Raw genomic sequence first — 115,343 nt, 5'->3', positions numbered from 1 at the left:
GTGCTGTTGTATGCATGTTCCAACACAGCCGATCGCGGCAAGACCAGCGCTTGAATGCGACGTTCCGCGTCATCTGGCCTCCTGCACCACACCAGTTTGTTGCAAGCGTTGCAGCACCGCCATGGCATCAGCAGCCCGTTCAAGCGGCACGAAGATGTGGTCGTGATTCGTCCCCGCCACCACGTTACAGCTAATCCCGGCATTGCCGAGCGCGGTGGAGAATGCGGCGGTGAGCCCGACCGCCTGCAGATCGGAATTCACCGTCAGGGTGATCCAGCCGCAGCGGAACACCGCATTGAGCCCAAGCCGACTGGCCACCTGCTCCGCCACAACCACCGACACGCCTTCAGGTTCACGCACCAGCGCGACCAGTTCGGCAGGGTCAACCTGCTGACCCGCTTCGAGCGTAGCAAACACGAAGATGCCCTCGTGCAGTTCAGGCTGGAGACTACGCAGCAGCGTGGCAAGGTCGCTAATCGGTGGCATCAGACACTCCTATTCCAGACATTCTCGCAATCAGCAATATGATTTGCAGTGACAATGAGACTAACGCATCTAAGCACGCCATCTAAGCTCAGGCTTCGGCCATGTATAGTCTGTGGCTGGGGCCGTAGACCCCGAATGACGCGGTTTGTTATATGCTTAATCAAGTGGGTAAAGCTCAAAATCAACAAACTGCTCCCACTTTTTAAACCACACATAAAACAGGGCCTCATCATTTGATTCCATCAATTGAAAGCAGATATTTTTTTCTGTGTTTACCCACGAGTTCAAATAGTACAAACCGTCTGGAAATTGACGACCCTTAGCGTTGTATACCTTGTAATTCTCTTCCATTAGACCTGCCTTGAAATTCTCGACAACCATGTACTTTTTCATAGCTTATCCTTAGTGGCGCCTAACGCCCCGCACATGCCCCAAATGTAGTGAGTACCGCAGGCCCTCGATACAACGATGGTGATACTTTTAAGGCTGCAGTAGTTGCTTTACCCAGCCATCGCCTTTGATTTCAAATAACTCTCTGAGATGTAAGCGGCTTTCCCGAAACGTGAGAAACTCAATTGAAATGGGCTTAATACGGTAACCACCCCAATTTTTTGGTCTGGGAACCGGTCGGTCAGCATAATGTGCAGATGACGCTTCAAGCCGCGTGCTCAACTCATGTTCAGAGTTTAGTGGTTCACTTTGTGAAAAAGCCGTCGTGGTTAACTGAGCACTTCTGCTGCGGCTTTGCCAAAAACAATCCGCCTCAACATCAGATATCACGTGAGTGACACCAACAACGCGAATTTGATAACCAACGTGGTCCCACCAGATTGTCATTGCAGTTTTTGGCTGTCGCGATATCTGCCGGCCTTTGGCTGAATCAAAATAGCTGCAAAAAACAAAGCCTGTGCTACTTACCGCTTTTAAATCGACAAACCTGCCCGACGGAAAACCATTTTCATCAATGGTGGAAACGCAGACTGCACTTTTTTGCTGCAAAGGACTATCAGCCAACGCTGCCTGCCACCAACGTTCAAATTGAATAATCGGGTTGTCCATAAGCCTCAACCTCATTCAGGTGTAACTATAACCGTACCAAACGCAGTGAGCGTCGCTGTAGTCGAAGGCTGCAGCTGCCGCGCCGCATTCGCACTATTTGGGCTTAACTACATAATATTTTTTGAAAAAATACAAATAAAAACCAATAGCAACAGCCAGTAAAATAAAATACACATTCCCAAAAACAACACTATTACTCGCGACTATTAAAGATATCAGCACAGCCCAAAACAACCGCTTTGGTTTAGAATATTCAACCTTTACAAAGTAACCATTTTTTTTCGCAATATTTTGTAAAAGTAGAAGGACACAGATCACGACAATAATAATCAACGGAACGATTGGAAACGATGACACATCCATTTTTTGTTTTTCCTTTTAATGATAACTGCCGCCACACAGGCGAGTTAGTTTTGGCGAGCCAGTCGCCGGGCGCGCGCGGTGTTGCCGTTTGTTAGCAACAAACATAACCTAATGTTTTATTGAAAAAATTTGAGTGAATACCAAACAATCAAGGTCACGGCTACACCAAAGACAGTGCCATAGACAAAGTACTTTCGAAAAGCTTGCGACGATTCACTTTGCGCCATTTTTAGATTCTCCTTATCACAAGATTCAAAATTTAAGATTTTTGCTAACGCCGTGCGCATGCGCGCGCACTGGTGAGCGTCGCTGCGGCCGAAGACCGCGAGTACCGCGCCTTGTTATGATTAGCCATATGAAACAGAAACTACCTTCTCTTCAGGGGTGAATTGGATATTGCAACTAACCAGATGAAAATTTAGTTTACTACTATGAGTAATTCGCTTCCCTTGCTCGACGTTTTCTACTTTGTATTCAGACAAGTTAATAGTATCCAACTGTTTAACAACATGCTCCAAAGAATCACCCGCGCCATAGTTTCCACAAAGAAAATACACTTCTTTACGCGCTTCGTTTGAATAGAAACCAAATACAACCAAACTAAAAATGGAAATAACAGTGGCTATGTATTTGGGCCTAAAGAAAGTTTTGCTGCGCATCTTTCGGCGTATCCACAGAAACATAACGCCCACTACAAATGCGGGCAACTTGTTGCGAGCCTGGCCACGCAGTGGCGTTTTGGTAGAGATTGTTAGGGCAATAAACTAGAGCGGAGTGCATGTCGTCCCTTGATGATAAATCATTTGCCACTGACCGCTCGAACTCCGCCGCCAGATGGAACACCTATGCGAATAAGTTGGTGATAGTTGTTCATTTTTTAACACTTCTGCTTGGTATAATAACTGAGCACAATCTAAACCAAGCATTCGCAACTCATAATCTCTCGCAGTTATCTCAGGGGCAATTTCAGTTGGTAAACGCTCCAAAACGTTAACCTTACCAAATCGCAATCCTGAAGCATTAACCTCAATGAAATCGTCGGAAATTAATTTAGAAAGCTCAGTTGAAGAGCTTCGAACATCAGGCTGAAAAAGTCGCTCCTCAAGCTCAATCAATATAGTTTTTAAATCTTCCACAGGAGCTCCAAAACGGACTAACGACCGGCGCATGCGCGCGAACTTGTGAGCGTCGCTGCGGCCGCAGGCCACGAATGACGCAGATTTTTAGCTGATTTCAAGCATGAACGCACGAAGCTGTCGCTCCTCTCGCATGACAAAGAGGACCAAAACCCGCTGCTCATCCTCACGATAAAAAATGCGACACGGCGGCACCACGACCTCTCTGTATACCGAATCTGGTAGCTCAGGCGGAATCCGCCCGGATTTGGGGAAATTCTCCAAACGCGCAGTCTTATCGAAAACGGCCTTCACGAGTTCGCTTGCGGCAGCAGGATTGTCCAAAGCAATATACTCCGCAATGGCATCCAGTTCTTGCAGGGCTGGCTCTGTCCAGATTACTTCAGCCATTTACTCATTTTCTCTCTGGCCTCACTTTGGCTATACGTTCTCCCCTCAAGTACAGCGCGCTCTCCCCGGGCGAGTCCCTCAAGCAGCGCAAGCCGACGCTGCATGAATTCATAATCTTGCACATCAACAAGGTATGCAGATGGCTGGCCATGCTCCGTAATCAATACGGGCTCTTTCGATAAGTGCAGATCTGCCAGAATCTTTGTAGCTTGGCGCTTTAGATTCGTAACTAGCTCAACTTTCATACGGTCACCCTGTGCTAAATTCAAAGTGATACTATAGTGTCACTTCACGAGTGAGGCAATCCCAGCTAACTATAAGCGCACGCGCGCGAAACGCAGTGAACGTCGCTGCGGCCGAAAGCCGCAAAATGCTGCGCATTGTTAGCTAACATGTTGAGTTTTCCTATCTTTATAAAAAGCACGATATATCAGCGCAATACAAATCACCGCAAAGACATTTATTCCAAAACCCCAATCTACTTTTGCAAGAGGATCGTTGAATGCGCCATCCATAAAAATGCGTCTCCAGTAGAAATTGATTCCGGCTGAAAACTCAAACTTTTGTTCTCCAATATAAAAGCTCAGCAATTGCGGGATATAAAAAAGCAAAAATTCGAAGCCTGTAAATTTCATTTTTTTGATGTACTTATAAATTATAAATGCACCAATTATCGAGAAATAAAAATTGCTGTATGGAGCTACTAGACCAGAGCTTAGATCCACAAAAATAAAAATAAAATTCCCTAAAAATAACAGAGCAGTAAGAACAAACAGAGAAAGGCCAAACTTGTTCAAAATATATCCCTTGTGCATATCTAACGCCCCGCGCATGCGCGCGAGCTTGTGAGCGTCGCCGCAGCCGAAGGCTGCAAATGACGCGGCTTGTTATATTTTGTCTCTGCTAACAACGCAGGCATTACTAAACTGCTTTCCAAAAACAGTGGCCCTAACATAATATTTATTAAAATCACCTTTGTGCTCTTCGCCACCTTGATTAAGTTGATTCATTATTGCCTGCACAGATCCATCGTTAATAATGCGATCGTACGCATCTGCTTTCGTTAGATGGCTGTCTCTTGGAATTTCGACTAGACCAAGCCGTTCTAAATTTATCAAGTAAGATGCTGACAAATCTCTGTGCTCCAATCCAGCATCATAACTTAAGGTTGATACAAGTTCGCTTACCTTAATCTCTCCTTCTTGTTTAAGTAAAACTCTTTTAATATCAACTATAGGGGCTACTTGATTCTTGATTATGTATTCAAGCAACCTTGCTTCGTCTGCCGACATATTGCGAATTATTTCAACAAATCCAGGATGAGCAGTTTTGGCGGTTTCCTTATCCATAGCCGAAGCCAATAAGTTCGCGTACAACTCACTCAAAGATTCTTTGTGGCCTGTATAGCGCAATGACTCAAGTGCTGGGCCCGCTACAGCAGGATCTGGGGTACATATGTTTTCGACCGGAACTTTGGATAATTTTTTAGTAACTTTAGTCTGAACAAACTCTTCTATTTTTTCTATTCCCCAGACCAACCCACGCACTGGCAGGAGAGCAGCATTAACTGTTCGACCTAACGTTTGCAGAGCTTTCCCTGCTTCCTTTGCCACTGGCTGAATCGCATCTTCATACACGGGAATCTCTTTTACTAGGCCAGTTACCGCCTTAATAGTTCCTTCTACGTTCCCTTCTGTCGCAGAAGACTCTTCGTCTACCATTGTGTGCTCCTAAAAACATAACTACCAAATTTAGCGCGGGAAAACGCGCATGCGTTTTGCCGTCGCAGCCCATGCGCAGCATGGGCGATTAACATTTGCTTGTTAGGCAAATTCATATAGTTTCCGAATATTACTTACACACGAACTCAAAGAGCTCAATTTCACTTGCCCCCACATTGTGTGCTGAACAAATGATATTCGACAACTTACAAAGCCATTCTCCACTTTCTTGAATTTCAGATGCAATGCAAGCAAGTAGTTGAGCAACATTCGATTGTATGGCCTAACAGTATGCTTATTCGGAACATTTCCTTTAATTACTGAATCTAAAAATTCAACAAATTTAAGAGCATCTGCAGGTTTAAGTGGTAAATGTGCTTCGATACTTCCAGAACCTGCCCACTCAACTGTTATGCCCTTGAACATTTCTCCCCGCAGATTAGTGAGAGTGCCTACATAAATTTGGCAACAATCAAAATTGTGTGCGCTTAGGGTTTCTGCTCGACTGTAATTCTGGAGTTTCATAAGGCCTAACGACTCAATAACCGGCGCGCTCTAGCGCGCCCGGCGCCGAAGGCGCTAAGTTAATTGAATTGTTAGAGTTCTTCGTCATCATCTTCATCACATTCGATAGCTCTATTGAATGCCTCGACAGTATTAAAACAACCCCAAGATGGATATTTCTCTGGGTTTTGATCTGGTTTTCCTTTCCATGTAAGGTGAATAACAGCAATTCTTCCATCATTTAAAATGGCAACAACGTCATCGTTGGATCTGCACCGCCCCAAAATTTTGGGTTGGAACGAAAAGAGCGGATGAACTGAAGTCAATTCACTTGCAAGGATATTTTGAAAGCTTTGAGCTTCAGTGCCATCTTCCCCATCATACATAGGTCTCCAAAAGCGGCTCCATACAATATCGTCCATTCTCAACTCTCTAACGCCGCGCTCTGCGGCAAATTTGGAGCGCAGCGGAAAATTTGTCCGACAGCAGCGCCTTGTTAACTGCAGAACTCAATTCTAGAGCCTCTGGCTGTACTGTATTTAAAATCATTAAGTGTGTCGCATATAACGGAACTTTCAAAGAGACTAAATGCTTCATTTGTTCTCCCTTTAGTTCCAAGACCAAGTACAAGCCGCTGCAGCACTGGTAAACTATTATTTAGCTCAGAAAACAATACAGGTTCGATATTCGAATTAATTACAGCCAATTCGTTAATTGAGCTGCCTCTAATACCTGAAAAAGAGACAAGTCCATTCATGGTATCCATAACCAAGTTCTTAAGATGCTTTAGATTAGAAACGTCTGGAATGGATGTAACTTGCTTTAGAGTACTTAAATGCAAACTCTCAAGAGATGTCAGATTTTCCACGGCACTTAGATCGTGTAATTTCTTTACCCAGAGTATTTCTAGGCTTGTTAAGTTAGATAATCCTTTAATAGTATTTATGTCTTCAAATGTGCCGAAGCCCAAATATAAGCTTTCTAAATTACTCAGGTTGGCAACATGCTCTAATTCCTTTTCTTGATACCCCGTAAGTCTTAGGTTTCTAAGGCTAGTTAGCGTAGCTATAGAATCGATATCTTTCTTATTTTTGACCAAACTCAGATAATTTAGCTTATTCAGATCTGATAGAGTCTTTAAAGATACAGTTTTTTTATTAAGCTCTCCCAGACTCAAAAACTCTATTTCGTTTACATGCTCAGCAATAGCATCAATATTTGTTAGCCCGGGAAGAAAAATCTCTAAAGCTCTAATGCCCGAATAGTGTTTAAGGAAATCTAAACTGTAATCGTTACCCGCAGACCATGTAGGACCAAAAGCACCACCAAAGTATGATAGAGATATACCATCGATTTTTCGTTGGCGTATTTCATCTGCGATAGATGAATGTTCTTCATCGCTCAAATTGTCGGATATCTTTTTTAGTTTTACGCGCATAATCTCAATTCTAGGTAGCAGTTAACTACCAAATTTAGCGCGGGAAAACGCGCATGCGTTTTGCCGTCGCAGCCCATGCGCAGCGTGGGCGATTAATATTTGCTTGTTAGGGCTGTGCAGCAAACTGCCATTTATCTCTATTTGCATAGAACACCCAATTTAAATTCGAAGAAACAATATACACAAACAAAATTGCCGTCGTTTCCTGAAACTCTTTGAAATTAATCCAATTTAAAACAAATGACTGTTCTAAACGATTACTTATTCCTGTCGATTTGTTAACCCGTTCAAACGTTTCGAAAGCAAAAACCATTTGCCCGACAAATGGATTAAAGCAAAGGTTAAATTCATCTTCTGTAAGCCAACCATGAGAAACGGAAATCATTGAACCGACCAATTGCCAATCCGGATTAACAGGTAGCAAATCTAAATCTTGTTCCGTGTTAACGATCTTCGTTAAACAAGAAAAATCCATGTGCCGCCCCCGTAAGCCCTAACTACCGCCACACAGGCGAGCAACTTGTTGCGAGTCCAGCGCCGCAGGCGCGGTGTGCTGGCGTTTGTTATGCTTGCTTTTCCAATGCACTTCTTATTGCCTTTTGAAATCCGCCAAACATTTCATAAATGTCAATTTCTACATCGTCTTCAATTCGTTTTGAAACTGCGGTTCTAGGAAAAACTAATGTGCTTGTGCTAAGGAAACGTAGAGCTGGATCACGTCCAAACTCGTCATCAACTGCCACCCAACTCAATTCTTTCATTTGTTGCACTAGCGCGTCACCGAAACAAATTCCCAGAGCTTGAAGCTTGAACGTTTCTTCTTTTGAAACCCATCTATTGTCAAGAATGGTTTGGATTAGCTCTAGCTTGAACGAGAGCTCTTCATATTGCTTGGGATCATCAAAATGACCAAAGAGCCAACTTCTATATTCTGCAAGTAGTTCAAGGTCATTCTCATTCAGGGGTTCAATGTTGTCGCTCACTAAATTTATTCCTCTGCATAACGACCAAAGCAGCGGCGCGCGATAGCGCGTCCAGCCCGCAGGGCGAGGCTGCCTTTGCTTGTTATGTGCTTACTTTGCATAGCCTTTTAGTACCTTGCGTAACGCCGAAAATGACTGGGAAACCCGACCAGTAAGCTGATTTAATAGCTTATTATCCGCATCTGGATCGTTGGTTGGATGGCCATTACCAGCAGAAATATACAGATCGTATAAACCACCCATACCAGCTTTAAAAATACTTTGTTCTAAATTAACTGCGCCCTGAATATTACCAGCCAACAACTCTTGCTCAATGCTGCGGTAGCGTTCTGACCATTTTGGCATTTCCATTCTTGCCATGAAATCTGCGAGATCTCTCACTGCGATCGTGGCTTCATTTACTTTTTCTTGGTCCATAACTCGAAGCCTGATTACACATAACGACCCGCTAAACGGCGAGCGTTAGCGAGTCCGGTGGAGGCCACGTTTTTCGTGGCCGGAACGAATTTAAGCGGCTTGTTAGGCATTTGTACTTTCATACGCTTCAGTAACCCGCTGCCAGCAAAGTTTTATTTCTTGAATGATTGTGGCGTTGCCGTGTATCGAGTTTGGACGAACTTTCGCTGGTAGATTTTGAAGCAACCAGGAATCCGGCCAGCCTTCCCAAACACCCGCAACATTCCTAAGATTTCCTTCCAGAACTGGGTAAACCTCATACCAAAGAATATCTTCGGCTTCTGATAAAGTGAGCCCGCATTCGGAAACAGTACGAGCAATATATGCGAATACGTGGTCTTCTATTTCAGTATCCAAAAATATGTCGGACAGTGCTCGCCAAATTTTTAGTCTATCTTCGGTGCTCATACTGATGCTGCCTAACGCTGAGCGCACGCGCGGAAAACTGCATCGCAGTTGACGTCGCTGCGGCCGCAGGCCGCAAGTGCCGCGACTTGTTAGCCGAAAGCCCGAACAAGGGCCACGCTAAAACCATAACAACGCCGCTCGTGCGAATTTAAAAACTTACCCCGCGAACAGCTGACTTTTGCTGCTTGGCTGCCATAAAGCGCTGAGCGGGACCTGCAAACAATTGGTGAACAACAAACTGCCAGAAGGGAAACGAAGAACGCAATTTCCGTTTGCACTTTACCCAAGCAACGAACTGCCCGAACAAAGCCACCTCCCTATTGTTGGTTGCACAACCAGCCAAAAACTATAAAACCCGATTAACGGCTAACGACCAAAGCAGCGGCGCGCGATAGCGCGTCCAGCCCGCAGGGCGAGGCTGCCTTTGCTTGTTATGTGCTTACTTTGCATAGCCTTTTAGTACCTTGCGTAACGCCGAAAATGACTGGGAAACCCGACCAGTAAGCTGATTTAATAGCTTATTATCCGCATCTGGATCGTTGGTTGGATGGCCATTACCAGCAGAAATATACAGATCGTATAAACCACCCATACCAGCTTTAAAAATACTTTGTTCTAAATTAACTGCGCCCTGAATATTACCAGCCAACAACTCTTGCTCAATGCTGCGGTAGCGTTCTGACCATTTTGGCATTTCCATTCTTGCCATGAAATCTGCGAGATCTCTCACTGCGATCGTGGCTTCATTTACTTTTTCTTGGTCCATAACTCGAAGCCTGATTACACATAACTACCAAAGCAGCGGCGCGCGTTAGCGCGTCCAGCCCGCAGGGCGATGCTGCCTTTGCTTGTTATGTGTTTACTTGATTGCATAGTTTTTATATTTAACAACAAACTCTTTTGCAGCTTCCAATGTTTCAGGGTATGGCACTGTTTCAATTGAATTTTCTTCTATGCAAATTTTCTGAAACCGAAACCCATGCTCTAATAGAAACGCTATTTTTTGCCACTGTTTTAAATTATTTTTTTTAGGCGCTTTAAAGTGCCGCCCCAAATTATGTGCGACTCCACCACACTCAGGACATTTAAGTTCTTTCGGCTTTTCTTCCGCTAGATTGAACTCTCGTTTGAATGACTTTCTACAACTTAAACATGCAAATGCCATGTTGTATGGTGTAGGCACGTGCTGTCCCCTTTTCACATAACATATTAATCAACGGCAAAACGCACGCTTTAAACCCTGCGCTGTGCATTTGATCTTTTTTAACATCAGTTAACACTACCGAAAAAAGCTACAGATCTCAATCTCTTCGTCGCTGTTGCACGCTTTGCGAAAAGCGAAAGCGTGCAAGGTGCCTTTGATCTAACTTGAAACATTAAATTTACATTCTACAGTTAGATTTTTGCGCTGCAGAGGGAACTGCGATGGCCTCGTCATTTTTACAACAAGTTGCGGACTATATGCGTACCCGGCGTTATGCCAAGCGCACTATTGAGACTTACCAGCACTGGATTCGGTTTTATATTCTGTTCCACAAAAAGCAGCATCCTTCGCAACTCGGCAATACCGAGGTGGAACAGTTTTTAACCTGGTTGGCGGTAGAGCGGCATGTAGCGTTTAAAACTCAAAGCTCGGCACTGAATGCGCTGGTGTTTTTATATCGTGAATTCTTGCAGCAACCTCTCTCGTTACAACTCAACTTTAATACGGCGAAAACACCGCCCAAATTGCCAGTGGTACTCACCCGCGCTGAAGTCGGCGCACTATTACGTTGGATCGATCCCAAATATAAATTGGTGGCTCAGCTGCTGTACGGCAGCGGTTTGCGTTTGATGGAAGCGGTGCGGCTGCGCGTTAAAGATATCGACTTTGACTATTTGTCGGTGATGGTGTGGCAAGGTAAAGGCAATAAAAATCGACGCGTCACGCTGGCCAGTGAATTAGTCCCAGCTTTACAACAACAAATCATCCTTGCCGAACGCTTGCTCGATGCCGACTTGCAAAAACCGGTCTATGGTGGTGTTTGGTTGCCTTATGCGCTGGCCCTTAAAAATCCGGCAGCCCCGATGCAATTGGGTTGGCACTACTTGTTTCCCTCCAATCAACTCAGTCGGGACCCGGAGTCAAAGCTTATCCGTCGTCACCATCTGGATGAAACTTGTGTGCGCAAAGCGATAAAGTTTGCCGCCTTTCAGGCTAAGATCGGCAAAAACGTCACTTGCCACACGCTGCGTCATAGTTTAGAAACTACATCCCTGTAGTTTCCCCTACGGGCCAGCCTGCGGCTGTTCAAATTCATTCCCGATGAATTTGTCGCCACCCACTTGCTGGAATCCGGCGCCGATATCCGCACCGTGCAGGAACAGCTCGGTCATAGCGATGTAAAAACCACGCAGATTTATACCCATGTATTAAGCCGGGGCGGTAACGCAGTCAAAAGCCCGTTGAGTTTGTTGTTGCATGGTGGGGATGGGGTTCGGTTTGATTTGGATGGGTAGGCGAGAGGTTTTACCGGCGTGCGTTGCTCCGTCAATGCACTTGTGACGTACGGCGGCGCTTCGCTTGCGCGTACCTACGGTCAGCTCAAGACCGCAGGTACACACCCCACTACAACTGCAGCAAAAACGGCGAAGCGCTCTCTTGCAGTGCAACAAAGTCGGCTTTGCTGCTCAGGCCATGCCAGTTGATTTCAATCAGGCTTTGCGCCACGGCGCCGCCAAGTGCAGTGCCGGGGCCGAGCAGAATCAGCTGGTCCGGCGCGAATTCGCGCACCGCCACTTGCACTGCGGTTTTAAAGTCGTAATCGCTGCTGACCTGGCTTTGGAAGGTGTAATAGCGCAGCAGCTCCGGGTTTACCGGTAAATCTGGCCAGATGTGACCTTGCCCGTCAATCAGCGGCAATTTCGGCTGGTTAAAATACTCAGCAGAAAACCGCGCTAATGCTTGATCAGAAGCATCCTGCATCAGCGGGCTATGAAAGGCGCTGTGGCCGGCCAGTTGCATCGGGAAGCGCTCATCCACTGGCGGTAATTGCGCTAAGGCCTGCTTCACCGCCGGCGTGGTGCCGGACAGCACCGCATAACCGCCATACTGAATCGAGCGGTACATGCCAGGGATTTTCAGCGCCGCCGCCACTGCAGCTAAGCGCGTTGCATCCGGTTGCCAATGTTCGTTTAGTACCGGGTAAATCAGCTGGCCACCGGTATCGCCGTTGATGCCTTTGCAGTTGGCGGTTAAGCCCGCCATCGCCGACATGATCTCAGTGCCGCTGTCGACATCCCACACACCGGCACAGCTCAGCGCCGTGTACCAGCCCATCGAATTGCCGGTGACGGCCACCACTTCATACTCGTCCGGGTTGATGGCGTTAAACTGGCAGAGGCCGGCGGCATAAATCAGCGCGGCGTTATTGACCGGTAGCTGATGGCGCGCGGGCAGGTATTTGACGGCGCTGTCGAGCGCAGACACGGTTTCCAGCCCAAGCTGCGCCCGCACCCGGTCGATTTGATTTAATAACGTGCTGTCGTAAAACGGCTTTAAACAACCAAATTCATTTTTCTGATAAGTGCCCCGGCCCGGGCAAATCACTACCGCAGTTTTTTTGCTCATTTTTCTGCTCCATGCAACTTTAACGCTGCCTCAACAATGGCGCCTTTTGACGGCAACACGTGATAAGCCGCGGCACCAAGCGGGATAAAACTGTCTTCGGCGCAAAGCCGGCTGATGTGATAGCGGTTTGGCTGCAACTCGTGTAGCGCAGTAAACAACTCCTCGCTGAGGCTGCCGCGTTTGCGGCATTCGTCAACAATCAGCACTTTGCGGCAATCGCCAATCGCAGCAGCGATTTTGTCAGCATGCAGCGGCACTAAATAGCGGATATCCAGCACGCGGGCGCGAATGCCCTGTGCCGCCAGTTCCTGTTGTGCCTGGCGCGACAGATAAAAGCCGTTGGCGTAGCTGACTATTACGAGATCTGTCACACCTGAATCATCCGCTTCCACCACAGCAGGCGTGCCAAATTCTGGCAACGCCGCATCGGGCGCTGGCAATTCAAAGGTCCAGCCGTTATCGCCGGGTGCATGTAAATCGCGCGTCATATAAAGCGCAATCGGCTCTAAAAACACGACTAAGCGGTTGTCGCGATACGCCAGTTCCACGGCCTGACGCAGCAATAACGCAGCGTCTGCACCATTCGACGGGCAGATCAGCAGCAAGCCCGGAATGTCGCGGAATACGGCAAAGCTGTTGTCATTGTGGAAATGCCCGCCAAAACCGCGCTGATAAGCCAGGCCGGCGATACGCACCACCATCGGGTTTTGATACTGGCCGTTGGAGAAAAACGGCAGCGTTGCCGCTTCGCCGCGGATTTGGTCTTCGGCGTTATGCACATAAGCCAGGAACTGAATTTCCGGCAGCGCCAGTAAGCCCTGCTGCGCTGCACCAATACCGAGGCCCAAAATACTTTGCTCGTCGAGCAGCGTATTGATTACGCGGTTCGGGCCATATTGCTGCACCAGCTGCTGCGTCACGCCATAGACGCCGCCTTTTTTACCGACGTCCTCGCCCATCATCACGGCGGTTGGGTAGCGGGCAAAAATTTCATGCAGCGTCCAGTTAATCAGTTTCGCCATATGCTGCGGCTTGCCGAGGTTGTGTTTGTCAAACCCAAGCGCGATGCTTCGGTCCGCCAGCGGCAAAGCCGGTTTACCGCTCGGTGGCGGCACTATGGATTTCATCACCGCAGCCGCGTCTTGCAGTTTTGGCCTTTGCGTCGCTTCCTGCGCGACCCGGGCAATTTGTTGGTCCAGATGTTCAATCTGCGCCGCCAACTGCTCAGCAGTTTCAACACCGCGGCTTAGCAGCAGCGCGGTGGCATACAGCAGCGGGTCTTGCTCCAGCTCGCCTTCGATTTGTTCTTTTTTCCGATACGCCACTTCGGCATCGGCACCGGCATGGCCAAACAGCCGGTAGGTTTTTAAGTGCAGCAGCGCCGGTTTGCGTTTACTCCGGACAAACTCGACCGCCGCCTGCGCCGCGCTATACACGTCGCCCAAATCGCGCGAATCGGCCGTGAAGGTTTGCATATGCGGCGACAAACTATGCGCTATCCAGCCGCACGGCGTCGGTGTGGAAATACCTAAGCCATTGTCTTCACACAAAAATAGCACCGGCACCGGCACGTGCTGATAATCGGCCCAGCAGGCGGCATTGATTGCACCTTGCGCGGTGGAATGGTTGGCCGAGGCGTCACCAAAACTACAAACCGCAATAGCGCCATGTGGCCAGTTACCGTCGATGCCCAAACGTTCGGATAAATCGATGGCAAAACCGGTGGCGACGGCTTTAGGCAGATGCGAGGCAATGGTCGAGGTTTGTGGCGGTACGCAGAGTGGCAAACTGCCTAACACCTTATGGCGGCCGCCGGAGATCGGGTCGTCGCTCGATGCGGCGAAACTCAGCAGCATGTCATACAGCGGCGTGCTGCCGTTTAATTGCTTGCTGCGCTCGACAAAAAAGGCACCGCTGCGATAGTGCAAAAACGCCGGATCGGTGCGGTTTAACACATGCGCCACCACCGCATTGGCTTCGTGGCCGCTACTGCCGATGGTGTAAAAACTCTGGCCTTTGGCCTGCAGCAGGCGGGAGCGTAAATCCAGCAGCCGGCTTTGCAGCATCGACTGAAAAATTTGCGCCAGTATTGGGGTTGGCAGGTTGTCGGCGTTGGTGACAGGGCTGGGTAAGCGGCCGTCACGCACGCGTTGCAGGTAGCTGACTGCCCAGGGATGGAATTCTTGTTGGCTCATCGGAAGTCCTTGGTTTTATTGTTTTATTTGCCAAAGCTATCACTGGGAGCCGAGTCCGGAGCAAAGCGGTGGCGGGTTTGCTTTTACAAATCCCGCACCGCTCTATAGTCGCCTTATCTTCATTGAGATTTGCCAAACCGCGTTTTGACAGCTCACCAGTCTTTCTACAAATCAAAAAAGATCAGAAAAACGCCTGCAACCCGGTAATAGCACGCCCCAAAATCAGTGCGTGGACGTCGTGCGTGCCTTCGTAGGTGTTGACTGCTTCGAGGTTCATCACGTGGCGGATGACATGGTATTCATCGGCGATGCCGTTGCCGCCGTGCATATCGCGAGCGATGCGTGCGATTTCCAGCGCTTTGCCACAGGAATTGCGCTTAATCAGGCTGATGGTTTCGACCGGCAATTGGCCGGCGTCCATCAAGCGGCCGGCTTGTAAACAGCCGAGTAAACCGAGGTTGATATCGGTTTGCATATCGGCCAGTTTTTTCTGAATGAGCTGGGTTTGTGCCAAAGGCCTGCCAAATTGTTGCCGGTCCAGCGTGTATTGGCGCGCGGCGTGGAAACAGAATTCGGCAGCGCCGAGTGCGCCCCAGGCGATGCCGTAGCGCGCTTTGTTCAGACAACCAAAGGGGCCGGATAAGCCACTGGCGTTCGGCAGTAACTGCTCTTCGGGTACAAAAACTTCGTCCATGACGATTTCGCCGGTGATGGACGCCCGTAACGAGAATTTGCCTTCAATTTTCGGTGCGCTTAAGCCTTTCCAGCCTTTTTCTAAGATAAACCCACGGATCACACCGTCTAACTTGGCCCATACCACAAACACATCGGCTATCGGGCTATTGGTGATCCACATCTTCGCGCCGGAGAGCACATAACCGCCGTCGACCTTTTTCGCTGTGGTTCGCATGCTGGCTGGGTCTGAACCGGCGTCCGGTTCGGTTAAACCAAAGCAGCCAATCCACTCGCCGGTGGCAAGCTTGGGTAAATATTTCATCCGCTGTGCTTCACTGCCGTAGGCGTGAATAGGATGCATCACCAAACTTGATTGCACCGACATCGCGCTGCGATAGCCGCTGTCGACCCGCTCTACTTCGCGCGCGACCAAGCCATAACTGACGTAGTTGACACCGGCACAACCGTATTTTTCCGGTAGCGTGGCGCCTAATAAACCAAGCTCCCCCAGTTCGCGCATGATCTCAACATCAAAGTGTTCATGGCGGTTGGCCAGCAGCACCCGGCTCATCAGGCGGTCCTGACAATAATCATGGGCGGCTTGCTGGATCATGCGTTCTTCGTCGGTTAACAAGGCCTGGAAAGAAAACGGGTCTTGCCAGTTAAATGCGGTTTTGCTCATCAGAAAGGCTCCGGTACGGGCGTTGGGCCGATATTTTCAGCCGCGCTATTTGGTCACGCTAAGATGTTGATTGCCATCTTATTGATGGCGGGTATAAAGTTAAATCATATAGAAACTGTCACACCTATAGGAATTCCCTATGGACACACGTCAGCTGGCTTATTTTGTCGCGGTTTATGAGCAGCGTAGCATCAGTGCGGCGGCGCGCCAGCTCGATATCGCCCAGCCGTCGGTGTCCAGTGCGCTGCAGCAGCTCGAACAGCAACTCGGCACCTTGTTGTTTATACGTCTGCCCAAGGGCGTTCAGCCCACTGAAGACGCCGAACGGCTTTATGTGCAGGCTTGTCAGCTGCTCAGTCAAATGCAGGCACTGCAGGCTTCTTTTAACAAACCAGCGAAACGGCTATTGTTTCGCTTGGGGCTGGTCAAAGCGCTGGGGGTGGAGCGGATGAGCCAGCTGTTAAAAGAATTTAACAGCCAGCTGCCGGGGCTGGAGCTGCACTTGGTCGAGCCCGACGAGCCATGCGATGCGCGCATTATCAATATTCGTCAGCTTAAAGCCGGCGAGTTGTATCAACCGCTTTGGACCGACTCTTATTTGCTGGCGTTACCGGCGCAGCATCCTTTGTGCACGCAGCCGGAGATTCAGCTGACTGATTTTAAGAAACTGCCGCTAATTAAACGCACGCCATGTGAAGCATGGGACCAGGTCGCGCTCGCGCTCAGCAAAGCCAATATCAAACCGCAAATTCGCGCCAATATTCATACCATTGAATACGCTATCGCGCTGGTTGGTGCCGGCATCGGCTGCGCGCTGCTGCCGGATTTTGAAATGCAGAAGTTCCGCCCCGACTTACAATACCGCGCCATTCAGGGCCCGGCATTAACCCGCGAACTGGTATTGGCGTTTGATAAAAACCAGCAGCATCAAAGTGCGGTGAAACTGTTATGTGAGATTGCGGCCCGCGCTTGATTGCCGATGGCTTGCTGCTGAGCGCACTATATTAGCGCCCGCGCGGATTGCTGATCGGCGCGACTTGCGTAATGTTGCTGAACATTGGTGATTGCGCCATATAGTTTTTGATCAAATGGCGCGATTCAGGCGTCAGCCAATCCAGCAAGGCAGCCCGATATTGCGGGTCGAACCTGAGTTGTTGTAACGCCGCATTCACGGCTTTGATTTGCGCCTTCGCCTGCTCGCTGATGCTGCAGGCGACATACACTTCAGTCACCGCCGGCAAGCCCTGCAATGGCAGTGCCCTTAATTTCAGCCCATCAGAGGTCTGCGCCAGATAATGCATTCGATCCGCATACTCGAGCACATAGTCAGCGCGGTTGGCTTTGAGCATCTGCACCAGATTGGTTTCAGTGGCCGACACCTGTACAAACTCAGTTAAATGCTCAGCAATTGGCGACGGATAAGTGCGGTGTTCTTCGACCATACCGCGCCAGGATTGACCAAACAGCCAGGTCAGGTCGACGGCGCGACGTTGTTGAATTTGCTGCCACATCGGATGGTCGGCACGGGCGACTAATTGCAGGTTTGGGATCACTGCAACGGGCTCGGAGAATTGCAAAAAGGTCTGACGTTGTGGTGTTTTCAGCAGGCCAAACAGGCAATGCGATTTTTCTTGTTGCATCATTTGCTGGCGCATCGTCAGTGTCGATACATGCAATTGATGTTGATATTGCGGCAACGCCAACATCAGCCGGTGCAGCATCACATCGTATGCGCCCTGCCCTTGTTGCGGTCCCTGCAGGATATTCACCGGCGGCCAATCCCGGATAAACCAGTCCATGGTGTCAGCCAGGGCGCTTTGCAGACAAACAAAACTCCCGAACAACCAAACACCAAACCTGAACATAACAACCTCTGTTATTTCGCATGCCTTTGAGTATTTATCATACAGGGAATCCTGTATCGATAAAGTCCGACTTTGGCCGATGTATTGCGTCAACTCAGCGCCGAGCCAGAAGTAACACAACGCACATTTATGGTCTAGGACTGTTTAATTGCTCCATCAGCGTGTCCAGAAAACTGCTGAAAGGTTTTGTTTCCACCTGCCCTGTTTTTTTATTAATCCAAAACTCTTCTCGGTTGCGGTGAACATATTGGATCACACTTTGTTTGTCCTTCACTTTACGCAAGATCGCCACGTTATAGAAACGCGCTTTTTGTAATATCGGCAGGTAAAGCGTTTCAACATTTCGCCAGACAAAGATCCGGTTTGGCTCTGACAAGCCTGAGTCCTGAATATTCTGTCTGACATGCTCTCGCATGTTCAGTACACCCTGCTCAAACTTGTCAACTCTATTGTAGAGCCGTTCCAACCGTGCAATTTCTTCGCGATAAAGTGTTGTATCCTGCATAGCGGCCAGCATTTGTTCCAGAGTCTCCCAACGCGGATTTAATTCGTCCAGCAATTCCCCTTGTTGTGCATAGACCTCAGTGATCACTTCCGTCATTAATGTTGCAGCCGTATTGAGTTCAACATACTCATGTTGCCTGGCCAGCGTAATGTGTTTATCCGCCAACTGGTGTAACGACAATAGCGCTTTGTGATGTACAAGCCCAACTTCCTCAATATTTGCGGGCTCTTGTTGCCCGACCAATTCGGCCCAAGCATATAAGCCATTAAAATACTCTGATATCGCTTGTTGCTCCTGCGCCTTTTTCGGATCCTCACAGGCACTAACAGTAATCACGAGCAAAAGAAACAAAACTGTTTTCAGGAACGGCATTGAACTGAATCTCAATAATTAAATTAACCATTAATATGCAATTTTTTCATATCAAATGAAAAGTCTTTTCTCCTGCTAAACCCTTGAGCCGAAAGTAACATCTCCAATGCCCGTTCAGCGTACCAGCTTCTGTTGTTTCATTTGTTGCAGATATGCCAATATGGCATCGATATCGGCATCACTGAAGTGACTGAACGCCGGCATTTTTGACTGATAGCGATAAGATTCCGGCTTACGGATAAAAGCTTTTAGATCATGCAGTTGCCAGTACTCTGTCACATTTTTCGGTGCATTGAGTTCCGGGCCTAACACGCCGCCCTGCAAATTGATCGAATGGCATTTCAGGCAGTGCTGTTTAAACAAGGCAAAACCCTGCTGCACCTGAGCGGACGCGGTGCTGGCCGGGATCACCTGAGCATATCGGTCACTAAAGCGGATCAACTCGATTTTCACCAGCTGATAGGGCCAGGCATATTGTTCCGCCGCTTTACCGGCGCCGGGCCAAACCAGATAAAACGGCGCCGGGGATAACATGCCTTTGCCTTGCTGTAACAACGTAAAACCAAAATCCGCCTTATCCGCTTCAGCAAACACCAGCATTGGCTGCTGCTTGGATAATAACTGTGCCGATAAAGTCGGCGCGTAGCCGTCACTGGCAGTCAACACCAGCGTGTCATCGCCATTCAGTGGCGGAAAACCAGCGCTGGCCAATAACTGTTTAAAGTCGAAACCCCGATAGGCTTTAGGTTGATTGTAGGATGGGTCATCCAGACTGACCTGCTGCACGGCTAACTGTTGTTTTAACTGCGCCAGCGTCCACGCTTTGCTGTGCCCGCTATGGACCAGTGTCAGCACTGGCTCGGCTGCCAGCGCCCAAGTGCAGCACAACAGCAACAATATACCCGCAAATTTCATCGTGAAATCCTGATAGTTCCGTTGTTGTTATTAAGCGGGCGCGCCGGCATCAGGTCAAGCCCCGTCGTTTTTTCCGAAAGTGGCAAGCCGTTCGTCTTTTGCGTGATCCTGTGTAGCGGCTTATTGCGCCACAGCTTGACTGCTGCGGGTTGCAGGCGTTTGGAACAGCGGATCCCGGGCAATCTGCGCTTGTAATTCCTGCCGCGACAAATCGCGTAATTGGTGCAGCCAGGCTTGTTGATAAGCGGGGCTACGCCGCAACTGCTGCAACGCGATATTGATAGCGGCGATATGTTCAGCTGCCTGCGCTGATTTCTGGCACGCAACATAGACCGGCACCACCGGTGCTTCGCCTGCGACTCGGGCATAACGTAATGACAAGGTTGGATGATGACTTGCCAGCCAGTGTATCCGGTCCGGATATTCCACCACATAATCCGCCCGACCCGCTTTTAACATCGCGACCAGATCGGTAGAGCTATCGGAGACTTGTAATAACTTGCCGGTGAATTGCTGAATATGTGCCGGGTATAGTCTTTTATATTCAACCATACCGGTCCAGGGTTGCTGTAACAGCGTCGATAATTCAATAGCGGCGCCGGTATTATTGGCCTGCCACAACGGATGATCGGCCAACGCCACTAAACGCAGGGCGGGTGAATAAAAGGCGATGTCTGAAAACAGCATTTTTTCCTGCCGCTCTTTCGATTTCAGCACACCAAATAAACAATGCGGTACGTCTTGCTGCATCAGCTGTTGACGTTTAATCAGCGTGGCAAAAAACTGACGGTGTTGATACTGCGGTAAAGCAGCTACGAGTTGCCCTAACATCAGGTCATAAGACCCCTGCCCGGCATCGGGGCCTTGTTGCATATTAAACGGCGGCCAGTCCCGCACATACCAGTCGATTGCCATCGTTTGACCGGCATATAACCACATTAGCAACACAACCAAACCACTTTTGAACGTCGTCATCCCTGTACCCACGTTACTTTATCAGGAACTAATATATCGAAAGTGTGCAGCGAAACAAGGATAATTTCGTCAATCCTGAACGCTTCTTTCAGGGGCGTCCCCCCGTCTCTTTATGCAGTAATTCCCGCCGGATAATCCACTGCTCATCCGGCGGTAACAACTGCTGCAAATTGTACTGCGACAAATTGTCCGGTGTCAGGATTTGGATCCGGGGACCGATGTGTTTTGGCACCCGTTGTTGTTGCAACAGCCGGATCGCCAGATCAACCGCGATCCGCGCCTGCAACACCGGTGAATCTGTCGCTGCTGCCGCGATCCGGCCTTCCCGTAACAAGTCTACGACATCAGGATTGCTGTAATAAGCCACCAGCTGCGGCACTGAGCCTTTCGCTCTGGCCTGTAGTTGCGCCAGCGCACGGATCGCCACCGCATTGGCCAATACCCAGTCTAACTGCGGCTGCTGCTCGATGAGTGCGCGCGCCAGACTGGTTTGATGAAAAGCATCAGGTGGGCCATAGCCGCCGGGAAACCACTGCAACTTATGCTGCTGTTTCAGTTGCTGCACTGCGGACTCTGCGTCCTGTACCCAGCCGGCGCCACGCGGTCCGGGCAACCAGCCAATCCGGCTGCCACTGCCGTTGTGCTTGAGGATAAACTGCAATGACAGTCGCGCCATCTCGGCAAACGACACGGCCGAATGCGCACTGACATCAGGGCTATCAATGCCGTTAATCAGATCGATGACTGGCTTGCCTTCGTCAGCCAGTTGTTTGATTTCTGCGTTGAGCCCGGTCGCATGAATAGCGGCAATGATGTAGGCATCTGCTTGTTTTTGCCGGCATTGCTGCAGTTGCTGCAGCTGCTTCCAGCCAAATTCATAGCCGCCGGCTTCATAAATTCCCAACTCAACGCCGCTGGCCGCGGCTTGCTCAGACAGACCCCAGGCCACGCCCCACCAATAATGATCTTTGCCATGCGGCAACAATGCACAGACGCGCCATTGTTTGGCGGCTTTAGCCACCGGTTGGTAGTCCTTCGGCTGGCCATCAGCAATGACTTTGGCCGGCCATAACGCTTGCGCTGACACAGGAGATAAGACAAACATCAATAAAATCAAACCAGCAGTCCGCCAATGGCGCACTGCGGTCAACGCAAGAATTGATGGCAGCATCCGGTACTTTCCACAGAGTCCTTTTGCCTCAGCATAGCCAAAACAACCCGGCTTTTCTGCCGGGCCGCTGAATTTAGTTGGATTTTGCCTCTGCAGTCTGGCGGCTGGTGCTGCTAATCTGGCTGCGCTGCACCGACCGGATGCTGCCGTCGGCAGCAAATGTCAGCACTTCAGCCGCGATATGGCGCTGTTTGCGTTCGCAGCCCGGGGTTTCCAGCCAGCGGTGATAAAACAGCAGCCATTGCCCCTGATACTGCACGATGGAGTGATGATTATTCTGCTCACCATCGCGCGGCATAAAAATCCCGCGATACAACCAGGGCCCGGTTGGTGACGTTGCCGTGTAATAGGCCAGGTCGCGGTTCTGCTCCGGCATGGTGAAGTAGTACAGGCCGTTGCGCTTAAATACCCAAGGCCCTTCCATTTTCGGTTCAAAACCGCCCATATCCATTTTGATAAAGTCACCGGCCACTGCGGTCAGGTCGTCATTGAGTTTTACCACATAATAATCAAAGTCTTTGCCGTGGAAATACAGCCAGGGCGTGCCGTCATCGTCAATAAACAGCGCTGGATCATTGGCATATGGCGTGCGCCACAGCGGGCCACCAATCGCGTCTTTAAACGGGCCTTGTGGTTTATCACTGACTGCCACGCCAATGCCCATCCACTTGGTGCTTTTGCTTGGGTCTTGCCGGTTTTTCACGCCGGTACCGGCTGGGAAAATTAAATAATATTTGCCATTGCGATAGGCGGCATCAGGCGCCCAGGCGTAGTCATCGGCCCAGCTCAGCTGGTCAACCGCTAAGGCCACGCCGTGTGAGGTCCAGCTTTCCAGATCTTTAGTGGAAAACACCAGCCAGTCTTTCATATGAAAATCCTGCTGGCATTCCTGATCATGCGAGGTATACAGCCATAACTGACCGTCCGGCCAGACATGCGCCGAAGGATCGGCAGTGCGCACGCCAGCGCCTAGCGGTAGCGGATTAACGGCCGGCGGCTGCGGCATCGCGACTGCCAGCAACGGCAGTGCGAGACAGGCGATGAAGCCTGATAAATACAGCTTCATCTTATTTGCCCCCAATCTGTCCACACTGTGCGGCCAGTTCCGGCTTTTTCCGCCAGGCTTTCAGCACGCCTTTGGCATTGGTTTGATACCAGCCATAGCCTTGCTGGCGTTCCAGTGACAGCTGATTCACGTCGCTGTACACCTGGCCGTCACGGTCAAAAAACACTGGTTGTTGCTGCGGCAGGCTGTAAAACCGCGCCCAGATCTGCGCACCTTTTTTCTCGACCAGCTTTGACCCGGTGTCATGCCGTTGCCAGACTTTGTCGCGGATCTGATGCTGTTGCAGCCAGGCAATACCGCTGCATAGCGCCGGCAAAACCCCCGGACTGCTCGGCTTTTGCTCCCGTGCTTTATCCAGGGCTTTATCCAGCAGCAACTGCAACACGGCAGCGCTTTCGCTGCTGACCAGACTGATTTGTTCGAACTTGCGCGCCGCCACCGGTGCGCCAGTCAGCGGATGATGCTGCGCCGTCCAGACGGTGCGTTTGCCATCGACCACTACCTGCGCGGACACCAACCAGGCTACGCCTTTGGCAAAACCCGCCTGTGCGCTGGCGCGCAAATCAGCTGCCAGCCATTGATAATCAGGCTGATTGGCGAGATCCCACAGCAGGTTCAGCAAGTCCGTCATCACGTTGTCGTTTAGCGTGACCGCATCGTGGTAACCGCCGCGTAGCGGGTAAGACTGTGGAAAGCCGCCGTTTGGATATTGCGCCCGCAGCACAAATTGCACGGCCTGCGTCAGCGCGGTGCGGATTTTGGCCTGCTCCACGGCTGATGCCTGCAGATAATAAGCCGCCAACCAGCGCATTTGTGTGCTGGTGGCGCCATTGTCAAAGGTCGGAATATAGGCCGGCTCAGACCCCGCCAGCTGGCCGGGCTTGCGCACTTGCTGCATATCGGTGCGTTTGCTCCAGCCGCCCAGCACGGTCTGATAGCTCAGTACCGCGTTTAACGCTGCCGGGTTATCGATGCCATTGAGGCCAAAGTTTTTTGCCTTCAGGGCCGGTAATGGCGCCGTCAGTTTTGCTGCCGCCAATTCGGTCTGTAGCTGTTGCTGCAACCTGGTCGCATCGGCCGCAGACTGTTGCTGATAGGCCTGCCAGTCTGCTGACATCGCACCCGGCTGTTGCCACAGATCCGTCTCGCCGGCAGAGGCGGTAAGCGCCTCTGCCGCATCTGCCCCTGGCAACAGTCCGGGTAGCAACAACAACCCAGCGATCAGCATCGCCAGATCCGTGGCTCCCGGAACTGCTTTAACCATCAGAAATTCCCCCGGATCCCAACCAGATACTGCCGGCCGGTTAACAGATATTCCACTGGTCTGGACGTATACACATCGCTCCATTGCTCAGTCGCCGCATTGGTTAAGTTAATGGCTTCAAAGCTCACTGACAGGTTGTCGTTGATTTTGTAGCGCGACGAAAGATTCAGCTGACCTTTGTCTTCATAACCACGGCCCCAGTTACCTTCGTCTTTGTATTTATCCAGATACTCTTTGATGTAACGTTCACGGAAGTTATACGACAGCCGCGCACTGAAATCATTGTGCTCGTAGTACAGCGTCCAGTTGTAGTTCAGTCGCGATGTTTCTTCCGCCAGTAAACTGATCACGGTTTTGCTCATCGGATCGGCAATGTCGCGGTCATAATCAATCCAGGTCAGGTTCGACGTCACACCAAAGCGGTTCCATGGCTCTGGCAGGAAGCTAAACGGCTGTTGATAAATCAGTTCCACACCACGCACGCCTTCGGCTGGCGTATTGAGCAGCTGCGTCACATCCCAGGTGACAGTGGCCGGGTCGCGCGCGCCCAAGTCGATACCGAGGTTTTTCAACTGGTCGGCATCTAACACTTCCTGCCGTGAACCTTTACTAAGGCCGGTGATGTCTTTGTAAAACACCGACAGCGCCAGTAAAGCCTCATCGTCAAAATACCATTCTAATGCCAGGTCGACCTGATCGGATTCATAAGGCCGCAGCGTTGGGCCGGCGCCCATTTCAATAGTCGCGGTCGGGTCTTTGTCGTCCGGCGTGTTTACTTTAATCGCCGAGGCCAAATCAGCAATGGCTGGCCGGGTAATAGCCCGCGATAAACTCAAACGACCGACCAGTGTTTCGCTGAGGTCATAGGCCAGGTTTAAACTTGGCAGGAAATCTTTGCCATTACTTTCGGTGTAACGCCAGTCATGACCTGAAGCAAAAGCTGCACCAGCGCCACGGCCAGCGGTATAACCGTCGGCGTAAATATGGTCCAGATTCACAATGCCGGAGGTATTGCTGTTATCGAGATAACGGCCACCAATATTGCCGCGCAGTTCGCGCCCGCCCAGTTCATAACGGAAATCAAGCTGGACAAAAGCGCCTGTCACTTTCTCTTCGATGTCATAGGTCGCGTTGTAACGCTGCTTGGCTTCGAAAAAGCTTTCACCGGAAAACGCCGCCATCACTTTTTGGTAGTCGGTGGTCAGCCAGCTGCCTGCAGTTAACGTGGAATTGCCTGGCACGTCAGCTGCTTTACCAAAATGCTGTCCAGCCGCATCGAGTGAAATACCATACAAGCTACCTGCGATGCGTGCGGCCGGTAAACCCAGCACCAGTGACTCAGCCGCGTCACCGCTGGTTTTGTTGGTGGTGGTATTCAGCACTTTCCAGGCATTGTCATATTGCGCGTTGTAGGTGGTAAATTCGCGCTGATTCAGACCCCACTTCAGCGTCAGTTCGTCATTCAGCTCATATTTGAAATTGACGCTAAAATTGGTGTTTTCGCTGTTAATTTGCTGGTTTCTGTTGCGAACCAGGCCTACTTTGTATAAATCTGGATTTTGCATCAGCGCCTGTAATTCGGCCTGTGTATAAGTTTTGCCAAATGCTTGCCCCGGCGCAAAAGCAAAAGCCGGCATATCCATATTCATCGTGCCGCTACCAAACCCGGTGCCTTTGGTCCCAATCAGGCTGACAGGGTCGATGCTGCTGTCATAGCTATAAGCAAAGGTAGAGTTATTCGCATCGAGCGCAAATGTGCGCTGATACGGGATGTCCAAATCAGATTTGCCGATCCCGGCAAGGAAAGTCATCTGCAAAGCATCGCTGATCTGCCAGTCACCGGAGAAAGTGGCCTGATTAAAATCTGAAGTCGACACGTCCTGCCGCGCTTCGGAGCGGATCGGCACGCCGGATAAAGTGCCGGCAACAACAGTGTTATTAGCGTCTGTGACCAGGTTTTCGGCAAAAATTTTGGTTTTGCTCGAGACGTTGCCGCGCAGCAACGCAGAGTACTGGAACTCGTCCATGGTGCTGTCGAGCTTGGCGTGTAACAGGTCAAAGTTCAGCAACAGATTGTCGTGTGGTCGATATTGCGCCGCCGCCGTTAAGCCCAGCCGGTCTTGCTGCTTGTTGAAAATCGAATAACGCGGAATGCGTGGGATCCACAAGCCTTCCATATTGGCGTTGGTGTAAACGCCTTTTGGATCTAACTGCGTGACCGGCGCGGCAGTCAGTTTGTTGGCGGCGTTGCCGGTTTTCCATGACGGATTGTTCACGCTCCAGCGCACTGTGGTGGCGCCTTCACTTTGCACCAAACCTTCCGAGTAGGCGGCGGATAACAACACCCCAAAAGTATTGTCCCAGTTTTTGCTGAACATCAGTGAGGCGCGCGGCGTGACTTCGGACGCCACATCGTTGTAGCGCGCGTTCAGGTTGTAGGCGAACTTGTCGTCCTGATACTGAAATGGTCGGGCAGTTTGCAGGTTGACGTTGCCGGAAATGCCGCCGTCTTCAAGCTCGGCAGCGGCGGTTTTGTTCACATCAATCTGGGTGAATAACTCTGAGGCAAACACGTTAAAATCAAAGGCCCGGCTTTTATTGGCGCCGCCCGACGCATCGGTGGCAGCACCGGCCGACGCCGACTCCATGCCATTGATCGTGGTTTTGACAAAAGTGGCACCAAGACCACGCAAGCTGATTTGGCGGCCTTCACCGGCATCTTGCTCAATCGCGATGCCCGGCACGCGCGCTAAGCTGTCGGCGATATTTAAGTCCGGAAACTTGCCTAAGTCTTCGGCCAGAATGGTTTCTTTGCTACCGACTGCTTCGCGTTTGGCCGCTAAAGCGACGTTTAAGCTACCGCGAAAGCCCGAGACTTCAATCACTTCAATCTCTTCGGCCTTGGCTTTGCTGCTGGCTGTTTTGGCAGTTGTGTCGGCGGCAGGCTCTGCTGCCGTTTGTTGTGCCAGAGCAGGCGCAGCGATCAGACCAAGCCCCAGCCAGATCGCATGGCTGAGTGCCTGACATATGAATTGTGGTTTTCCCGTTGTATTTTTATGTTGTGTCATACCCTGTCGTCCTTTCTTGTTGATTTATATTATTTTTTCTTTCTACTTCCTGCGAATGCCCACAGCCGTGCGACAGGCAACTGCACGGGTGTGATGCTTACTTTTCTGCAATTTTTTATGCTTTACCGGCGCTCGCCACCGGTGGCAAATTTAAGAAAATAAACAAACTTAAAACAAAAAGTCCGTGGCCAGAAACGCTGAATCGCGTTGCTGCACCATATCGCGCACTAAGTTGATGCCGGCTTCATTGCCTTTGGTCGCCACCAGCGTTGGGATCGAAAACTGGTGTAAAGCGTCCTGCACTGACAAAGTCCCTTCCGCCGAATCTTTACGACCGGTAAAAGGAAAACTGTCGGGGCTGCGCTGACACTGGCTGTTGATATTGATCCGGCCAACCTGATTGGCAAAGATGTCGACTAATGGGCCAATTGCGCGGCCATCGGTGCCGAAAATACTTAATTGCTGGCCAAAGTTGCTGTGAATGACATAATCAATCACTTCGCTGATATCGTCATAAGGCACTACCGGCACCAAAGGCCCGAATTGCTCTTCTTGATACAGCCGCATCTGTGGCGACACCGGATACAACAAAGCCGGACGCATCAAACTGCCGGCAAAGTCGCCGCCACCACTATTGACCACTTGCGCACCATGATCGCGGGCATCCGCAATCAGCGCCGCCATCGCATCGGTTTTGCCTGGCTCCGGCAACGGCGTGATTTGCGCGCCAGCCTGCCACGGCATCGCCAGCTTCAATGCGTCAATTTGCGCCGCCAGCAGCGGTAACAACGCAGCAGCCTGTGCCCGTGGCACAAAGATAATTTTCAGCGCGGTACAACGCTGGCCATTAAAGGCTAAGGCACCGGCGATGACTTCTTTAGCGGTGGCAGGAAGGTCGGCACAAGGCAGCACAATGGCCGGGTTTTTCGCATCAAGGCCGAGCACCGCTTTGAGCCGGTGCGGCTTCGGATGCAGCCGTTTTAAATCGCTGGCGCCTTTGTTGGTGCCGATAAATGCCAGCACATCGACTTTGCCACTTTGCATCAGCGCACCGACCGTTTCGCGGCCACGACCATAAATCACGTTAATGACACCGGCCGGGAAACTAGCGCGAAAGGCTTCCAGCAAGGGTTCAATCAACAGCACGCCGTATTTCGCCGGTTTAAATACCACAGTGTTGCCCATCATCAGCGCCGGGATCAGCGTGGTGAAAGTTTCATTCAGCGGATAGTTAAACGGCCCCATACAGAGCGCGACACCGAGTGGCACGCGGCGGATTTTGCCGAGCACACCCTGCTCGGTGATAAAATGGCTGTCGGCACGGTCTTGCTGTTTCAGCGCCTGAATAGTGTCGCGAATATAGTCGCAGGTGCGGTCAAATTCTTTTGCCGCATCGGCAGCATTTTTACCAATCTCCCACATCAGCAGACGCACCACGTCAGCGCGTTTTTCTGCCATCGCCGCAAGGAATTGTTCGACGTGACGAATGCGCTGCAACAAAGGCATTGTCGGCCATTCACCACGACCCAAATCATAGGCCCTTACCGCCGCATCGAGCGCCGTCAGCGCTGCTGCGCTATCCAGCAAAGGCGTTGCACCGAGGCGCACCGGCGCGATTTGGCCGGTGGCATCATCACGGATCTGTACCGGACTGAATACTTCCGCCAGTTCGCCGGACCAATGACACAATTCACCATCAATCAGATAGTGACGCTGCGCCAGATAAACCGGCGCCGGGAATTCAGCCGCGACTTGCGCGGCAGTGGGAAACAACAAAGCTAACTCAGACATACACAGTTCCTTTTTAAAGAGTAAATCGTACTGTGTCCGTGGTTGCAGAAAACTGGCGGCGTTTGACGCAGCTCTTGTTTTAACTCAGCGCATTACAAACTGTAATGCGCTTTAAAAGCGCGGAAATTATCCATGCTGACGATAGCGCCGGTATGCTCAACAACAAAGGCTGCCAGCGCCGCTGCCAGTTGTGCTGCCGCTTGTGGAGATTGTCCAGCCAGACGCGCCGCCAGATAACCGCCATTAAAGGAATCGCCGGCTGCCGTGGTATCCACTACTTTTTTCACCGTCACCGCTGGCATGACAAACCGTTCACCGCCGGCAAACACCACTGCGCCTTCTTTGCCGTTTTTCACCACAATTTCTGCAGTGCCGAGCGCTTTTAACTGCGTGATCACATCGTCGCAGCTTTGCGCGTTAAACAGCACTTTGTGGTCATCCAGGCCCGGCAGCGCGATGTCTGACAGCGCATAAGCCCGGCAGAATGCATCGCGGCATTGCTGCACGCTTTGCCACAGCACCGGACGGTAGTTCGGGTCAAAACCAATTTTGACGCCGGCTGCTTTTAATTCGGCGATCAGGGTAAACAAATCTTCCCGATCAGCGTCCGATAAAATCGCCAGGCTAATGCCGGAGAAATAGAACCAGTCCGCGCTGGTCAGCGGCGAGCTGTCCTGCCGCGCGCGGAACAGCTGCAGCGTCTGTTTGGCGGCCGAACTATCTCGCCAGTACACGAAGCTGCGCTCGCCAAAGGCGTCGGTGTTAATCATGTAAAGGCCAGGGCGCGCAGTTTTGCTGCGCAGCAACAGGCTGCTACCGAGTTTTTCTGCTTCGACGGCAGCAAGCAGCTTGTCGCTGATGAGATCGGTGCCAATGGCCGAGAAAAAGTCGACCTGCAGCGCCGGATTGACCCGTTTGAGGTAAACGGCGGTGTTAAACACATCGCCGGCAAAATTCTGGTGATAGACGTTTTCGACCAGCTGATACAGCTCGACCATGCATTCGCCGAAAATCACCACGCGCGGGTTTATCTGGGTTGTGGCCATGAGCAGGCTCCTGTCAGGCTGATTTTTTTAACTGCTGGGTTTGTTGTTTGTCTGCCAGCAGCTGTTTATCTGCCAGCACAGTCGCAGCAATTTGCAGCGACTGTTCAGTCAACAGGCGCACGGCGTCGTAGTCGGCGTTTTGCAATGCTGCGGCCGGAGTCAACCAGCTACCACCAACGACAAACACGTTGGGCAGCGCCAGATAATCCGCCAGATTATTGATGCCGATACCGCCGGTCGGGCAGAACTGCACTTTTGGCAGAATAGTACGCACTGCGTTCAGCAAGGCCGGGCCGCCACTTAAATGTGCCGGGAAAAACTTCAGCTCGGTCAACCCCAGCTCATGGGCGGCCGCCATTTCGGTGACAGTCTGCACACCAGGCGCTAACGGCAGGCCGGTTGATAACATCGCTTCCAGCAACTTCGGCGTAGCGGCCGGGCTGACCAGAAACTGCGCGCCGGCCCAGCTACAAGCTTGCGCCTGCTCTGCGTTTAATACAGTACCGGCGCCGACCAATAGGTCTGGCAACGCTGCGCGGATCGCTGAAATCGCGGCCAGTGCTTTAGGGGTGCGCAGCACCACTTCGACCGCTTTGACACCGCCATCGCGCATAGCACGGGCGATCGCAACGGCCTGTTCCGGCTGTTCGGTCTGAATAATGGGCAGCAGCGGACTGCCGTTTAACAAGGTCGATAAGGCCTTCATGCATCAACTCCGGATAAAAACTGCGATAAATCAGTGGGACCGCCCGCCAGGATTGGGCTCAGCTGCTGGTAGGCCTGCCATAACGCGGAGACAAACGCCGTGTGAGTGACCAGATCCGTCGAAAAAATACTGTCGAGCGCCAGCCACAGCGGCACATCGATCCGGGCATCGCCGGTACACTGCGCGGCCGTGGCCAGTAACAGCGGTGCTAACGGGTCCACCAGCGCCGGCGCCTGTTCACCCAGCTCGGCCGCCTGCGCGGCACGTAAGCGAATAAACTGCAACCAGCTGGCAATCGCCAGTGCCAATAACTGCACAGAGCGGCCGTCTGCCAGGTTGTCACGGAGCACTGGCAACAAGCGCATTTGCAGCTTTTGCGAGCCGTCCCAGGCAATTTGCGCCAGTAAATGCCGCACCGACGGGTTTTCAAAACGGCGGAAAATATCCTCGCTGTACTGCGCCAAATTCAGCCCATCGACCAGCGGCACCGACGGCAGAATTTCGCTCTCGACCAGCTGTCGTACCAGCTGACTCAGCTGCGGATGCGCCATCGCATCAAATACCGTCTCAATTCCCAGTAAAGAACCGAGATAAGCCAGCGTCGAATGCGGCGCGTTTAACAAGCGCAACTTGGCTTTTTCAAAGGCGGTAACGTCTTTGGTGAACACAACGCCAACGTCGCGCCAGGCCGGCTGGTCGGCCGGTAAAATATCCTCGACCACCCACTGACAAAACGCTTCGCGTTTCACCGGCCAGGCGTCCTGCAGACCAAGCCGGGTCGCAACCAGATTGCGTAGCGCATCGTCGGTGGCCGGCGTGATGCTGTCGACCATCGAACAAGGGCAAATCAACTCAGTAAGTTGCAGTAAAAAGTCGACATCTTTAGCAAAAACAGTGGCATTTGCGGCGAAACAGCGTACTGCGGCTTTTAACTTATGGCCATTGTCGGTCAGGTTGTCACAGCTCATCAGCGTCAGCAGCGGCAAACCGGCCTGATGACGTAACCACAATGCCTGCGTCAGCAAACCGATGGCTGATTTTGCCTGTGAGACCGCATCCGGTAACTGCAAATCGGCGGCGATATCGGCGTGGGTTAAATCGAGCTCGCCACTGTTATTCAGGCAATAACCTTTTTCAGTGATGGTCATCGTCACGTATTTACAGCTTGGTGCCGTTAAGCGCGCCTGTACTTTGAGGTAATCCAGCGGCGCCACCAGCACTTCAGCAATACTGCCGATCAGCGATAAGTGGCTGTCCTGTTCCATTTGCGCCAGGGCATAAAGTCCATCTTGTGGATTGAGCGCTTCTGCCACATCTTTGCTGCGCATCGACACGGCACAAATCCGCCAGTCGCCACCGGCTTTAGCCATCGCCGCATCGGTATAAAACGCCTGATGACCACGGAAAAACGCGCCCGGGCCCAAATGCACGATGCCAATCTGCGGGTTGTCGCCTTGCGGTTGTAAATAGACCGGCAATAACGCGCCGGCAGTGCTGAGACTTAAACGATTCATAACTGATAAGCCTGCTTGGCCAGACGGTAAGTCAGGTCATACGCCAGTTCATGCGCTTCGTCTTCGTTCAGACGGTGTTCTGCCACCAGCTGCGCCAGGAAGCGGCAATCGATGCGCCGTGCCACGTCATGCCGCGCCGGAATGGATAAAAAGGCGCGGGTGTCGTCGTTAAAACCACAAGTGTTGTAGAAACCGGCCGTCTCAGTGACCTGATGCCGGAAGCGCAGCATGCCTTCCGGCGAATCATGGAACCACCAGGCCGGACCCAGTTTCAGCGCTGGATAATGCCCGGCCAGCGGAGCCAGTTCACGGGCGTAGGTGGTTTCATCGAGCGTAAACAGAATGATGTTCAGCCGGGCTTCGTTGCCGTATTTCTGCAGTAAAGGCTTCAGTGCCTGCACATATTCAGTCGGGCTTGGAATATCAGCGCCTTTGTCCGGCCCAAAGCGTTCAAAAATCACCGCGTTATGGTTACGGTGTGCGCCCGGGTGAATTTGCATCGTCATGCCATCTTCGAGGCTCATGCCGGCCATTTCGGTCAGCATCTGGCCACAGAACAGCTCTGCGTCGGCAGCGCTGGCACCGGCTAAACAGCGGGAAAATAACGCTTCGGCTTCAGCCAATGGTAAATCGGCGGTATTGGCGGTTGGGTGACCGTGATCTGTGGCGGTAGCACCATGGTCGCGGAAATAGGCCCGACGGATACGCAGCGCCTGCAAATAGCCTTGCCATGTCGTTGTATTTTCACCGGTGATGTCACCGAGTTTCTGCACATTGGCCGCAAAATCAGCTCGGTCAGCATCGACCACATCATCAGGGCGGAATGTGGTGATCACGCGTTTTTCAAAACCAGTGCCTTTGAGTTTGGCGTGATGTTTTAAATCGTTCAGCGCACCTTCGGTAGTGGCAATCACTTCGATATTAAAACGGTCCAACAGTGCACGCGGTTTAAAAGCTTCAGTGGCGAGTGCGGCGTTGATGTGATCGTAATACAGGTCAGCGGTGGCCGGGGTCAGGCTTTCACGCAGGCCAAATACATCATGGAACACCGAATCCAGCCACATCCGTGACGGCGTGCCACGGAACAGATGGTAGTGCGCAGCAAAAATATGGAAAATTTTGCGGTAGTCGGTTTCGACGGCAACGCCATCCCGACGACGAATACCGAGTTGTTCCAGCGTGATGCCCTGGCTGTACAGCATGCGGAACACATAGTGATCGGGCAGCAGCAGCAAACTGGTGGCATTGTCCCAGTTCTGGTTATCAGCAAACCAACGTGGGTCGGTGTGACCGTGTGGACTGACGATTGGCAAATCTTTAATCCGCGCATACAAACGCCGGGCGATATCCCGCTGCAGCGGATCGGCGGCAAACAGACGGTCCGGATGTAACTCTAAAACTTTGCTTAATGCTGACATAAATGATCTCTTTGCTGCTTGCCCGTCAAAGCCCGCGGGCGAATTAATTTCTGCCTTCCCGGCCACAAAAGTGTTGTTAAAGCGTCACGCCGTTTTTCCAGATGGCGATTTCTTTATTCAGATAAATCTCATTGCGTGTGCGCTCGCCCGATGCCACCGCGACCAAATAACGGAAAAAGTCTTTGGCAAAAGTGTCCACCGCCACGCCGTCTTGCAACATGGCACCGGCGTCAAAGTCAATCCAGGTTGGTTTACGCACGGCTAAGGCACTGTTAGAGCTGATTTTGACCGTCGGTACCGGGAAGCCGAGCGGCGTACCGCGGCCGGTGGTGAATAACAAAATGGTGGCGCCGGCTGCGGTCAACGCAGTCGACGATACCGCGTCGTTGCCAGGGCCTTGTAATAAGGTCAGGCCAGGCACTTTGGCGCGTTCACCGTAGCCAATCACCTGCTCCACCACAGCACTGCCGCCTTTTTGAATGGCCCCTAAAGATTTTTCTTCCAGCGTGGTGAGGCCACCGGCTTTATTGCCAGGGCTCGGGTTCTCATACACCGGCTGGTTATTGGCGATGAAATACTGTTTAAATTCATTTACTAAGCTGACGATGTCCGTGAATACTTGCTCGGTGCGCGCCCGCGCCATCAACACTTGCTCAGCGCCAAACATTTCCGGAGTTTCAGTCAGAATGACTTTGGCGCCGGCACTGGCCGCTAAATCGGCGATTTGCCCGACCAGCGGGTTGGCGGTGAGACCAGAGAAACCATCAGAGCCGCCGCATTTCATGCCAAAGCTCAGTTTGCTGATGGAGCAAGGCTGACGCTGATCGCCGGCCATCAGCTGCAACAATTCAATCGCCGCTTTGAGGCCTTCTTCATCTTCGTCGGTGACTTGTTGGGCGTTAAAAGCGCGAATGCGCGCCGGGTCCAGATGCTCCAGCCCCATTAACAAAGTCGCCAGCTGATTGTTTTCACAGCCAAGGCCAATGATCAGCACAGCGCCAGCATTCGGGTTTTGCGCCAAACCGGCCAAGACACTGCGGGTATGGGCCAAATCGTCGCCGAGCTGTGAGCAGCCAAACGGATGGGTGTAAGCAAAGACGCCGTCGATATTGGCCAGCTTTTCGTTATCTACATAAAGCTGTGCCGCCTTGGCGATACGGCTGGCCGCCTGATTGACACAGCCAACTGTGTTTAAGATCCACAGTTCATTACGTGTGCCCACTTCACCGTTGGCGCGCGGATAACCCATAAATTCAGTCGGTAAATCCGCCGGATAGCTGCCGTTATCGCGTGACAGACCATGGTACTGATAAGCCAGTTCGCCATCGAGCGCGGTTTTTAAGTTATGGCTATGGATATGACCACCGGCCGGCACGTCCTGTGTCAGCACACCGATGGCATAACCATATTTGATCACGCTGTCGCCGGCTTTTAAGGCCGTCAGCGCTAATTTATGCCCAGCCGGCACCTCCGCGGGCAAAGCGACCGGCGTGGCAGCAAAGTCATTCGGCAGCACAAAGCCAGCCTCGAGCTGGTGCAGCGCGACGGCCACGTTATCGCGCGGATGTACTTGCCACAACGCGATCTCCGGCGTTTGCAACAGCGGAGCGCTGCAGCTGGAGTTGGTATTTGCTTCAATTGCCATCAATTCAGGGCCTGTTCTCTAAACCGTTGTTTGACTGTGATCACCGGGTTGGACAAGGTCTGTCACCGCGTTAATTCACCTAATTTTACACACTGTCTATCGGTGGCATGCCGATGGACAAAAAGGGCAGCGCAGTGCTGTCACACTGATAACTGCCGCCCACTTAACCTTGCCAGTGCCACGGCTTGCCATTGACCAGCACCTGCTTACAATCCAGCTGTCCAACCGCTTCAAGCACGCCAATGCTCTGACAATTCACCTGCACACTGGAAAGTTGCAGCGGGCCAATCTGGGCTTCAGGGAAACCACGCAGCTCAAACAGCCGCTGCGCTTTATCGACCTGCAGGTTGTGCACAAAGATATTGCGTACCGTCGGCAGAAACGCGCCGGCCCGGCCTTCTTCATAAAAGTAGTTCACGACGATGACGTCTTTGACTTCGCCGATGACGATGTCGCGCAGCGCCACCGTATCAATCAGGCCGCCACGCAGCGCGTTGGTTTTGATGCGCAGGCCACGGTCGAGATCGGGGCTGCTCATCAGCAAACGCCGGGCAAAAATATGCTTGGCGCCACCGGAAATTTCACTACCAATCACCACACCACCGTGACCGGCTTTCATCGTACAATCCTGGATCAGCACTTGCTCGACCGGCCGGTTGAGACGACGGCCATCGGCGTTACGGCCGGATTTCAGCGCGATACAGTCGTCACCGGTATCAAACAAGCAATGTTCAATCAGCACGCGGCGGCAAGATTCCGGATCGCAGCCGTCAGAATTGGGGCCATGCGACACCACAGTGACGCGACGGATAATCACATCTTCCGATAACACCGGGTTCATCACCCAAAACGGCGAATTTTGTAAAGTCAGCCCCTCGACCAGCACGCGTTGGCACTGATAAGCCTGAAATAGTGGCGGGCGCAGGAAGTTTTGCGGCAACACCCGTTCCGCCACAGGCTTGCCCTGCTCAATCCACTGCATCAGCAAATCACGACCGGCATGCTGCACTTTGGTGTTGTCGACCGGCCAGGGCGTATGTTTCCACTGCCCTTTCCACGGCCACCAGCTGCTGTTACTGCCGCCGCCGTCGATTTTACCGTTGCCGGTCAGGCCGATATTCTCGGCGCCAAAGGCATAAATCAGCGGCTGATAGCCCATCAGTTCCATGCCTTCCCAGCGGGTAAATACTAACGGCAAATACAGCTCAAGCGCCGGATGGAACGCCAGCACAGCGTCCTGCTGCAGATGCAATTCAACATTGGATTTCAGCGTCAACGCGCCACAAGGCCAAACCCCGGCACGTACCAGCACCCGGCCACCACCCGCCTGATGACAGGCGTCGATGGCACGCTGAAAGGCCGCTCTGTTGTGCCGCGCCGTATTCAGGTCATCCTGCTTACCGGTATGGGCAGCAAAATCGGTGACGCTAAAAGTCCTGGCGGGAAAGCTGGTGCGGGCTAAGTCGCGTTCAATCGCATCGGCTTGATCCCAGAGCAAATCGAGCGCACTGCGCGGTACATCAGCAGTATCCGCCGCAACACCCGGCACACCTGCACAACGCCATAATGCCAATGGCAGCGCGGCGGCAAGACCGGCTTTGAGAAATTGGCGTTTTGGCATCATCGGCATGGCATCTTCCTGTGCAGTGTGTTTGCGCTGACCGAATGGCCGGCAAAGTGCCGGATCAGTCTGCTGTGAAAACCAGCATAAGACAAGCTGCCACCGGTGGCAATAGGTGCAGAAAAAATTTTGCCACCGAAGGACAGAAATCAGACCAGCAACTGCAGCACTCGATCCGGAAAAGGTGTTCCAGCTGCTGTTTATTCTTCTGAACGCTGAGCCGCATCCGCAGCTATTTGCGCCATCAGCTGCATCACCAGCAATAACAAAGGCTCTTGCTGTCTGCGCGCCAAACAGCCAAATAACAGCTGAACCTGCTGCAGCACAGGTCCGATTAACCGCACCTCGCCTTTTGCAGCAGCATCCCTTGCCGTTGGCGTATGCAACAAGCCGATCCCAACCCCACTGCTAATCAGCGCCCGGACCAGATGCTCCTGATCGGCTTCAATCATTTTGGCCGGTCGAAACCGCTGCTCGCGAAACAGGCTCTCAGCGGCGCGGCCGCAACAGCTGCCTGCCGGCGCGCTGATCCACGGCAACAGGGCGAGCCACTGCCAGTCCGGTGCCGGCTCAGTTCTGAAGCCTGCCGGTAACAGCTGCGGCGCAACCGCCAGCTGAATGCCAAAACGGTCCACACCTTCACTGTGCAGCAGCTCGTGCTGGTCATACTCAGTGTAAAAACCGGCATCGAGCCGACCTTCGCGCAACGCGGTGGCAATATCGGCCGGACTGCCAAACTCTAGGCTGACATCCAGTTCTGGCGCCGTTTCACTGAGCTGTGCCAGCAACTTCCCCAATAAAACTGCGCTGGCGCCGCGGTTTGATCCCAGACGCAACCGGCCCGTCAGGCCGCCACGTAACCGGCGCGCTTCATCCAGCAAATCACGCTGCAGCGCCAGTAGTTGCTCAGCTTTGCTCAGGATCTCCACACCATGCGGAGTCAGGGTCATACCTCGCACTGTGCGCTCAAACAGGGTCAGGCCTAACTCTTCTTCCAGCGCTTTAATTTGGGCACTGACCGCCGGCTGACTGAGATACAACTGTTCGGACGCTTTGGTCACAGCCCCGCTTTTAGCGACAGTGACAAAAATCTTTAACTGATAGAGCTCCATATCGTCTCCTGCTTCGGGCGCACGCCTAAACCGGCAATAAATTCACTGACCAGGCGTTATACACCAAAGCCGACAGATACAAGCCAACACCAAATACCAAATGACTGCTCAGGCTTTTCAGCCGTGCCTGCCAGGGTTTTGGCGTATTAGCCGCCGCAACCCCCAGACCAAACGCCGGCTGCATCAGCAAAAATGGCATCAGCACAGTAACGGCGCCGAGGATTAACGCCGGTGCCAGCGTTGGCGCAGCCAGCCACTGTCCGCCCTGCCAATACAGCAGTGGTAAGGCGAATAACACACCAATCGCATAATGCGCGGTCCAGCCCAGCACACATTCACCAGTCTGCTCCGGCGCTTTGCCAATACCATTGTGGCGAAATTGGCCATCACGCATCAGCGCAAACCAACGGCCGACCAGACAAAAACTCAGCGATTTGACGCCAAAACCTCTATTGAGTAACCAAGACCAGCCATCCAGCAGCAATGTCGCGCCGACACCGAGCACCAGCGCTGCGGCGGCCATATCGATAAACGCTCCCATCATCACCTCAGGCGTCTTTATCGACAACAGCAGTGACCAGTGCACGCACCAGCGGCGTCACCAGCACAATAGTCGGGAACGCCACGATAAACGCCATGCCCCAGGCATGCAGCCAGATCCCGGCAAGACCATCAACCGGTCCCAGATTTAGCAACGTGATAACAAAAGACATGATGCCGGACATCAGCAGCGACATAAAAAACGAGAACACATAAGGGGTATATTTGCGTGCGATCACTCTTCCTCTCCCGGTGCGCTGTGCGACACCCTCAAGCCAGATTTCAGTTGGTTGTAGCCGGTCACTGCTACCACAAAAGCTTCAGGTACCGGCAATGCGCACAGTGTGCAGCGCCGTGCCGATGCCGTCTAATTGTCATTTTGGATGGGGGTATCAGTTTTCCTGAGGGTATATACCCTTATTCCTTGAAGATTTGGCGGTGTTGGCTGCCCTCACTCACCCCAGTCACATAGTTAACTATGCTCCTGAAGCTTCGTTCAGTTGCCGCCTACCCGAATCTTCAATGATTTTGGGTATACGCAGCGAATTGAAATTTCTCAGCTTTGCGGCCATAGCAGGCCGGCATACGGCTGTTGGCGCAACGACGCCAGCCGACTTTGCAGACTGCCGCAGTGGATCTCGAGTTGATGACCATCCGGATCCAGAAAATACAGTGACGCCCCTTCACTGCTGTTTTGCTGCCATTCCACCACTCTTGCAGCACGCAGTTTGGCGGCAAAATCAGCAAAGTTTGCTTCGTCAATGCTAAACGCCAGATGACTGTAATCTTGCGCCGGTTTTGCCTCGCCCACCGACAAACATAACCAAAAGCCTGGCAAGCTCAAATAAGCGCCACGCCCCCACTGCACTTCCAGCTGAAAGCCCAACAACTGCTGATAAAACTGCAGCGAAGTAGCCAGGTCTCTAACACTGAGTGTGATGTGATTCAGTCCGGTCAACATGTAATACTGACTTCCTGTTAATACGGGCTGCCATCTTTGTGGCTGAACTGCCACTGGCCTGCGACAAAATCCGCACGCAGATCATTGTCCGGATACACCACGGCATCGCCGGCACTGCGGTCGCCGACTTCCAGATAGCGCACCACCATGCTGCTGCGGTTGACCAGCTGATGACCATCGCCGCTGCCGGCGGCAAAGCCGGCACACATACCCGGCTCCAACAAAGTTTCGCCGGCATCGGTGATCAGCGTCGCCTGACCTTCGAGGATATAAATAAATTCGTCTTGCCGGCTGTGACAATGGCGCAGCGCTGACATCGCGCCTGGCGCCAGTTCGGTCAGATTGACGCCAAAATTCTGCAGGCCAAACAAATCACCCAGTACTCGTTTTTGCCGGCCCTGCATCATCGCAGCAAACGGTGGTGGATAAATCGACGGCTTTTGCCGCGGTGCCACGTCCTGCGCAGTGACTACCAACAGCACATTGCCTGTGTTCGGTGTTACTGATTCGCTCATTTAAGGCTCCTGTGATTTTGCTTGCGGCTGATCCAGACCTAAATCCAGATAAGCAACGATGTAACCATATTGCTGATCGGTGATCTGACCGGCTTTATGCTGTGCGGCAGCTAATTCATGGCTCCAGCGCTGGCCTTGTGGTGCTGGCGGGATCGTCAGATCCAGCTGCAACAAGCGCTGCTCCTTAATTTGATGCCCCTGTGCCGCTGCGCCTTTGGCGCAATACGCCAACACATAATCAACGGCATGTTTATCGACGGCTGGCGCCCAGCTGTACTCAGTGGCGCAACCGGTTTTATGCTCGCCTTGTGGTGTCACGTAATCTAAATGGCCGCGCGTACAGCCGCTCAGCAGTAGCGTCACAGCCACCACAGCACCAATTTGGCTGCGATAACCCTGACTCAAGAAGGCATGGCATAAGTAGAAGCCTGATCTTTTGGGCGCCATTGGAAGTCCTGACTGTTGGCGAATAACTCAGCATACGGAGTCCGGCAGCTGGAGACAACCACCCGGAACGATGACACCGCACAGACAATCTGCAATACTATTTCTAATATCCATGAGCACAATATCGGGCAACTATCGTACCGCGACGACCTGCCCTGGCAGTGTTCTGACTTCAGCTGCTCCTATCTCCCATGTAAAAGAGGCACTTGCTGCGTGAATCATCTAAAAGCTTTATCAAAACATTACATCCGCCGCGTTTTAAATGAAATCCGCTACCCACAAGGCAAAGATCAGACTTTATTTATCAATAGCTGGTCATTGCAACATCCACTGATATTTATCGAATATGAATTTAAAGGGCTCCACTATCAGAATAAGATCGAATTTACTGATTTGACTGAGGATGATTTCAAATCAGTGGATGCTGACACATTAAATTTACTGGTGGCGCATATTGCTATCATGATGAGCAATGTGTTCTTTAAAATTGACCATATCAACAGGATCGAATGCCGGTTTGCCGCATTCGGGCCCAACTGGACTGAATTCCATCAGTACCTGCTGTCACGCGCACTCGGTGAGTTTAAGTTTCTGCAGGGCTTGTCGTTACACCATCCTCTGACGGTCGCCGGCAACGCGGTCTGCACCGAAGATACGCAGTTGCCGCTGCGAGAATTCAACGAGCAATGTCTGGTGATGAATGGCGGCGGCAAAGACTCCATCACGTCCGGTGAACTGGCAAAACAAGCTGGCTTGCCATTTGCTTGGTACACCGTTGGCTTAAATACCGTGCGTAAAGCCGTGATCGACACTGCTGCCAGTGGCGACAGTCTGTCGATCACTTACAAAACCGACAGCAAGATTGGCACCGATGCGAAATTTTCATATACGCCAATCGCCGGCCCGGCATTTATTTCTAGCACCGCACTGCTACATGCCTATCTGAAAGGCTACAAATATATTGTATTTAGTAATGAACGTTCGGCAGATGATCCAAACCTGATTGTGGCCGGTGTTGAAATCAATCACCAGTACTCCAAATCATTAGATTTTGAATCACATTATCGAAACTTTGCCCAAAGTGTCACTCAAGGCGGCGTACATTATTTCAGCTTATTCCGGCCTATTTATGAACTGGCGATCGTCAAAATATTCTCACAGTATCCAAAGTATTTTGACAAATTTATCAGCTGTAACATTGGGATCAGTAAAAACATCTGGTGTAAAAAATGCGAGAAATGCGCCTTCATTTTGTTATGTATGGGCGCCTACCTGGATGACGACGAAATTGTGCGGATCTTTGGTGAACCGCTGATGCAGAATCAACACATCCGCAAACATGTCATGCGCTTGTGCAGTAATCAGACCAAAGCCTGGGAATGTGTCGGTTTGCAGGACGAATGTCGCTTGGCTTTAAGAATGTATCTCGATCGTCGCCCGACAGAGGAATTCAGCGCTGCGCCTTATCGCCGCGATCTGGAAAAAAGCTGTGCGGGCATCTCAGTACCGGCAGCGCGTGCTGAATTTCTGTCGGTGAAACCCGAAGGGCACCATGTACCGGAACGCTTTATGGCGGTGCTGAAACAGGCCTGCAGTTAATCCATAGCTGACCAGGCACAGCACGCAATCACTGCTGTGCCTTATCCATCCCATAATCGCGTTCTACTTTTGCGATCCGGGTTTTAAATGCACTGTACCACTGGCTGTGGCCGAGTCGCTGCGCAGCCAGATGGTCGACATCAGCTTTCCACGCCGCAATCGCGGCCAGATCTGTCCAGTACGACACAGTAATGCCCAGCGTTTCGCGCGCAGATTCGATGCCGAGAAAGCCGGCTTGCTGCGCGGCCAACGCGACCATCCGATCAGCCATGTCGGCGTATCCGTGATCGCCTTCGGTGCGCACTGAACTGAAAATAACCGCGTAATACGGTGGGACCGGGGTTTGTGCAAGAAGTGGCATAGCTGATTTCCCAGCAGGTCAGACGTAAGGCTTGTGGTTAGCCTAACGTGAACCGGCGTCGGCCGCAATGATCGCTGCAGGCTGTGGCTGTCCGTCATTGACATACCAGCAGTGCGGACTGTGGCTGTCCGCCATTGACACCACCAACTCAGCGGTCTGTGGCTGTCCGCCATTGACATATTTTGTCGATATTTGTCGCGCAAATTGCCTTGTTCAGCCGCAGGTCTCGCCTTACTGTGAGTCGTTGAGTTGTGTTCCGGAGTTTCAATGCTGCCATCTAGCCAAATCGAAATCCGTTGTCAGGACGGCTTTTTGCTGCGCGGCCAATGCTGGCAGCCAGACGTACCGCCCAAAGGCATAGTCTTACTACACCCGGCGACCGGGGTGCCGCAGGGTTTGTATGCAGGATTTGCGGCCTATTTGCAAAGCCGGGGCTTTGCCGCAATCAGTTACGATTATCGTGGCATAGGTCTGTCCCGACCGGCGTCGTTGCGCGGATTTCAGTGCCAAATGCTGGATTGGGCTTTGCTGGATGTTGAGGCCGTGATGGCATAGGCCACAGATCAGTTCCCGCACCTGCCGTTATTAGCGGTTGGTCACAGTTTTGGCGGCCATGCCATAGGCTTGTGCGACAGCAGCGTGCAACTGCATGCCGCCGCTTTTGTCGCGTCGCATGCTGCAACCTTACAAGTGATCTACCACCGAGTTGAGCGCTGGCGCGCCAGGTTTTTATTACGCCAGCTAGGGCCTTTTTGCGCCGCAACTTTGGGTTATTTGCCTGCGCGCGCGTTACGGCTCGGTGAGGACTTGCCCGCCGGCGTAATCCGCCAATGGGGCCATTGGGCCGGTCAACCGCGATACTTCTTTGATGATCCGGATCTGCAGGCCAGCCGTCGTTTTGCCAGACCGGCGATGCCGGTACTGGCGATCGGCTTCGCCGATGATTTATGGGCCACGCCGCCTGGGATTGATTTATTGATGAGTCAGCTGGTGAATTGTCAGGTGGAACGACGGCACATTGAACCGCAGCCACAAGACGGCACCATTGGTCATATGGGCTTCTTTCGCCGTAAACATCAGCATACTTTATGGCCGGAACTGGCCGACTGGCTGGAGCTGCAGCTGGTTTAGCTGGCCGCAGCGTCGCTGCGTCTGCCGATCAGTAAAAACACCGGGTATTGGCCATGCGGCTTTTGCACCACACTGGCATCACAAACCTGCACTTCGCTAAAACCAGCCGCACGGGCTTGTGCGGCGATCGCAGTACGATCAAAACCGCAATGAAATACGCCGGTATCTTCGGTATGAAAACTGCCATCTTCAGTATCGAGGTCGGCCAGCGCGATAAAAGCACCAGGTCGCAGCAACTGGTGAAACTGTAGCAATAGCGCGGGAATATCGGCGATATGATGCAAAGTCATCGACGAAATAACGCCGTCAAACTGGCGTTGTAACGGCGTCTGGGTCAGGTCTTGCTCCAACACTTCCAGCTCACAGGCAATGTCAGCCGCTTTTGCACGCAGCTGTGCGTTCATCGACGGTGATACATCCAGCGCAGTGATTTTGGCCACCCAAGGTGCGATTTGCTGTAATAACAAGCCGGTACCGGCACCGAAATCCAGCAATTGCATGCCAGACTGTAATGCTATCGCAGCTTTGATGGCATTGCCGATCGCGACGACATTATCTACCCGTTGCGGGTTCTGCTCGTATGACGCGGCTTTTTCGGCGAAAAAATCGTGAGACATCAATACTTCCTAGTGTGATTTCCTGTGTAGACTTCTCTCTCGGCTTTATTCCGAGACGGCTGTTTCAGTAAGTCTGCGCTGCCGTAACCACAACGACAGCGCCAGCATCAGACCGAAACCTAACACTGGCGCGGCACCATAACCGATCAACGGCGCCGGCGTCGCGCCGGCAACTGAACCGCCATATAACACCGCATAATACACCGACACGGCTGCCAACCATGGCTGATCCAGCAAACTTTGCCGGTACAATGTCAGCAGCATTATCACGGCACTGGCGATCACGGCCAGACCCGCCCACAGCGCATAATCCAACGCCAGAGCGAACACGCCCTCGACATAAGGCACGGCGCTGAGCCCATCCTGCTGGCGCAAAGTCCAGTAACACAATACCAGCAATGGCAGAAAAACCAGCCCAGACAACAGGCCGGGCGTGCCGCCAGTGACGTCTCCAGAGCGGCAGGCTTGTAAATACAATAATGGGAATGCGATGGTCAGTGCCAGCACTTGCGCCGCGTCCGGCTGCAATGCCAGAAAAACTGCAGTGGCCAGCAAAATGCCGCAAGCGGCGGCCTGATGCGCCGGTTGCTGTAACAATTGCGCGGTCAGCACCAGGATGGCCGGCACCAATAAACTGCCACTATAAAGCTGCAACGGACCAAACTGCAGCCAACGTAGGGGCTGAGCCGGCGCGTCAGCAGGTACCACCGTCAGCAAAGGCACCCCCAGCAATAACACCAATAAACAGGCCAGCGCCTGCAACGTGCCCGGCAATACATCGCCCTTACTACGGGCGCCCAGCCAGACCAACACCGCCGCCAGCAACAAACTGCCAACCTGCACCAGATATAGCGGTAAAGCCACACCGGCTAGCACCAGCACGGCAAACCCGGCCAGCACCGGCACTACACTGAACCATAAACCAATAGATCTGTCTGCCATCATCGCGCGGGTCCTTTCCTGATGCAGCGCTGAAAATCGCGGGTCAGCCTGCACACTTCGCAGACACAGGAAAAGACTGCATAAAAAAACAACAGAAGTAAATGGGCCGAACTGAATTCTGCGTTAAAACTCGGAGTCTTTACTGAGCAGCAAGCAGGCGGTATCCAGCCAAGCGACAATTTGCAGCGGGCCTTTCGACTGCAATTCCATTGCGGGGAACTGCGGCAAAAATATGCGGAAAATGCACCGGAACGCGCACAGAGGAAAACGGACAGAGGAAAACGGACATCCACAAAAACGCGGAAGAGGAAAACGGACATCCACAAACTAAAGCAAGAGGAAAACGGACATCCACAAAAACGCGGAAAACGGAAACGCGGAAAACGGACATCCACAAAAATACGCGGAGAACGGGATCCACAAAACGAAGAACGGAAATCGAACGCGGAAATCGGACATTCACCTTGTGGCGGAAAACGGCCCCGCCTATCGTTCAACCGGAAAATGGGAATCTATCGATTGCTGAAACCGCCTTGACATTAACGTTTTTGCAACCAATTTTATATCAAATGAATTTTTGACTGTCAGGACGACATCATGCCCAAACCACGCAAGCAACAAATCGCTCTTAGCGAAACACCGTATTACCATCTGATTAGCCGTTGCGTCCGCCGTGCGTTTTTATGTGGTATTACAGAAACTTATAACTTTGAACATCGTCGGGGCTGGATTTTGGAAAGGCTGCATCAGCTCACAAAGATGTTCGCTATTGATATTGCAGCTTTTGCGTTGATGTCGAATCACTACCATCTGGTAGTCCGGGTAAATGTAGCCAGCGCGGCAGATTGGAGTTATCAGGACATTGCAGACCGCTGGCAACTATTGTTCCGGTTACCGCTGTTGGTTGAGCGTTATCTCTGCGGTGTATCAAGCGGTGACGCTGAAAATCATGTTGTTGAAAATACTCTGGAAAAATGGCGCTCAAGGCTTTGCGATATTAGCTGGTTTATGCGCTGCCTGAACGAACATATTGCTAGACTTGCGAACTCTGAGGACAACTGCACCGGGCGGTTTTGGGAAGGTCGGTTTAAATCGCAAGCACTGCTCAATGAAAAAGCTGTCCTTACGGCGATGGCCTATGTCGATTTAAACCCAATCAGAGCAAAAATGGCTCCAACGCCGGAAGCCTCTAACTACACTAGTATTCAGCAACGCCTTGGCAAAGCAGTCCACTGTGCCTTTCACGGTGAATTGCTACCATTTGCCGAAGATAGTCATCAGCATAACGTTCAACAGCATATTCCTTATCATTTCGTTGATTATATTGAGCTTGTTGATTGGACTGGCCGACAAATGCGCCAAGATAAACACGGAAGTATCAACACTGCTACCCCCGCTATCCTCACCCATCTGGGTATCCCATCTCACTGTTGGCTACAAAACTGCCAACTACTTGAAACCGACTTTCATCAGGTGATTGGTCCTATCAGCTCATTGAAACAGTTTTGCCAAAAAATTGGCCAAAGTTGGGTGCACGGCCAAACAGCCTGCCGACGAAGTTTTGGCTAAACATTCACAACCAAAGGCTAACAAAAACGCCCCCCCTGATTTGCAGTTTCCAGAGCGCAAAGCTGATCACTCTTGGCTTACAATTTTCTAACGAAAGTTTATTCAAAGGGTTCTAAGCCTCTGAAGCATTAGGCATCCTGTTGTTATAATTATTGCCGTGATTTTCTTAAAATCTGGCTGCAGCCAAAGACTTTGCAAGCGCTACTGAAACTAGCTCAATCTGTGGGTGTCCGGAAAAATGCGGAATAATGCCAATTGGTGGATGTCCAAGATGATTGTCCAAGATGATTGCCAATTGGTGGATGTCCAAGATGATGATGCCAATTGGTGGATGTCCAAGATGATGATGGAGATACCAGAAGATTACCGGCCGCCCGTTAGCCTGAGCCAGGCCTGCCAGGCATCAGCCCGCTCTGCAGCTGGAAAAGGCTCCAGCAACATGGATTGAAACTCCGGTTTACCTCGGAAAGTCAGAATGGCTCTGTTCAATTGCTGCAGGATCTCCGCCGTTTCAGCATCGCGTTTGCAGGCGAAAAAAGCTAACGCGAAGGGATCTGCTTCCAATAGCTTAAAAGTCTGCAGCTGCGAGAGTTCCTGCGGCGTTATCGCTACCGAATACTCCAAAGCCATGTCAACAAAGCCTTTGGTTAGCATCGGCAAGGTTTCGCCAAAACGCGATACTTTGGAGGTTCTGATATAGACGGCTTTGCTTTTGCGATGTGCTGACAAAATCGGATCTATAGTGGCACCGTAAGTCCGTCCATCTTCAGTGACCAGCACCGGCGGATTGGGCAGTGCCAGCAAGCGCGCCAGACTGACGCGACCATCTTTGTCCTGCATCGTCTTCAAACGGTTTACCCAAGGCGAATCGGTTTTGAGTAGCAGACGGACATCGGGGGCGATAACATAGGGTTCGCTGTACAAAAACTCATCCTGCCTTGCCGCAGACTTACGCACGCCCGGTACACAGACACCACCAGTACTTCGCATCCCGGCGAGTGCACGATTCAGGCTGACAGTTTCAATTTTGTAAGGGGCGGGATAATAGCGCATCACCTGCTGCACCATGGCGACCGGAAGGTAAGTGCTATGCTGTGCCTGATACAATTCAGCAGGGCTCATCGACATCAGCAATAATTCTGCAGCCTGAACCGGCCACAAAACCAGCCAGCTGAAACTTAGCAAGATTCGGCGCATTGACACTCCTTGCCGGCAAAATGCCAGCAGAAGCAGTGTAACGCGCCCGGCCCTGAGATTAAAGAGGTTGCCAATCGCGCGCCAGCAACCCCAGTTTTATATCATCAACATATTGGCCGCCGAGGAAATAGTTCTCACGCAGCAAGCCTTCCTGCACAAAACCATGTTTTTGCAGTAACTTCAGACTCGGCTCATTGCCTTGGGTCACAGTGGCAACCAGCTTATGATAGCCACAATTCTGCACCGCAAACTGCAACAGGCTTTGCAGTGCTTCGCCGGCAAACCCCTGACCTTGCTGCGCCGGAAGCAGTAAAAAACCGACTTCAGCCTGCCGGTTCGCCCAGTCGCTGCGCAAACCAATCACGCCGACAGGGGCTGAATTGTCCCGCCGTTCTATCACTAACGCCATCATGTCGGGACGATGTACAGTCCAGGGCAACAGCCGGCTGTCAAATCTGGCACGGATTTGCGCTTCGTTCAGCGCATCACAGACATAACGCCGCACCGCTTCATCCTGGTGTAATTGCAAAAATAGCGTCCAGTCGCCGGCACGCATAGTACGCAGCTGTAACCTGGCACTGGTCAATTCGAGAGAGCGCTCCATAGCATTTCTCCGGTTAAATAAGATGAGCTGACCGTTTTATCAGCCCGCAGACTGACTTTTGACGGCCTCACGCAGCTGCTGTAACTCTTCACGGATAGCTCTGAGTTCGGTATGTAGCAGCTGTTGCTCCCGCAGCTCGGCCTGCTTGTCCAGTTCGCGTTGCGACGCATGTTCTTCCTCACTGAAAGTCTGCATCGTATTGACGATAATCGCGATAAACAGATTCAGCATGGTGAACGTCGCAACGAGGATAAAGAGCACAAAAAACAGCCAGGAATGAGGAAATTGATCCATCACCGGGCGTGCGATCCCCATCGACCAGCTCTCCAGCGTCATTATCTGGAACAAGGTATAAAACGACGCTCCGATACTGCCAAACCACTCAGGAAAAGCGGCACCAAAGATCTTGGTAGCCATCACGGCAAAGACGTAATAGATCAGAATCAAAACCAGCGCGATTGAAGACAGCCCCGGCAAGGACCCTAATAACGCAGACACCACGCGGCGCATCGATGGCACCATCGACAACACGCGCAGGACCCGCAACACCCTGAGCGAACGCAGGACTGCCAACGGTCCTGAAGCAGGGATCAGCGCAATAGCAACGACGGCAAAATCAAACAAACTCCAGGGATCTTTAAAAAAAGCGGCACGGTAAGCAAAGATCCGCAGCAACAGTTCAACCACAAAAATACTCAGCAATACCTTATCCAACAGTAATAACGTACTGCCATATTGCGCCATCAAGGCCGCTGAAGTTTCCATGCCAAGTAATACAGCATTCAACAGAATCAGCGCCAAAATACATTGGCCAAACCGCGGTAATTCGACCAATGCCTGAACCCGCAATCTTAGCGGGCTTGCCACAGACTGTGGTGTAGTTTCCATAACAGACTCCTTGATATGAACTGCGGCGATTGTAACGACTGACGTCGTTGAAGCACAGCGCCAAGGGCGCAAATAAGGGTTGAAATCAGGCTGCAAAGGCTGAAAAAAAACCGGCATTAAGCCGGCTTAGTCGGGATTCAGCACCATCGCGGCTTATTGCACTTTAGCGACTTCTTTGACGCCCATGTTCCACAGCGTAAAACCAAAGGTATCAGCTGTTTGTTCGATCGTTTTTGACACTGGCGTGCCTGCACCGTGACCGGCATTGGTTTCGATGCGGATCAGTTGCGGGTTGGCACCGCCCGCTTTGGCCTGCAGTTCAGCGGCAAACTTAAAGCTGTGCGCCGGAACTACGCGGTCATCGTGATCGCCGGTGGTGACTAAAGTTGCAGGATATGCCACGTCTTTTTTCACGTTATGCACCGGTGAATAGCCTTTGAGGTATTCAAACATCTCTTTGGACTGTTCGGCTGTGCCATAGTCGAAGCCCCAGCCAGCGCCCGCCGTGAAGGTGTGGTAGCGCAGCATATCCAGCACGCCAACCGCCGGCAGAGCGACTTTCATCAGGTCTGGACGTTGCGTCATCACTGCACCGACTAACAGACCGCCGTTAGAACCACCACGGATCGCCAGTTTGTCGTTTGACGTATATTTCTGTGCCACCAGATATTCGCCGGCCGCGATGAAATCATCAAACACGTTTTGTTTTTTCAGCTGAATCCCGGCTTCATGCCAGGCTTTACCGTATTCGCCGCCGCCACGCAGGTTCGGCACGGCGTAGACGCCGCCCATTTCCATCCACACCAGGTTGGCGACGCTGAAACTTGGCGTCAGGCTGACGTTAAAACCACCATAGCCGTACAACATGGCTGGGTTGGTGCCATCGAGTTTCAGGCCTTTTTTGTGGGTGATGATCATCGGCACTTTGGTACCGTCTTTTGAGGTGTAGAACACCTGCTTCGATTCATAATCGTCGCTGTTAAACTTCACGGCCGGTTTGAAGTGTACTTTGGACTCGCCGGTGGCCGGGTCATAGGCATAAATCGAGCCTGGCGTGTTGTAGTTCGCGAAGCTGTAATACAACACCGCATCTTTGGCTTTGCCGTCAAAACCGCCGACAGAACCAACGCCTGGCAGTTGCACGTCACGCACCAACTTGCCGTCGTAATCATATTGCTGCACTTTGGAGATCGCATCGACCATGTAAGTCGCGAAGAAAGAACCGGCACCTTTGCTGACTTCCAGCACGTTCGCCGTTTCCGCGATCACGTCTTTCCACTCTGCTTGCGCAGGCTTGGTCATATCAATCGCGATCAGACGCTGATTCGGCGCTTTAAAGTTAGTCGAGAAGTACAGGATGTCGCCTTTGCTGTCGATCAGGTTGTAATCGGAGCTGCCCTCGCCGTCCAGCGTGATAAAAACGCTGTCTGGTTTGGTTAAGTCTTTCACCAGCAGTTTGTTGCCTGAAGTCGCATTCGCGGCAGACACCACCAGATACTTACCGTCCTGCGTTACAGTGCCACCGACATAACGGTGTTTCTCAGCATCAGTCCCGCCATAAACCAGCTGGTCGTCTTTTTGTGGCGTGCCGATTTTATGATAATACAGCTTGTGCTGGTCGGTTTTGGCCGACAATTCACTGCCTTTTGGCTTGTCGTAGCTGGAGTAGAAGAAGCCTTCGTTACCTTTAAACGAAATGCCGGAGAACTTGACGTCAACCAGTTCAGGTTCCAGTTTTTCTTTGGTTTCAGCGTTGATGACAAAGACTTTGCGCCAGTCACTGCCGCCTTCAGAAATGGCATAAGCGGCAATAGAACCGTCGTCGGTGAACTGTAAATCAGCCAGTGAAGTGGTCGCGTCCGCAGAAAAACCGTTTGGATCGAGGAACACTTCCGCCGGGCCGCCATCTTTCTGGCGATACACCACATATTGGTTCTGCAGACCGTCGTTTTTGTAGAAATAGGTGTAAGCGCCTTCTTTGGTTGGTGCACCAACTTTTTCGTAATTCCACAGTGCTTCTAAGCGCTGTTTAATCTGATCGCGGTATGGGATTTGCGCCAGATAATCAAAGGTCACTTTATTTTGCGCTTTGACCCATTCCGCGGTTTCGGCGCTGCGGTCATCTTCCAACCAGCGGTAAGGGTCCGCCACTTTGGTCTCAAAATACGTGTCGACCACATCACCTTGTTTGGTTGGTGCGTATTGCAGTTTTGCCACAGGTGCGGCCTCCGCCACTGTTGTGCCTGCAGCTGCAGTCGCAGCTTGTTCTGGTTTTGGTCCACAGGCGGTTAATACAGCCAGCGCAACTGCGCCTAACATCATACGTTTCATCAAAGCTCCCCTTTGCTTAAACAGACAAAGCCACGAGGATAACAAAATTTTCACAGCATACAAATGCAGGCTACCGCGACTGAGCGCGCATCAACCGGCTTTCGCCGCCAAAGCCGCAGCGGTTACGCCCCAATTGCGCTGATGGGCAATCAATGCAAGCACTATCAGCGCCATACCGCCATATTGGCTCGCGCTCAAAGTGAGGTCGTAGTACCAGAAATCAATCAGCACCGTCAGCAGCGGGTACACGAAAGACAAAAAGGCGATACTGGTGACCGGCAGGCGCTGAAAGGCGCTATACATCAGGTTGTACATCAATCCGGTATGCACCAGCCCCAGCGTCAGCAAAGCGCCAATACTGAGCGCTGGCATCACCAGTAGTGAGGTTTTCTCCAGCGGTAACATCAGCAACACGCCGAGCACCATCTGTAAACCGGCAATTTGCGCTGGCGCGACACCGGTCAGTTTGCGCGTCGTCAGCGTCGCCACCGCATACAAACAGGCGGCGACTGCAGCGAGGCCCACACCTTGCCATAACAGCGGATTGTGGCTGTCCTGATCCAGACCCGTAGTGCCGGCCACCCCAACGAACGCCAGTGCCAGCCAGCCCCACTTCGCCGCGGGCGGCCATTGTTTGCTACTGAAGGCAGTCAGTAACAACAGGAAAAACGGCTGGGTGTGATAGACCAGCGTCGCAATCGAAATCGAACTGAGTTGGTAAGCCCCAAACAGGCAAAACCAGTTCGCCACCAGCGCCAGCCCACCGGCCAGTAAATAGCCGCTTTGCTCTGCACTGAGTTTTTGCCAGCCGCGCTGCCAGCTCAGATAGGCCAACAACGCCGCGCCGCCGAGCAAACAGCGATAAAACACCACAGTGGCCGTATCCTGGCCGCTTTCCACGACAAAAAGACCAATGGTGCCCGACATCAACATCGCCACCAGCATGCGCCAGCTACCGGCGAACTGCGGGTGTTGCAGTAAATTCTGCATGGATATTCCTATTCTGCGGTATCGAAATAATGCCCGATAGTGCGGCAGCGAACTCTGTTTTAGCAAGTCTGGTTTGTTGCAACAGTCTGTTGCGCTTCGCTGGTTCTTTGCCCTGCGGGCGGCTATTGGCTTATTTTTCAGTCTTACCTTGACGGTTGGACCGCCTAGCAAAGATTTCACCTGACGGTGAGTTCCTTTCTTTTGCCTTGCCAAAAGAAAGGAACCGAAAGAAAAGGCGCACCCGATTCCACTCGACAGCGCTTGCGCTGAACAGCTTTAGCTGGTCCGAAGGATAGGGCGTAGCCCGTATAAAGCCCGTCAGAAAAGTCGCCTCAAATTGCCATTTTTCAGCGGGCTTTCGAGCAGAACCGAGGTCGGTTTTTCTTTGGTTACTTTCTTTTGCTGAAACAAAAGAAAGTGACTCACCGTCAGGTGAAATCTTTGCTAAGCGATCTTTCCGCGCAGGAAAAAAAGAAAAGTAAGCCCACCGCCGCCCGCAGGGCAAAAAAACATCAAGCCACGCGCTGCACGGCGCCTTGCCGCCAGGACTGCAGTACGGCATCGACGATCAGCGCATGGTCCGCGTCCAACACCAGATGCTGATGCGCATGCAACTTTGGCCACTCCTGCCACCAGCCGCCGCAGCGAGCGACCAGATTGGCAAAATTCGGCTTGTCATCACCGGCCAGATAATTGCGCCAGTGCCGGCAGTTTTTGTGTACTAGCGCGCCGTTGGGTCTGCGCCAGCTCACTGGATCTATCGTCACCAATTCATCCACGCGATAACCATTGGCAATCACCCTTGTCGCCATACTGGCACCATAACTGTGGGCAATCACCAATACCGGCTGACCCGCCTGTTCTTGCAGAAAGCGGCTTAATGCGCGCTGTTCAAACCACTGAAAATAATGCTGACCCGGTAACACATGCTGGCGCACCAGACCGGTGTATTTATCCAGCGCGCCGCCGACCCAAACGATCCGGCGTAATTCGCGAATTGACGTGTTGGTGCTCATCTGCGCACAAACCTCCGTGACACTACTCCAGCACCCAACCAAATTCTTTTAATATAGCGCGATGTTCAGGCCCGCCGTAAACCTCAAACCAGGCTTTTTTCAGCCGCTCCCGGACTGCAAACGGCACGCCTTTACGGCTAGCAACGATATACACCGGGTTACTGTTCAGACGAAAAGCAATCTTGTAGCGGGCTGCTAATTCAGGATAAGCACGGCTCCACTCGAGATATTGGGTTTTGTCTTCCAACATGCCGACCACCCGCTCTTTTTGCAGTAAATTCAATTTTTGTGTCAGGCTGTTGGCATATTGCAGATAAGGCTGGAATTCAGTTTCCAGACTGACCCGCGCGAATTCTTCACCATACCAGGCATCGCGTAACACGCCCACCGCACCGGGTAAAAGCAGGATATCGCTCAGTTTGTTCACTTTGGGCAGATACTGTTTATCCAGTACCAGCACCGTTTCTTCCAGGTAATGCGGGCCAATAAAATCGGCATACAACTCACGCTCATAGGTGTATGACATCGTCAGCATCAGATCGATTTTGCCATCGCGCAATAACGCCAGACTGCGTGGCCAGGGACTCCCGACCACTTCTAATGTGCACCCGGCTTTGTCATTTAATAGTTTCAGCAGGCGATGATGTAGGTCATACCAGCGCGGCAATTGCAGTCCGGCCGCTTGAGTCAGTTCTTTGGATTCATTCAGGTGCGCGACCAGATGACAAGGCGCCTGAGCAGCTCCGGGTGGGTTAGCCGGCAGCAGTTCTTCGGCAACGAGGGGCCGACTGAGCAATAGCCCGAATATACACAGCGCTGCGCAGCGCCCGCTTTTGAGCATTATTGGGCTTCTGCTGACAGTTCGAGCCGGGCTTTTTCGACCAGCTGCTGATCCAGTTCCTGCTTCACCGCCACACCAAGCTCCTTAAATTCTGCCGCTTGCTTAATCAGATTACCCTTGCCGCTGTAAAGTTGCCCCAGGGCTTTGTCGTAACTTTCCCGCGCTTTGTCGAGTTGCCGGCCAACCCCCTGCATTGATTCGAGGAAAGCTGCCAACTTGGCATAAAACCGTTCAGCCCGCTGCGCTAACTCTGCGCTGTGCTGGTTTTGCTGCTCAAACCGCCACAATTGCCGGACTATATTCAGGCTGGTCAGCAACGTCGTTGGTGTCGCCACCAGCACATTCCGTTCCAGCGCTTTTTGATATAACAAGGGGTCATGTTTTAGTGCTTCGACATAAGCCGACTCAATCGGAATAAACATAAACACCACTTCCGGCGAATTCAGCCCGTCGAGCTGATAGTAGTTTTTATCGGCCAACTCGGAAATTCGATCACTGACGGCCTGACAATGTGCTTTCAAAGCTTCAGCGCGTTCCAGATCATGCTCAGCGTTGACATAACGGGTATAGGCCAGCAATGAAGTTTTTGCATCAATCACCAGATGCTTTTGTTGTGGCAAGTCAACGATAACATCAGGCCGGCGCCGGCCTTGTTCCGTCTGGAAGCTGACTTCACGCCGGTAATCGACACCGGGCCGCAGGCCGGAATTCTCCAGCACATTCTCCAGCATCAGTTCGCCCCAATTGCCCTGCAGTTTTTTCTGGCCCTGCAATGCATTGGTCAACCGGGCCGCCTGATCGGTAATGGCACTGTTCAGCTTTTGCAGATTCAACAGTTCGGTTTTTAATTCACTACGCTGTTTTAAATCTTCGGTGTGAATGGATTCGACTTTGTCACGAAAGCCTTTCATATCGGCCTGCAGCGGGCTTAACAGCTGCAACAGACTTTGTTGGCTCTGACGGGCAAACTGCTCGCCTTTTTGCTGCAAAATCTGATTGGCAAGGTTTTCAAACTCTTGTTTTAACTGCAGTTTGCTGTCCTGCAACAACGCCAGTTGCTGCTGATACTGGCTTTGTTTTTCCGTTAACAGTACCTGCAGTCGGTCGTGTTTTTCTTTTAGCCGCAAATAATCCTGCTGCTGCTGGCGCACTTCGTCCTGGCTTTGCTGTAACTGCATGCGGTGATCATTGAGCAAGGTTTGTTGATGCTCCAGCTGCGCCTGTAAGCGGATTTGCTGATCACTCAGCGCCCGCTGCGTTTGGAGCTGCCGCCACCAGGCCAGCACCGCAGCGGCGGCCCCCGCCAGCAACAACAACTCCAGCCACAGCCGGATCTCAGTTAATTCGTTCATTTCGCCTCCGTTTCAACGGCTTAGCTCTACCACTGTATTACTATACAGCTTTTTGCACTATTGTGGATGCGAAGCACTCAGGACTCAGCAGTAAAATACCCGGCAGCAACCAGCCTCAACCGGAATGATGCAGCTTGCTATCTGCCGGCGCTTCTTCCCGTGGTGTCATCCCATAGTCTCTGACCACAGTCGCTACCCGTAACCGGTAATCGGCAAACAAATGCTGCCGGCCTTGTTGCTGGGCCAGGCGATGCGCTTCCAACTGCCGCCACTGGGCAATTGCGGCTTCATCGCGCCAGAAACTTAACGACAGGATCTTGCCCGGCTCGCTTAAACTGGCAAAACGTTCGATTCCCAAAAAACCATCAATGTCTGCCAGCATTGGTTTTAACGCTGCGGCTGCGGCCAGATAACCGGCTTCGCCAGTCGTGGTTGGGGTTACTTCAAAGATCACGGCCAGCATCAGTGTGCTCCTTTGTCAAAATGAAACCATGCCAGCCGGCCATTCACCGATGGCTGATAGTGCCAGCGCAATTCAGCGCCTTGGCGCAAATCTCGAAAATGCGGCCACACCACGAGCAGAACCTGCGCGGCAATTTGCTCGGCCAGCTGACGGCCCGGACATTGATGCGCGCCCAGACTGAAACTGAGATCTGTTGCTACTGCGCTATGGCCAGGCCGGTCATATGGCCGGAACTGGTCTGGCGCCGTCCAATGCTGTGGGTCCCGGCCGGCCGCCGCTAACAGCAGCAATATGGTGGCACCGGCGGGCAAATGCTGGCCGGCGATCACAGCATCCTCGGCTAAAAAGCGTCGGGTATTCTGCACCGGAGGGTCAAACCGGCTGACTTCCCGCACAAATAACAACGCCTGCCGCTGGTCCTTTGGCGCCAAATCTGGCTGCTGGTAGCAGCAGATTAAACTATTCGCGATGAGGCCAGCAGTCGCTTCATAACTTTGCGACAGCAGTCCCAGCAGATTCGCCGCAGCGACCTGCGCCACCGTCGTGCCAAATTCATCTGACAGCGCAGCACTCCAGCTGGTCGCGTCTTGCAGGCAGTTTTGGATCAACTCTTGGAGCTGTAACACAGCAGCATCGGCGGCACTGACATCAGCCGCATCGGCCTGTGCCGGCAGACAACGGACAAAGTCAGCAATCGCCGTTGCAGCCAAGCGCGCTGCGGCCGGTTGCATGCCGAGTAATTGCGCCATGACCCGCACTGGAGTCTGATAAATCAGCTGATTGAGCTGTATCGTGTCAGGCCGGACCGAACCAATTGCTTCGTGTAAAACGGCCTGGCATAACTCGGTCAGTTGTGCCGGCGTTATTGCCGCCAGCTGGCGCTGCAAAATCGCTTTCAGTTGCTGTTGGCGTGGCCCGTCGGTCATTCGCAATAAGGCGGCAAACACCTCACCGCAGCGATGCCCCTGTAACGCCGCAGGCACTGGTTGTCCGACTGGCCGGACCCGGGCTGCCGGATGTTGCAACACACCGCTTATCACAGCAACACGACTGGCCAGATAACAGCCGCTCGCAGTGTCATAGGGTAACAACGGACCTTGCAGCAACTCGGTGTAAAATGGATATGGATCTGGCTGCGTCGCTGCCTGTAGCGCCGTAAATAAAGGTTTGGTCATGCTCGTTTCGGCTCCTGTGGTCTCAGCGCTGCTTGTCCGCACGCTGAATTATCGGCATCATGCCAGTTCCTTCACATCAACACTTCGCTGTGGAACGAACTATGACTGCAGATCTGCAATTGGCCAAAGTCGCCGGAGCTATCGCGGATGCGGCGCGCGCCCGTATGCTGTGTGCATTGCTGGACGGTAGGGCCCGCACCGCAACTGAACTCGGTATCAGTGCAGAAGTCAGCAGCTCCACCACCAGCGCGCATTTGGCCAAATTGACTGAGCTGGGCTTTCTGAGTGTGGTGCGACAAGGCAAACACCGTTATTTTCAGCTGGCCAATGCGCAGGTCGCCACCGCACTGGAAGCACTGTTGCAGCTGTCGGCACCGCCTGAAGCCAGCTTTAGCCCAACTACACCAGCGCATTTGCGTTATGCCCGCAGTTGTTACGACCATCTCGCCGGCACTGTGGCCGTTGCGCTGCACGAGCAATTACTGCGACAAGGCTGGTTAATCACCATAGAGAATCAGCTGCAACCAGGAAACCAGCACTATCAGCTCAGCAGCAGCGGCACCCAACTATTCACAGCTATGGGGGTCGACCTGCAACCAAAACCACGCAGCCGGCGACAATATGCTTGCGCTTGTCTGGATTGGAGCGAACGGAAAGCGCATTTAGGGGGTTATCTCGGTGCGGCTTTGCTTGAGATGATGCTGGCGCAACAGTGGCTGCAGCGGGAGCCGGATGATCGGGTGCTGCACCTGACCCGAAAAGGCCAAATCGCCTTAAAACAGCATTTTGCGCTGAGTCTGCCCGAACGCGACTGAGCCATTTATACTCAAGATCACTGAAAATCCGGCAACACCAGCCGACAGGAGCTTGCCATGCCAGAAAACAAAACCATTGCCACCACTGAGCCGGTCTCGGCTTATCTGGCGGCCATCACCGATCCGCAGCGTCGCGCTGATTGTGAACAATTACAGGCAATGATGCAGAACATTACCGGCTGCGAAGCCAAGATGTGGGGCCCAGGTATTGTGGGTTTTGATCAGTATCATTATCGGTATGACAGCGGTCGTGAAGGCGATATGTGCATCGTAGGTTTTTCCAGCCGCAAAACGGATATCAGCATTTATTTGGTCGCATCCGGTGAAAACCAGCAACAGCTGCTGGCAGAGCTCGGCCGGCATAAAATGGGCAAAGCCTGCTTGTCGATACGCCGGCTGACCGATATTCAGCTGCCAGTATTGCAGCAGCTGATTGTTGGTTCAGTAGACGCCACCCGGCAGCGCTACCCGCGCTAAGCAGTTGGAACCTCGCTATTCGCCAGTGACAGGTTTCTGGCTGCGCATCAAGCGGTATAGGATCGCCAGCACGGCCAGGATAAACAGTCCCAGTGACATCAACATCAGCCCTTTTCCCAGCAAATCGTGATATTTCATCAAAAAAGGTAACTTCATCAGCGTCGCGCTGGCCAGACTTAACGCCACAGCCCAGCACCAGGCGCTGACCAGACTGATCACAGTGACATGAAAAAACGTCAGTTTGGTCATGCCCATCATCATCGGTGTCAGCACACGGACAAACGGAATAAAACGCGACGAGAACATTGCCAAGAGACCGTGCCGCTCCAGCAATGAGGTGGCCCGTGGCAGGCTGTTGTCGGGCACGATACGCCCGATATAATGCATAAATCGGGTGTGTGCCAGCGCGTACCCCTGCCAGTAAGCCAACAGGCTGCCAAGCCCGGCCGCCAGCGGCATATAGACATACACCACTTCCGGCGGCATAACGCCCGCCGCCAACAAGCCACCGGCCATCAGCACCAGGCTATCACCGGGTAAAGGTAAAAACACAAACGCTGATTCCAGAAACAAAATCAGCACTAAACACCAAATCAGCAAATCCACTTTTCCGAGCTGGATCAACTGATCAAAATTCTGCTGCCAGATTGCCATGAGCATGTCTTGCATTTACTGCGGTTCCTCTGGATGGCTGACAGTCATATCAGCCTGGAAAGATGTCAGCAGCCGGCGATACAGGCCTGCATTTTTCATCGTTCCGGTCAAAAACAGACAGCCGTATTTCAGCTGTGCGGAGGCGGACTTTTTAACGGCTGACCGGCATTTCGTCAAACAAAGTTTTTGGCACAAAGCGCTACCATCTCAGCTGTTTTTCTGGCAGTTGGCCGAAAATGCCGTGAAGACCGTTGATCTATAAAGAACCTGCCAAGCCAGTGAAAGTTCCGCGTCTGGGAAAAAAGCATCGCGCCGCTGTCAGCACTATCGCCAATCCCCTTGTTTTTCTGCACGGCAGTCCTTATAACCGACATCAATCTATTCCCTTCTTTGGCAACTTTATGACCCGGCATTTTGATTACATCGCGATTGGTGGCGGCAGCGGCGGTATCGCCAGCGCCAACAGAGCAGCAAGCTATGGCAAAACCTGTGCAATTGTCGAAGCCAAAGCGCTCGGCGGCACTTGTGTCAATGTCGGCTGCGTGCCGAAAAAAGCCATGTGGTTTGCCGGTCAAATTGCCGACGCGATGAAACTGGCACCGGATTATGGTTATGACGTGGTCGCGCCAGCACTGGATTGGGGCAAGCTGGTACAAAGCCGCGAAGCTTATATTTCGCGGATCCATGGCTCGTATGAACGGGTGCTCGGTAAAAATCAGGTCACAGTGATCAACGGCTTTGCCCGTTTTGTCGATGCGCATACCATCGAAGTCGAAGGTATTCGCTACAGCGCCGACCATATCAGCATTGCTACCGGCGGTGTGCCCGCCTGGCCGGCGATCCCAGGCGCAGAACTGGGCATCGACAGCGATGGCTTTTTTGCCTTAGATCATTGCCCGAAACGGGTCGCGGTAGTCGGTGCCGGTTACATCGCCGTCGAAATTGCCGGCGTGTTGCAGGCTCTTGGCAGCGAAACCCATTTACTGGTGCGCCACGACAAAGCGTTGCGCCAGTTTGATGCCATGTTGTCGGATACGCTGCATCAACTGATGCAACACAACGGTATTCAGGTGCATTCGCACAGCGAAGTCACTGCGGTCAGCCGCGACGCCGACGGCTCGTTACTGCTCAAACTGAACAGCGGCCATGTGCTGCAGGTCGATTGCCTGATTTGGGCGATTGGCCGCACGCCAAACACGCAAAATCTCAATCTATCAGCTGCTGGAGTCGAGACTGACGCACAGGGTTTTATTCCGACCGACAAATACCAGAACACCAATGTGCCGGGTATTTATGCCATTGGCGATAATACCGGCCGGCTGGCACTGACGCCGGTCGCGGTTGCGGCAGGCCGGCGCTTGTCAGAACGCTTGTTTAACGGCAAAACTGATGAACATCTCAATTACGACTTAGTGCCGACCGTGGTGTTTTCGCATCCACCGATTGGCACTATCGGCCAGACCGAAGCGCAGGCGCGCGCTGAATTTGGCGACGCGGCGGTCAAAGTCTATAACAGCGAATTCACCGCAATGTACCGCGCGCTAACCTCGCACCGCGAGCCAACACGGATGAAACTGGTGTGTGTCGGTCCCAGCCAAAAGATCGTCGGTTTACATGTGATTGGTTATGGTGCTGATGAAATGCTGCAAGGCTTTGCCGTCGCAATCAAAATGGGCGCCACCAAAGCTGACTTTGACAACTGTGTGGCCATTCACCCAACTTCTGCCGAAGAGTTCGTTACCATGACAGGTTGATGTAGGAAAAGCATCCTACACACATAAATAAATCTGGAAAATAACCATTCACTGATTAAGCTGTATGTATAGTCAGTGAATCTTTCTAGGCGGATTTATGTATTTATTACAATCAAGCAATGTCTATAAAGAGACAGAGCTATCAATCAATGATGGTGAATATCAATGCACCCCCCTAAAGGGCAATATTGGCTCTCTTCCTACACTCTTTCAACAAGATGGCTCTTTCAATCTTGAAGCCAATAGCTACCTTTTCTATCTGAAGGCAGTAAAAGGTGCAAAAGACCTATCGCCTTGTGCCCAAGCTTTACACGCCTATTATCAGTTTCTTGAAGACAAAGGGTTGGCATGGGATCAATTTCCTCCCATCAAAAGATTTAAGCCCACTTATCTCTTTCGCTCTCAACTGTTAAACCAAATTAATCGTGGCGAATTAGCACACAGTACAGCAAGCGTCCGAATGAACCAGATTGTTAACTATTATAAATGGTTGATGCACGATGGATATTTACGCATAAAGAATGAGAAAGAAGCTCCTTTTCAAATCGAGTTCGTTTCAGTTCAGAACACTGGAATGCTTGCTCACATAACGCCAACCTTCACTGTTACAACGAGCGATTTACGGATCAAAGTACCTAAGGATGCAAGCAGTAAAAACATTCGACCTTTATCTCCGCTCACTCACGAATCACTAAGCATTCTGACTCAGTACCTGCCTCGTGCATCTGAAGAGTTACGCTTACAGGTTTTAATCTCCCTTGATACTGGAATGCGAATTCAAGAAGTCGCAACACTATCACTTGATGCTCTAGATACCGCGACGCCATTAACTGAAAGTGTGCATCGCTACGAGATAGTCTTATCACCCCAATCTACAGGTGTTCAAACAAAATATCTAAAGCAAAGGCGCGTTGAAATTTCTGCCGTTCTATTGGCAACACTTAATGATTACCGCACCTCAGAACGAAGAATCAAGCGAGTAAATAAACTGGATGCGAAGCTGAAATCCTTAGTTGAAAACAAATCAAATCTAAAGCAGGAGACAGTTGAAATTCTTGAGAGGTGTAAGCGCCATGAACCCCTGTTTGTTAGTGAACAAGGCAATCCTGTGTCTGCTAAGTCTATCGAAGCCAGATGGACAGAGTTCAGAACTTCAATCAAGAAAACCGCCCTTTCGTTCATACATCGCTTTCACGACTTACGTTCAACGTATGGCACATATCGTTTAAATGACTTGCTTGAAGCAGGCTTAACTCCAATGGAGTCCATGGAATTATTGATGGCCTGGATGGGCCATAGAAACGAAACAACCACTTGGAAATATTTACACTACTTGAAGCGCAAAGAGGCATTCAAAGTAAAGTTCGGAATTTTAGACAGCATCATGCACGAAGCATTAGGAAACGATAATGAGTAATATCTCCTATCTCTCTGGCTGGGAACCAAACCTTTGCATTCAAGTTACTACCGCTGGCAGCAACAGGTTAGATTTTAATCGTTTCTTGGTTAAGCATTTCCCTGAGACTGCAAAGCTACAGCAAGGTGGTCAATTTCAAGATGCAGGCCGCAAAGAGGTTATACTTCAACTCAAATCTCGCTTTGATGACAAAATCGAAGAGGGCGCAAGCCATTCTACTCTGCTTCATACTTTTTTAAGTTGTTCACTGTACCTTCGCTGGTGTGATACACACAACACGCCCGCCTTTGTTCAAGACTCATTGGAAGGCTATTTGCTTCATTTGCAAACAAGGGTATTGCTAGGTACATTAAAAAAAAGCACATATGTGAAAACGCACTCTAATGTATGGGTAATATTTCGTAATTTTCTCGACTTACCTTTAAGTTATTTTGACAACATGGCCATTCTGAGCCGGAGCGATACAGAGCCATTTGAGGCTTATACTCGTAGTGATTTAAACAAATTGTTACCATTCCTACGAGGTCTGTTCAAACAGACCTATATGCAGTTTATTGAAAATCCTACACACCATATTGCTGCTCATCGATCAATCGCAACCATGACCTTTCACTGGAAAGGTCAAACGTATAAGTTATGCTGCGGTATCAACAAAATGATGAGCGCCGCCACATACCTTTTGTCCTATTACACTTATGCCAATACCAGTGATTTATTCAAACTAAAACAACCCCGTAATGCCTCAACGACGGCGGGAGAGACATGGTATACGATGCCTGCCTTCAAGCGCCGTGCTTTTAAAACCATTCAAGTTGAAATGTGTGGTCATGAGTTGGAAATACCTAAATATGCGATGCACTTTTTCGATAATTTACTTAATGCTTCACGATTAATTTCAAGCGGTGAAAACTCAAACCTGCTTAAATCTGTTGTTTACAATGCCATCACCCCAATGAAAAGTGCAAATCTTCAAACATTCCTAGCCTTTTGGGTTGAAAAACATTTTGCCTTTACTGACCAAATAGGCCGTCGACTCAGGCCTATAATTAGTCGTTTTCGTGAGACAGGAGCTCAAATCACCGCCTACCACCAGGGTGAAATGGTGAACGACATCATGCTGGGCAATATGCCTGCTACTCGAAAAAAACACTATAGTGAAGGAAACCGCACCTCCAATAACGCAATGATGCAAGATGCGATGTCAATTCGAGAGGAAGAGATAAAAAGCGGTGTTAATACAAAACAGGCTCAAAAAAATTTAGGCATTAAGGTCTTAGTAATAGACCAAGAATACAAAATCAACCTGCCTGAATTAAGTCGAACACCCAATGGTGCCAGCTGCGCCGCACCTTTTGGCGCAAAGTCAGAAAAATACACCAATAGAGCTATTAGGCAAGGACTACTCCCTGAAGGCACAAGACTTGCCTGCGCGGATTTACTAGCTTGCTTTGGCTGCCCAAGCCAAGTGATTGTTCAATCCCTGGCGGATATTTGGTGTTTATTAAGCTTTAAAGCTTGTATCGAAGAATCAATCTACCTTCACCTCGATGGAAACCACTATAGTAAAAACTTTGAAAATATCGTGGTGTTTATTGAGGATAAAATCTTACCAAATATCCATAGTCAGCTACTCAAACAAGCAGAAATGAAACTGTTTGATGAAGGCCATCACCCGCAATGGCAAGAAGCCAACGATGTCCTTGGTCTAATCCCTCAATCCTATAAGCAGGTATCGTCATGAACACAACGAACCTATACGATGACAACTTTCCTCAAGCGCATAAAGTACAAGATGTGGACATTATCACCCTTTACCACGCACGACGTTTTGAGGAGCTGGATGCGGTTGTTATCTGCAAAGATCGCGAGGGAATAGTCGCTGCAACCTTTGGTCAAAGCATTTGGCATTGCCTACCTTTCTCACGTGAAAAAGAAAGGAATAACCTCAACTTTTCCGAATTTAACGCCGATCCGCAACTACAGCGTCAACTTAAAGTATTTACATTTGGTTGGATTTTCAACAAAAGTCCAAAGCAGCGAAAGGCTTTAAAATTCTCAACAATTTTTTCGCAATTTACGGCTATGAAAAAGATATTCCGATTCTTAATGAAAGAAAATGAATCATCATTAGCCGCGCTGTCATCTTCCAAGTTATGGTTAAGCTTTCAAAGCCATATCCAAACACAAACGCTCTCGCAAAGCTCAATTGTGAAAATCTATATTAGTATCAACGCAGTGGTTCACGATAGCGCTTGGCATAAAATCCCACTCGGTTTACAACTAATAAAATCGTCTCAAGAATCCGAAAAATTAAGCAATAGAGAGAGTCAGCAAACCTTAGTTATTCCAGAGCGTTTATGCCACAAAATTTATGGAAGAGCGATAGACTTGATTGAAACGGCAATGCCCTACGCGCAGATGATTGCGGATACAGAACAAGCACTCCAAGCAAATTACCTTGAAGGCAAGCGCATTCTTTATGAAAAATTACAGCAAGGCCGCACTTTCACTTTTATCAAAGAGGATGGCAGTATTGCCCCTTATAAATACTCATCCTGCATTATTGATAATCAACCGCAAAACCCTAGTGCACTCATTGCACCATTGGCCACTAAGCTCCCTGATATTTCACTGAATAAAAGTTCAGAGTTTCACCGATATCTAGGACAACTCATTAACGCTTGCTACATTGTGTGCGGAGGGTTCAGCGGAATGCGTAGATCTGAGTTGAATAAACTAACTCCAAACAGTTACTACAAAGACACTCTGAATGGTCGTGTTTTCCACATGCTGCAATCCCACACATTCAAATTAGGGGAAAAGCGAGAAACATGGATAACGGCGGAGTCCTCGAAAACGGCCATTGATTTAATGACCATATTAACGAAGCAATGGCGAGATGAAGCCACTTATCCCAATAAAAAATACACCAACACATTATGGCTAATGCAAAAAAATCGTTCGAAGCCGCCTCAGCTTATCACTCAATGGTATTGGCGACTTCACAGTTTTTGCGAGCAACATGGATTTGTGGTCACGGAAGAAGATTTTCAAGAATGCATGGAATCCAATCCCCGCTCAGCAGAGAGCATAAGAAAATACGTTATTGTGGGTAAGCCTTGGAACCTTAGTTCACACCAGTTTAGGCGCAGCTTAGCCTTTTATTGTGTAAAAAATCGGTTGAGTACATTGGTTGCGCTCAAGCAGCAATTTAAGCACCTATATCTCGCGATGACTGATTGGTACACCAATGGTGGCAAACTGGCGAGTTTACGAGGCTTAAAAGTTGATCCATCGATAACGAAAGCGCTCGATGAAATTAATGCAGAGACCACGACTAATAAAATTTTTAAGCAGTGGCACTCTGATGGAAAGCTTTCGGGCGCACACGGCAAGGCTATAATAAAGATGCGAGGTGATGTGCCAACCATATACAGTTCCTGGGATGTTATCTTCAAGGCCGTCAAAGATGGAAAACTGACCCTGCACGGTACCGGTCATAGTTACTGTAAAAATGGATACGATTGCGATATGGATGGCGTAGTCATGCCTCAGTTTTGTGTTGATTGTAGTGGTAGCATCATTGATGAGCAGCAAGCGAAGTGGTGGCAGAAAAAGCACGGTACCTTGGTTGCTTATATGGCCTCAGGCAATGACATATCAGTTACAGAAAGAAGTCACTACATCACTCAAGTAAGAGCCGCCGAGAAGGTGATGTGTGATTTTGATATGGCATTCACCCCCTTTGAACCTGAACTCATTTTTATGGAGGTTTAAGAGCATGGGAAAGGGCGAAAATACAATTATTGCACTTGAAGCAGCTTTAGACCGAATTGCACAAGGAAAGCCGAGGCGTATCCCCAACAGCCGTAAGCTTAGTGTCAGAGCTGTAGAGGAAGAAGCAAATCTAGGTAATGGTAGTGGATATTACTACCCTGACTTTGTTGACAAAGTTAAGAAAACTATAGCCGGCAAGGACAACGGTGACTTAGTACAACCGGAGATACAAATAGTACGTGCAAAGCTTAATGAACAAAAACGCATAAAGACTAATTTTAAAGTGAAATTTAACGATGCAAGAGAGCAGTTGGCATTGTTCGCGGCAGCACAGCATCATCTTAACGATAAACTGGTTCAAGCGATGGCTCGTATTTCTGACTTGGAGCACGAGAATACAGAGCTTCGGCAGAAGCTTGTTAACCTTAATAGAAATCAAATAGCACCTATCAGGTAATACTATCTGTACTGGCTCATATCTGCTCTGACAACTTACATCGGAGGTTTCAACCTGGTCTGACAGTTCGGCTATGAGCGGATAGTAGTGTCTCAAAAGTTGTGAGCTCGAAAAAAACGAATGTCGACTCTGCCTGAAATGCAGACATTCTTTTTTAAAGAACCTCAAATGTCAGTACTCAAATACAATAAAAAAATTCAGAGGAATTAAAGAGGCCGATGACAATATGAGTAATCATTTCGTAACCGCTACTGAGTTGACGGATAGAAAAAATGAGGATACACGAGCATTTTACTTTCACAGCCGAAACACTATGAAAAAAAATACTATAATTAATAAATGCAGCAATTAACAACTATCTATGATTAAGTGTTTCTAAAATAAACTTTGGAAGAAAATCATCAATATCGCCTGAAAATTCAATAGAGCCGGTCTTCGATATCTTAATTTGACATTTATTCCCATAGTGAAAAAATGTGAACTTCATCACTTTACATGTATAACCTGTTTCTCTAAATCTTTGCTCAAGTACTGCAAGAGCATTCATTCTGGACTTAACTGTCAACTCGCCGGAGTTATTTTCATCGAACATCAGATTAGATACTGTAATTTCACTAACACAAAAATCAGAGAATAACTTACTAGATTTTACAAAATTATAAAAACGAATTATGTCCATTGTAGCATTTGAAATAAAAATTTGTTTTCTAAGTGAATCTGTTAAATTTTTTATAAAGCTTTTCAAAGACTTTGAAGGCTCATACACACATAGCAATATGGATTCATTGCATGCAAAAAAAACCTTAAATTCAAAACTTACAATTTTAACAACTTCATATTTTATTAGTTCTCCACTCGGGAGAGTGTAGCTCAAGGTTTCTGTTACTTTTTCAAAATATGAGCAATGCGACATTTCCTCATTGAATGAATGAACATCAAAACCAAAAAGTTCATTTTGTGTTATTGGAAACTTCAATAAACTCTCAGAAAAAATTTGTGCGTTACTGTTACATATGAATTTTACCCATTTAGTATTCATCACCTTTCCCTGCTAGTTGCAGCAACGCTTGCTTAGCTGAATTTTCAATTGCCTTGTTAAATAATTGCTCTTGATATGTAGTTAAAGCCTTCCTTGATTTAGAATGATGGCCCTCTGAAGTATATGAATAAAACCCTTTAGCTAAATAAGAAAAATCATCTTTATTTTCAGGATCAGAAAACTGGATTTCGAATTCGTAAATATCATCATCTATAGTCGATTTTTCAGCTATAGAACGCCAAACTATCTTAGACAAGTAAAATTCTTTGTCATAAAACTGTTTAAGAACTTCTGACTGAAGAACATTTTGACCTTTCAACGAAGCCTTGGAAATGTGTGTACCTAGCGCTATCGCATCAGTTGACTCATCAGACTCGGATTGTTCAGCTTCATCTTCCTTTGGATGGTAAACGTAGACGTCAGTCACATCTTTTAATTTATAACCATCAATCCCATTAATTATAGCTATGAAGAAATCGGTTATTTTTTTGTGATCAGTTACATGGGTTAAGCTAACTCGACTAGTTTGAAGTTCCTGGCCGGCTTGTTGTTCAACTTCTGCTATAAGTAATGCCTGCCACTCTTCAACAGTCTTATTTTGCGGATGACGAACAGTTATACCATCTTCACTTAAATCAACAGTAATCGTAGCTGACCTTTTCGCCACTTGCTTAAATTCTGAGTTTCCATAGTTGAACTCTTCATAATCAATTTGCAAAGTATACGACTTGCCATCACTGGAAATTTGAGCTTCACAACGAGCGCCTTGACTAGTAATAGTTTCGGCTATCTTGTTTATTGACGATTCTAATATTTCTGCATCAACTACATCAGCGATAGTTGTACATGTTGTTTTCTCACGCCTAGTATTAGTTCCAATTAGATCTGATAATCGCTTGTAGTCAAAATAACTATGAGTAAACATTGAGAAATATGTTGCAAGATCCTTTCTGCTTGTACTTGGTGATGTTAAAATTCCACGAGATAGAAAAATTTCTTTAAGCTCTGAATTTGTAACCTTAGATTGGTTAACTGCATCGAACATGGCTTTATCGCTAACACTGAAGATACTACCTCTCATTCAGCAACCCTCCAACCAACATTTACATCACTTAATATAGTTTTAATTTGACTTATTGTATGGAAGTTTTGTAGTATCTCAGATAATCTACTTCTCTTATAATCATCAAATCCCCATGCTGCACTGTAATCGTTAATTGCATTTTTAAATGATGTTGTAATATCAGGATGTTTGTCATGATGGGTGCATCTTATTTTTATTGATGCTGAACTATCCAGTAACTGATTTCTTGAAAGAGTGTCAAGTAAATAGATAAATTCCTCTCTTTTCTCACCCCGGCCATTGTAGTAAACGACATAGCCGGCATTTTCGACAATTTGATTCAAATTATTAGCTACGGAATCATGTCCAACAATAATAAAATCAGAACAGATCATCTCCAGAGAAGCTGCACGTTCATACTTGTTAAAATGCGTCTTGTGTAAATAAAGTTCTGGATAGTAAAACCAGTGCTTAGATTCATCAAAATGAGGAAACTTACGATTACTAATTAGTGATTGCAAGTCATTTATTAATGTATACAGATAAGAAATTTGCAAAGGTTCAATTATATGCAAAAGATGACCTTTCTTCAAAGGAATAGATGCAGGATCTATAATTTGTTTCTTATCATCAGGTTTTTTATGAAAAAAAGTGGAGTAAAATTCTTTATCAAAGTTGCCTTTATGGTTATAAACGAATAAAAGTGCACGAATATCTAGCGGCTCAGAAAACTGAGCATATCGTTCTTTCCATTCAGTGCTCAGTTTTGCACACTCTATCGTCTTGGCAAGAGACTTTAATGCGTTTCGAACATTATTTGTAGTAATTGTGCCAGCAGCATAGCTCTTTAGATCGGTATTAAGAATAACTCTTTTACCTGTGTATGGGTCAAGATAATGATAAACAACGTCAACTGGATGGGTATACGTGTCTTTTGAACTATGCTCTGTTGGTTTCTTACACTCGAAATTCACATTGTATAGGTCAACTCTGCCCCACTTGAAGAAATTAAAAATTTCTTGTGAGACTATTTCTGCCATTTTGCTTATATTTTCCGTTTCAGACACGTAGTAGCTCCATCTAACAAGAATCAACTCGATAATAAGATGTAATTCGAGGTTTGTAAATATATTGGGAACTGTTTTTGAATCGCCACTAATTTCCTAGACACCTTTCAGTTAGATAAACTAACTCAAAGAGAGGTGCCTATGAGCAGTAAACGTTACCCCGAAGAATTCAGAATCGAAGCTGTTAAACAGGTCGTTGATCGCGGCCATTCAGTTGCTGATGTTGCCAAACGGCTCGATATTACCTCACACAGCTTGTACGCCTGGATAAAGAAGTACGGGCCTGACAAGCAACAGCATAATGATTTGGCAGATGCTCAAGCCGAGATTAAACGGCTGCAAAAAGAGCTGAAGCGAGCCACCGAAGAGCGCGATATTCTAAAAAAAGCCGCGTCCGGAAGGCCGGCCCCGTGTTCGCAAAGCTGTCCGACTAAGATACGCCTTTATTAAAGAACACAGCGACAGTTGGCCGGTACGCTGGCTTTGTAACATGTTGGATGTCCATCCCAGTGGATACTATGCATGGAGTAAGGCTTCGCTTTCAAAACGCGACAAGGCAAATCGACGGCTGACCGGGTTAATTAAGCAGTTCTGGCTGGAGTCTGGTTGTGTGTATGGCTACCGTAAGATTCATTCTGACTTACGTGATTTCGGCGAGTCTTGTGGCATTAACCGGGTATACCGGCTGATGCAGTCCGAAGGGCTTAAAGCACAGGTTGGATATCGCAAACCCAGATCCCGCAAGGGTGACAGCCATATTACTACGCCAAACCGCTTGCAGCGGCAGTTTAATCCGTTAGTACCTGATGAAGTGTGGGTGACTGATATCACGTACATCCGCACGCATGAGGGGTGGCTGTATTTGGCTGTGGTTGTGGATTTGTTCTCGCGCAAAGTCGTTGGTTGGTCGATGCATTCTCAAATCAGCAAAGATATTGTGCTGAACGCATTGCTGATGGCCGTGTGGCGACGTCAGCCTAAAAAACAGGTGATGGTTCACTCCGACCAAGGGAGCCAATACACCAGCCATGACTGGCAGGCATTCCTGAAAACACATGGTCTACAGGGCAGCATGAGCAGGCGCGGAAACTGCCATGACAACGCAGTGGCAGAGAGTTTTTTCCAGCTACTGAAGCGAGAGCGGATCAAACGGAAAGTCTACTCAACACGAGATGAAGCACGAAGTGATGTGTTTGATTACATTGAAATGTTTTACAACAGTAAGCGGAAGCATGGTTCCAATAATCTGCTGTCACCGGTAGAGTATGAAAACCGTTACCAAGAACGGCTGGGAAGTGTCTAGTTTATTGGTGGCGATTCAAACCGATTTATGATTTATACCCTCTTTCCAGGGCTATTAGAATTGAGGCCGACTGCATTTTTCAAAATGGCGAGTTTTGGAAGATCAAAGGTGAAGATAATTGTAGCTGCAACTTGGGTTTAGTCTTATTTTTGGCAAGTAGGAGCAATTTCGTGAGAGAGAACGCAACTTACACATCTTTTTTATACTCTTGGCGGTCTGATTAATGGCTCTTGCTCAATTGTGTTGGAGCACCATCAATTTCTATGGAGAGTCACTTTTATTCTGCGTTGCTACAAACGCCAATACCGCAGCCCGCTGGTCTTGAGATAACTTACTGAATTTTAATATAAGATCTGCCATATCGTCTGAATCACAGTAAAGATAAGCAACTGGTACGTCTAGTTGTTCAGCTATCTTTTTGGCCATATTGAAATCTGGCTGATGCCTGCCACTTTCATACTGATTCATTCTTGCGCTTGCCGACGTGCTTTCAAGGCCCATGCGTCGACCCAACTCAGTTTGGCTGATCGCCTTCTTTTTTCTGGCTGCTTTGAGTCTTTGAGGAAAACAGGATTCGTACGCCAAGTGATTAATTTCATATCCAATTCCGAATCTTAAGATTGTCTTAGGTTTTCCTTATCCGTTATACTAAGTAATTCTTTGGATTTTTCAACCCTAGAGTATCCAAAAAATTTAAGGGCAGCAGTATGTCGGTTCGGAAGATTATTATTCAGGCAATTAAAACGAATGGATTAACTTCATTCACTCTTGAGGAGCTAAAAGTCTTATGTCATGACTCCGTCGCGGCGGCTTCGCCAGATCAGTACAGTCAAAAACTCTACAAAAATGTTTGGAATCTGAAGCAGAAAGGTTTTTTGGATATGGAAAAGCAGCAAGATTCGAAGGACAACCGCTATCTCATTACACCTCAATTGCTTGTAGAAATGTCGATAGAGAGTCCGGTAACGACTTCAAACCATAAAAGCTCTTTCCCAGAATTTTTGGATACACTACGGAAACGCCTTAACGAGTACAGTACTGACCTTGCGACTACAAGCGCAGAAGCTCAGGAATATCAAGATCTTGCAAAATACTTTCCTGAACAGCGCACGAATTTAGATGTGAAATATAATAAAGCCTACGAGAGAGCAGTAGAATTGCGGGGCAAATTGAGAGCCATTGAGAATGAGTTGCAGGATCATACTGTATGATTTTGCGTAACTGGCAATCAAAATGTGTAGCAATTGCGCTTGATAGGTTCCGGAAAAAACAAAAGCACTTTATGGTGCTTGCGACACCTGGCGCCGGTAAAACCATCATGGCAGCATCACTTGCAAAAAAACTGTTCGAAGACGATCTCATTGACTTCGTGGTCTGCTTTGCACCATCTGTTTCTGTGCAAACAAGTATGCAAGAAACATTTTCTAGAGTCTTAGCACAGCCTATGCATGGCAAACTTGGAGCTGCCGGCGGTGTGTTTACTTATCAATATTTGACCAGTAGTAAAAATGCAGATTGGTCATTTCTAAAGAATACCCGCGTTTTGGCGGTTTTTGATGAAATTCATCACTGTGGCGGTCAGGATGTCGAACTTGCCAATGCCTGGGGCCGTGAAGTGCTTATGACGATAAGCAACAACGCATCCTATATTATGGCGATGACTGGCACACCTTGGCGAACGGACCAGACGCCAATCTCGTTGGCAAGGTACATTGAACCTGATTACAATATCCAGCTGGACTATGCGTACACCCTTGCTGAAGCAATTCGCGATAACGTCTGCCGATTGCCTGAGATTGTATTAATAGACAACGACAATTTGATTGTAAAGCAAAAGAGCTTCACGTCACTTTCCGCAGCCATAGACCAATCTGACTTGCAATATGGAAAAATATTGAATGACAGCGGAGCATTAAAATATGCGTTATCGCTCGGCGTTTCGAAACTGGCCAAAGTCCGAGAAGAACAACCTGACGCAGCTGGATTAATTGTCGCCAGCTCTGTAGAAGCGGCGATTCGTATCCGCGACATGTTAACCAACAAGTTGCAACAGACGGCAGTTTTAGTCACTTACAAAGAGAATAATCCGCAAGAAATCATCGAAGCTTTTAGGACATCGAATGTGCAATGGATTGTCAGTGTCGCGATGGTTAGTGAGGGGACCGACATTCCTAGGCTGCGGGTCTGTGTGCATCTAAGTAACGTGCGTACCGAGTTGTTCTATCGCCAAGTTCTTGGCCGCATTTTGCGGCAAATGGCAAACATCCAAAATCGCATAGCTTATTTTATTACTTTTGCCGAACAGTCCATGATCGATTTCACAAAGCGACTGAAACAAGATGTTCCTAAAGTTGTTGTAAGACATGACCTATGTGAGACGAAAAAGAACTCAGCTCAATCAAGTTCGAACACCTCAAGTGATGGAGAAAGTGATTCACAACCGGACAACGTTGATGATGGAAAAAGTGACTCCCAACCGGATAACGTTAATGATGGAAATAACTGGCAAGCCGAAAAAAAGCAGCAAGACGAACAAAATCAGCCGGCGCCATTAGTGATATTTCGACTTCAAGGGCAATACCGGCAACAGGTATTTTCTATATTCTAAATACCAAATCCAGAGATCAGGTTTCCGTATGCATGTAAACTTCATTGAAGTTTACATCTTGCCTGAAGGGCCAATTACGTTTAACGCATGAACAGGTGCATGCATTAGCAAACCGATTCAGCATCCCGGCGGCTATGCTTATGATTAACATCGATAATAAACATGGTTCCCAACGTCATTCTACAAATTAGTTTGCTGATTTTAAAAACTGGCATATCAGTTTTTAGCGCTAAAGCTTGAAACAGCTAGAATTCTGAGCCCATATCTTGGAGTTTACTATGATTAGATTTACAGACCCAGAAAAGTTAAAAGGTAAGGTGCTGGAGGCTTCGAAGTGGCTAACGGTACAAGAATTTTGCCAGCGAGCGCCTGAAGTAAATGATTTACTGCTTCTAGAAAAGTGGAAAAAGGAAGCCAAAATATTTTCAGTAGTTAATGATAATGTTGAGCTAATTCCAGAGTATGTCTTCGATCTGCAGGGAAACCTGCGGCCCATCATCCAGAAAATATTACATTTGTTCGAAGGTAAAAAATCTTCTTTGAAAATCGCTATATGGTTCATATGCGTTAATGGCTGGCTTGAAGGGAACACACCAATCAACTTCTTAGAAACATACCCAGAGGCTGTGCTTGAAGCCGCAAGAATGGAAGCATTCCCAAGTGACCATGGCTGATGTGCTCTGGCAATCATTCCCAAGTGAGCATTGCTGATTTTCGTTCTCGCTTATTTATTGCTATGTTCTAAGTCCATGAGGAGCAATAAGTCAGGCAAAACAATTTTTGGCATTCGCAATCGATGTCTGAAAAACTGCATCATGAGCTTAATCTTGTTTTTGACCACAATTTAAATCGGATAAATGAGTGGCTTGATACACCGATACCACGGTTAAATGGTGAATGTCCTCGTAGCTGGCTTGAGGCAGACTTTAAACAAGAAGAGTTGTTTCAAGTGCTGCAAGAAATGAAGTCCGGTGATTTTACTTGATGATGCCCTGAGCTTGAAGCTGTCGTTCGTTTAGGGATGGTAAGAATTCTCGTCCAATATCTAGATTCCGCCTATGAGGAGTAAATCAAATAATGGCCATGATTCAAATCTCAATACTCATTTCGGTGGTCGGGTTTATTTTAATAGGCCTTGTCCTTTTCGCCGCTTACAAAGTGGCTGAGCACAAGGATATGAAGCGAGATTCTCAATGCTAAACGTCACACAGCTTTATCAACGAGATCAATTGCGTCTTACCAACAATTGCACTTTCAATTAACCACCAGTTGCAGCAATCATCCAGTGACTTAATCGTCTGCTATAAGCGAAAAGCGGCTGTTCAGATTAGGCGTTCTCGAAACAACAAATCTCTGCTTTGCCTTATTTGCGGTCGTTCGTTTTTTCGTGAGCCTTAACTTTTGAGACTTTCATAAAAGTTAAGGAACTGTGCCAACGCCAGCCACTCTGGAGAAATCTGAGCACGACAACATCTATTTAAGCAATTGATAACCCCACTGCTGAAAATAAGATGATCGCATTACTACTTCAGAACCGTTGCTCTACCTTCAGTTGCAGCTCGTAAGAGTTGATATCATTTCCAGCTCCAACAGGCTTGGCCAGATCAAGGTGAATGACGTTGTCATTGGCTGAGCGGGCAGAATAAAAACGCGCTCCTATGCCGACAGAACCCAACCAGGATTGCTGACTGTTTGGGCTTATTAAGTCAAAGCGATGATGTGCCATATCTGTATCAATCAGGCTAAGTGGGTTGCTCACTTTGCCTCCTGAAATCTTGCCGGCATCGGCAAACGCCACAAAGCCAACGTCGAGCAGTTGATACAGAGTTATCTGCGGATACCAGCGTAACTCCGCGGTTGCAATTGTTCTGCGCAGGCCATGCTGATATTGCACCGGATAGCCACGGATACCGCCATCGGTGCGGACCCCATCTTCACTGCCAAGCGCCAATGGGTCGTCAAGATAGTTCTGCTTGCGCTGGTCATATCTCAGGTGACTGTATATTGCCCAGCGTTGCGCCAACCGATAAACATCTTCCATTTCCAAACGGAGTTCGGTTTGATCACCACTATCTGCACCAGTTTGCAAAGATAGTCGACTACTCAGTAACGTTAGGTGATTCTGATCACCAAAACCTTTACTAGCTAGCCATTCAAAGTGATACCCAAGTTGTTTCTCTGGAGTCAGGTGGGAAGTTTGTACACCCAAACGCACCTGATGACGCCAGCCCAGATGAATATCTTCAGTGTGATTAATCAGGAATACATCCGATAGCGTTTTGTAATGATGCTCCATGTAATCGAAGCCAACCCATGGATATTGATAGATCCGGTCTTGGGGTAATGCCGCACTCTGATGCAAAGGATCTTCGATAAAACGATTACTGTCTTCGGTATAGCCAAACAATAAACGCCAGCTGGTCTGATCGCTGAATGACAGCAGCCGGCCATACACCAACTCGGTTTGTTTTTGCTCAGTACGGAACTGATTTTCCAGTACATTATTATGAAAAATCTGCTCGAGCCGATCGTCACGCATCCAGCCTAAACGCCACATCAGCTCGGTATCGTCCTTATAAAACGGATGTTCAACCTTAAGTACTTGCTTTGAGCCATCGTCGTTATCGACCCATTCAAGCCAGGCATAGCTGTGCTCCAGGCCGTTGATTTCAAACAACGACAACGGAATTTCATTCCTGAACTCATAGCCGGTTCGCAGGTAATTGGACTGATACTTTAAGCTGGTTCTGACGCCAAGGCCCAACAGGTTTTCTTCTTTAAAGCCGAAAGAGTATTTATTACTACCGCCACTTCGACCAAACCCCAGTGTTGGTAGCAAGCTCCAGGTGTCCCAGGTCTCGACCTGCACATTGCGGCTGCCATTCGCATTACATTCAGGTAGAACCTTGATGCGGCTGTCGCGCAGGTAACTTTTGTGCCGTAACAATCGCTCAGCTTCGAGCAGATCCGTTGCACTAATTTGCTCGCCGGTCGAAAACGGCAACTCCCGCTCTAGTGCCCAAGGTTTTGAATTGATGTGGATCCAGTTAGCAAAGCGGTGCAGCCAAAAAGTGTCGGGGTCGCTTTCATCAAAAATCGGGTTAACCTTGAAGTTAATTTGTCCTACCTGAAGGGTCGAAGGCCAGTCGGGGCGCGAAACGGTGGCTTCGTCTGATAGCTCTGATGGAACTGACATCCCACACAAATCCTCCAGTGTCACTTCCTGAGGAGCTGTGTCTGGTTGGGCAGTGCTCTTAACAACATTTGTCGCTACTGCAACCCTTGGGGCCTCAGCACTTAACGCAGTACCTGGCAGGCCCATCAGCAGGCACATCAGCATGACGTGCTGTGCTTGGCACTTGGAATCGCTATTGACCGTTGTGAACTGTCCGATTGTCATATCCCACCGCCATTGATTGTTTGCTGCCATGCTATCTGTGTACGCTAATCGCTGATTCTGCAACCGCTGAACATATCGAGTGATTGTTGGTAAAGGATGGTTTTTACAGAAAAAATACCGAGCAGGCTGTGGAACAGATAATCATGGCTGAGCGGTTTGTTACGGGATTGCGCTAAACAATCGGCGTTTAATTTGGTGATCGCCTGATAGCCACTACTCATCCACCAGATTAACGGAATGTGGGTTTGTTCCTCAGGTGCCATAAAATAAGGCAACCCGTGCAGATACACGCCATTTTCCCCCAGGGACTCGCCGTGATCGGACATATACAGCATGGCGGCATTGTAATCTTCCTGCTGCTGGAGCTGTGCGATGATGCTCGCCAGCAACCGGTCCGTTGCAACGATACTATTGTCGTAAGCGTTGATTATTTCAGCGCGGCCACAAAGCTGTAGCTGTTTGTCCTGGCACTCAGGGGCAAAAACTTTGTCTGACCCAGCACTTCGTTTGAAGTATTCAGGGCCATGGCTCCCCAATTGATGAATAACAATAATGCGGTCACCATCGGTCTTACTTTTAAGTGCACGGGCAAGCCCATCTAGTAAAACATCATCAAGGCACTGACCATCTTTACAGCGGGCGTCAGGCTGTTGAAACAAGAACTCTGATGGGATCCGGTCGCAGACACCTTTACAGCCTGAATTGTTATCGAACCAGCTCGCAGTAACGCCAGTCGATTGAAGGATATCCAAGACATTACTACTGGTTTTTGCTGTGGCCTCATCGTAGTTATCGTGGGTCATCACGGAAAACATACAGGGGACAGAGTGTGCGGTAGCGGTCCCGCATGAACTCACCTGACTAAAACTCATCACCGGGAGTTTACTGAGCAAAGGGTTGGTTGCACGTGGATAACCATTGAGCTGGAAATGATCGGCTCGGGCAGTTTCCCCAACCACCAATACTAATAGCTTTGGCCGGCCTGTTGACTGCTGATGCGTCGCATCACTGGCAAGCACATGAAATTCATGCGGAACTTGCGCTTTGACTGATTTCGCCGCCAGAGAGATACCGGCAATGATCGGGCTGACAGGCAAAGCTAAATGTTTTACCGCTCTGAAATTTCGAAAAAAGGAAGCAAGCTCGGCATATTGTGTTGCGCCTACGGCAGTCAGCGTGACAATGAATAGCGTGCAAGCAACCAACAGGTGCTGCCAATACATCCTGCGCGATAAACGTTGCACACGCACCACACTGACCAACAGTAAAGGAAAAAGCATCCACTGCAACAAGTGAAGCACAAGTCCGCCGCTAAGCAGTCCGCGGGCTTCCGCTGGGTCGGTTTCAATGGCGTTTTGCAGCATATCTTTGTCAATAAGCACACCAAAAGCCTGATTAAAATACAGGCTCAGGCTGCCAGCTAAAAATAGCAACAACACAACCGGCTTCAGCATACGTCCGTGGGCAATCAACAGCAGTAGCATCAGATTGAGCAGAAACACCAGAAAAATCAGCGTCAACTGCAAACCAGCCTGACCAGGAATATGTGCCTGCAGTGCAGTATAAAAGGGACCATTGAGCATCAAAGTCATGCTTGCAGCCGCGACCAGCATCAACAGGAACGGATGCCAGCTCTGTGCCGGGCGTTGGATATCCGGCACGACCAGGCTGGCATAATAGCGACTGAAATATTTAAACATAATGCTGTTCCCGAGAGGTTTCAGACACTTCAGCCATGCGATTTGGATAAGTCAGATATACAAGACTACTAACAACCCAGCAGAGCCAAAGCGTGGTCAGATCGTGTGAGAAAAAATGTGCGCCACGCAGTTGCTGCGTAACGCCAAGTAATAAACCGAGCAGTAAACCGGTAGTGAGGCCTATGCGGGCCTTTCTTGCGCACACCGGTAAAAAGTAAAAGTACAAAGCAACCCAGGCATAACCAACACTGGCGTGACCGGCCGGAAAACATTGAGTTGGATGCATGGCGACGGGTCTGTCAGCAAACACGCCAATAAATGGCATATCGCCGCCAAATTGTTGCAAGTCCCACGGGCATTCAGCCGGTAGGACACGTTTAAGCAGGGCGACGACAGAAAAGCTCAGTAGCAAACTGACAACCAGTTTGGTCAAGGCAATGGTGCGTTCAGAGCTGGTCTTACTGGACAACTGCTGATAAAGCCAAAAACCCAGCAAATTAGCGAGGATGATATTATTGAGCAGTCGGCTGCCGCTGTGTAACACTTCACTGAAAAGCCAGTGGTTTGTTAATCGCCATTGACCGCCTTCGAGTTCGAAAATGGCAGAAGCCAACACAAAATCGAGCTTAGCCCCATAAAAAATGCCAAACCCAACGGCAAATAGTGCGGTCGGCATCCCAATATGGTTTAACAAGTCCCGGAATTGAATGTGCTGCATGCCCTGACAAGGTGTGGTGTTCAGATACATGCAGCCTAAAGAGTGATACTTAAGATTGACTTAAGTTGAACATTTTTTTGACAGCCGTCTGTCGCAAACCAATTAGTATCCAGAGCTCAATCATGTGCTCACAGGCATTTGGCACTGCTGCTGTATTTACGCTCCCGATAGAGGTAGGACGGCAGCTGTACATGGGCTAGAGCCTTTTGCTGTTTCAACTCGTCAGCCGCGCCGGATCTTAAGTTTAGCTGCCGCGTTGTCTTATCGTAATGACCAATCAGCGCCGTGTCATTTGGCCGCAAAATGGTCAAATCTTCATCTGTCATCAGGGCAAACAAATTATCGAACTGGATCAGTGCACGTCCTGGGCTTGCTGGATCCGCAATAAAGTCCCTGCCATCCATCGGATGACAGGCTGAAACACCTGCAAGGCTCAGCAAAGTGGGCGCCAAATCGATTTGACTTGCCAGAGGCTCTATCACGCCAGCATTGATTTGCCCTCCGAGGATAAGCCCAGGAATATGGAATTTCTCCACAGGGATCAAATTACTGCCATAGACTCGGTTGTCATGGTCTGCAACGACCAAAAATATCGTGTCCTGCCAATAAGCGCTCGCTTTTGCTTTATCAAAAAATTGCCCCATCGCCCAGTCTGCGTATTTGACTGCATTGTTTGCCGTTGACTTAGGTTCCTCGTGCAATTCAATCCGTCCGTCAGGAAACTCAAAAGGTTCATGGTTGGTTGAGGTAAAGATCAGACTGAAAAATGGCTGGCCTTTGGCATGCATCTGTATTAACTGCTGGTGTGCGGTATTAAATAAATCCTCATCACTGGCTCCCCAGCTTCCAACAAACTGCGGTGCTTTGATGCGTGGCAAATCGACGACATCGCTAAAACCATTACCGGTGAAGAAACTGCGCATATTGTCAAAATGGGCTTCCCCGCCATACACAAACTGCGTCTGATAACCTTGTTGCTGTAAGATCGATGCCAGCGTGGTAAAGCCATTCTGACTATTGGATAGTTTCACCACACTCTGTGCCGGCGTTGGCATAAAACCCGCGACCACCGCCTCAATGCCTCTGACTGAACGAGTCCCGGTGGCGTATAAATTTTTAAACCACACCCCTTCGCTTTTCAGTCTCTCAAGATGCGGAGTGACTGGCACACCGCCAAGTGACTCCACAAAAGTCGCCCCTAAGCTTTCTTGCAGCACAATAACTATATTCAGAGGTTTTTGCCGGCTGACTTGCGCTTGCTGCCTGTGTAATGTCGGATGATCCGGATTGCTGTACTGGTAGGCTTTCAGCCATGGCCAGTCGCGTGTATGTGCAACCATCGCATCTTCTGACAGTTTACCGTAGACCTCAGTGCTTCTGGCTTCATGCTTGAGGCTGTAGATGGCGTACAAGACCGAATAGCCAGAGTTGATCACCAGTGAATTAACCATGGCATCCGCGGTGATGGCAAACATGGCCGGATTGGCAGGACGATGTTGGGTGGTCGAGCGGATCCCGGCAAAAACGATAAAGACTGCCAGAGGCCAGATTAATGTATGCAGCTTGACCGGCCATAGCTGTAGATCCGCATCAGCAACCCGCAGCAAGCGCCTAAACAGTAGTGCAAGACCTACTGTAAATGCTATTCCAAGTACTAAGGGTAATCTAAAGCCGTGCCATAAGGTCGAAAACACTTCTTTGGGGTATTTCAGGTACTCAACATAAAGCCGATTTGGCCGGATATCGTATTGAAGCAAAAAAGACGGTGTTGAAAGTTCAAGAAAGACAATGGCGATCAACGCCACAAGACTCCAGCCATAGGTAAAACGGAACCAACCACGTTTAAAAGGTGTCCATGCGAAGAATAAGGACAACAACACAGGAATTGCGGCTAATAAGCACATTAAAATGAAGTCGGCTCGAATCCCTTGCACCATGATCAGCCCGAATGACTGCGTCGGTTCTACACGTTCATATTGCCAGAGCACCAGAGCCAGCCGACTCAGACTTAGCGTGAGTAGACCAATCCAGATCATTCTGACCAGATGTACATAAGGCCCCCAAACCGAAGCCTCCGCAAGCTTCCTGAAAACACTGTGCTGCATGCAATGAGTCCTGTTTTAAAACTAATTACAGCCTAAACAGATAAACTTAAGATTGGCTTAAGATTAGCCACTTATGATGGTTCACAGTAAGGAGGACATATGAAGAATCATCATCAGGGCTGGCGCAGACTCATCAGTGCAGCAAATTATTCAAAACAGGGATATATCAGCAGTTGGCATTCGGAGGCTGCGATCAGACAAGAACTGATGGCATTACTGGTGTTGCTGCCATTTGCTTTTTGGGTTGATGTCAGCGCGGTTGAAAGAGCACTGTTAGTGTTAAGCCTATTGCTAGTATTGGTCGTTGAGCTCCTGAACACAGGGCTAGAAGCTATTGTTGACCGAATTGGCTCTGAGTATCACGAGCTTAGTGGCAAGGCAAAAGATATAGGCTCCGCAGCAGTTTTAACCATGCTTGTCACAGCGATCTTGGTCTGGAGCATTATCCTGTTCTAAATTGGAGTCAGCTTTATGCGTATTTTATTGGTCGAAGATGATCATTTGCTAGCGCAAGGACTGATCGTTGCACTTGAGCGATTGCACTATCGCGTAGAGCATTGCATTTCAGGTAAACAGGCTTTGCAGGCCGCTCAAAGCAGCACATTTGATGTCATGATCCTCGATCTTGGCTTGCCTGATGGGGTCGCACTGCCAGTGATTCGAACACTCAGAGCCTCACAACAATCGCTACCGGTGCTGGTATTAACAGCGTGGGACCATCTGGATACCAAAATCGAAGCGCTGGATGCCGGGGCTGATGACTATGTACTAAAGCCGTGTGATGTCAGAGAGATTGAAGCGCGCCTGCGAGTTATTCTGAGACGACATCAGCAACGAAATCAGGACATTCTGGTGAGTCATGAACTTTTGTTAGACATCCAACGACATACCTGCACCTTTAACGATAAGCTGGTCCACCTGACCAGTCGCGAGTTTTTGTTACTCAAAGAATTGATGTTACATCAGGGGAAAATCGTCTCCAAGCAGCATTTGGAGGAAATCAACACAGGTTGGAATGGTGATAATGAGGGTAACTCGTTGGAAGTCCATATTCATAATATTCGAAAGAAAACCGCTGCTTATGTGATTAAAACTATTCGCGGTTTTGGTTACACACTGAAGAATCACGATGAAAATTAAAAGTCTGCGGCGCATGCTGCTTCTAAGCATTAACGGCGTGATTTTGCTGTTGATGAGCGTGACCGGCGTCAGTACCTTTTATAGTACTCATCACGAATTGGATGAGTTATTTGACGCCCAACTTGCTCAGTACGGCCGGCTGGTGCGACACCTTTTAGTTGAGAGTTCATCGGTAAAACCTGCTTTAGATAATGTGATTGAAGTACCGCGGATCATTGAAGATGGAATAGAACGCACATCCGCCCAAGAGCGCCATCCGGAAGGGCACAAATATGAGAGTAAAATTGCTGTCCAGGTCTGGAGTCAGGACGGGCAGCTACTGCTGCGCTCGGCCAATGCTGGCACACATCCACTTCAACCGATGGACGCTGGTTACCATGTGGTGAATTTTGATGGTTATGAGTGGGTTGGATTTAGCTTATTTGCTGAAGACTTAAAGGTCTGGATATTTACAGCACAACGTGAGGATGTTCGTGGTGAACTCAGTTTTCATCTGACAATTGATCAGTTGTTACCACTTAGTTTTGCTGTAATACCTATTTTTATACTGGTATGGCTGACAGTCTATTTGGGAACAAGACCAATCAACGAATTATCCGAAAGACTTGCCGGCAGCGATCCTGCTGACTTAAAGCCTTTAAAAATGGAATTACCCAGAGAGCTGCAGCCTATTCAGCATGCGGTGAATACTTTGCTGGATGAACTCAAATCTTACATAGCCCAAGAAAAACGGTTTATCGCCGATGCATCCCATGAACTTCGAACGCCCCTGACCATTCTTCAACTACACACGGATAACTTAGCCAAAGCGCGGTCTGATGATGAAATCAAGCTGGCCAATGAAGCGATTCAAAAAAGCACAAAACGGCTGTCTCATCTGGTGTTGCAATTGATGGAAATGCAGAAGCTGGAGCATCTCAGTCATCTTGAGAAAAAACAGATATCTTTGCTCGGGCTGATTTCCGATGCGATGGGTCAGATTGAAAGCAAACATTTGGATAATGTCAGCTGGGATATCCGGGTCAGTGCTGAGCCGACAATATATGTAGAACCTGCGTTGTTCCAATGCGTGCTGCGCAATTTGCTTGATAATGCAGCTAAATATGCCAGCCCAAACAGTGTTGTGGTGGTGGAGTATTTTTCAACGCTCACTCACTGCAAACTGACTATCACCAATCAATTATCTGAGGGTTCAAAGCCTGAACTTGACCGGCTGGGTGAACGATTTTTCCGCGCCACAGTTCATCAGGACATCGCCGGCTCTGGTCTTGGGCTATCCATTGTTCGAAAAATCACAGAGCTTCACCAGAAGAATTTAACATGGAAAATCAGTGATGATGGCTCCTTCGTTGTCGAAGTGGTTAGTCAAGGAAATACTGTGTAGCGGACAAGACGCGTACTTACAATATGTGCCAACTAGACTTACAGTTGGCTATTTCACGCGTCACTAATTTACAGAAAAAACTCCTATTACCTCCTGTTAAAAAGTCGAGATTATCGCCGCACACTCCAAAACATGAAATTAAATTGGCTCATCAAATTGTGGCGCAAACGACGTGACAACTAATGACGCCAATCCAATCTAGACGCTCCTAGCTAGCTACTCCTCAGCATACGACCAATCCGTCACACGCTCGTCATGTGAATTGGTTTAACTGCTGTTTGAGCAATGAGTCCCTAGATCTGATGGAGCTCTGATGGACATATCCGTGGTAATTCCAGCCAAAAACGAGCAGGACAATATCCGACATCTGATCGAGGAGATTGTTACCGTTTTAACCGGTAAGGTTGAATTTGAAATTCTTTGTGTTGACGATGGTAGCACTGACCTCACCTACTCATGCTTAGCTGAAGGACTATTTCCGCAAGTCCGTCTGATCCGTCATCAAAAATCAGCAGGTCAAAGTACCGCGATTTGGAACGGGGTACAGCATGCCCTAGGTCGTTGGATCGTTACGATGGACGCCGATGGCCAGAATGACCCGGCAGATATTCCTGCGATGATGCAACAAGCTAAAGGCCTAAGCTCGAATACGCATTTTTGTATTGCCGGCTATCGCAAAAACCGCAAAGACACCGCTTGGAAACGTTGGCAGTCAAAAATTGCCAATGCGGTACGCAGCCGGCTATTAAAAGATGAAACACCAGATACTGGTTGTGGTTTGAAACTGTTACCCCGCGCTACTTTTGTTTTATTACCTTATTTCGATCATATGCATCGCTACATACCTGCTCTGGTAAGACGGTTGGGCGGCCAAATTGTTATTGTTGAAGTTAACCATCGAGAGCGGAAGTTTGGCACTTCAAATTACAACATGTGGGATCGGTTGGGAGTTGGACTAGTCGATATGCTGGGCGTGATGTGGTTGCAACGCCGAAGCAAGCAGGTGCAATTGCATCGTGCTGATGAATAACAAAAGCCGCGAGGAACTGCTAAAAATATTTGGCCGACTGGTAATGTTGGCTGTTATCTGTTTTCTTGTCAGTCTCGCAGCCCACCAAGCCCCAGACTCATCTCACTTCAATCAGCAATGGATTGATGACCAGGCTCAACATAACGGCTGGCAAGGCATGCTGAATTACTTGCTGGTCGCTACTTTGCTCATCAGTATGGGCCTGCCAAGACAATTAGCAGCCTTTCTCGCTGGTTATGCTTTTGGTTTTTTGCAGGGGTTACTCTTATCGATGCTGGCTGTTAGCTTCAGCTGTCTGTTAACTGTCTTGTTGGTCAGGATTTTTGCACGTCCCTTTGCTCGGCATTTCTTTGCCAAACGGGTCAGTCAACTTGATGCTTTTATGCACGAGTACCCACTCAAAAAAGCCATGGTGCTCCGGTTACTGCCTGTAGGCAACAACATGCTGACCAATGTATTGGCAGGAATGAGTTCGGTGGCAGTTTTACCTTTTTTGTTGGGCTCTGTGATTGGATACATTCCACAAATGCTGGTGTTTTCCCTGATGGGTAAAGGTGTGCTGCTGCAATCAGGTTGGAAAATTGGACTCAGTTTTGCATTGTTCGCTTTTTCCAGCTTGTTAAGTTGGTATCTATATCAGCAGTACCGTCTCAGCAAACAATCACCTCCCACGATTGTCTCCCTATCAGCCGGGGAGCAGAGATGATGAAGACAGCAATGATTGAGCGTCTCATCATTTGGTACCAGCAAAAAACTATTCAGCAGCAGATATGGCTGTTTGGGGCCTTTGCCGTTTTATTGATTGTAACCGGTATTGGCCTTCGCGACCCTTGGCCGGCAGATGAACCTCGATTTGCACTGATTGCTAAAGAAATGGTCGACAGCGGCCAATGGTTTTTCCCCAGTCGTGCAGGCGAATACTATCCGGATAAACCGCCTGTTTTTATGTGGGCTATTGCCCTGTTTTATCAGTTGACCGACTCACTGAACCTGGCATTTTTGCTCCCTTCAGCATTGGGAGCATTGCTCACTTTATTTTTGATCGTTGATTTAGGTTCCAGATTATGGAGCCCTCAAATTGGCCTCACTGCTGGCTGGTTGCTACTGTTTAGTTTGCAGTTCACCTTACAAGCTAAAACCGCTCAAATTGACGCCATGGTGTGCGCTTTCATTACCATTGGTTGTTACGGCTTGCTGCGTTTTATGCTCTATGACGGCTTGTGGCGCTGGTATTACATGGCCTGGGTCGCTATGGGGCTCGGAGTAATCACCAAAGGAGTTGGTTTTTTGCCCGCGCTGATGCTGTTACCTTACATCTGGTATCGCCTCGCCGGGCAGGGAGCTCCTATTGTTCGATCTGCATCGGGGAATAGTTTACGTTGGCTACTGGGCCCCATCATGATGCTGCTCACTATCGGCTGCTGGTTTTTCCCGTTGCTCATTCAGGTCACGCAAAGCCAAGACCCAATGTTACTGCAATACCGAGACAATATCTTATGGAAACAAACAGTCACCCGATATGCCGACTCATGGCATCACATCAAACCGTTTGGGTACTACTTGGTCGAGGTGATTCCGGTATTTTGGCTGCCGCTTAGTCTGGCGATACCCTGGTTGGCGCCGCACTGGTGGCAAGCATTGAAACAGTATGATGGTCGAGTTTTGTTGCCACTATTCTGGATTATTCTGGTATTAATTTTTTTTGCCGTCAGTCCAGGGAAACGTGGCGTATATATTCTACCTGCCTTGCCAATGTTGGCGTTGATTGCTGCACCATATGCAGAGCGGCTATTGCAGCACAAGGGGCTCAATCGTGGGCTGTGGGGTCTGGTAGCTGTCTTGTCTGCTCTATTCGGCTTGCTTGGCTTAGCCGGTGTTCTTGGCCTGAAAGCTGCGACCAAATTGGCTGATAGATTTGATGTAACTCCTTGGTTTTTTCTTTTAACGCTGGGAGTTGCGGGAGTCTTGATACTTGCAATTGCTAAGCGCGCCACACGCTGGCTGAGCTGGCCCTTATTTATCAGCCTCTTCTGGTTGCTATACAGCACTTGGGGCTACCAGATGCTTGAGAGCGTAAAAACACCTAAACATGTCTACAAGGCGATACAAAACCAGCTGCCTGCAGATACAGAGCTTGTACTGGTGGATTTTGCCGAACAATTTGTATTGTTTTCGCCTTATCCAGTGACTCATTTTGGTTTTCATAGCCCTATTAAAACGCAAATTGCTGCTGCATATCGTTGGCAGACTAATCATCCGAAGGCGGTTGTTCTTATTGATATGCAATTGCTGGATGGGCACTGTTACGACCCGGCGAAAGCAGTGCATGTAGGTTTTGCGCATCGGGTAGATTGGGTGTTATTGATGGATCACGCACGCTTACCTGAATGCCAAGCAGATGGCCCGGCAATACGTGACTTTCATTATTCACCCGTGAACATCGGTGCCCAAAAATGACAAATACGATTGAGCAAACCGTACAACCAACTCTCAAAATTTTCGAAGCTTGAATTTCACTTTTTACTCTGGATTGTCCGCTTTCAGTGAAAAGCGCCGATTTAATCAAATTTCAATGAATTTCCGCTTTTGGCACAAAGCTGCTCTTGGGATAGAGCTGAGGTGGCTGTAACTAGTGGCAAGAAACGACTTCAATTGAGTGGTTATCTAAATACCATATAGCAAGTGTCGATAATTTTAGGGAAAGTCCAAGTGGAGATTGCGCGACAGCCACTATGCGATTTTAAATGTACCTTCTGACTTGTGAAAATTTTCTGGAAACTGCTACTATCATTATTCAAAAACTAGGAAAAATAGCTCAAAACTTCGATTTTTCTGGAAAAGGCCGTGAAGGGTTATCCAGCATACTTTTCCAGATTTATTTCAGATTCAACCTGTGTTGGTAAGACTACACGATGCGCTGAGGGCTCGGCGGGTCTGTAACGACCCGCTTTCACCTTTGCGTCACACCTAACAGTGCACCACAGATCCGGCACTCACTAACGCTCAAAAGTGCCCCTGACCAGCGCCTCACCAGCCTGCACCAGCATCCGGCCTTTGGCGATCACTGAGTCGATTTGCAGATCGTCGCGGCGTAACAGCACCAAATCCGCGTCCAGTCCCGGTGCTAACCGGCCTTTTTGCTGCAATCCAAGCACTGCAGCCGGCGCTGCCGTCACGCTGGTCAGCGCCTGCGCCAGTGGCACATGATGGCGCTGCACCGCATCGCGCATACTCTGGAACAAACTGCGGACTTGCCCGACTTGTAAGCCCTGCAGTTCACCATCGTCGTTATAAAGCGGCAAGCTGGCATTACCGTCTGAACTTAAAGTCAGTTGCAACGGCGCGATGCCCAGATACAGCGCTTCGGCCAGTGCCGCCGCGGCCGCGACTTCACCATGCTGCAAATCGAAGTCGGTAGTACTGGTGGTAAAATCAATCACGCCGCCTTTTTTGGCAAACTCAACCCCGGCTTCAAACACCCGGCGATTGCGGTTCATATGGGTTGGGTAGAACTGTTTGAGCCGCAGTTCAGTGCCGCTGACCGCCTGATACAGCGGCTGTAAAATACGTTCACCAGCACCGACGTGCACACTGACCACCCCACTTTTACCGGATAAAATCCCACCAACCCGCGCCGCAGCTGCGACTTTACGGATCTCTTCAGTGGTGGGTTGCGATGAGCGATGGTCGCTGATGGCAATTTCACCAACACCGATAAACTTGTCGATCAAAATCAAGTCGTCGGTGATGCTGCCGGTCAGCGTGCGGCACGGGATCTCATAAGAACCGGTGTGGCAATAAGTGCTGATACCTTCAGTCTCAAGCGCATGGGCTTTGGCGAGCAGGTTAGTCAGGGTGCGCGTCGTTGCATCCGTTCCGAGCACACCAATAGCGGTGGTGACGCCGCCAAGCGTCGCGTCGGTCAGCTGCATTTCCGGCGTCCGCGTGGCAAAACCACCCTCACCGCCACCACCGATAAAATGCACCAACGAATCAACAAAACCCGGCGTCAGGTAATAATCAGCGCAGTCGATGACCGTCACCGGTAAGTTGCTGCCCGCCAGATTAAAATCGCTGCCAATGGCTACAATCCGGTTGCCGGCCACCACCAGATCCTGCCGGCCTAAAGGACCTGGAGCCATTAATTCAGCATTTTTAAACAGAAGAATTGAGTTCACAGAAAATTCCTTTTACTGGTATTGAATGGCCACGGCGAGCAGCATAAACAGACTGGCAAGACCAAACAGATACAGCTGCAGGCGCCAGACAAACCGCAGCCAGATAGTCCAGTCGAGCCTTACGGCACCGAGGCAACCAATCAACGCAGCAGAAGTGGGAATGATGCAGTTAGTCAGGCCATCGCCAAGCTGAAACGCCAGCACGGCAGTCTGACGCGACAGGCCAATCAAATCAGATAACGGCGCAATCAACGGCATCGTCAACGCCGCCTGGCCGGAACCGGACGAGACAAAGAAGTTAATCACTGACTGTACGATCAGCATCAGCCAGGCCGACAGATACGTCGGTAAATCCTGCAGCGATTGCGCTGAGTAATACAACAAAGTATTCAGCACCGACGGCGTTTCTGGGTCGCCACCGCCGAGCAGCAACAACATGCCTTTGGCCATACCAACAATCATGGCGGCAGGTAACAACTCAGCGGCGCCTTGCTTAAAACCGTCGGCGACATCGTTCACCCGCATCCGCCGGCCAATCACGGCGATCGCGCCAATCACAATACCAATGGTAAAAAACTGGCTGGCAATTTCAGGGATGTAATATTCACGAGTGGTCACCCCCCAGATTATCCAGCCAAGACCGGCAAAAAAGGCCAGTAAGATCACCGAATCCAGTGTTTGGTATTCGGTGACAACCTGACTGTTTTGTTGATCGCGTTGACGTAAATCAGATTCATAGCTCAGCGACAGCGTTGGATTGGCTTTGATACGGGCGGCGTAGCGCATAGTAAAAACCAGCCCAAACAGCGTGAACACTGCCCACATCCCCATCCGCAATTCCTGACCGGAAAACAGCGGGATCTCGGCAATGCCCTGCGCGATCGCCACGTTAAACGGGTTCATCCACGAGGTGGCAAAGCCGATTTGCGTCGCGACATAAGTCACCAGCACCGTCGTGATCGCGTCATACCCCAGCGCCAACATCAGCGGCAGCAAGATGATGCAAAAGGCGATGGCTTCTTCGCCCATGCCAAACACGGCGCCACCGAGCGAAAACAGCAAAAACAAAATCGGGATAAATAAAAACTGCAAATCGCGGGTGCGCGCAATCAACGCCAGAATGCCGTTATGGATAGCGCCGGTTTTCATCAGAATGCCAAAAGCACCACCGGTCAGCAGGATAAACATCACCACGCCAACCGCCGAGCCCCACTTGTTGCCGGACACCAGGCCTTCGAAGGCGTAGTTAAAAAAACCGATACCGCCACCTTCGGCAAACAGCGGCACACCGCTCTGACTGGTCTCGGCAAAACTGAAACTGTTCGGGTCCAGCTTGCCTTTCAGTTTGGCCGCTCCTTCCGCGACGGGCGCCGGCTCCAGTAACTGGAAAGAGCCGGCCGGCACCAGATGCGACGCAATCGCCGCCAGCACCATGATAAAAAACAGGATCACCATGGCGTCCGGCATGGACGATGATGGAGTCGTTTTATGGTCAACAGACATGACATAACCTGTGAAAAACGGCCGGTAACAACGAGGCGGCCGGTGAACTTTGAGATCAACACACAGCGTGTTTTAACCCGGATGTTTCAGGTCGCAAACTGCATGTGATGGATTTGGGGCGGCATAACAAGCGCCAGCCAGACACTGGATGTCTGGCTGTGTTCTACTCGTTAAACCACTCCGACAGGTAGTAGGACGAGTAGTAATATGAGCTCAGGGAAAAGGCATTTTTCAGCATATCGCTACCATTGGAAATGTTCAGATGCCGGGCCTGACGGCCGGCAGTCCTTTTCACAATTACTGATTTGACGCCCGGAAGTCAAGCAGCACCAACCAAAAAAAACTGCTGGATTTTGCAGCATGGCCCGGCGTATTAGTAATTAAACACGTCAACACGGACCCTAAAATGAAACATCATCTGACCCGACAGCTCATGGCTCTGAGCCTGCTCAGCAGTGCATCCACTGTGGCTGCCACGCCGCAATTTCCCGAATATTCAATGGTTTTAGTCGGTGGTGGCCTGCATACCTGCAGCTCACAAGGCCGGGCTTCCTGCCAGGACAATCCGCAATTTCCGGCGGAGGCCAAAACCACAGAACACTATGCCATCAGCGTGCCCCGCATCATCGAAATCGTGCAGTCTCCGGTCTGGCCGGCCAGCCGGGTGGAACAGCGGCAACAGACCCAGGCCATCCTGAGCCAATTACTGCTCGACTTTGGCCCGGCAGGCATGAGCGAAGACGAATTGCTGCAGCGCTGGCGCGTCACCAAAGTGACTCAGCAGGACCAAACCATCAGCGGTGAAACCCTGTACCAGCAGCTGTCCGAACTGGAACTCAATCTGATTTTAGACCTGCTGCAACAACTGAAAACAGACGCCAAACAACAACGGCAGCGTGAAGTCGCCAGTCTGGCACAGACAAAAGACAAATTTAGCGTAGAAGTTTACGAAAAAATCAGCGAATTAGCGGCAAAAGTCAGGCAAAAGCCAGGAAAACCATTAATTTTGGTGGTAACAGCGTCCAGCCGCGACCCGTTGTCGGCGGTAGATTTTTATCTCAGCGCTTTTGGCCAAACCGGCGCTGACGTGCAGTGGTTGCCACTGAACGCCGCGTATCAGGCCGCCCAGCAACAAAAAACCGCCGGTAAAGCCAGTTGCCAACAGTTGTCGCAGTATCTGGCCGACATCCATGGCAGTTATGGCCGGGCGAAGGTTTACCCGGATTTGATGCAGCAGTTGACTGAGTTTTGCCAACAAGGCCCGGCTCACGCAGTGGCGCAAATCCAGCAAGCCGATGCGATTTTTTTTAACGGTGGCGATCAAAGCCTGACCTTGCAGGCACTGCGTCTGGCTGATGGCAGCCCGAGCCCGGAATTACAGGCCATCACGGCCCGGATGCAGGCCGGCAAATTGATTGTTGCCGGCACCAGTGCCGGCACCGCGGTGCAATCCGGTGGCAATTTAGGGATACCGTTCGCCCGGCAACAAGTACCGATGATCAGCAACGGCAGCAGCCGGCAAGCGTTACAGACCGGTGCTGTTGCCGCCGCCGCGCCACTGGCCGGTTGCGAGAAAAATCACAGTTGCCCGGCGGCATTGGCCGAAGACCAGCTGACCTACCGCGCGCAAGGTGGCCTCGGGCTGTTCCCGTTTGGCGTGATGGATACGCATTTTTCCGAGCGTGGCCGCGAGGCCAGATTGGTGCGGCTACTCAGCGATACGCAAACGCGTTATGGTTTTGGCGTCGATGAAGCCACGGCTTTGCTGGTTGGGTTTGATCCGGCACAGCCCACTAACGCCCGTTTCGGCGTGATTGGAGCTGCCGGCGTCTATATCGCCGATCTGGCAAGCGCCAAAGCCACTGGCAGTGGGGCAAACTGGCAAATCAATCAGGTCCGCACGCACTACCTGAGCCGTGAAGACAAGGCCAGTTTGCAAAACGCTGAGCTCAGTGTTCAGTTTGCGGATTGGAAAAAACCGGTTGGCACTGATGCAATCGTTGGCACTCAAGCAAACGTTGGCACTCAGGCAAACGTTGACACTCAGGCAAGCAAAACTGAGCAACGGGTCAAGCCGGATAGCGTGTCCGGAGACTTTCTGGCAGACGACAATTACCGCCAACTGGCGCTTGAATTATGTCGTAGTGGCCAAGCTCAGGCGCATGGCCAAAGCGCTGTCGCGCAGGTACAACTGCATCGGGGTAAGGACAGCAAAGCAGCCGCCGGAACTTTTACCGCAGCAGATCAGGCGGTGAATTATTGTTCCTATCAGAATTTTTATCTGCAGATCAAGCGTTAAGGAACGAGTTAAAAAAAACCGCTTGACAGAAAATTCTAAATCAGTGAGTTTGAAAGCACAGCCGGTTTTCGGTTTGAGTCACACACCATCATCACCCGCAGCGACGCCAAGGCGCCTGCAACCAGTAAGGAGGGGAAGTTATGCTGAAATGCGCAGTGAACATTAGCAACTATCGCTACTCTCCTTACTATCTCTCCGAGTGGTTTAATAATTAGCCACCCCTCTGCCTGACGCAGAGGGACGCTTCACAGATCCCGGCTTTACGGCAATAACCGATGTGCATGCTAACGCGTACTCCCTGCGGGCATGTGCTGATGTTATTGGTGATCTGTGCAGAGCCTGTCACTCCGGATCCGCCTGTGCGGCCCCCTCTTCGTCATTTTTCTGAACATAAAAACTAGCTTGCCTGCAGGCAACATTTGATCCAGAGGAATGAGTATGTACACAACAAAAATGAAGCAACAACAACGCCATATGCTGGCCGCCACCCTGAAAAAATCGGCCCTGAAAAAATCAGCACTGTGCAGCGCGCTGCTGTTGGCTTTTTCCGCGCAGGCTCAGCAAGCTGCAGTCGCCGAAGGTGCTGAAGCCGAAAAGAAAATTGAAAAAATTGAAGTCACCGGCTCACGCCTCAAAGGCGTCGACATGGAAGGCGCGAACCCACTGCAGGTGTTCACCGCCGAAGAGCTGATGAACAAGGGTTACGACAGCGTTGCCAGTTTCCTGCGTGATCTGCCACAAGCCGCCAGCGCCGGTACCTTCACCGAAAACGGTAACGTCGGTGGTTCTGACGGTACGCCACCGGGCGCGGCCGGCGTCAGCTTACGCGGCCTGGGTTCCAGCTCAACGCTGGTGCTGGTGAACGGTCGCCGCGTGGCGGTGGATTCGTTCTCCAACGGCTTTGATTCCTTTGTGAACGTCAACGCCATTCCGATGACCGCCATTGAGCGGATTGACGTGCTGACCGACGGCGCAGCGTCCGTCTACGGTTCTGACGCTATCGCCGGCGTCATCAACTTCATCCTGAAAAAAGACTATGAAGGCCATGAAGTCAGCGCCTTATACGGTGACGACTCTGCTGCCGGTGATTTTGGCCGCTACAACTTCACCTACACCGGCGGTTTCGCCACTGAAAACTCCAGCACCACAGTAGTGCTGGATTATTTCAAACGCGACGAGCTGATGAATGCCGACCGGCCAATCGATGTCACATTCAAATCATCAACCCGCGTCACCATTGACGGCAAAGATTACGCCGAACCTTGGTGTGGCAGCGCTACCAGCAATGGCGGCACCCGCTGTCAGTACGATTATGTTGGCGAGCGGGCTATCCAGCCGGATACCAAAAACGTCGGTGCCACGCTGAACCATATTTACCGCCTCGGTGGTGAAAAAGAACTGTTTGTTGAAGCTATGTATCAGCAAAACAGTGGCCATTCTTATGATTCTGCCGGCTCTTTTGATCTGCGCGTGCCGGGCAGCCTCAGCACCGTGCCGCAATGGGTCCGTGATATCGATGCGAAAAACGGCTCTGTCGGCACTATCCGCATCCGCTCGCGTTACCCGGAAGTGCGGATGCAAGAATACGACAGCAACAGCTACCGCCTGCTCGCCGGTATGCGTGGTGAAACCACATTGTTTGGCAGCAGCGACAGCTGGCGCTGGGAAACCGCTGCCACCATCGGTAAATCAGACAACGAAGTGCTGCACACCAGTGGTTATTTCCATCTGGACCGCGTGGCTGCAGCCAATGCCAATGGGCAGTTCAACCCATTCAATTTAGGTCGTGACACCAAGCCAGACGTACTGGCTAGCCTGCGTGAACTGGCGCCGCGTACCGGTGAATCTGATGTGAAATCAGTCGATTTTAACGTCAGCGGTCAACTCGGTGAATTACCAGCCGGTCCAATCAGCGCGGTATTTGGTGGTGAATGGCGCAGCGAAGAGATTTTTGACCGTCCGGCGCTGGTCGCGCAACAAGGTCTGGTCAGTACTTTAGGCGCCAGTGATGCTGCAGCAGACCGCACGCAATACGCCGGTTATGCTGAATTTAACCTGCCACTGACCGAACAACTGGATGCGATCACCGCCGTCCGTTATGACCACTACAGCGATTTCGGCGGCGACGCCAACCCGAAAGTATCGCTGCGTTACAAAGCAACCGACGATTTGATCCTGCGCACCAGCTGGAGTACCGGTTTCCGTGCACCGTCTTTATCTGAACTGGGCGCTGGTACTTCATTAGGCTCGAACTACATCGACTGTGGTAGCGGCAAACCATACAACGGTCTGTGCGGCAGTTTCGGTGCGCAGGCCGGTGAACTGGAATTTGATCAGGAAACGCTGGGTAACCTCGGCCTCGATGCAGAAAACTCGGAAGCCTGGAACGCCGGTTTATCCTGGAACCTGACCGACGACCTGAACGTGACGGTCGACTACTGGCGCTATGAACACACCGACATCGTGGATGTTGATGCCAACACAACGTTAAAAGCCTGTCTGGCCGGCACTGCACCAACAGTGACCAATGCCGATGCGTTAAACGGCGCCTTTGGTTGTGTCAAAGATTCCGGTGGCGATCTGACTTTCTTACGCACCGGCTTCTTTAACGTCGGCGCACAGGAAACCGACGGGATCGACGTCAAACTGAAATATGGTTTTGACAGCAGCATCGGTCGTTTCACCACGACCATTGCCGGCACCCGCACCTTAAGCTACGAGCGTCAGCTGACAGCAGATGATCCGGCAGAAGATCTGCTGGGTAAACTCAGCGGAGCCAGTGAAATCGCCCGGCCGGAATTTGTCGGTGACGCAGCGATTGACTGGGAACTGCAAGACTGGAACGCCAGCCTCAGCACGCACTATGTCAGCTCACTCGGCGACGGCGACTTTAAGTTTGATAACGAAACAGTGAAATCCTGGCTGACGTTAAACGCCAGCGTTGGTTACAACATCACCGACAAACAGGACGTGCAGTTTGCCGTGCGCAATCTGACCGACAAAGAACCACCATACGCCTCATCGCCAACCAACGGCTACGCCAGCTCGATCCACGACTGGCTCGGTCGCGTCTGGACTGTGCGTTACACTGTGAAGTTCTGATAACTGTTTAACCAGCAGAAAGGGTCGGTAGCGCCTTGCTTACCGACCCTTTTCTTTATCCAGCGATCACAAAATACACCACCGTCACTGCATCTTGATAAAACCCGAGTGAAGCGATGTGTAGTACCAACCGGTAATCACGTCCATCAACCATGCACCGGTCTGCTTTCGCGCTGCATCAGCAGACTGAGCGCACAAGGCAACACCGTCAGCGTCAGAATAGTCGCAGCAAATAAACCACCGATAATGGCGTAGGCCATCGGCCCCCAAAATACCTGAGTCGCGATCGGGATCATGCCCAAAATAGCCGCGGCTGCGGTCAGCAAAATCGGTCGGGCCCGGTGCCGGGCCGCGGCCATAATGGCGTCGTCCCGCGCCATGCCTTGCTCGACATTGCTATCCACTTCGCTAATCAGGATCACCGCATTACGGATAATCATGCCGGCTAATGCAATACAACCCAACAACGCGACAAACCCCATCGGTGTGCCGGTCGGCAACATCGCCAGCACAATGCCAATCAGACCAAAAGGTGCAGTAATAAATGCCAGTAATGTGCGCGAAATCCGCTTGAGCTGGATCATCAATAACACCAGCATCACCAGCATCGTCAGCGGCAACACCGCAAAAATCGACGCATTGCCTTTCTCCGACTCGGCCGCAGCACCGCCGACTTCCAGCTGATAACCAGCCGGCAGCTGTGCACTAAAGGCTGCGACATCGGCCGCCAGGCTATTGACCACGCCCTGCGCAGTCATGCCAGGTGCTACATCGGCCTGCACTGTGATAAAGGCCTGACGTTGCCGGCGCCAGACCATCGGATCGGCCAGGCCATAACTGACTTTGGCAATTTGCCGCAGCGGCACGGCGCGGCCATCCGCGGTGCGGATCTGCAGGTTCGCCACAGTGGCTAAATCTTCGCGTTCACTGCTCTGACCGCGCACCACCACATTGACCAGCCGTTTGCCGTCGCGCACTGAAGTTAACGTCTGACCGGAGAAAATGGTGGCCAGTGCCGACGCCACGTCTTCGGAACTAAAACCGGCCGCGCGGGCTTCGGTCTGATTCACTTCCACCAGTACAGTGCGCTCAGGCTCGCCGGCGGTCATATTCACATCACGGGTATTGGCGTTCTGACCAATGACGCCGCTCAGCGCTAAGGCTTGAGTGCGCACCACGTCAATATCCGGCCCCATCACGCGGTATTTCAGCGGCCAGCCGACTGGTGGCCCCAGTTCCAGCGGCGACACCCGCACCACCAGATCGCTGAATTGCTGCTGCACCAGCGTATCGAGGCGCTGACGTACTGCATCACGCTCATTCAGGCCTTTGGTTACCACGACAATTTGCGCCACATGTTCATGACTTAGCAGCACATCCATCGGCAGATAAAACCGGATAGCACCGGAACCGATGTAGCTGGAGAAATAGACCACATCCGGATCGGCTTTGAGCATCTGCTCAATTTGCGCGGTACGGCGTGCGGTTTCTGCCTGCGCGCTGTTTTGCGGCAGATTGATACTGACCAGCAGCTCAGGCCGGTCGGACGCCGGGAAAAACTCTTCTTGCAGCTGACCAGCGCCAACCAGTGACAGCGCAAATAAACCCAGCGCAAGTAGGATGCTTTTGCCGCGATGGCGCAGTGCCTGCCCAAGTAAACGGTCGTAGGCCAGCGCAAAACGCCCCGGTGCCGGATGGGCCGCGCCCGGCGTGGCTTTTAATAACCAAACGCCTAACAACGGCGAAAACAACACCGCGACAATCCAGGAACTGACCAGCGCAATCAGCACCACCATAAACAACGAGAAACAATATTCACCGGCACTGGAGGAGGCAAAACCAACCGGGATAAAACCGGCGATCATCACCAGAGTGCCGGTCAACATCGGAAATGCGGTGGTTTCATAGGCATAAGTAGCGGCACGGCGTAAATTCCAGCCGGCTTCAAGCCGCGACACCATCGCTTCGACTGTGATCATCGCATCGTCTACCAACAGGCCCAGCGCGATAATCAAAGCGCCGAGCGAAATGCGCTGCAGGCCAATGTCCGCCAGTTCCATGCCGACAAAGGTCATCGCCAGCACCACCGGCACCGACACGGCCACCACCAGACCGGCTCGGGTGCCGAGTGAGACAAAAGATACCGCGAGCACGATGACAATGGCTTCAATCAGTACTTTAAGGAAACCCCCAACGGCTTCTTTGACCACCGCCGACTGATCTGCCACTACATGCAGCTCAATGCCATGCGGTAATTCAGCGGCGAGCTGGGTCATGCTGGCGCGGATCGCCTGACCGAATTCCAGCATATTGCCGGTAGGCGCCATTGAAATGGCGAGGCCCAGCGCTTTATCACCATTAACCTTAAACAGCGGCACCGGCGGTTCAGCCAGCTGACGCGACACGGTCGCAATGTCGGACAAGGCCACAAAGCGGTCGCCGAGGCGCAACGTGATATCACGAATACTTTGTTCAGAGGTAAAGGCACCGCTGACCCGCAAGCTGATGCGTTCTTTGTCGGTGCGCACCACGCCGGTTGGCGTCACGGCATTTTGCGCCTGAATGCTTTGCATCACCATCATCGGGTCCAGACCAAGCCCCGCCATCCGCCGGGGTGAGAATTCGACGACGATCTGCTCTTCTTCCACGCCTAAGATGTCAATTTTGCCGACGTTCGGCACCTGTAGCAGCGAGGTGCGCATCGTTTCGACATATTCACGCAGTTCGCGCGGGCTAAAACCGTCAGCAACAAAACCAAAGATGGTGCCAAAGGTATCGTCGAACTCGTCATTGACGCCTGGAGGCGACACGCCGACGGGCAAACTGGGCGCCAGATCCTGCATTTTTTTCCGTACTTTGTACCAAATGTCCGGCACCATTTCCGGCGGCGTATTGTCTTTCAGCGCCAGAAACACCACAGCCTCGCCGCTTTTGGTGTAGCTTTCGACAAAATCCAGATACGGAATTTCCTGCAGCTTTTTCTCCATCGGCTCAGTGACCAGATTCATCGTATCGAGCACAGTCGCGCCGGGCCAACCCGCTGATACTACGGCAGTTTTGATGGTAAACGCCGGGTCTTCATTGCGTGGCAGCCGGTCATAGCTCAGCACCCCACAGACCATCACTACCAGCAGCAAAAAGGCGACTAACTGCTGATTGGCCAGTGCCCAGGCCGATAGGTTAAAGCCTTGCTGCTTCTCGTCCGGTGTTGTCAGCGGCATACTCATGCTTTTGGCTCCGTCAGCAGACGCACCGTCAGGCCTGGCCGCAGCTTGCCAACCCCTGCCACCACCACACGCTCACCGTCGGTTAAACCGCTACTGATAAAGACTTCAGTGTCGGAATAGCGGCTGACGCTGACCTTCTTTAGCTGTAGCTGAGAGCTTTTCGGGTCTACCACATACACCGCCGGCTCGGTACCGTCGCGCGTCATCGCGCTCGCCGGCACCACCAGCTGGTCGGAGGCCGGTTTGTCGATACTGCCCTGTACTGTGGCACCAAAACCAAAGGCTGCGGCCGGTTGTTCCAGCGTGACGCGGACGCGAATGGTGCGGGTCACCGGATCCGCCACCGGGCTGACGTCCCGGATACGGCCAATAGCCTGGATAGACGGATCGGATAATAGACTGACTAAGACGGTGGGATGGCCGGCTTTACTGTTGACCAGACTTTCTGACACATCAAACACTGCATCGCGACCGGCCAGCGCCGCCAGCCGCACCACTTCCTGACCGGCACTGACCACCTGCCCCGGATTGGCCGTCACTGCCGACACTACGCCCTCACTGGCGGCGGTCAACGCGGTAAAATTCAAACGGTCCTGCGCACTGGTGACATTGGCTTCAGCACTTTTGCGCGCGGACAAACTAGCTTCATGGTCAGACTCCGCCTGCTCTAACTGCGCTTCAGAGACTGCACCGCCCGGCGCCAGTTGTTTGAGCCGTTTGAAATTCGATAACGCTAGTTTCTCTGCGGTCACCGCACTGTCGAGCTGTGCTTTTGCCGCTTTTAACTGGTTTTCACTGTCGCTTGGGTCCAGCGTCGCAATTACATCGCCGGCTTTGACCACGGCGCCGACGTCGACTAAACGCTTGACTATACGGCCATCAATCCGAAAGCCCAGACTGGTTTCTTCGGAAGGCCTGATCTCACCGGTTTGCACCAGTTTTTCAGCACCGGTACCGGCACTGACGACGACAGTTTTGACCGGACGAGTTGTCTCGGCCGGTGCTGGTGGCGCTTCGGAACAAGCACTGAGCAAAGATAGCGTGAACAAGCCACAACTTGCCGCTAACAGACGGGATAAACCGGGAAAAACAGACATAAGAGCTCCTATGAGTACATGACCACCGGCAGGTGGCGTTCCATCCTTGTGAATGATTCGGACTGAACCATCAATCCCTGTGTGCTATGACAAATGAAAGGCCCGCGACCGGGGCCTAATCAGTGTAGTTGCGACAAAATTGTATCCAGACTTCGCCGAGCATTTTTTTCGCTGCATTCAGCGTCTGGCGGCCTTCGACCTCATCCTGGTCCAGCGCCAGCCGTGAACCGGCAATGCCAAAATGCAGCAGCAGATTCAGGGTTCTGTGCAGCTCTGGCGCTGCGGACGGCGGGAAAAACGGTGCAGCCGCGCTGCAGAAAAACTGCAGATGCCGGACGTTATCCTGCTGTTCCAGATTCTGCATGTCTTTATCGGTGGCAGCACCAGCCCAGATATCGCGCACCACCGGATCGTCGCGAAACAGCTGGTAGTGTTGCTCCAACACTTGCAAAAACAGCATCGACAATTGCTCGCGGTTGCTGACGGGTTCGGTAAAAATTTGCGCCAGCCGCAGCTGAAACTGTTCTACATAGTACTGACCCAGTGCTAACACTATCGCGGCTTTATTACGGTAGTACTGATACATCGAACCTGGTGTGATACCGGCCACTTCAGCGATCTCGCTGATAGTCAGGTTGGCACAGCCTTTCTCCAGAATGATGGCTCGGGCTGCAGCCAGAATTTGGTCCGCCCGCTGTTTACTGCGCTGCTGCTGTGGCGAGCGCACCACAGGTTCATTGGTTTGGTCCATGACAAAGCCCTAAATCTGAATATGTTTCAGATTTTAGCTCAGATTAAAAAACCAGCACAAGCAAAATCTGAAAATGTTTCAGGTTTAACAAAGCAGGGAGTTCACTTTGGGGCAGAATATGCAGTAATAGAATGAAGTAGGCGCAGTAGTTCTGCAGCCTCTCTGTCATAGCGACTGGGTATTACAGCGACTGAGTGCCAGAAGCGGACATTTTTAATCGTCATGTACGGCGTGTGACGCCCAGCGGGCGTTGCTTGCCGGTACCTACCGCCCCGACGTAAGGTTAGGTACGGTCAGCAACACTCTGTGTGCGACAACCGGTGGGTTTCGCTGCGCTCTACCCACCCTACGAGCCAGCGGCCCGATCGTAGGGTGCAATGAGCAAAGCGAATTGCACCTTTGACACCTGTCGCAGCGTCAAACAGCCTGAACGGAATGTCTGCAATTCGCTTAAAGCTGCTGTCCCATACTCCAACAAAGCCAGCATCGGCAGCCACGGAGTGAGCGGTTAAGAGTGAGCGCAGGAGGCGCGAACGTAGTGCTGGCGGTGGTGGCTTTGCCACGACAGGCGGGCTTTTCTCTTACAACGGTCACACTCAACTGCCAGCAATTACAAAGCGTGGTGCCGTTCAGCAGTCAATTGTGTCAGTTTGGTGAATTGTCGTCACGGGACTAGATCACAGCAAAACCCGCCGCCACTTGCTCGAATAAGTCAGCTTGATCCAATACTTTACTCATCAACAAAGCGCCTTCCAACGCCGCCAGGACTGATGCGGCTCGTGCTTTTGCGTCATCGCCGGTAAAGACTTCACTGGCCAGCCAGTCTAAATTCAGTGTAAAAAACCGCCGGGTTTCCAACCGGATTGGCTCAGGCAAAACATCGGATTCACTGGCGAGCTGGCCGCACAAACACATTTTTTGGTCGTGTAACAACGCCTGGCGAAACAGCGCCACATAGGCCTGAAGCCGGTCGTTGGCGCCTGGATATGTCGTCACTATGAGCGCCAGCTGTTCGGCAAACCGCGTGGTATACCGGCTGGCGATGGCCACACCCAGATCAGTTTTAGTTGGGAAATGGTAATGAATACTTGCGCTTTTTATACCAATTTCCTGCGATATCTCGCGGAAACTAAAGGAGTTATAGCCTCCGGCCCGCACCTGCGATTCGGCGATATCCATAATTTTTTCAGCGGTTGAACCAGCCATAACAGCCCCCTTTTGTCTTCTGTGATGCGGCGCAGCATAACAAATTTTTCTACCTATCAAAAGGTAGGTATTGACAGCAAACCGCCAGATCTATATTTTGCTCACCAAGCCACCTACCTATCGATAGGTAGCCAAGCATCAATCAACCTGAAGGAGAACAGCATGCAACAGATCGCGTTAATCGTCGGTGGTTCCAGTGGTATTGGCCTGGCGACAGCCCGGTTACTGGCCGCAGCAGGCACGCCGCTGTTATTAGTGGGCCGTGATTACGACAAACTATTGGCTGCGCAAACCGAACTGAAACAACTCAGCGGCGCTGGCGTCGAGATTGCGCCAGTGGATTTATATGACACACAGGCAGTCCAAGCCTTTATCTCGCAACTGGCTGCAGAATCACGTCATATTCAATATTTGGTGAACGCAGCCGGCTACTTTAAACCGGTCAGTTTTCTTGACCACAGCCCGGCGGATTACGCGGCACAGATGGACATCAATCAGGCATTTTTCTTTATCACCCAAGCGGTTGCGAAGAACATGCAATTGCACGGCAGCGGCGCTATCGTCAATATTGGTTCGATGTGGGCCCATCAGGCGGTCAAAGCGACACCGTCGTCGGCCTACTCGATGCAAAAGGCCGGCTTGCACGCGCTGACTAAAAATCTGGCGATAGAACTGGCTGAATATGGTATCCGTGTCAATGCGGTTGCTCCGGCGGTCGTGTTGTCGACGATCTACAAATCATTTATCGCAGAAGCCGAGATCCGCGACGCCCTGACCGGTTTTGCCGGTTTCCATCCATTGGGCCGGATCGGCACACCACTGGATATCGCGCAAACGGTGTTTTTTCTGTTATCTGATCGAGCCAGCTGGATCAGCGGTACTATTGTCGATGTGGATGGTGGTGTGATGGCGGGCCGCAATTAAAACGGCATTATCCGCAAAGTTATTGGAGACGCTAATGCTGAATATGAATTTTGCCGAACGCGTGGTGATTGATACCAGTTCGCTACCGTGGCAACCGAGCCCGATGGCGGGCGTGCAGCGAAAGCCATTGTCGCGCGGCGGCGCAGAATCTGGCCATGCCACCAGTCTGGTGTGTTATGCACCGGGCTCAAGTTTTAAGTCCCATCCACATCCGGGCGGGGAAGAAATTCTGGTGCTGGATGGCGTGTTCAGTGATGAACATGGTGACTACGGCCCTGGCTCTTACCTGCGCAATCCGCCGGGTAGCCAGCATGCGCCTTTTAGCCGCGACGGCTGCACTTTGTTTGTCAAACTTCATCAGTTTGATCCGGCCGATCAGGCCACAGTGCGGATTGATAGCAAAAATACCGCTTGGTTACCCGGACATGGTGGTTTACAGGTGATGCCGCTGCATAGCTTCGAAGGCGAACATACCGCGCTGGTGCGCTGGCCGGCCGGTGAGGTGTTTCTACCACACCGCCATTTTGGTGGCGAAGAAATACTGGTGCTGAGCGGGACTTTTTGTGATGAATTCGGTGAATATCCGGCGCTGAGTTGGCTGCGCAGCCCGCACCTGAGTCAACACACACCTTTTGTTCGGGAAGAGACCATCATCCTGGTGAAAACCGGTCATTTACCGATTGCTTAACAAAGCTTGCTCCAGCGGATGCGCCGGAGCAAGCCGATTGGCCTGCCCTTAGAACCTGAACTGACTCACTTTCGCATCCAGAACCGCAGCCACTTGTTTCAGATCGCCGGAAGTTCTGGCGGTCAGATGGGTCGCCTGCGTGTTTTCTTCCGACATTTGCGCAATAGTTTCCACCTTCAGCGCCACCTCGGCAGCCGCTGCAGCCTGATCGCTCAAGGTCTGCGTCATCATCAGCACCATCTGCTCGACATTGGCGGAGCGCTCACTGATGCTGGCAATCGCGACACCGGCTTCAGTGGCAAGCAACACACCTTGTTCGACTTGTTGTGTGCCGCGTTCCATGTTGTTCACCACCAAAGTGGTACCCGTCTGGATGCGTTCAATCATCTGGGCAATTTCACGGGTGGAAGTTGCGGTACGCCCGGCCAGACTGCGCACTTCATCTGCGACCACGGCAAATCCTCTGCCGGATTCTCCAGCGCGCGCCGCTTCAATCGCCGCATTGAGTGCCAGTAAATTTGTTTGCTCAGCAATGCCGCGGATCACATCGACAATACTGGAAATCGCTTTGGCGTTATCACCCAACGACACCACACTGGTTGACGCTTCGCGCACCGTCGCGGCGATATTCTGCATACTTTGCACGGTGTCATGGATCACTTTACTGCCCGCGACCGACGCTTTGCCGGATGCTTCAGTTTGGATTCTGGCCTCTTGCGCATTGTCAGACATCTGACTGACGCTGACCGTCAGTTGCTCCATCGCTGCCGCCATCGATGCTGCGGCATGGCTTTGATCGGCGCTGGAGCCTGCCAGCTGGGTACTGGATGCGGCAATATCATTGGCGGCGCCCATCAGTTGACCTGCGCTTTGCTGCACTTCGCGCATCATCGCGCCCAATTGCCGTGACAGCTCGATTGCACTCTGCGCGATGCGACTCAGTTCATCATCGCCGCGTTCACGCACATGTGCGCTGAAATCGCCCGACGCCAACACGCTCATATCCTGCTCCAGATTGCGCGCCCGACTGGTTAAATCGCGGGCAAAACCGGCAATCAGCCAGCCGACAAACAACAGAATACCAACACCAAAAGTCAGCAACTGGTAGAAGCTCAGCCATTGACTATCAATCCGCGCCAGCAATCCCTGCTCCAGTTTTGCCGTCATATAATTTTCCAGCTCGAGTAATTCCGCCAGAATTTTATCGACCTGAATCAGCTGGTTTTCGACCTGGGCTTTATCGAACTGACTATTAAAATTGACCTGCTGCAACTGGCCGGTAAATGCATTCAGATTTTTAACGATGGGTTCCCAGTTCTGCAGTAGATCCCGCGCCGCCTGCGGGTCAACATCATTGGCTAATTCCAAATCGTTATTGATGCGTTGCAGCATTTTCGGGATTTCGCGCTGCACGGTACTTTCCATCCGCCCCAGGCGTTTGTCGCCAACAGCACCGGCAGCCAGCGTCGATGACAAAGAGCCACGCAGTTGCTGCAGCGATTCAGCCAAAGCCGGCACGCTATCCACCACGGTGATCATCATGTAATAAGTACTGGCATCCGGATCCAGTAACAAACCACTGTCACCGGCAATATGATGTCTGAATTCATACACCAGACCAATCATCTCGATATGCGCCAGAGAATTCTGACTCGCCGACATTTGTGGCCACTGCTGACGCACGTTGCGCCACTTGGTTGAAAACTCGTCGATTTTGTCCTGCCATTGTTCAACATGCATTAGCAAAGTGGTTTTGTTCAGCTGCTCTAACGCTTGTTCAACTTTCTCGGCGTCGGCCTGAGCTTGGGTTTTGGCCCCTTCGTCACCGTTTAGGGCTAACGCCGTCGAAGTCCGGTGATCTGACATAGCCCGGCTGACCGGTGTTAGCGCTGAAATAAATCGTTTACCGGCGAGCTCCATTTCATCTCGTTCAATGAAGGCCAAACCAGCTGAAAGCGAATTCAGCAACAACAACAAGCCAGGTAAAATTGACGCGGTAAAAATCAGTAAAAATTTGCTTTGAAAACTTAAGTTGCGGGACAAACGGATCGCAGGACCAATAATAAAATTCAGCATCACCAGGACTCTCCTCAAGGTGCAGACAGGTGCTTAAGATGAAGTCCTTTTGACGGATAGTAAACAGCAATCCTTTGATTATATTAAATTAATATTCAAGCCAGTCAAAACTGGAACGATTAAGGTACAAATAAACAATAAATGTAAATCAGTAAGCCAAAACCAAATGTGGGAAGATTCAAGCTGTTTACAATATTCCCTGTTTTGTCAGGTCGTAAACAAAGCAGCGTTAGCCATCAGCTCTGCAAATGGAGCTTTGTGCTAACTTCGGCATCTGGATCCGCAGGGAAAAACCTGTGTCCGCATTTAACTCCAGTTGACCTTTTAACTTTTGCGTCACCAGATTAAACACGGTAAACAAACCAAGCCCAGTCGCCCCACCAGAGCGGTTCGTGGTGACAAAAGGCTCAAAAATCTGTGGTTTAATCATGTCTGCAACGCCACAACCATTGTCAACATACAAGAAATCCAGACCATTTGCATCCATCCGCACTCGGATCTTGATCAATGGTTCAGGCGTTTGGCCAAATGCATGCTGAATACTATTCATAATCAGGTTGGTCAGGATTTGGGCGTGCACACCCGGAAAGGTAGCAAAGGTCAGCGCATCATCCGCATCAATCTCTACCTTTACATTGTTACTTTTCAAAAATGACTTCAGCGTTGAAACGACTAACAGGTAATAGGCTTTTAATCTGACGACGCCAAACTCATCTGAGTATTGGTCAGCCGACGACTTTTTAAAGTTCTCCACCAACTCGCCCGCCCGCAACAGATTGCGCTCCATTAATTCGGTTAATTCAGTGGTAGATTGCTGAAACAACCTGAGTTGCTCAATGGTCAGCTGCCGCTGCGAAATGGCTTTGCCCAGTGTACGGAGATCTTCAGAAATTGAGCTGACCGCTGTGATAGCGATGCCGAGCGGAGTATTGATTTCATGGGCAATACCACTGACCAACACTCCCAACGAGGCCATTTTTTTCGACTCGATCAATTTATGTTGGGTTTGTTGCAAGTCACTGAGGGTACGCTCCAGCTCTGCGGTTCTTGCCGACACTTTTTCTTCCAGCGCATTGTTCAGCAGCAACAAACGTTGCTCATAATCATGTCGCTGCAGTTCCGCCGCGATCCGACCAGACAATAACTGAAACAGCATTTTGGTTTGCGCCCCATCCGGCACTTCTTTTTCATACAAACCAACAATCAGACCAATCACTGCTCCGGCAGCATTCAGCAGCGGTGTACCGATGTAAGCTTCAATCTTCATATCAATTAACAGCTGGTCATCGGGAAACACATTACAGACCTGCCGGGGATAAAAGCACACGCTGTTGTCTGCCACATTGGCGCAAGGCGTATTTAGCAAGGAATAACTGAAATTCTCCGCTCGTTGTCCTTTGGCGATCAGTGCGATAGTCGAGGCCTGGTAGCTATCCAAATCAAGCCGGGCGACAAAGGTATAGTCAGCACTAATGATGTCATGCAGGTGGCCGGTAATGGCGACAAAAAACTCATCACCATAAGTATTGGTGATGCCTTCAATGACTTTACGCAGTTGTTCATCAATCATCCGGGAGTCCTTTATCAACGCATCGGTGATATCTCGTCCGGATATCAGAGTAATGCATTCCAAGAGCATCTGAGGTGAATTAAGCTATTGCGCAGATAAAAAAAACCGCAGACTGAGCTGCGGCTTTTCAAGAGATTCGTCGGTTAGACTGCGCGGCGACGCCAAAACATGGCTGCAGCGGCGATAGCCAATAACACACCCGTTGGGCCTGTTGGTACCGGATTGCTAGCGATTTGCGGCGGCAGTTCCGTCACTTTGACATCATCGATAAAGTTACCGATAGTGCCGCCATTGCCGGAAGTAAAACGCAGCAAACTGCTGGTATTGCCGGCGGTGAAATAACCGGTAAACAGACGCCATTCACCAGTGCTGTGGTCCGTCATGATCTGGTTCAGATCTGCCACTGACACGCTGAACACTTCGTTGTCGCTGGCGCGGGCGCGGTAGGCGAAACTCAGTTGATAACGTGCTCCGCTGACGGTATTAAAGGTCTGGAAAATCGACCAGGCGCCGTTATTGCTGCCGTGAGCATTTAATTCAACAAACTGTTGACCGCTATAGGCCTGCACGCCGGCATAACCACGCCAGATCTCCAGATTGCTGCCATCCCAGCCATTTACCTGATCAGCACCAAACCAGCGCCAGCTGTTGTTGCCAATCACGTTGTCTTCAAAATTACCATTAGTGATCACAGATGCCTGTGCTGAAGTACCAGCCAGTGCAAGGAATAACGCGGAGATTACAGCCCATTTCATACAACACAGTCCTCTGTACAACCTGAATGTGGCGCGCATGCTACCAGCTTGCTTTAGGTCTGACCAGTATATTTTTTAACCTAAACATAACCTATTGTCGCGCTTTGTTTTTTAACCTGCAGAACGATGCTGGTCAAGCATTTCGGTCAAAATTCAAACTGACTGGCGTTGCCATTTCCTGCCAATTCCGCGTCCATTAGTTGCCACAGCACTGGCAGATTCAGGGGCTCCGGCATCACGGCTCAGACACAAAGCCGGTAACCGACGCCCGCTTCAGTTTTCAGGTAATGCGGTTCGGTCGGATCGTCACCGAGTTTTTGCCGTAAATGGCTGACCACGATACGCAGATAATGAGTGTCACTGCCGTGACTGGGGCCCCAGATCTGCTCAAGCAGCTGCTTTTGCAGCACTACTTTGTGCACTTGCTGCGCCAGCGCCGCCAGCACCGCATATTCTTTTGGCGTTAACTCTACCGGCTGACCTGCCACCTGCACCTGACGCAGCGCCAGGTCAATCCGCAAATGGCCGTCGCTCAGCACCGGAGATACCGGTTGCACCTGACGGTCACGCAGCTGCGCCCGTACCCGCGCCAGCAATTCTTCGACACTGAACGGCTTGGTGACAAAATCCTGTGCGCCTAAATCCAGTGCCTGAATTTTATCGCGATCACCGGCCCGCACTGATAACACGATCACCGGCATTTTGCTGAAACTCCGCAATTCCGCCAGCAGCTCGCAGCCATCGCCGTCCGGCAAGCCTAAATCCAGCACCAGCAAATCCGGTTGTTGGCGCACGGCGGCAGCCAGACCTGTCTCTACGCTGTCGGCTTCAACCACTTCGTAGCCGACACTTTTCAGTGCAATCCGCAGCATTTTGCGGATCTGGACCTCATCGTCGACCACCAGTACTTTTACGCTCACACCATCTCCTCTTGCGCCTGCAACGGCAGTTCCACAACAAAACAGGAACCCTGACCCGTTTTGGCGGCCTGGGCTTCGACCGTGCCGCCATGCGCGCCAATCATGCCCCGGCAAATCGCCAGCCCCATACCGGTATTGTGGCGTTTGCTGTCGCCATCAGCCACCACATAAAACATATCAAACACTTTTTCGCGTAAGTCCGGCGCAATGCCCGGGCCTTCATCTTCAATTTCGATATGGCATCTGCCGGCGCGCAGTTCGGCGGTGACCCGGATCGCAACATCCGTCGGGCTGTAGCGGGCGGCATTTTCCAGAATATTAAACAGCGCCTGCTCCAGCAGTGCCGCATGGACAAACAGCGGCGGCAATTCAGCACTGACCTGACACAACAATTCCTGCTGTGGGAAAAACCGTTTTAAACGTTGCCGCGCACTGGCCAGAATATCATTGACCGACACCCAGTCGCGTTCCAGTTTCAGCTGGCCATGTCCCAACCGGGTCATATCCAATAAATTTTGAATGTAACGGTCCAGACGCTGGCTTTCGCTCAGAATCGTTTGCAGCAGTTCATGCCGGTCCGTCGCGCTGAGCTGTTGTTCCAGCACCAGCAGGCTTTCGGCCGAGCCCATCATCGCCGACAACGGCGAGCGCAAATCATGCGACACTGAACTTAACAACGCGGAGCGCAGCTGCTCCATCTCGGCTTTGACCCGCGAACTTTCCAGCTCAGCGCTGAGGCTGATGCGTTGCCAGACCGAGCCGGCCTGTTGCAATAAGCTGGTGATCAGGCGCTCGTCATCCGGCCGTAACACGGCCTGTTGGGACGGAAACCGCACCATCAGGACCGCCACCGTCTGCTGCTGTACCACCAAGGGTTGCGCCGTCCAGACGCTGGCATTGAGCGTATCACTGAAGCGGCCGGCCATCGCCTGATGCTGGCGGCACCAGTCGAGAACCGCGCCATCAATCGGTAATAATGGTTCAGTGGTCGCCGGCAATAACTGCCACTGGTTTTCTGCTTTTAACGCCAGATGCACCGGTGCCTGCAGCGCACTGCTCAGTTGCGCCGCCAGTACCTGCGCCAGTTCTTCGGTTTGATGCACCACGGTCAGCCGGGCGGCAAAATCGCGCTGAAATTCGGAAAAACGATTGGCGGCTTTGAGCAGTAAAAGCTGCTGGCGAATTTTTGATGCCGCCGGGCCACAGACCATGCCAATCACCAGCAAAAAAATCAGCGTGGCAAGGTCGTCACTTTTATTCACGTTAAAGCTGAAATAGGGGTCTGTCAGGAAAAAATTAAAACTGAAAAACGACAAGACGGCGGTAAAAATCGCCGGTCGAGCGCCGTATTTCAGGCCACAGGCCACCACCGCCAACACATAAATCAACACCAGATTGTCGTTGTCCAGCACGCGGTGCAACACCAGCGCCACGGCGCTGGCGAGCGCCATCAACAGCACGCCGACACCATAACCGGCGGTCTGGCCAAAAGGGGTGGCCGGTAATGGCAATTCGGCATGGCTGCAGGCATCGGCGCGATACACTGACACCTCCAGCGGCAGGCCGCTATTGACCAGCTGCTGATACAAAGGTTTACGCCAGGGTTGCCACCAACGCGGTGTGCCGGCACCGACCAGTACGGCGTTAATCCGTTGCTCGGTGATATAAGGCCCGATGGTCTGCAATGTCGAAGGTCCACGCAACACATCGGTGCTGGCGCCGAGTTCACGCGCTAAAGCAAAAGCCGCCTGCAGCCGTTGTTGCTGCGCCTGATATTGCATCGCCCCGGTATCGACCCAGACCACAACCCAGGGCACCTGACGTTTTTCCGCCACGCGCCGGCCGATACGGATCAGATATTCATGGTCACGCCGGCTGGAGATCAGCACCAGCAGTTTGTCGGCGATGGTGTAATCCTGACTGGTCGCTTTGGCTTGTTGTTCGGTTTTTAGCTGGCAGTCGACATGATGCATCACCAGCTTAATCGCCATTTCGCGCAGCGCCGTTAAGGTTTCCAGCTGGAAAAACTGCTGCTGCGCCTGTGTGGCAAAGTCTCCCAAATAGACTTTGCCCTGCTCTAGCCGCTGCAGCAAATGCGCCGGCTCCAAATCAACAAATACCAGTTGATGCGCATCGTCGATAAACTGATCCGGCACCGTTTCGCGCACCCGCACCCCGCTGACCTGCAGCACCAGGTCGTTTAGACTGGCCACATGCTGGATATTCATTGTGGTGTAGACATCAATTCCGGCGGCCAACAACTCGGCGATATCCTGATAACGCCGTTTGTGCCGGCTACCGGGAATATTGCTGTGCGCCAGCTCGTCGACCAGGATCAGTTTTGGTTGTTGTGTCAGCGCAGCATCCAGATCAAACTCTGTCAGCAGCTGCCCCTGATACTGTACTTCGCGCCGCGGCAATACCGCAAAATCGCTGAGCAAGGCCGCAGTATGGCTGCGGCCATGAGTTTCAATCAGTCCGACCAGCACCGACACTCCTTGCTGTTGCCGCTCACGGGCGGCTTCCAGCATGGCGCAGGTTTTGCCAACCCCCGGCGATGCACCAAGGAAAATTTTCAGCTGGCCGCCGCTGGGCGTCAGTGATTTTAACAGCGCATCGGCCTGTTGCCGGCGGGGATCTGGCTGCGGAAAGCGGGTCGAACTCATTGTTTAGATCCTCAGAAATTACGGCTCAAGCGCAACAGCAGCCGGTCATCACACAGCGCCGGACAAGCCTGTGCCGAGATATCAGTACCGGCGAAACCTACCGCCCAGTCCAGCGTCAGCCACTGCGCCTGCAGCATCAGACTCCAGTCGAGATACGATGACGCCTGTGCACTGCCACCGAGGAAAGTACTGAACTCACCGGCGGCTGCGAACCGGTTCAGCCCGGCATGCGCCTGCAGCTGCACAATCTCGGTCAGCGCCTGTTGCCAGTCGGCACTGAGGTAGCCGAATTTACCCACACCGCTGGCGAAATAGTTGTCGGTCAGCGCCAGACCAAAGGTCCACTGCCCCACGCCAAGCTTGCTGTAGGCTTCCCAGTAGTTAAAGCCATTGCTGCTGTTGTGGCCTTGTGGATAGCGGTACTGCATCAGGCCGAGATCCAACGTTATGTCGTCATCAAGCGCCCATTTGCGGCCGGCCAGCAGATCCAGTTCCATGCTGCCCTCACCAAAGCGGATATTCGAGGCCCAACTGCTGACATACCAGCCGTCGGTATGGGCCAGTGTCAGACTGCCCTGCAACGCCATGCCTTCATTGGTTTGCGAGATGCCGCGAAACAGATAGTCCGAGATATAAGTCAGATTGCCGCTGCTTTGCCAGCCGGATTGCACGGCGTCTGCCTGCGCGGGCGCACAGCACAACAGCGTCGCCAGCGGAATAATTTTACCGAAACTCAACACAGCACGAGATAAAGCTTTCATAAAGATCCTTTCACAAAGAGTACGGGGAAAAAACTGCGTGGCCCACCAACAGTGGTGGCCTGTACAACAACCACTGTTGCCGGCCACGCAGTCGCTGCTATCCCGTTAAATCACAGCAAAAATCGGCCGGTCACAAATCGCGCTGTTATGGCGCTGGCACCGGACAGGCCTGGTCCAGCGCCAGATTCAGTGGCAACACGGCAACCTGTGGCTCACCGAGCAGACCCCACTGCGGCGCTTGCGTCTGTTGCGCCACCAAGGCTGTCACAGTTGCAGTGGCACATCCCCGGGCAGTGGCGACCCGCGTGACCTGTAACTGCGCGGCCGCCGGGCTGATATGCGGGTCAACACCGGAGCCGGAACTGGCCAGTAAATCCAGTGGCAATGCATCGGCTTTCACCTGGTACAAAGCACTCAGACGCGCACTGTCAGCCGCCACCCGCTCGCGCAGCGCCGGGTTTGATGGCGCCAGATTCGAACCCGCCGTATTCATCGGGTCAGTATTCACCGCGCTTGGCCGGCCATGAAAATAGTGCTCAGCGCTAAACGGCTGTGCCACCAGCACCGAGCCCAGCACTTTGCCATCCGCACTGTGGATTAAACTGCCGGCCGACTGCGCCGGAAACAGCAATTGATTCAGCAGCGTCACGCCGCCGGAATACAAAGCGCCACAGAGCACCAGCCCAACCAGACTGAAGCGTAAAGCCGGTTGCCATAAGGCGTGCTGCGCAGCAGGCGCATCGGCTGGAGGCTGTTTATTGGTTGCAAAATTTGTCGCTACAGAAGTATTGATGTTCATGTCACAGCATCCAGTTCAGGCTAAGGTCAATCAGTTTGATCGCAGCAAAAGGCAGCAGCAGACCGCCCAGGCCGTAGATCAGCAGGTTATTGCGCAGCAGCTTTTCTGCGCTGATGGCACGAATCGCCACGCCTTTCAGTGCCAGCGGGATCAGCAGCGGAATGATCACCGCATTAAAAATCAGCGCCGAAATCACAGCAATTTGCGGATCAGGCAACTGCATCAGATTCAGCAAGCCAATGCCTGGCATTGACGCGGCAAACACGGCCGGAATAATGACAAAGTACTTGGCGACGTCGTTGGCCAGCGAAAAGGTGGTCAGCGCGCCACGAGTGATCAGCAGCTGTTTGCCCACTTCAACCACGGCCAGTAATTTGGTCGGGTCTGAATCCAGATCGACCATATTGCCGGCATCTTTGGCCGCCTGAGTACCGGAATTCATCGCGAGGCCAACATCAGCCTGTGCTAAGGCCGGCGCGTCATTGGTGCCATCACCGACCATCGCCACCAGATGGCCTTTGGCCTGCTCGGCCCGGATCAGCGCCAGCTTATCTTCCGGCCGCGCTTCGGCGACAAAGTCATCAACACCGGCCACCGCGGCAATAGCACCGGCAGTGATGGGGTTGTCACCGGTCACCATCACGGTGCGCACACCCAATGCGCGCAGTTTGGCAAAACGTTCCGCCACGCCGGGTTTAATCACGTCAGACAGCTGGATCACACCCAGTATCCGTTGCTGCGACACCACCACCAGCGGCGTGGCGCCTTGCTGCGCGACTTTGCTGACGATGGCATCCAGTGCCTGTGGCACCGCCAGTCCCTGCGCCACCGCAAAACGGCGGATCGCATCGCTGGCGCCCTTGTAGGCAAAGCTCTGATCAGCAACCGCGTGGTCAGCAACCGCGTGGTCTGCAATCGCGAGGCCTGCAGCAGCCAGGCGTAAACCAGACAAGCGGGTTTCTGCACTAAATGGCACAAACTCGGCACCGTCCGGCAAAGTCGTCACATCGCCGAGATCCCGGGCCAGTTTCACTACAGATTTGCCTTCCGGTGTCGGGTCCTGCAACGAACTCAGCACAGCAACGCGCACCAGCTCGGTCTGCGTCACGCCCGGTAGCGGCAGGAATGCTGTGGCCTGACGGTCACCGAAGGTGATAGTGCCGGTTTTATCCAGCAGCAAGGTGTCAATGTCACCGGCTACTTCCACCGCTTTA

Annotated in this window: 104 protein-coding genes and 2 pseudogenes (2 of these 106 running past the window's edge); 28 read left to right on the top strand and 78 right to left on the bottom strand. The window is 50.9% G+C overall.

Translation table 11 applies throughout. The annotated features are described in order from the left end of the window. The 18 genes from ACQ66Q_RS17555 to ACQ66Q_RS17470 form a co-directional block, all read right to left on the bottom strand. On the bottom strand, positions 1-73 hold the 5' portion of the coding sequence (locus ACQ66Q_RS17555) for a VOC family protein (protein ID WP_430457981.1). 497 nt of this gene lie to the left of the window's left edge; the window shows 73 of its 570 coding nt (coding positions 1-73); its start codon is at positions 71-73; the stop codon falls past the left edge of the window. Further along, the gene (locus tag ACQ66Q_RS17550) at positions 70-486 is read right to left on the bottom strand and encodes an ACT domain-containing protein (protein ID WP_430457980.1); all 417 of its coding nucleotides are present in this window, start codon (positions 484-486) and stop codon (positions 70-72) included. Before ACQ66Q_RS17550 ends, ACQ66Q_RS17555 begins: the two co-directional genes overlap by 4 nt. Positions 487-642: 156 nt before the next feature. Continuing rightward, entirely contained in the window at positions 643-879 is a 237-nt protein-coding gene (locus tag ACQ66Q_RS17545; RefSeq protein WP_430457979.1) for a DUF3303 domain-containing protein, read from the bottom strand. Positions 880-966: 87 nt separating this feature from the next. After that, positions 967-1,545 carry a pyridoxine/pyridoxamine 5'-phosphate oxidase gene (locus tag ACQ66Q_RS17540; protein WP_430457978.1) on the bottom strand — a complete coding sequence of 193 codons (579 nt, stop codon included), beginning with the start codon at positions 1,543-1,545 and terminating at the stop codon, positions 967-969. A 710-nt stretch (positions 1,546-2,255) separates the two neighbouring features. Further along, positions 2,256-2,567 (bottom strand): hypothetical protein, encoded by a 312-nt coding sequence (locus ACQ66Q_RS17535; RefSeq protein WP_430457977.1) that lies wholly within the window; start codon positions 2,565-2,567, stop codon positions 2,256-2,258. Between the two features lie 105 nt (positions 2,568-2,672). Continuing rightward, entirely contained in the window at positions 2,673-3,044 is a 372-nt protein-coding gene (locus ACQ66Q_RS17530) for a DUF4440 domain-containing protein (protein WP_430457976.1), read from the bottom strand. 87 nt (positions 3,045-3,131) lie between these two features. After that, entirely contained in the window at positions 3,132-3,434 is a 303-nt protein-coding gene (locus tag ACQ66Q_RS17525) for a type II toxin-antitoxin system RelE/ParE family toxin (protein ID WP_430457975.1), read from the bottom strand. Next, positions 3,422-3,679, bottom strand: coding sequence for a type II toxin-antitoxin system Phd/YefM family antitoxin (locus ACQ66Q_RS17520; RefSeq protein ID WP_430457974.1), 258 nt, complete (start codon positions 3,677-3,679; stop codon positions 3,422-3,424). The genes ACQ66Q_RS17525 and ACQ66Q_RS17520 overlap by 13 nt, the downstream gene beginning before the upstream one ends. A gap of 138 nt (positions 3,680-3,817) precedes the next feature. Further along, entirely contained in the window at positions 3,818-4,231 is a 414-nt protein-coding gene (locus ACQ66Q_RS17515; protein ID WP_377247188.1) for a hypothetical protein, read from the bottom strand. A gap of 90 nt (positions 4,232-4,321) precedes the next feature. Beyond that, complete coding sequence (locus tag ACQ66Q_RS17510; RefSeq protein WP_430457973.1) at positions 4,322-5,155, bottom strand: DUF4393 domain-containing protein; 834 nt, start codon at positions 5,153-5,155, stop codon at positions 4,322-4,324. Positions 5,156-5,751: 596 nt separating this feature from the next. Beyond that, a complete protein-coding gene (locus ACQ66Q_RS17505; protein WP_430457972.1) occupies positions 5,752-6,081 on the bottom strand; it encodes a hypothetical protein in 330 nt (109 codons plus the stop codon). A gap of 74 nt (positions 6,082-6,155) precedes the next feature. Continuing rightward, on the bottom strand, positions 6,156-7,097 hold the full coding sequence (locus ACQ66Q_RS17500; protein ID WP_430457971.1) for a hypothetical protein: 942 nt from the start codon (positions 7,095-7,097) through the stop codon (positions 6,156-6,158). A gap of 106 nt (positions 7,098-7,203) precedes the next feature. After that, positions 7,204-7,572 carry a hypothetical protein gene (locus ACQ66Q_RS17495; RefSeq protein WP_430457970.1) on the bottom strand — a complete coding sequence of 123 codons (369 nt, stop codon included), beginning with the start codon at positions 7,570-7,572 and terminating at the stop codon, positions 7,204-7,206. Positions 7,573-7,660: 88 nt separating this feature from the next. Continuing rightward, entirely contained in the window at positions 7,661-8,080 is a 420-nt protein-coding gene (locus ACQ66Q_RS17490; RefSeq protein ID WP_430457969.1) for a DUF3806 domain-containing protein, read from the bottom strand. 90 nt (positions 8,081-8,170) lie between these two features. After that, positions 8,171-8,497, bottom strand: a complete 327-nt coding sequence (locus ACQ66Q_RS17485; protein ID WP_430457967.1) for a hypothetical protein — start codon at positions 8,495-8,497, stop codon at positions 8,171-8,173. Between the two features lie 102 nt (positions 8,498-8,599). Further along, entirely contained in the window at positions 8,600-8,944 is a 345-nt protein-coding gene (locus ACQ66Q_RS17480) for a DUF7079 family protein (RefSeq protein WP_430457968.1), read from the bottom strand. Positions 8,945-9,383: 439 nt separating this feature from the next. After that, positions 9,384-9,710 carry a hypothetical protein gene (locus tag ACQ66Q_RS17475; RefSeq protein WP_430457967.1) on the bottom strand — a complete coding sequence of 109 codons (327 nt, stop codon included), beginning with the start codon at positions 9,708-9,710 and terminating at the stop codon, positions 9,384-9,386. Between the two features lie 93 nt (positions 9,711-9,803). After that, complete coding sequence (locus ACQ66Q_RS17470; RefSeq protein ID WP_430457966.1) at positions 9,804-10,127, bottom strand: hypothetical protein; 324 nt, start codon at positions 10,125-10,127, stop codon at positions 9,804-9,806. A 242-nt stretch (positions 10,128-10,369) separates the two neighbouring features. Here ACQ66Q_RS17470 and ACQ66Q_RS17465 point away from each other — a divergent pair. Then, positions 10,370-11,443: pseudogene (locus ACQ66Q_RS17465) on the top strand (integron integrase). Between the two features lie 109 nt (positions 11,444-11,552). Here the strand turns inward: ACQ66Q_RS17465 and ACQ66Q_RS17460 are convergent. The 3 genes from ACQ66Q_RS17460 to ACQ66Q_RS17450 all read right to left on the bottom strand — a co-directional run bounded on the left by ACQ66Q_RS17460 (position 11,553) and on the right by ACQ66Q_RS17450 (position 16,106). Next, positions 11,553-12,554 (bottom strand): malonyl CoA-ACP transacylase, encoded by a 1,002-nt coding sequence (locus ACQ66Q_RS17460; protein WP_430457965.1) that lies wholly within the window; start codon positions 12,552-12,554, stop codon positions 11,553-11,555. Next, complete coding sequence (locus ACQ66Q_RS17455; protein WP_430457964.1) at positions 12,551-14,749, bottom strand: thiamine pyrophosphate-dependent enzyme; 2,199 nt, start codon at positions 14,747-14,749, stop codon at positions 12,551-12,553. The genes ACQ66Q_RS17460 and ACQ66Q_RS17455 overlap by 4 nt, the downstream gene beginning before the upstream one ends. A 181-nt stretch (positions 14,750-14,930) precedes the next feature. After that, a complete protein-coding gene (locus ACQ66Q_RS17450) occupies positions 14,931-16,106 on the bottom strand; it encodes an acyl-CoA dehydrogenase (protein WP_430457963.1) in 1,176 nt (391 codons plus the stop codon). 139 nt (positions 16,107-16,245) lie between these two features. Between ACQ66Q_RS17450 and ACQ66Q_RS17445 the strand changes: the two genes are divergently transcribed. Continuing rightward, positions 16,246-17,079 carry a LysR family transcriptional regulator gene (locus tag ACQ66Q_RS17445; RefSeq protein ID WP_430457962.1) on the top strand — a complete coding sequence of 278 codons (834 nt, stop codon included), beginning with the start codon at positions 16,246-16,248 and terminating at the stop codon, positions 17,077-17,079. 31 nt (positions 17,080-17,110) lie between these two features. Here ACQ66Q_RS17445 and ACQ66Q_RS17440 read toward each other — a convergent pair whose 3' ends face one another. From ACQ66Q_RS17440 to ACQ66Q_RS17340, 21 genes are all read right to left on the bottom strand, one after another. Then, positions 17,111-17,971, bottom strand: a complete 861-nt coding sequence (locus ACQ66Q_RS17440) for a TIGR02285 family protein (protein ID WP_430457961.1) — start codon at positions 17,969-17,971, stop codon at positions 17,111-17,113. Between the two features lie 127 nt (positions 17,972-18,098). Beyond that, entirely contained in the window at positions 18,099-18,848 is a 750-nt protein-coding gene (locus ACQ66Q_RS17435) for a hypothetical protein (protein ID WP_430457960.1), read from the bottom strand. Between the two features lie 114 nt (positions 18,849-18,962). Further along, positions 18,963-19,763: a c-type cytochrome gene (locus tag ACQ66Q_RS17430; protein ID WP_430457959.1), complete on the bottom strand. Its 801-nt coding sequence runs from the start codon at positions 19,761-19,763 to the stop codon at positions 18,963-18,965. 120 nt (positions 19,764-19,883) lie between these two features. After that, entirely contained in the window at positions 19,884-20,738 is an 855-nt protein-coding gene (locus ACQ66Q_RS17425; protein WP_430457958.1) for a hypothetical protein, read from the bottom strand. A gap of 88 nt (positions 20,739-20,826) precedes the next feature. Then, positions 20,827-21,909 (bottom strand): TMAO reductase system periplasmic protein TorT, encoded by a 1,083-nt coding sequence (torT, locus tag ACQ66Q_RS17420; protein ID WP_430457957.1) that lies wholly within the window; start codon positions 21,907-21,909, stop codon positions 20,827-20,829. 73 nt (positions 21,910-21,982) lie between these two features. Then, positions 21,983-22,975 carry a family 43 glycosylhydrolase gene (locus ACQ66Q_RS17415; RefSeq protein ID WP_430457956.1) on the bottom strand — a complete coding sequence of 331 codons (993 nt, stop codon included), beginning with the start codon at positions 22,973-22,975 and terminating at the stop codon, positions 21,983-21,985. 1 nt (position 22,976) lies between these two features. Next, complete coding sequence (gene pelA, locus ACQ66Q_RS17410; protein ID WP_430457955.1) at positions 22,977-24,239, bottom strand: pectate lyase; 1,263 nt, start codon at positions 24,237-24,239, stop codon at positions 22,977-22,979. After that, entirely contained in the window at positions 24,239-27,307 is a 3,069-nt protein-coding gene (locus tag ACQ66Q_RS17405) for a TonB-dependent receptor (RefSeq protein ID WP_430457954.1), read from the bottom strand. Before ACQ66Q_RS17405 ends, pelA begins: the two co-directional genes overlap by 1 nt. A 168-nt stretch (positions 27,308-27,475) precedes the next feature. Next, entirely contained in the window at positions 27,476-29,098 is a 1,623-nt protein-coding gene (locus tag ACQ66Q_RS17400; protein ID WP_430457953.1) for an aldehyde dehydrogenase family protein, read from the bottom strand. A 92-nt stretch (positions 29,099-29,190) separates the two neighbouring features. Further along, the gene (locus tag ACQ66Q_RS17395) at positions 29,191-30,144 is read right to left on the bottom strand and encodes a sugar kinase (RefSeq protein WP_430457952.1); all 954 of its coding nucleotides are present in this window, start codon (positions 30,142-30,144) and stop codon (positions 29,191-29,193) included. 13 nt (positions 30,145-30,157) lie between these two features. Next, positions 30,158-30,850: a bifunctional 4-hydroxy-2-oxoglutarate aldolase/2-dehydro-3-deoxy-phosphogluconate aldolase gene (locus ACQ66Q_RS17390; protein ID WP_430457951.1), complete on the bottom strand. Its 693-nt coding sequence runs from the start codon at positions 30,848-30,850 to the stop codon at positions 30,158-30,160. After that, entirely contained in the window at positions 30,847-32,364 is a 1,518-nt protein-coding gene (locus tag ACQ66Q_RS17385; protein ID WP_430457950.1) for a mannitol dehydrogenase family protein, read from the bottom strand. Before ACQ66Q_RS17385 ends, ACQ66Q_RS17390 begins: the two co-directional genes overlap by 4 nt. Next, positions 32,361-33,782 (bottom strand): glucuronate isomerase, encoded by a 1,422-nt coding sequence (gene uxaC, locus ACQ66Q_RS17380; RefSeq protein ID WP_430457949.1) that lies wholly within the window; start codon positions 33,780-33,782, stop codon positions 32,361-32,363. The genes ACQ66Q_RS17385 and uxaC overlap by 4 nt, the downstream gene beginning before the upstream one ends. 76 nt (positions 33,783-33,858) lie before the next feature. After that, positions 33,859-35,427, bottom strand: coding sequence for a UxaA family hydrolase (locus ACQ66Q_RS17375; RefSeq protein ID WP_430457948.1), 1,569 nt, complete (start codon positions 35,425-35,427; stop codon positions 33,859-33,861). A gap of 163 nt (positions 35,428-35,590) precedes the next feature. Continuing rightward, positions 35,591-37,057, bottom strand: coding sequence for a glycoside hydrolase family 28 protein (locus ACQ66Q_RS17370; protein ID WP_430457947.1), 1,467 nt, complete (start codon positions 37,055-37,057; stop codon positions 35,591-35,593). 191 nt (positions 37,058-37,248) lie between these two features. Continuing rightward, a complete protein-coding gene (locus tag ACQ66Q_RS17365; RefSeq protein ID WP_430457946.1) occupies positions 37,249-38,160 on the bottom strand; it encodes a LysR family transcriptional regulator in 912 nt (303 codons plus the stop codon). A gap of 25 nt (positions 38,161-38,185) precedes the next feature. Next, positions 38,186-38,704 (bottom strand): DUF2938 domain-containing protein, encoded by a 519-nt coding sequence (locus ACQ66Q_RS17360; protein WP_430457945.1) that lies wholly within the window; start codon positions 38,702-38,704, stop codon positions 38,186-38,188. A 4-nt stretch (positions 38,705-38,708) separates the two neighbouring features. Next, the gene (locus ACQ66Q_RS17355) at positions 38,709-38,939 is read right to left on the bottom strand and encodes a DUF2798 domain-containing protein (RefSeq protein WP_377239875.1); all 231 of its coding nucleotides are present in this window, start codon (positions 38,937-38,939) and stop codon (positions 38,709-38,711) included. Positions 38,940-39,256: 317 nt separating this feature from the next. Next, positions 39,257-39,661, bottom strand: a complete 405-nt coding sequence (fos, locus tag ACQ66Q_RS17350; protein WP_430457944.1) for a fosfomycin resistance glutathione transferase — start codon at positions 39,659-39,661, stop codon at positions 39,257-39,259. Between the two features lie 17 nt (positions 39,662-39,678). Then, positions 39,679-40,176 (bottom strand): cupin domain-containing protein, encoded by a 498-nt coding sequence (locus tag ACQ66Q_RS17345; RefSeq protein ID WP_430457943.1) that lies wholly within the window; start codon positions 40,174-40,176, stop codon positions 39,679-39,681. Next, a complete protein-coding gene (locus ACQ66Q_RS17340; protein WP_430457942.1) occupies positions 40,177-40,623 on the bottom strand; it encodes a hypothetical protein in 447 nt (148 codons plus the stop codon). Positions 40,624-40,836: 213 nt separating this feature from the next. Between ACQ66Q_RS17340 and ACQ66Q_RS17335 the strand changes: the two genes are divergently transcribed. Next, the gene (locus ACQ66Q_RS17335) at positions 40,837-42,222 is read left to right on the top strand and encodes a hypothetical protein (protein ID WP_430457941.1); all 1,386 of its coding nucleotides are present in this window, start codon (positions 40,837-40,839) and stop codon (positions 42,220-42,222) included. A 28-nt stretch (positions 42,223-42,250) separates the two neighbouring features. Here ACQ66Q_RS17335 and ACQ66Q_RS17330 read toward each other — a convergent pair whose 3' ends face one another. Continuing rightward, positions 42,251-42,583 carry an antibiotic biosynthesis monooxygenase family protein gene (locus ACQ66Q_RS17330; RefSeq protein WP_430457940.1) on the bottom strand — a complete coding sequence of 111 codons (333 nt, stop codon included), beginning with the start codon at positions 42,581-42,583 and terminating at the stop codon, positions 42,251-42,253. Between the two features lie 267 nt (positions 42,584-42,850). Between ACQ66Q_RS17330 and ACQ66Q_RS17325 the strand changes: the two genes are divergently transcribed. Continuing rightward, positions 42,851-43,138 (top strand): hypothetical protein, encoded by a 288-nt coding sequence (locus ACQ66Q_RS17325; RefSeq protein ID WP_430457939.1) that lies wholly within the window; start codon positions 42,851-42,853, stop codon positions 43,136-43,138. An 84-nt stretch (positions 43,139-43,222) separates the two neighbouring features. After that, positions 43,223-43,714, top strand: coding sequence for a hypothetical protein (locus tag ACQ66Q_RS17320; protein ID WP_430457938.1), 492 nt, complete (start codon positions 43,223-43,225; stop codon positions 43,712-43,714). On the opposite strand, the gene ACQ66Q_RS17315 is transcribed toward ACQ66Q_RS17320, so the two are convergent. Together ACQ66Q_RS17315 and ACQ66Q_RS17310 are read right to left on the bottom strand one after the other, a co-directional pair. After that, positions 43,711-44,331, bottom strand: a complete 621-nt coding sequence (locus tag ACQ66Q_RS17315; protein WP_430457937.1) for a class I SAM-dependent methyltransferase — start codon at positions 44,329-44,331, stop codon at positions 43,711-43,713. The genes ACQ66Q_RS17320 and ACQ66Q_RS17315 overlap by 4 nt on opposite strands. 45 nt (positions 44,332-44,376) lie before the next feature. Continuing rightward, positions 44,377-45,276 (bottom strand): hypothetical protein, encoded by a 900-nt coding sequence (locus tag ACQ66Q_RS17310; RefSeq protein ID WP_430457936.1) that lies wholly within the window; start codon positions 45,274-45,276, stop codon positions 44,377-44,379. 594 nt (positions 45,277-45,870) lie between these two features. On the opposite strand from ACQ66Q_RS17310, the gene ACQ66Q_RS17305 reads away from it, so the two are divergent. Continuing rightward, a complete protein-coding gene (locus ACQ66Q_RS17305; RefSeq protein ID WP_430457935.1) occupies positions 45,871-46,842 on the top strand; it encodes a transposase in 972 nt (323 codons plus the stop codon). A gap of 363 nt (positions 46,843-47,205) precedes the next feature. On the opposite strand, the gene ACQ66Q_RS17300 is transcribed toward ACQ66Q_RS17305, so the two are convergent. From ACQ66Q_RS17300 to ACQ66Q_RS17255, 10 genes are all read right to left on the bottom strand, one after another. Continuing rightward, the gene (locus tag ACQ66Q_RS17300) at positions 47,206-48,039 is read right to left on the bottom strand and encodes a hypothetical protein (RefSeq protein ID WP_430457934.1); all 834 of its coding nucleotides are present in this window, start codon (positions 48,037-48,039) and stop codon (positions 47,206-47,208) included. A 58-nt stretch (positions 48,040-48,097) separates the two neighbouring features. Continuing rightward, positions 48,098-48,643 carry a GNAT family N-acetyltransferase gene (locus tag ACQ66Q_RS17295; RefSeq protein WP_430457933.1) on the bottom strand — a complete coding sequence of 182 codons (546 nt, stop codon included), beginning with the start codon at positions 48,641-48,643 and terminating at the stop codon, positions 48,098-48,100. A 39-nt stretch (positions 48,644-48,682) separates the two neighbouring features. Then, a complete protein-coding gene (locus tag ACQ66Q_RS17290; protein ID WP_430457932.1) occupies positions 48,683-49,531 on the bottom strand; it encodes an ion transporter in 849 nt (282 codons plus the stop codon). Positions 49,532-49,684: 153 nt separating this feature from the next. Further along, positions 49,685-51,862 (bottom strand): prolyl oligopeptidase family serine peptidase, encoded by a 2,178-nt coding sequence (locus ACQ66Q_RS17285; RefSeq protein ID WP_430457931.1) that lies wholly within the window; start codon positions 51,860-51,862, stop codon positions 49,685-49,687. A gap of 90 nt (positions 51,863-51,952) precedes the next feature. Beyond that, positions 51,953-52,852 (bottom strand): DMT family transporter, encoded by a 900-nt coding sequence (locus ACQ66Q_RS17280; RefSeq protein ID WP_430457930.1) that lies wholly within the window; start codon positions 52,850-52,852, stop codon positions 51,953-51,955. Positions 52,853-53,364: 512 nt separating this feature from the next. After that, entirely contained in the window at positions 53,365-53,868 is a 504-nt protein-coding gene (locus ACQ66Q_RS17275) for an alpha/beta fold hydrolase (RefSeq protein WP_430457929.1), read from the bottom strand. A 22-nt stretch (positions 53,869-53,890) separates the two neighbouring features. Further along, positions 53,891-54,709 carry a substrate-binding periplasmic protein gene (locus tag ACQ66Q_RS17270; protein WP_430457928.1) on the bottom strand — a complete coding sequence of 273 codons (819 nt, stop codon included), beginning with the start codon at positions 54,707-54,709 and terminating at the stop codon, positions 53,891-53,893. Then, complete coding sequence (locus tag ACQ66Q_RS17265; RefSeq protein WP_430457927.1) at positions 54,709-56,061, bottom strand: DNA recombination protein RmuC; 1,353 nt, start codon at positions 56,059-56,061, stop codon at positions 54,709-54,711. The genes ACQ66Q_RS17270 and ACQ66Q_RS17265 overlap by 1 nt, the downstream gene beginning before the upstream one ends. 115 nt (positions 56,062-56,176) lie before the next feature. After that, positions 56,177-56,524: an antibiotic biosynthesis monooxygenase family protein gene (locus tag ACQ66Q_RS17260; protein ID WP_430457926.1), complete on the bottom strand. Its 348-nt coding sequence runs from the start codon at positions 56,522-56,524 to the stop codon at positions 56,177-56,179. Beyond that, positions 56,524-57,699 (bottom strand): cytochrome P450, encoded by a 1,176-nt coding sequence (locus ACQ66Q_RS17255; RefSeq protein WP_430457925.1) that lies wholly within the window; start codon positions 57,697-57,699, stop codon positions 56,524-56,526. The genes ACQ66Q_RS17260 and ACQ66Q_RS17255 overlap by 1 nt, the downstream gene beginning before the upstream one ends. Positions 57,700-57,800: 101 nt before the next feature. On the opposite strand from ACQ66Q_RS17255, the gene ACQ66Q_RS17250 reads away from it, so the two are divergent. Both ACQ66Q_RS17250 and ACQ66Q_RS17245 read left to right on the top strand, forming a co-directional pair. Further along, positions 57,801-58,514 carry an ArsR/SmtB family transcription factor gene (locus ACQ66Q_RS17250; protein WP_430457924.1) on the top strand — a complete coding sequence of 238 codons (714 nt, stop codon included), beginning with the start codon at positions 57,801-57,803 and terminating at the stop codon, positions 58,512-58,514. Positions 58,515-58,571: 57 nt separating this feature from the next. Then, positions 58,572-58,991, top strand: coding sequence for a DUF1801 domain-containing protein (locus ACQ66Q_RS17245; protein WP_430457923.1), 420 nt, complete (start codon positions 58,572-58,574; stop codon positions 58,989-58,991). Positions 58,992-59,006: 15 nt separating this feature from the next. On the opposite strand, the gene ACQ66Q_RS17240 is transcribed toward ACQ66Q_RS17245, so the two are convergent. Continuing rightward, positions 59,007-59,660, bottom strand: coding sequence for a DedA family protein (locus ACQ66Q_RS17240; protein WP_430457922.1), 654 nt, complete (start codon positions 59,658-59,660; stop codon positions 59,007-59,009). Positions 59,661-60,046: 386 nt separating this feature from the next. Between ACQ66Q_RS17240 and gorA the strand changes: the two genes are divergently transcribed. The 5 genes from gorA (at position 60,047) to ACQ66Q_RS17215 (ending at position 67,050) form a co-directional block, all read left to right on the top strand. Continuing rightward, the gene (gene gorA / locus ACQ66Q_RS17235; protein WP_430457921.1) at positions 60,047-61,399 is read left to right on the top strand and encodes a glutathione-disulfide reductase; all 1,353 of its coding nucleotides are present in this window, start codon (positions 60,047-60,049) and stop codon (positions 61,397-61,399) included. Positions 61,400-61,496: 97 nt separating this feature from the next. Further along, on the top strand, positions 61,497-62,816 hold the full coding sequence (locus ACQ66Q_RS17230; RefSeq protein WP_430457920.1) for a tyrosine-type recombinase/integrase: 1,320 nt from the start codon (positions 61,497-61,499) through the stop codon (positions 62,814-62,816). After that, positions 62,809-64,557, top strand: a complete 1,749-nt coding sequence (locus tag ACQ66Q_RS17225) for a hypothetical protein (protein ID WP_430457919.1) — start codon at positions 62,809-62,811, stop codon at positions 64,555-64,557. The genes ACQ66Q_RS17230 and ACQ66Q_RS17225 overlap by 8 nt, the downstream gene beginning before the upstream one ends. After that, positions 64,554-66,593 (top strand): hypothetical protein, encoded by a 2,040-nt coding sequence (locus ACQ66Q_RS17220; protein ID WP_430457918.1) that lies wholly within the window; start codon positions 64,554-64,556, stop codon positions 66,591-66,593. Before ACQ66Q_RS17225 ends, ACQ66Q_RS17220 begins: the two co-directional genes overlap by 4 nt. Positions 66,594-66,597: 4 nt before the next feature. Beyond that, positions 66,598-67,050, top strand: a complete 453-nt coding sequence (locus ACQ66Q_RS17215) for a hypothetical protein (RefSeq protein WP_430457917.1) — start codon at positions 66,598-66,600, stop codon at positions 67,048-67,050. A 355-nt stretch (positions 67,051-67,405) separates the two neighbouring features. On the opposite strand, the gene ACQ66Q_RS17210 is transcribed toward ACQ66Q_RS17215, so the two are convergent. Genes ACQ66Q_RS17210 through ACQ66Q_RS17200 form a run of 3 tightly spaced genes read right to left on the bottom strand, consistent with a single transcriptional unit; the run spans position 67,406 to position 70,219 of the window. Further along, complete coding sequence (locus ACQ66Q_RS17210) at positions 67,406-68,089, bottom strand: hypothetical protein (RefSeq protein ID WP_430457916.1); 684 nt, start codon at positions 68,087-68,089, stop codon at positions 67,406-67,408. After that, entirely contained in the window at positions 68,079-69,170 is a 1,092-nt protein-coding gene (locus tag ACQ66Q_RS17205) for a hypothetical protein (RefSeq protein WP_430457915.1), read from the bottom strand. Before ACQ66Q_RS17205 ends, ACQ66Q_RS17210 begins: the two co-directional genes overlap by 11 nt. Beyond that, positions 69,167-70,219 carry a hypothetical protein gene (locus ACQ66Q_RS17200; protein WP_430457914.1) on the bottom strand — a complete coding sequence of 351 codons (1,053 nt, stop codon included), beginning with the start codon at positions 70,217-70,219 and terminating at the stop codon, positions 69,167-69,169. The genes ACQ66Q_RS17205 and ACQ66Q_RS17200 overlap by 4 nt, the downstream gene beginning before the upstream one ends. Positions 70,220-70,360: 141 nt before the next feature. On the opposite strand from ACQ66Q_RS17200, the pseudogene ACQ66Q_RS17195 reads away from it, so the two are divergent. Next, positions 70,361-71,522, top strand: a pseudogene (locus tag ACQ66Q_RS17195) (IS3 family transposase). 261 nt (positions 71,523-71,783) lie between these two features. Here the strand turns inward: ACQ66Q_RS17195 and ACQ66Q_RS17190 are convergent. Continuing rightward, positions 71,784-72,107, bottom strand: a complete 324-nt coding sequence (locus ACQ66Q_RS17190) for a helix-turn-helix domain-containing protein (RefSeq protein WP_430457913.1) — start codon at positions 72,105-72,107, stop codon at positions 71,784-71,786. 122 nt (positions 72,108-72,229) lie between these two features. On the opposite strand from ACQ66Q_RS17190, the gene ACQ66Q_RS17185 reads away from it, so the two are divergent. The 4 genes from ACQ66Q_RS17185 to ACQ66Q_RS17170 all read left to right on the top strand — a co-directional run bounded on the left by ACQ66Q_RS17185 (position 72,230) and on the right by ACQ66Q_RS17170 (position 75,115). Further along, positions 72,230-72,733, top strand: coding sequence for a hypothetical protein (locus tag ACQ66Q_RS17185; RefSeq protein ID WP_430457912.1), 504 nt, complete (start codon positions 72,230-72,232; stop codon positions 72,731-72,733). Next, positions 72,730-74,130, top strand: coding sequence for a DEAD/DEAH box helicase (locus ACQ66Q_RS17180; RefSeq protein ID WP_430457911.1), 1,401 nt, complete (start codon positions 72,730-72,732; stop codon positions 74,128-74,130). Before ACQ66Q_RS17185 ends, ACQ66Q_RS17180 begins: the two co-directional genes overlap by 4 nt. A 278-nt stretch (positions 74,131-74,408) precedes the next feature. Then, positions 74,409-74,804: a hypothetical protein gene (locus ACQ66Q_RS17175; protein ID WP_430457910.1), complete on the top strand. Its 396-nt coding sequence runs from the start codon at positions 74,409-74,411 to the stop codon at positions 74,802-74,804. A gap of 122 nt (positions 74,805-74,926) precedes the next feature. Next, entirely contained in the window at positions 74,927-75,115 is a 189-nt protein-coding gene (locus ACQ66Q_RS17170) for a hypothetical protein (protein WP_430457909.1), read from the top strand. A 543-nt stretch (positions 75,116-75,658) separates the two neighbouring features. Here the strand turns inward: ACQ66Q_RS17170 and ACQ66Q_RS17165 are convergent. The 4 genes from ACQ66Q_RS17165 to ACQ66Q_RS17150 form a co-directional block, all read right to left on the bottom strand. After that, the gene (locus ACQ66Q_RS17165; RefSeq protein ID WP_430457908.1) at positions 75,659-77,326 is read right to left on the bottom strand and encodes a hypothetical protein; all 1,668 of its coding nucleotides are present in this window, start codon (positions 77,324-77,326) and stop codon (positions 75,659-75,661) included. Between the two features lie 248 nt (positions 77,327-77,574). Next, positions 77,575-79,143, bottom strand: a complete 1,569-nt coding sequence (locus tag ACQ66Q_RS17160) for a phosphoethanolamine transferase (RefSeq protein WP_430458569.1) — start codon at positions 79,141-79,143, stop codon at positions 77,575-77,577. A gap of 79 nt (positions 79,144-79,222) precedes the next feature. Further along, positions 79,223-79,978: a phosphatase PAP2 family protein gene (locus ACQ66Q_RS17155; protein WP_430457907.1), complete on the bottom strand. Its 756-nt coding sequence runs from the start codon at positions 79,976-79,978 to the stop codon at positions 79,223-79,225. A 98-nt stretch (positions 79,979-80,076) separates the two neighbouring features. Then, positions 80,077-82,053, bottom strand: a complete 1,977-nt coding sequence (locus ACQ66Q_RS17150) for an LTA synthase family protein (RefSeq protein ID WP_430457906.1) — start codon at positions 82,051-82,053, stop codon at positions 80,077-80,079. A 99-nt stretch (positions 82,054-82,152) separates the two neighbouring features. On the opposite strand from ACQ66Q_RS17150, the gene ACQ66Q_RS17145 reads away from it, so the two are divergent. The 6 genes from ACQ66Q_RS17145 to ACQ66Q_RS17120 all read left to right on the top strand — a co-directional run bounded on the left by ACQ66Q_RS17145 (position 82,153) and on the right by ACQ66Q_RS17120 (position 88,064). Beyond that, on the top strand, positions 82,153-82,509 hold the full coding sequence (locus tag ACQ66Q_RS17145) for a diacylglycerol kinase (protein ID WP_430457905.1): 357 nt from the start codon (positions 82,153-82,155) through the stop codon (positions 82,507-82,509). A gap of 15 nt (positions 82,510-82,524) precedes the next feature. After that, positions 82,525-83,193 carry a response regulator gene (locus ACQ66Q_RS17140; RefSeq protein ID WP_430457904.1) on the top strand — a complete coding sequence of 223 codons (669 nt, stop codon included), beginning with the start codon at positions 82,525-82,527 and terminating at the stop codon, positions 83,191-83,193. Next, positions 83,183-84,577 (top strand): ATP-binding protein, encoded by a 1,395-nt coding sequence (locus ACQ66Q_RS17135; RefSeq protein WP_430457903.1) that lies wholly within the window; start codon positions 83,183-83,185, stop codon positions 84,575-84,577. The genes ACQ66Q_RS17140 and ACQ66Q_RS17135 overlap by 11 nt, the downstream gene beginning before the upstream one ends. Before the next feature lie 313 nt (positions 84,578-84,890). Next, the gene (locus tag ACQ66Q_RS17130) at positions 84,891-85,607 is read left to right on the top strand and encodes a glycosyltransferase (protein ID WP_430457902.1); all 717 of its coding nucleotides are present in this window, start codon (positions 84,891-84,893) and stop codon (positions 85,605-85,607) included. Continuing rightward, positions 85,600-86,313 carry a TVP38/TMEM64 family protein gene (locus ACQ66Q_RS17125; RefSeq protein WP_430458568.1) on the top strand — a complete coding sequence of 238 codons (714 nt, stop codon included), beginning with the start codon at positions 85,600-85,602 and terminating at the stop codon, positions 86,311-86,313. The genes ACQ66Q_RS17130 and ACQ66Q_RS17125 overlap by 8 nt, the downstream gene beginning before the upstream one ends. Continuing rightward, a complete protein-coding gene (locus ACQ66Q_RS17120) occupies positions 86,310-88,064 on the top strand; it encodes an ArnT family glycosyltransferase (RefSeq protein WP_430457901.1) in 1,755 nt (584 codons plus the stop codon). Before ACQ66Q_RS17125 ends, ACQ66Q_RS17120 begins: the two co-directional genes overlap by 4 nt. Positions 88,065-88,603: 539 nt before the next feature. Here ACQ66Q_RS17120 and iadA read toward each other — a convergent pair. Both iadA and yfcC read right to left on the bottom strand, forming a co-directional pair. Next, a complete protein-coding gene (gene iadA, locus ACQ66Q_RS17115; RefSeq protein ID WP_430457900.1) occupies positions 88,604-89,785 on the bottom strand; it encodes a beta-aspartyl-peptidase in 1,182 nt (393 codons plus the stop codon). Positions 89,786-89,797: 12 nt separating this feature from the next. After that, positions 89,798-91,288: a putative basic amino acid antiporter YfcC gene (gene yfcC, locus ACQ66Q_RS17110; protein WP_430457899.1), complete on the bottom strand. Its 1,491-nt coding sequence runs from the start codon at positions 91,286-91,288 to the stop codon at positions 89,798-89,800. A gap of 406 nt (positions 91,289-91,694) precedes the next feature. On the opposite strand from yfcC, the gene ACQ66Q_RS17105 reads away from it, so the two are divergent. Together ACQ66Q_RS17105 and ACQ66Q_RS17100 are read left to right on the top strand one after the other, a co-directional pair. Continuing rightward, positions 91,695-93,587, top strand: coding sequence for a cyanophycinase (locus ACQ66Q_RS17105; RefSeq protein WP_430457898.1), 1,893 nt, complete (start codon positions 91,695-91,697; stop codon positions 93,585-93,587). A 438-nt stretch (positions 93,588-94,025) separates the two neighbouring features. Beyond that, complete coding sequence (locus ACQ66Q_RS17100) at positions 94,026-96,689, top strand: TonB-dependent receptor (protein ID WP_430457897.1); 2,664 nt, start codon at positions 94,026-94,028, stop codon at positions 96,687-96,689. A 146-nt stretch (positions 96,690-96,835) separates the two neighbouring features. On the opposite strand, the gene ACQ66Q_RS17095 is transcribed toward ACQ66Q_RS17100, so the two are convergent. The 4 genes from ACQ66Q_RS17095 to ACQ66Q_RS17080 form a co-directional block, all read right to left on the bottom strand. Then, on the bottom strand, positions 96,836-99,916 hold the full coding sequence (locus ACQ66Q_RS17095; protein ID WP_430457896.1) for an efflux RND transporter permease subunit: 3,081 nt from the start codon (positions 99,914-99,916) through the stop codon (positions 96,836-96,838). Further along, on the bottom strand, positions 99,913-101,013 hold the full coding sequence (locus ACQ66Q_RS17090; protein ID WP_430457895.1) for an efflux RND transporter periplasmic adaptor subunit: 1,101 nt from the start codon (positions 101,011-101,013) through the stop codon (positions 99,913-99,915). Before ACQ66Q_RS17090 ends, ACQ66Q_RS17095 begins: the two co-directional genes overlap by 4 nt. A gap of 115 nt (positions 101,014-101,128) precedes the next feature. Continuing rightward, complete coding sequence (locus ACQ66Q_RS17085; RefSeq protein ID WP_377239808.1) at positions 101,129-101,764, bottom strand: TetR family transcriptional regulator; 636 nt, start codon at positions 101,762-101,764, stop codon at positions 101,129-101,131. A gap of 672 nt (positions 101,765-102,436) precedes the next feature. Further along, entirely contained in the window at positions 102,437-102,970 is a 534-nt protein-coding gene (locus ACQ66Q_RS17080; protein WP_377239806.1) for a TetR/AcrR family transcriptional regulator, read from the bottom strand. A 162-nt stretch (positions 102,971-103,132) separates the two neighbouring features. Here ACQ66Q_RS17080 and ACQ66Q_RS17075 point away from each other — a divergent pair, with 162 nt between their 5' ends. Both ACQ66Q_RS17075 and ACQ66Q_RS17070 read left to right on the top strand, forming a co-directional pair. After that, complete coding sequence (locus ACQ66Q_RS17075; RefSeq protein WP_430457894.1) at positions 103,133-103,894, top strand: SDR family NAD(P)-dependent oxidoreductase; 762 nt, start codon at positions 103,133-103,135, stop codon at positions 103,892-103,894. A 34-nt stretch (positions 103,895-103,928) separates the two neighbouring features. Further along, positions 103,929-104,582: a cupin domain-containing protein gene (locus ACQ66Q_RS17070; RefSeq protein ID WP_430457893.1), complete on the top strand. Its 654-nt coding sequence runs from the start codon at positions 103,929-103,931 to the stop codon at positions 104,580-104,582. A gap of 48 nt (positions 104,583-104,630) precedes the next feature. On the opposite strand, the gene ACQ66Q_RS17065 is transcribed toward ACQ66Q_RS17070, so the two are convergent. From ACQ66Q_RS17065 to kdpB, 8 genes are all read right to left on the bottom strand, one after another. After that, positions 104,631-106,658 carry a methyl-accepting chemotaxis protein gene (locus ACQ66Q_RS17065; protein WP_430458567.1) on the bottom strand — a complete coding sequence of 676 codons (2,028 nt, stop codon included), beginning with the start codon at positions 106,656-106,658 and terminating at the stop codon, positions 104,631-104,633. Between the two features lie 229 nt (positions 106,659-106,887). Beyond that, on the bottom strand, positions 106,888-108,228 hold the full coding sequence (locus ACQ66Q_RS17060) for a sensor histidine kinase (protein WP_430457892.1): 1,341 nt from the start codon (positions 108,226-108,228) through the stop codon (positions 106,888-106,890). 143 nt (positions 108,229-108,371) lie between these two features. Further along, on the bottom strand, positions 108,372-108,983 hold the full coding sequence (locus tag ACQ66Q_RS17055; RefSeq protein ID WP_430457891.1) for a DUF642 domain-containing protein: 612 nt from the start codon (positions 108,981-108,983) through the stop codon (positions 108,372-108,374). A 242-nt stretch (positions 108,984-109,225) separates the two neighbouring features. Further along, positions 109,226-109,903: a response regulator gene (locus tag ACQ66Q_RS17050; protein ID WP_430457890.1), complete on the bottom strand. Its 678-nt coding sequence runs from the start codon at positions 109,901-109,903 to the stop codon at positions 109,226-109,228. Continuing rightward, positions 109,900-112,569 carry a DUF4118 domain-containing protein gene (locus ACQ66Q_RS17045; protein WP_430457889.1) on the bottom strand — a complete coding sequence of 890 codons (2,670 nt, stop codon included), beginning with the start codon at positions 112,567-112,569 and terminating at the stop codon, positions 109,900-109,902. The genes ACQ66Q_RS17050 and ACQ66Q_RS17045 overlap by 4 nt, the downstream gene beginning before the upstream one ends. Positions 112,570-112,580: 11 nt before the next feature. Continuing rightward, positions 112,581-113,330: a TorF family putative porin gene (locus ACQ66Q_RS17040; RefSeq protein WP_430457888.1), complete on the bottom strand. Its 750-nt coding sequence runs from the start codon at positions 113,328-113,330 to the stop codon at positions 112,581-112,583. 145 nt (positions 113,331-113,475) lie between these two features. Further along, positions 113,476-114,129 (bottom strand): potassium-transporting ATPase subunit KdpC, encoded by a 654-nt coding sequence (kdpC, locus tag ACQ66Q_RS17035; RefSeq protein WP_430457887.1) that lies wholly within the window; start codon positions 114,127-114,129, stop codon positions 113,476-113,478. Position 114,130: 1 nt separating this feature from the next. Next, a protein-coding gene (gene kdpB / locus ACQ66Q_RS17030) for a potassium-transporting ATPase subunit KdpB (protein ID WP_430457886.1) crosses the window boundary here: on the bottom strand, positions 114,131-115,343 show its 3' portion. It continues 854 nt past the right edge of the window; only the last 1,213 of its 2,067 coding nucleotides appear in the window; its start codon lies beyond the right edge, outside the window — the gene reads right to left on this strand; the stop codon is at positions 114,131-114,133.

The sequence above is a fragment of the Rheinheimera sp. genome, from assembly GCF_965283995.1.
Taxonomy (GTDB): domain Bacteria; phylum Pseudomonadota; class Gammaproteobacteria; order Enterobacterales; family Alteromonadaceae; genus Pararheinheimera.
Note: the sequence above shows the minus strand (reverse complement) of the source record. Positions and strands in the feature narration are given on the sequence as shown.

Bases quoted from the DNA above. Each gene is read 5' to 3' on its own strand.
- ACQ66Q_RS17550 (WP_430457980.1), bottom strand. From the start codon at position 486: ATGCCACCGATTAGCGACCTTGCCACGCTGCTGCGTAGTCTCCAGCCT.
- ACQ66Q_RS17545 (WP_430457979.1), bottom strand. From the start codon at position 879: ATGAAAAAGTACATGGTTGTCGAGAATTTCAAGGCAGGTCTAATGGAA.
- ACQ66Q_RS17540 (WP_430457978.1), bottom strand. From the start codon at position 1,545: ATGGACAACCCGATTATTCAATTTGAACGTTGGTGGCAGGCAGCGTTG.
- ACQ66Q_RS17535 (WP_430457977.1), bottom strand. From the start codon at position 2,567: ATGCGCAGCAAAACTTTCTTTAGGCCCAAATACATAGCCACTGTTATT.
- ACQ66Q_RS17525 (WP_430457975.1), bottom strand. From the start codon at position 3,434: ATGGCTGAAGTAATCTGGACAGAGCCAGCCCTGCAAGAACTGGATGCC.
- ACQ66Q_RS17520 (WP_430457974.1), bottom strand. From the start codon at position 3,679: ATGAAAGTTGAGCTAGTTACGAATCTAAAGCGCCAAGCTACAAAGATT.
- ACQ66Q_RS17510 (WP_430457973.1), bottom strand. From the start codon at position 5,155: ATGGTAGACGAAGAGTCTTCTGCGACAGAAGGGAACGTAGAAGGAACT.
- ACQ66Q_RS17505 (WP_430457972.1), bottom strand. From the start codon at position 6,081: ATGGACGATATTGTATGGAGCCGCTTTTGGAGACCTATGTATGATGGG.
- ACQ66Q_RS17500 (WP_430457971.1), bottom strand. From the start codon at position 7,097: ATGCGCGTAAAACTAAAAAAGATATCCGACAATTTGAGCGATGAAGAA.
- ACQ66Q_RS17495 (WP_430457970.1), bottom strand. From the start codon at position 7,572: ATGGATTTTTCTTGTTTAACGAAGATCGTTAACACGGAACAAGATTTA.
- ACQ66Q_RS17485 (WP_430457967.1), bottom strand. From the start codon at position 8,497: ATGGACCAAGAAAAAGTAAATGAAGCCACGATCGCAGTGAGAGATCTC.
- ACQ66Q_RS17480 (WP_430457968.1), bottom strand. From the start codon at position 8,944: ATGAGCACCGAAGATAGACTAAAAATTTGGCGAGCACTGTCCGACATA.
- ACQ66Q_RS17475 (WP_430457967.1), bottom strand. From the start codon at position 9,710: ATGGACCAAGAAAAAGTAAATGAAGCCACGATCGCAGTGAGAGATCTC.
- ACQ66Q_RS17460 (WP_430457965.1), bottom strand. From the start codon at position 12,554: ATGAGCAAAAAAACTGCGGTAGTGATTTGCCCGGGCCGGGGCACTTAT.
- ACQ66Q_RS17455 (WP_430457964.1), bottom strand. From the start codon at position 14,749: ATGAGCCAACAAGAATTCCATCCCTGGGCAGTCAGCTACCTGCAACGC.
- ACQ66Q_RS17450 (WP_430457963.1), bottom strand. From the start codon at position 16,106: ATGAGCAAAACCGCATTTAACTGGCAAGACCCGTTTTCTTTCCAGGCC.
- ACQ66Q_RS17445 (WP_430457962.1), top strand. From the start codon at position 16,246: ATGGACACACGTCAGCTGGCTTATTTTGTCGCGGTTTATGAGCAGCGT.
- ACQ66Q_RS17440 (WP_430457961.1), bottom strand. From the start codon at position 17,971: ATGTTCAGGTTTGGTGTTTGGTTGTTCGGGAGTTTTGTTTGTCTGCAA.
- ACQ66Q_RS17435 (WP_430457960.1), bottom strand. From the start codon at position 18,848: ATGCCGTTCCTGAAAACAGTTTTGTTTCTTTTGCTCGTGATTACTGTT.
- ACQ66Q_RS17430 (WP_430457959.1), bottom strand. From the start codon at position 19,763: ATGAAATTTGCGGGTATATTGTTGCTGTTGTGCTGCACTTGGGCGCTG.
- ACQ66Q_RS17425 (WP_430457958.1), bottom strand. From the start codon at position 20,738: ATGACGACGTTCAAAAGTGGTTTGGTTGTGTTGCTAATGTGGTTATAT.
- torT (WP_430457957.1), bottom strand. From the start codon at position 21,909: ATGCTGCCATCAATTCTTGCGTTGACCGCAGTGCGCCATTGGCGGACT.
- ACQ66Q_RS17415 (WP_430457956.1), bottom strand. From the start codon at position 22,975: ATGAAGCTGTATTTATCAGGCTTCATCGCCTGTCTCGCACTGCCGTTG.
- pelA (WP_430457955.1), bottom strand. From the start codon at position 24,239: ATGGTTAAAGCAGTTCCGGGAGCCACGGATCTGGCGATGCTGATCGCT.
- ACQ66Q_RS17405 (WP_430457954.1), bottom strand. From the start codon at position 27,307: ATGACACAACATAAAAATACAACGGGAAAACCACAATTCATATGTCAG.
- ACQ66Q_RS17400 (WP_430457953.1), bottom strand. From the start codon at position 29,098: ATGTCTGAGTTAGCTTTGTTGTTTCCCACTGCCGCGCAAGTCGCGGCT.
- ACQ66Q_RS17395 (WP_430457952.1), bottom strand. From the start codon at position 30,144: ATGGCCACAACCCAGATAAACCCGCGCGTGGTGATTTTCGGCGAATGC.
- ACQ66Q_RS17390 (WP_430457951.1), bottom strand. From the start codon at position 30,850: ATGAAGGCCTTATCGACCTTGTTAAACGGCAGTCCGCTGCTGCCCATT.
- ACQ66Q_RS17385 (WP_430457950.1), bottom strand. From the start codon at position 32,364: ATGAATCGTTTAAGTCTCAGCACTGCCGGCGCGTTATTGCCGGTCTAT.
- uxaC (WP_430457949.1), bottom strand. From the start codon at position 33,782: ATGTCAGCATTAAGCAAAGTTTTAGAGTTACATCCGGACCGTCTGTTT.
- ACQ66Q_RS17375 (WP_430457948.1), bottom strand. From the start codon at position 35,427: ATGGCAATTGAAGCAAATACCAACTCCAGCTGCAGCGCTCCGCTGTTG.
- ACQ66Q_RS17370 (WP_430457947.1), bottom strand. From the start codon at position 37,057: ATGCCGATGATGCCAAAACGCCAATTTCTCAAAGCCGGTCTTGCCGCC.
- ACQ66Q_RS17365 (WP_430457946.1), bottom strand. From the start codon at position 38,160: ATGGAGCTCTATCAGTTAAAGATTTTTGTCACTGTCGCTAAAAGCGGG.
- ACQ66Q_RS17360 (WP_430457945.1), bottom strand. From the start codon at position 38,704: ATGATGGGAGCGTTTATCGATATGGCCGCCGCAGCGCTGGTGCTCGGT.
- fos (WP_430457944.1), bottom strand. From the start codon at position 39,661: ATGTTGACCGGACTGAATCACATCACACTCAGTGTTAGAGACCTGGCT.
- ACQ66Q_RS17345 (WP_430457943.1), bottom strand. From the start codon at position 40,176: ATGAGCGAATCAGTAACACCGAACACAGGCAATGTGCTGTTGGTAGTC.
- ACQ66Q_RS17340 (WP_430457942.1), bottom strand. From the start codon at position 40,623: ATGGCGCCCAAAAGATCAGGCTTCTACTTATGCCATGCCTTCTTGAGT.
- ACQ66Q_RS17330 (WP_430457940.1), bottom strand. From the start codon at position 42,583: ATGCCACTTCTTGCACAAACCCCGGTCCCACCGTATTACGCGGTTATT.
- ACQ66Q_RS17325 (WP_430457939.1), top strand. From the start codon at position 42,851: ATGCTGCCATCTAGCCAAATCGAAATCCGTTGTCAGGACGGCTTTTTG.
- ACQ66Q_RS17315 (WP_430457937.1), bottom strand. From the start codon at position 44,331: ATGTCTCACGATTTTTTCGCCGAAAAAGCCGCGTCATACGAGCAGAAC.
- ACQ66Q_RS17310 (WP_430457936.1), bottom strand. From the start codon at position 45,276: ATGATGGCAGACAGATCTATTGGTTTATGGTTCAGTGTAGTGCCGGTG.
- ACQ66Q_RS17305 (WP_430457935.1), top strand. From the start codon at position 45,871: ATGCCCAAACCACGCAAGCAACAAATCGCTCTTAGCGAAACACCGTAT.
- ACQ66Q_RS17300 (WP_430457934.1), bottom strand. From the start codon at position 48,039: ATGCGCCGAATCTTGCTAAGTTTCAGCTGGCTGGTTTTGTGGCCGGTT.
- ACQ66Q_RS17295 (WP_430457933.1), bottom strand. From the start codon at position 48,643: ATGGAGCGCTCTCTCGAATTGACCAGTGCCAGGTTACAGCTGCGTACT.
- ACQ66Q_RS17290 (WP_430457932.1), bottom strand. From the start codon at position 49,531: ATGGAAACTACACCACAGTCTGTGGCAAGCCCGCTAAGATTGCGGGTT.
- ACQ66Q_RS17285 (WP_430457931.1), bottom strand. From the start codon at position 51,862: ATGAAACGTATGATGTTAGGCGCAGTTGCGCTGGCTGTATTAACCGCC.
- ACQ66Q_RS17280 (WP_430457930.1), bottom strand. From the start codon at position 52,852: ATGCAGAATTTACTGCAACACCCGCAGTTCGCCGGTAGCTGGCGCATG.
- ACQ66Q_RS17275 (WP_430457929.1), bottom strand. From the start codon at position 53,868: ATGAGCACCAACACGTCAATTCGCGAATTACGCCGGATCGTTTGGGTC.
- ACQ66Q_RS17270 (WP_430457928.1), bottom strand. From the start codon at position 54,709: ATGCTCAAAAGCGGGCGCTGCGCAGCGCTGTGTATATTCGGGCTATTG.
- ACQ66Q_RS17265 (WP_430457927.1), bottom strand. From the start codon at position 56,061: ATGAACGAATTAACTGAGATCCGGCTGTGGCTGGAGTTGTTGTTGCTG.
- ACQ66Q_RS17260 (WP_430457926.1), bottom strand. From the start codon at position 56,524: ATGCTGGCCGTGATCTTTGAAGTAACCCCAACCACGACTGGCGAAGCC.
- ACQ66Q_RS17255 (WP_430457925.1), bottom strand. From the start codon at position 57,699: ATGACCAAACCTTTATTTACGGCGCTACAGGCAGCGACGCAGCCAGAT.
- ACQ66Q_RS17250 (WP_430457924.1), top strand. From the start codon at position 57,801: ATGACTGCAGATCTGCAATTGGCCAAAGTCGCCGGAGCTATCGCGGAT.
- ACQ66Q_RS17245 (WP_430457923.1), top strand. From the start codon at position 58,572: ATGCCAGAAAACAAAACCATTGCCACCACTGAGCCGGTCTCGGCTTAT.
- ACQ66Q_RS17240 (WP_430457922.1), bottom strand. From the start codon at position 59,660: ATGCAAGACATGCTCATGGCAATCTGGCAGCAGAATTTTGATCAGTTG.
- gorA (WP_430457921.1), top strand. From the start codon at position 60,047: ATGACCCGGCATTTTGATTACATCGCGATTGGTGGCGGCAGCGGCGGT.
- ACQ66Q_RS17230 (WP_430457920.1), top strand. From the start codon at position 61,497: ATGTATTTATTACAATCAAGCAATGTCTATAAAGAGACAGAGCTATCA.
- ACQ66Q_RS17225 (WP_430457919.1), top strand. From the start codon at position 62,809: ATGAGTAATATCTCCTATCTCTCTGGCTGGGAACCAAACCTTTGCATT.
- ACQ66Q_RS17220 (WP_430457918.1), top strand. From the start codon at position 64,554: ATGAACACAACGAACCTATACGATGACAACTTTCCTCAAGCGCATAAA.
- ACQ66Q_RS17215 (WP_430457917.1), top strand. From the start codon at position 66,598: ATGGGAAAGGGCGAAAATACAATTATTGCACTTGAAGCAGCTTTAGAC.
- ACQ66Q_RS17210 (WP_430457916.1), bottom strand. From the start codon at position 68,089: ATGAATACTAAATGGGTAAAATTCATATGTAACAGTAACGCACAAATT.
- ACQ66Q_RS17205 (WP_430457915.1), bottom strand. From the start codon at position 69,170: ATGAGAGGTAGTATCTTCAGTGTTAGCGATAAAGCCATGTTCGATGCA.
- ACQ66Q_RS17185 (WP_430457912.1), top strand. From the start codon at position 72,230: ATGTCGGTTCGGAAGATTATTATTCAGGCAATTAAAACGAATGGATTA.
- ACQ66Q_RS17180 (WP_430457911.1), top strand. From the start codon at position 72,730: ATGATTTTGCGTAACTGGCAATCAAAATGTGTAGCAATTGCGCTTGAT.
- ACQ66Q_RS17175 (WP_430457910.1), top strand. From the start codon at position 74,409: ATGATTAGATTTACAGACCCAGAAAAGTTAAAAGGTAAGGTGCTGGAG.
- ACQ66Q_RS17170 (WP_430457909.1), top strand. From the start codon at position 74,927: ATGTCTGAAAAACTGCATCATGAGCTTAATCTTGTTTTTGACCACAAT.
- ACQ66Q_RS17165 (WP_430457908.1), bottom strand. From the start codon at position 77,326: ATGTCAGTTCCATCAGAGCTATCAGACGAAGCCACCGTTTCGCGCCCC.
- ACQ66Q_RS17160 (WP_430458569.1), bottom strand. From the start codon at position 79,143: ATGCTGGTCGCGGCTGCAAGCATGACTTTGATGCTCAATGGTCCCTTT.
- ACQ66Q_RS17155 (WP_430457907.1), bottom strand. From the start codon at position 79,978: ATGTATCTGAACACCACACCTTGTCAGGGCATGCAGCACATTCAATTC.
- ACQ66Q_RS17150 (WP_430457906.1), bottom strand. From the start codon at position 82,053: ATGCAGCACAGTGTTTTCAGGAAGCTTGCGGAGGCTTCGGTTTGGGGG.
- ACQ66Q_RS17145 (WP_430457905.1), top strand. From the start codon at position 82,153: ATGAAGAATCATCATCAGGGCTGGCGCAGACTCATCAGTGCAGCAAAT.
- ACQ66Q_RS17140 (WP_430457904.1), top strand. From the start codon at position 82,525: ATGCGTATTTTATTGGTCGAAGATGATCATTTGCTAGCGCAAGGACTG.
- ACQ66Q_RS17135 (WP_430457903.1), top strand. From the start codon at position 83,183: ATGAAAATTAAAAGTCTGCGGCGCATGCTGCTTCTAAGCATTAACGGC.
- ACQ66Q_RS17130 (WP_430457902.1), top strand. From the start codon at position 84,891: ATGGACATATCCGTGGTAATTCCAGCCAAAAACGAGCAGGACAATATC.
- ACQ66Q_RS17125 (WP_430458568.1), top strand. From the start codon at position 85,600: ATGAATAACAAAAGCCGCGAGGAACTGCTAAAAATATTTGGCCGACTG.
- ACQ66Q_RS17120 (WP_430457901.1), top strand. From the start codon at position 86,310: ATGATGAAGACAGCAATGATTGAGCGTCTCATCATTTGGTACCAGCAA.
- yfcC (WP_430457899.1), bottom strand. From the start codon at position 91,288: ATGTCTGTTGACCATAAAACGACTCCATCATCGTCCATGCCGGACGCC.
- ACQ66Q_RS17105 (WP_430457898.1), top strand. From the start codon at position 91,695: ATGAAACATCATCTGACCCGACAGCTCATGGCTCTGAGCCTGCTCAGC.
- ACQ66Q_RS17100 (WP_430457897.1), top strand. From the start codon at position 94,026: ATGTACACAACAAAAATGAAGCAACAACAACGCCATATGCTGGCCGCC.
- ACQ66Q_RS17095 (WP_430457896.1), bottom strand. From the start codon at position 99,916: ATGAGTATGCCGCTGACAACACCGGACGAGAAGCAGCAAGGCTTTAAC.
- ACQ66Q_RS17090 (WP_430457895.1), bottom strand. From the start codon at position 101,013: ATGTCTGTTTTTCCCGGTTTATCCCGTCTGTTAGCGGCAAGTTGTGGC.
- ACQ66Q_RS17085 (WP_377239808.1), bottom strand. From the start codon at position 101,764: ATGGACCAAACCAATGAACCTGTGGTGCGCTCGCCACAGCAGCAGCGC.
- ACQ66Q_RS17080 (WP_377239806.1), bottom strand. From the start codon at position 102,970: ATGGCTGGTTCAACCGCTGAAAAAATTATGGATATCGCCGAATCGCAG.
- ACQ66Q_RS17075 (WP_430457894.1), top strand. From the start codon at position 103,133: ATGCAACAGATCGCGTTAATCGTCGGTGGTTCCAGTGGTATTGGCCTG.
- ACQ66Q_RS17070 (WP_430457893.1), top strand. From the start codon at position 103,929: ATGCTGAATATGAATTTTGCCGAACGCGTGGTGATTGATACCAGTTCG.
- ACQ66Q_RS17065 (WP_430458567.1), bottom strand. From the start codon at position 106,658: ATGCTGAATTTTATTATTGGTCCTGCGATCCGTTTGTCCCGCAACTTA.
- ACQ66Q_RS17060 (WP_430457892.1), bottom strand. From the start codon at position 108,228: ATGATTGATGAACAACTGCGTAAAGTCATTGAAGGCATCACCAATACT.
- ACQ66Q_RS17055 (WP_430457891.1), bottom strand. From the start codon at position 108,983: ATGAAATGGGCTGTAATCTCCGCGTTATTCCTTGCACTGGCTGGTACT.
- ACQ66Q_RS17045 (WP_430457889.1), bottom strand. From the start codon at position 112,569: ATGAGTTCGACCCGCTTTCCGCAGCCAGATCCCCGCCGGCAACAGGCC.
- ACQ66Q_RS17040 (WP_430457888.1), bottom strand. From the start codon at position 113,330: ATGAAAGCTTTATCTCGTGCTGTGTTGAGTTTCGGTAAAATTATTCCG.
- kdpC (WP_430457887.1), bottom strand. From the start codon at position 114,129: ATGAACATCAATACTTCTGTAGCGACAAATTTTGCAACCAATAAACAG.